The sequence below is a fragment of the Methylobacterium tarhaniae genome (assembly GCF_001043955.1).
GTDB classification, from domain to species: domain Bacteria; phylum Pseudomonadota; class Alphaproteobacteria; order Rhizobiales; family Beijerinckiaceae; genus Methylobacterium; species Methylobacterium tarhaniae.
Map to the genome: position 1 here is coordinate 1 of NZ_LABZ01000018.1, position 98,453 is coordinate 98,453.

Genomic DNA, 98,453 nt, shown 5'->3' on the forward strand with positions numbered 1-98,453 from the left:
GGTCCGCGAGGATGCGAGGCGAGGTGAGGACATGAGCAACCGGATGTGGGGCGGGCGCTTCGCGAGCGGCCCCGCCGAGATCATGGAGGAGATCAACGCCTCCATCGGCTTCGACAAGCGCCTCGCCCCCCAGGACATCCGGGGCTCGCTCGCCCATGTCGCGATGCTGGGCAAGGCGGGGATCCTGCCGGCCGAGGATGTGGCGAAGATCGAGGCCGGGCTCAAGACCGTGCAGGGCGAGATCGAGGCCGGGACCTTCGCGTTCCGCCGCGAGCTGGAAGACATCCACATGAGCGTGGAGAGCCGCCTGCGCGAGATCGTCGGCCCCTCGGCCGGCCGCTTGCACACCGCGCGCTCGCGCAACGACCAGGTCGCCACCGACATGAAGTTGTGGGTGCGCGATACCCTCGACGCCCTCGACGGCCAGGCCGCCGACCTGCAGCAGGCCATGGCCGAGCTGGCCTTGACGCATGCCGGCACGGTGATGCCGGGCTTCACCCACCTGCAATCGGCCCAGCCCGTCACCTTCGGCCATCATCTCCTGGCCTATGTCGAGATGCTGAACCGCGACCGCGGCCGGTTCCGCGACGCCCGCGCCCGCCTCAACGAATGCCCGCTCGGCGCGGCCGCGCTCGCCGGCACCTCGTTCCCGATCGACCGCCACGCCACGGCGGCGAGCCTCGGCTTCGACCGGCCGACGGCGAACTCCCTCGATTCGGTGGCCGACCGCGACTTCGCCCTGGAGGCGCTCTCGGCCGCGGCGATCGCGGCGGTGCACCTGTCGCGGTTCGCGGAAGAGATCGTGGTCTGGACCTCGGCCCAGTTCGGCTTCGTCAAGCTGTCGGACCGGTTCACCACCGGCTCCTCGATCATGCCGCAGAAGCGCAATCCCGATGCCGCCGAGCTGGTGCGGGCGAAGTCCGGCCGGATCATCGGCGCCCTGTCGGGCCTGCTCATCGTCATGAAGGGCCTGCCGCTCGCCTATTCGAAGGACATGCAGGAGGACAAGGAGGGCACGTTCGACGCGCTCCAGACCCTCTCTCTGTGCCTCGCCGCGATGGCCGGCATGGTGCGGGATCTCGAGCCCGTGCCGGACGTCCTGACGGTCGCGGCCGGCTCCGGCTACGCCACCGCCACCGACCTCGCCGACTGGCTGGTGCGCGAGCTCGGCCTGCCGTTCCGCGATGCCCATCACGTCACGGGCCGCCTCGTCGGCGAAGCCTCGTCCCGCGGCATCGGGCTGGAGGCGCTGCCGCTGGCGGTGATGCAGGCGGAGGAGCCGCGCATCACCGATGCGGTCTTCGCGGTTCTCGGCGTCGAGAACTCGGTGAAGAGCCGCACCAGCTACGGCGGCACGGCGCCCGACAACGTGCGGGCGCAGGCCGAGGCCTGGCTGGAGCGCCTGGCCGGCGAGACGGCCTGAGCGGCTTTTTGGCCTCGCTCGTCCCATCCGCAACCTCATCCCGAGGTGTCGGTCGATCCAGGATCGACCGACACCTCGCGGGAGGGCTCCAGAACCCTCAGTGCTCCCTCACCCCCTCCTTCGAGGCTCGGCGATCTTCGATCGCGTGCGATCTATGATCGCCAGCGCTTCAGGATGAGGGTGTGGGTGGGAGGGAACGAGCGCTCGTGTTAGTGCCTGACCGTTCCGAACAAGCTCGACCATCACGGGAGGACCCACCATGGATCTCGGTCTCAAGGGCAAGCGCGCCCTCGTCCTGTCGTCCAGCCGCGGCCTCGGCCGCGGCATCGCCGAGGCCCTGGCGGCCGAGGGCGCGGACGTGCTGCTCACCGCCCGCACCGCCGAGCGCCTGGACGAGGCGGTGGCGGCGATCAACGCCCGCGGCCAGGGCCGCGCCTACGCCTTCGTCGGGAGCCTGAAGGAGAATGTCGAGGCGATCTACGCCGCGGCGCAGGAGCATCTCGGCGGGGTCGACATCCTGGTCGCCAATACCGGCGGTCCGCCGGCCGGCACCGCGCTGACCGTGCAGCCCGAGGCCTGGACGCCCCAGTTCGAGGCGATGGTGACCCCGGTCTTCCGCCTCGCCGGGCTCGTCCTGCCGGGCATGCGCCAGGCCGGGTTCGGCCGCATCCTGGTCGTCGCGTCGAGCGGCGTCGAGCAGCCGATCCCGAACCTCGTGATGTCGAACGCGCTGCGCGCCTCGATCGCCGGCTGGGCCAAGACGCTGGCTTCCGAGGTCGCGGCCGAGGGCGTCACCGTCAACATGATCCTGCCCGGCCGGATCGAGACCGACCGCACCGGCGAGCTCGACACCGCCAACGCCAAGGCACAAGGCAAGTCGCGCGAGGAGATCGCCGAGGCCGCCCGCGCGGCGATCCCCGCCAAGCGCTACGGCCGCGTGCAGGAATTCGCCGACGTGGCGTGCTTCCTGGCCTCCGAGCGCGCCTCCTACGTCACCGGCAGCATGATCCGGGTGGATGGTGGAGCCGTGCGGTCGATCTGAGCCTTCGGGGGCTGGACGGTCTTCGTCCGGCCTTCTCTCCCCGACGGTTCCGTAACGGGGTGGAGCGAGACGAGAAAGGGCGGCCCCGCGGGACCGCCCTTTCTCGTGTTCGACCTTGTCCGAGTCTGATCGCCTATTGCCGCTTGCCCCACCGCACCCCCGGCGCCGGGCCCGCACCCGCGGCGAGCTGCCCCACCGCCGGGCCGCTGGCATCGCCCGGATGGTGCTGCGAGCCCTGGCCCATCGGCTCGGGAGCCATCAGGTCGGGGGTCGCGGCCATGTCGGGGGTGCCGCGGCCGGTGGCGAACTGGCCGGCCTTGCGGAAGCGCCAGAGATAGCCGGGCACCACCGCCTCGATCGCCGTCGGGGCGATGCCGATGCCCTCGATCGTGCGGCCTTCGGCCTTCGCCGCCTCCGACACGACGTTGTCGCTCTGGAGCAGGGTGACCTGGTCGCGGGTGAGCTTCAGGGTGTCGGGCAGGAGGCCGAGCGTCAGGGTGTCGGCGAGTTCCATCACGCGGGCCTGGAGCCGGGCGGCCGGGGCCGGCAGCGGCACCACCACGCGGCTGCGCATCGTCACCTTCAAGGTGTACTCGACGAGCTGCTGAAGGGTCAGGATCTCCGGCCCGCCGAGCTCGTAGATCCGGCCGCCCTGGAGCTGACCCTCGACCGCCCGGGCGATCGCCTCGGCGACGTCGCCGGCGAAGACCGGCTGCATCCGCGCCTCGGCCCCGGCCAGCGGCAGCACCGGCAGCATCCGGGCGAGCGACGCGAAGCGGTTGAAGAAGCTGTCGCCCGGCCCGAAGACGATCGAGGGGCGGAACACGATCGCGTCGGGTCGCGCCTCGAACACGCCGGCCTCGCCGACCGCCTTCGAGCGGGCATAGGCCGAGGCCGAGTTCGCGTCGGCGCCGAGCGCCGAGACGTGCACCAGCGGGGCGCCGACCGCGGCGGCGGCCCGGGCGACCTCGGCGGCGCCGTCCGCCTGGAGGCGCTGGAAGCTCTGGCTGCCGCTCTCCTGCAGGATGCCGACGAGGTTGACCACGATGTCGGCATGCTCCGCCGCCCGGGCGATCGAGGTCGGGTTGCGCAGGTTGGCCTGCACGCCGACGATCTGGCCGACGCGGCCGAGGGGCTGGAGGAACTGGGCGAGGTCGGGCCGGCGCACCGCCACCCGGATCCTGTAGCCGCGCTTGGCCAGGGCCCGCACCACGTGGCGGCCGAGGAAGCCCGACCCCCCGAACACGGTCACGAGCTGCGAGGCGGGTCGGGTCAGGCCGACATGGTCGAAGCCGGTCATGGTGGTGGGGTCCTTCCGCGAGTCTCGGCTGGAACGGCTTGGCTTGGCCGGTCTCGGCTTGGGCGGTCTTGGCTTGGCCGGTCTTGGCTTGGGCTCTCTTGGCCGAAGGTTCTTGCCGGCTCCTTAGTCGAGGGGACGGGCCCTGTGAAGCGCTTTGCGCCGTACCCGCCCGGGTTGCGACCGGGAGACCGCCCCGGCATGCCTCCCCAGGCTCTCCCCCCGGGGTGCCACGATCGCAGGGCACTTTCTCGCGCGGCGTCTTTCCTGGAACTCCCGATCGCCGCGAAGCGTGGCCGGAAGCGCCGGGATGTGCGATTTTTATGAAAATATCCTTGAAAATGACCTATAGTTATCTACCATGAATATGATAAAAAGACGACTGGATGGGGGAATGGGTCATGATATCGGGCGTGAATCTGGCGATTGCCGCGGCTTTCGCCGGCCTGGTTTTGTTCGCAATGATGTACTGGCTCCTGCGGCGTCCCGCCAGGAAGCGATCCGGCCTCTCCGACCGCCCCCGCGACGATCTCGAAGTCCTGGCCGGCGAGCTGGCGGAGCTGGTGGACGTCGCGCGCTTCATCAATAACGGTTTCCAGGACGACAATTTCTACGCGATCCGCAGCAAGTACACAGTCATCGCGCGGTGTCTGCTGCAGCACCCGGTGTATTCCCGCTACATCGACTCCAATCTCGGGGCAACGATCGAGGGCGGGCATGCCCTGCCGCTCAGCATGCTGCGTCAGGAGGACAAGGAATGCCTGCTCGTCACCTTGCGTGAGCTGCAGGGCTGCGTGCAGATCCTGATCAACCTGCGCGATGCGGGCTGCATTCCGGGGACCGTGCCGGGGGCGGATGGGGATCGGCCCGGTGATGTGCCCCTGCTGGCCGTCCCGGCGGCGCGGCCAGTCCGCAATCGCGGCCTGCGCGCCGCCATGGCCGCCGCGGCCCTCGTCGTCCTCGCGGGAGCGACCGTCCTTCTCTCGGGCGACGAGGCTGCTGTCTCCGTCGAGACGCTGCTCGCGCAGGCCGGCCGGACCCTGCGCGGCCCCGGCATCGGAGTCGAGGCTCCCGGCCAGGGGAGCGTCCGCCCCGCCGCCTCGGGAGAGGGCGAGGCGGAAGGGCGCGATCTCGCGGCGCGGTCGCGCCGGCTCGGCGCCGAGATGGAGGCGCTCGACCGGGCCGTCCTCCAGCGCCGGGACGAACTCCACCTCGTCGGTGCCTCCGTCGCGCGCCTGCGCCTCGCGGCGGAAGCCGGTCAGGAGCGCCGTCGGGAAGCCGAGGCGGCCAAGGCCTCGGCCGATGCCGCCGCGGCCGAGGCCCGGGCGGGAATCGAGGCGGCGAGCCGGGAGGCGGCGGCTCTGCGGGCGCAGGTCGCCGGGCAGCGCGAGACGCTGGACGCCGCCCAAACGGAGGTCGATGCCGCACGGAGCGACCTGACGGCCTTGCGCGCCGCGATCACCGAGCAGGCCGGCCGGCTGGACGCCGTCCGGGCCGAGGGCGAGGCGGAGATCCGGCAGGTCGGCGACCGCCTCTCCGAGCTCGGCCGGACGGCGCAGGACAACCACGAGGCGATCGGCCGGATCGGGGTCACGCTCGTCGGGTTCGAGGAGACGTCGCGCGGTATCGAGGCCGCCCGCGACCAGCTGTCCCGGGAGCGGACGCATCTCACCGATCTCGCCAGCGACGCCAGCGAGGCAGGCCGAACCCTGTCCGAGATCAAGACCCGGATCGCCGCGCTCAAGGTGGCGCTCGCCGGGCCGGGCAGCACGGAGCCGGCCGCTCCCGCGGCCACCGTGCCGGCCCCGCCGCTGCGGACCGAGGCGGCGTTGCAGCCGGAGGAGTGGCGGAGGATCCAGCAGGCCCTGGCTCGGTCGGGGCATTACGCCGGCAAGACCGACGGGCGGCCGGGTGAGGAGACCCGGGCGGCGATCGCGAAGTACCAGCGCGGGATCGGCGCGGAGCCCACCGGCCGGCTCTCCCCGGCGCAGATCGAGCGGCTGATCCCGCCTCCTCCGGCCAAGCAGCCGATGGCGGCCCGGTAGGCGCCGCGACGACGAGACGTCGGCCTCGAGGCTCCGGAGCGGCCGCCAGCCGCGGAACGGAGATAGTTCGATCTCGTTCGCCCGATATGACGGCGCTCACGCGAACTGGCCCCAGCCTTCTGCCCGGCCTGCTGATCGGCCTCGGCCTGGGCGGGTTCTTCGACGGGATCGTGCTGCATCAGCTGCTGCAATGGCACCACATGCTGAGCAGCTGGTACCCGATCACCTCGCTCGAAGCCCTCGCGCTCAACACCCGCTGGGACGGCTACTTCCACAGCGCCACCTACGTGCTCGTGGTGCTCGGCGTGTTCCTGCTCTGGCGCCGGGGCGGTCCCTTCGACGGCCGCCGCCTGGCGGGCGCAGCGCTCCTCGGCTGGGCGTCGTTCAACCTGGTCGAGGGCGTGATCGACCACCAGCTCCTCGGCGTCCACCACGTCAACGAGACGGTGCCGCGGCAGGACTGGCCGTGGTGGGATGCCGGCTTCCTGGCCTGGGGCGCCGCCATGGCGGCGGCGGGCGGTCTGCTCCTGCGGGGGCGGCGATGAGGCGCGCGGCGCTGCCGTGGGTTCTCCTCGCGCTGGCGCTCGCGGCCGCGACGGCGCCGGCCTGGGGCCGCTTCGCCACCGGGTTCGACCCGACCCTGGACGAACTCCTGAGTCTGCGCTGCGGCCCGGGTCGGACGGCCTCGTGACGGCTCACGCCACCCTGCGCGGCACCATCCGCTCGCTGCCCAGGGCGTCCCGGGCTCCGGAGATGCCGTCCTCGGCGTATTCGGCATCCTCGTTGACGTTCCACACGTCGTAGCGCCGCTCGCCGAGCAGGATGTTCCGCGCCGTCAGCATCGCGGTCATCATGGCGTGGTCCTGGTTGTTGTACTTGTGCATGCCGTTGCGGCCGACGAGGTGGAGGCTCGGATAGCTGCGCTCCAGGTCCCGGCGGATCGTCGCCACGTGGGTGCGGTAGGCGTCGTCGTAGACCGGGTAGGCCTTGGGCTGGCGCACCACGCAGGCATCGACCACGCTGGCGGGATCGACGAGGCCGATCAGGCCGATCTCACGGCGGGCCAGCGCGATCAGCTCCGAATCCGGCGCGTTCCACAGCCCATCACCCTCGAAGCAGAAATATTCGAGGCCGAGGCAGGTATAGGCCTCGTCCGGCACCATCTCGGGCGACCAGGAGCGGAAGTTCTGCACCCGCCCGACCTTCACCGCAGGATCATGGACGTAGATCCAGTTGTCCGGAAAGCTGTCCTTGGCACGCGCGATCAGCGCCACGGTGAGGAAGTCGCGGTAGCGCAGGCTGCGGGCCTGGAAGGTGCTCAACGGCGCCGGGCGGATGGCGCCGACGAGCTCGCGGATCGGCGCCGAGGAGACGACGTTGCGGGCCGTGAAGGTCTCCCGGCCGCCGCCCTCGCGCCGCGCGCTCACCGTCCACAGCTGGGTGCCGGGATCGTACGACAGGGCGTCGACCCGCCGGTCGAGGAGGATCCGGCCGCCCTTGCGCCGGATCGCGCTCGCGGCGGCGTCCCACATCATGCCGGGGCCGCGGCGGGGATAGCGGAACGACTCGATCAGCGTCTTGATGGCCGTGCCGTCGGACGCCGCCGGCCGGTTGAGCCTGAGCGAGCGCCTGAGCCCGTCGCGGATCGCGGCGCCGAGGTCGAGCCCCTTGATGCGCTGCGCGGCCCAATCGGCCGAGATCTCGTCGCAGGACATGCCCCACACCTTCTCGGTGTAGGTCTTGAAGAAGATCGAGAACAGCCGCTCGCCGAACTGGTTGCGGACCCACTCGTGGAAGCTCTTCGGCTCCGGGATCGGCCGGGCCCGGGCCCAGAGATAGGAGGCGACGCAGGCCGCGCTCTCGAGGAGGCCGAGGTTGCGCAGGGCCTCGAAGGCCCTGAGCGGATAGGCGTAGGTCTTGCCCTTGTAATAGATCCGTGACAGGCGCGGCCGCTCGATGAAGTCGTCCGGCAGGATCTCGTTCCAGAGATCGACCACGTCCTTGGACTTCGAGAAGAAGCGGTGGCCGCCGATGTCGAACAGGAAGCCCTTGTAGGCGACCGTGCGGCTGATGCCGCCGACCTGGACCGGGTCGCGCTCCAGCACCACGACGTCGCGGCCGGCCTTGGCCAGCATGTACCCGGTGGTCAGGCCTGCCGGTCCCGCGCCGATCACCAGCGTCTCGGTGTGAAGGCTCATCGCTCGGGCAACTCCGGGGCCGTCACGGCCGCTTCCGCTGGAGACGGGACTCTCCCCGAAGCCTTACCGCCGGATGGTAAAGAACCGCTCAACCGGCCCCGCTAACCGGAGGGTAAGGGCGCCCATGCGAACCGGGACCACCCGGCTGTCCTCCAGGCCCAGGATCCCGCCATGCTCGCCGCCCCGCTGCCCCAGGCCCGATCCGGACCCGAGGCGACGCAGCGCTCCCTCCTCGCGCGGCCGGCCCTGGTCTGGCTCATCGTCGCGGCGGGCGCGGTGGGGGTCTTGTCCTGGCCCGACCTCCAGGCCGTCCTGCGCGACCTGCGGCTGCCGGACAGCGACGACGCCATGCGGTTGGTGCAGGTGCGCGACCTTCTGGCCGGCCAGCCCTGGTTCGACCTCGCCCAGCACCGCCACGCCGGCGCGCCGCCGATGCACTGGTCGCGCTTCGTCGACGCGCCGATCGCCGGCCTGATCCTCCTGGCGCGGCCCTTCGCCGGGCCCGTCCTGGCGGAGGGGATCGCCGCGATCCTGTGGCCGCTGCTGCTGCTCGGCCTCTACGCCGCGATCCTCTATCGCGGGATACGCCGCGCCTTCGGCTGGCGCGCCGCCGCCTTCGCGCTGTTCGCCACGACCCAGTCGATCGTCGTCACCGGCCTGTTCGCGCCCGGACGGATCGACCACCACAACGTCCAGATCTGCGCGATCTTCGCCCTCGTCCTCAGTCTCGCCCGGCCGGCGCCGACGGGGCGGGACGGCGCGCTGGCCGGAGCGCTGGCCGCATTCTCGCTGGCGATCGGGCTCGAGGCGCTGCCGTTCATCGCCGCCGCCGGCCTCGTCCTCGCCGGGTCCTGGCTGCGCGACGGGCGCTCCGCCCTGCCGCCCTTCCTCGGCTTCGGTCTCGCCCTCGGGCTCGTCGCCCCCGCGCTCTTCCTCGTTCAGACCGCCCCGGCGCTCCGGGGCGCGACCGCCTGCGACGCCCTGTCGCCGCCCTGGTTGTGGCTGGCCGCATCGGCCGCCGTCACCGCCGCGGCGGCGGCGCTCGTCGCCGGGGAGCGGCGCACGCGGTTCGTGCTTCTCGCGGCCGGCGGCGGCCTCGCGGCCGGCGGCTTCCTCGTCCTGTTCCCGGCCTGCGCCGCCGGGCCGTTCACCGGCATGCCCGACCTCGTGCGGCGGGACTGGCTGCTGGAGGTGCGGGAGATGTTCCCGGCCTGGCGGCTCGCCCGGATCGCCCCCGGCGTCGTCCTCGCCAGCGAAGTGCCGGTGCTGATCGGCGCCGTCGCGGCGAGCCTGTGGGCGTGGCGCGGGCGCGAGGCCGGGCAAAGGCGCCTGATGGCCGCCGCCGCCGGGGCGCTCTGGCTCGGCGTCTTCCTGGGCACGGCGCAGTTCCGCGGTCTCTACGTCGCCGGCGCCTTCGTGCCCCTGGTGGCCGGTCCGGTCCTCGATCGGGCGGCCGCGCTCCTGCGCGTGCCCGAGGCGGGATCGGGCCGCCGCGTCGCCGCCCTCGCCCTGAGCCTCGCCTTGTGCGGCAAGGTCTGGCTCTTCGCCGCATCGGTGCCGCAGGCCCTCGCCGGCCGGGACAAGACGTTCGAGGCGGGACACGCCGCCTGGCAGGATTGCAGCGCCCGCCGGGCCGTCGCCGCCCTCGACGTCCTGCCGCAGGGGCTGATCCTCGCGGCGATCGATCTCGGGCCCAGCCTGCTCCTGCACAGTCACCACGCCGTCGTCGCGGCGCCTTATCACCGGGCGCTGCCCGGCCTCGCCGCCTCGATCGAGGCGTTCAAGGACGCGGAGGCCCTGCCGAAGGTGGCTGCCCGGGTCGGGGCGGACTACATCGTGGCTTGCGCATCCCCCGCGGAGCCGGGCGAGGCGACGAGCCTCGCCGAGCGTCTCGCGCGCGGCGCGACCACCCTGCCCGGGCTGGAGCCGGTCCCGGTGCGGGACACCCCCTTGCGGGTCTGGCGCCTCCGGCCGGCGCTGTGAGGGGGTTCGCGTGATCGGGCGGCTCGCGGCATTCTCGCTTCTCGCCCTCCTCCTCGCGGGTCTGGCTGCGGGAGCACTGGCGGTCGCCCGCGGCGAGGAGCCCGGGGGCATCGAGGAGGTCTGGATCGCCCTGTTCGGCCCGCCGGATCTCGGCCCGGTCGATTTCGCCGCCCTGCGGCGCGCGCCGTCCCGGAGCGACGCGCTGGCCTGCGCGGCCGATATCTGCCCCCTGGCCCAGGCCGACGCGGTGCCGCCGGACTTCGCCGCGGCGGGCGCCCGCCTGCGCGAGATCGTCCGGGCGGTGGCCGGGCGTCAGCCGCACACGGATCTGGTCTTCACCGACCGCTGGGGCGAGCAGGACCGCTACGTCGCCCGCACCGCGTGGCTGCGCTGCCCCGACACCGTCACGGTCGAGATCGTCGGCCGCGGCGAGGGCCGCTCCAGCCTCGCGCTCTACATCCGCAGCCAAGTCGGCTGCCCCGTCCCGGCGACGAGCCACGCGCGGCTGACCCGCTGGCTCGACGGGATCGCGGCGGCGGCCGGAATCGAAGCGAACAAGGGGTGATGGGATGCCGCGCGCCGCACACGAGCACTTGAGCCCGACCAGCATCCCGCCTCTCGCGGCCTTGCCCGCCGAGCCCGATGTCGCGGTGATCGGTGCCGGGGCCGCCGGGATCGGCGCGGCGCGCCGGCTCCTCGCCCGCGGCCTGTCGGTGGCGGTGCTGGAGGCCCGCCCGCGGCTCGGCGGCCGCACCGTCACCACCGCCTTGCGCGGCCACCCGGTCGACCTCGGCGCCCACTGGCTGCATGCCGGGCCGATCAACCCTCTGGTGTCGCTGGGGTTCGCCCGCGGCGAGCCCCTGCGGCGGGCGGCGCAGGAGAGCCACCTCTGGATCGGGCGCCGCCCAGGGAGGCCGGCGGAGGAACTGGCCTTCGGCCGCGCCTGGTCCGTCGCCGACCGGGCGATGACCGACGGCGCGCGCCTGAACGGCGAGGACCGGCCCGCCGCCACCGCCCTGCCGCCGGGCCTCGGGCCCTGGGGGCGTCGGGTCGCCCTGGTGCACGGCCTCGTCTCGGGCCGGCCGCTCACCGAGGTCAGCCTGCACGACTTCCCGAGCATGGAATACGGCGACAACTTCTTCATCGCCGGCGGCTACGGCGCCTACCTCGCCCGCCTCGCCGCCGGGCTGCCGGTGGCGCTCGACACCCCCGTGGCCGCCCTCGACTGGGCGGGGGAGGGGGTGCGGCTCGATCTCGGGAGCCGCGGCACCTTGCGGGCACGGGCCGCCCTCGTCACCGCCCCGATGATGGTGATGCAGGAGCCGGCTCCCGCCCTCCGCTTCGCCCCGGACCTGCCGGTCCCGTTCCGCGCGGCGATCGACGGCTTCCGCACCGGCATCTACGAGCACGTGGTGCTGCATTGGCCGTCCTCGCCGTTCCGCGGCCGCGACCGGCTGGCGAGCCTGATCGGCGGCCGGCTCCAGCCGCCGGGCCTGCTGACGCGGGTCGACGGCACGCCGTTCCACTATTTCGAGCTCGACGTGCCCCTGGCCGCCCGTCTCGACGCGGCCCGCGCCGGGGCCGATGGCGCGAGGCGGCTGGTGCGCGAGACCCTGGCCGAGCAGGTCGGGCGCGGTTCCCTGCGTGACCTCGCCGTGCCGGCGGTGACCGAGTGGCGCCACGACCCCTGGTCGCGCGGCTCCTGGGCGGTGGTGCCGCCGGGCCATACCAAGGCCCGCGACCTCCTGAAGGAGGTGATCGCCGAGCGGATCTGGTTTGCCGGCGAGGCCCTGTCGCGCGAGCAATGGGGCACCGCGGGCGGCGCCTTCGCGGAGGGCGAGCGGGCGGCGGAGGCGATCGCGTCCCAGCTCCGCTGAATCCACATTTGGCTTAACGCGAGCGATCCCTACATTCCCCGCATGCTCACACGCGTCCTCACCCTCCTTCTGCTCCTCGGCCTGTCCTGCACGGTCGAATCCCACGCCCAGCCGCTCACCCGCAACGTGCTCAAGGGCACCTGCGAGAAGCTCGTCATCGCCGGCAAGGACGTCAGCCCGACCTGCGGCGAGAGCATCGTCAACACGGTCCAGGGCCGGCGCACGTCGTTCGACTTCACCTCGAGCGACGGCACCACGGTCAGCTTCAGCGGCACCGGCATGCCGCAGGACCGCCAGGAGGAGGTCGGCGTCGACGCGCTCCAGCCGGTCAGCGCCGTGATCCTCTCCGTGAAGGCGGCCGATGGCGGCATCACGCGCGATACCCTGATGACCGTCGGCTCCTGCCGCTTCCCCGCCGCCGCGCCCGGCCGCTCGACCATCGCCTGCGCCGCCGACACCCAGCGCGGCCGCTTCGAGGGCACGTTCACGACGGCGAGCGACGCTTCGGCGGGGAAGTAGCGGGTCGGCCTGCCGCTCCGGCGCGGCGAGGCGGAACGGCGCCTCGCCGCGCGACCGGAGTTTTTCAGGGCGCGATCATCTCGCGGATGCGCGCGGCCAGGGCCTCGACCGCGAAGGGCTTGGTCAGCACGGCCATGCCGGGTTCGAGCTGGCCGTTGCCGAGCAGGGTGGTCTCGGCGAAGCCCGTGATGAAGAGAACCTTCAGGTCCGGCCGGCCGACCCGCGCGGCGTCCGCCATCTGGCGCCCGTTCATGCCGCCGGGCAAGCCGACATCGGTCACCAGCAGGTCGACGCGCGCATCCGACTGGAGCACCCGCAGGCCGCCCGCCCCGTCCGCGGCCTCGACCGCGGTATAGCCGAGGTCGTTCAGCACGTCGGCGACGAGCATGCGCACGGTCGGCTCGTCATCCACGATCAGCACGGTCTCGCCCGCCTCGGCATGGGCCATCGGACGCTTCCCGGGGTCGGGCCCCTCCGCATCCGCCTCGCCCCGATGCCGCGGCAGGTACAGGCAGACCGTCGTGCCGGCGCCGACCTCGGAGACGATCCGCACCTGCCCGCCCGACTGCTTGGCGAATCCGTAGATCATCGACAGGCCGAGGCCTGTGCCCTCGCCCATCGGCTTCGTCGTGAAGAACGGGTCGAACGCCCGGGCGACGACCTCCGGGGGCATGCCGGTGCCGGTATCGGAGACGCACAGCGACAGGTACTGCCCCTCCGGCACGTCCAGCGCCTCGGCCTGCCGGCGGTCGACCCAGCGGTTCTCCGTCTCGATGACGATCCTGCCTCCCTCCGGCATCGCATCCCGTGCGTTGATACAGAGATTCAGGAGCGAGTTCTCGAGCTGCGAGGGATCGACCAGGGCGGGCCAGAGGTCGTCCGCCCCCCGATGCCGCAGATCGATGCCCGGGCCGACGGTGCGCTGGATCAGGTCGAGCATCCCGTCGACCAGCCGGTTCGCGTCGACGGCCTTGGGCGCCAGCGTCTGGCGGCGCGAGAAGGCGAGGAGGCGGTGGGTCAGCGCCGCCGCCCGCTTCGAGGCGCCTTGCGCGGCGGCGATGTACTTCGCGACGTCCTTGGACCGGCCCTGGCCGATGCGGGTCTCGATCAGCTCCAGCGAGCCCGAGATGCCGGCGAGCAGGTTGTTGAAGTCGTGGGCGAGGCCGCCGGTGAGCTGGCCCACCGCCTCCATCTTCTGCGACTGGCGCAGGACCTCCTCCATGCGGGCGCGCTCCTCGCCGGCCTGCCGCAGGCTCTCGGCGGCTTGCCTGAGGTCGCGCGTCCGGTCCTCGACCCTGGCTTCGAGCGAGGCGTTGAGCCGGCGGATCTCGTCCTGGATGCGGCGTTGCCGGAATGCCGCGAAGCCCAGCAGGGCCGTGGCGAAGAGGCCGCCGCCGCAGACGAGCCCGATCTCCGGCAGGGCCGAGGCCCGCCGTGGCGAGAGGCGTTGCTCGAACCGCACGGTCCAGACGCGGCCGCCCAGCTCGATCGTCGCCTCGCGGGTGAGCCGGCCGGCCACCGCATCCGGATTCCGCGCCGACCGGTGCAGCAGCGTCGCCGCGCTCGGCGTGCCGTCGTAGATGGCGAAGGCGGCGTCCTGCTCGGCCTCGGCGGCCACGATGCTGTTGAACAGGTCGTCCGCCCGGAAGGCCCCGAAGACGAAGCCCAGGTAACGCCGCCGCCGCTCGTCGAGTTCGGCGGGCACGACCCCGCCGGCATAGACCGGCATGGCGACGAGGAAGCCGGCCTGCTTGTTCGCGTCGATCTCCTGCACGAGCTGGATCCGCGCCGAGGCGGCCGGCAGGCCGGTGTCGCGCGCGCGCTCGACCATGTCGCGCCGGACGGGATCGGACATCACGTCGTAGCCGATGGCCGCCTGGTTGCGCGCATTCGGCGGCTCGGCGAACAGGACCGGGCTGAGCACCGGGTGGTCGCTCGACGGGCGCACCCGGAAGCCCGGCACGCCCAGGGTCTCCGCCTTCGCGGCGAAACGCTCGCGTTCGGAGGCTTGGATGGCCGGCGTGAAGCCGATGCCGAGAATGCCGGGATACAGGGTCTGGAACTCGATCCGCTGAACGTAGGCCCGGAACTGGGCCAGCGTGACGGTGTCGTCGTTGGCGGCGAACAGGCCGGCGCCGCCGCGCAGGAGGGCGGTGTAGGTGCGGAACTGGTCCTCGACCGAGCGCAGCTCGATGTCGGTGGCGTGGAGGAAGGTCAGGCGGTCGCGCATCTCGGCCGCGCGCCAGATCAGGGCCGTGCCGAGCCCGGTCGCGACCAGGCCCATGGCTAGGATCGCGTAGGGGATCCATCGCCATGCCCGTGGCGCCGGAGACGGCGAAGGGGCCGTCGGCTCGGCCTGGCCCGGATTTGGGGGAGTTGCGCGCGAGGCGGAAGCCGGAAGGATGGAATGGCCCGTCGCGAGGGGCGGGCGGGTGGCAGGCGAGCCCATGATGGCGTCACCGGGACGGTTCAGCGAGCCGCCGGACGCCGGTGGGCCGCCGATCGCCCGCCGAGTTCGGACACGAGCACGCATGCGGCGGGCACCGTTCCCGCGATGGACGCCGCAGGCGCCTCCCGGACGCCTTGTATCCGGATCGAGGGCGGGCGGGCCGCGAGAGGCGGCCCGGGACGACGGCGGGGAAGGGTGGTTTCACGGAGGGTGACCGCATCAGCGATCCTCAACTCCAACCTCGGCCGTTTCGTTCCGGTAGCGGGAGCTCCTTTACGTCAGGGGGGCGCCGGGCGCGGCGCCATCATGCCCGATTCGCCGCGCCGCCGCCCTGGCGTCACCGCCGCGACCCGCGGTCGAGCCCGGCCCTGCGCAGGGCATCCGCCAGCGCTCCACCCCCCGCCGGCTCCTCGCGGCGGGTTTGCGGGCGCGGGGCATCGCGGCGGGGCGCGTCGCGGTGGGAGCCGCCCTGCTCCCGCGGCGCCCGGGCGCCGACCTCGTCGTCGAGGCGCAGGGTGAGCGAGATGCGCTTGCGCGGCACGTCGACCTCCAGCACCTTCGCCCGCACCACGTCGCCGGGCTTCACCACCGCCCGCGGGTCCTTCACGAAGGTCTTGGACAGGGCCGAGATGTGGACGAGCCCGTCCTGGTGGACGCCGATATCGACGAAGGCCCCGAAGGCCGCGACGTTGGTCACCACGCCCTCCAGCACCATGCCGGGCTTGAGGTCACTGACGCTCTCGACGCCCTCCTGGAAGGTCGCGGTCTTGAAGGTCGGGCGCGGGTCGCGGCCGGGCTTTTCCAGCTCGGCGATGATGTCGGTGACGGTCGGCAACCCGAAGGTCTCGTCGGTGAAGGTCTTGGGATTGAGACCTTTGAGCACCGTGCCGTTGCCGATCACCGCCTTGATGTCGCTCTTCGTCGCGGCAAGGATGCGGCGCACCACCGGATAGGCCTCCGGGTGCACGCCGGAGGCGTCGAGCGGGTCGTCGCCGTTCTGGATCCGCAGGAAGCCCGCCGACAATTCGAACGCCTTCGGCCCGAGCCCCGCGACCTTCTTCAGGGCGGAGCGGCTGCGGAACGGCCCGTTGGTGTCGCGGTGGCTGACGATGTTCTGCGCCACCCGCTCGCTCAAGCCGGAGACCCGGGCGAGCAGCGGACCGGAGGCGGTGTTGACGTCGACCCCGACGCCGTTCACGCAATCCTCCACCACCGCGTCGAGGGAGCGCGACAGCTTTCCCTCCGCCAGGTCGTGCTGGTACTGGCCGACGCCGATCGCCTTCGGCTCGATCTTCACCAGTTCCGCCAGCGGGTCCTGGAGGCGCCGGGCGATCGAGACCGCGCCGCGCAACGACACGTCGAGCCCCGGCAGTTCCTGGCTGGCATAGGCCGAGGCCGAATAGACCGAGGCGCCGGCCTCCGACACCATGACCTTGGTGAGCTTCAATTCCGGCTGCTTGGCGATCAGCTCGGCGGCGAGGCGGTCAGTCTCGCGGGAGGCGGTGCCGTTGCCGATGGCCACCAGCTCCACCTTGTGCGCCCGGCAGAGCTTCGCCAGCGTCATCAGCGACCCGTTCCAGTCCCGCCGGGGCTCGTGCGGGTAGATCGTGTCCGTCGCCACCACCTTGCCGGTGGCGTCCACCACCGCGACCTTGACGCCGGTGCGGTAGCCCGGATCGAGGCCCAAGGTCGGCCGTGCGCCGGCCGGCGCGGCCAGCAGCAGGTCGCGCAGGTTGCCGGCGAAGACCCGCACGCCCTCGGTCTCCGCCGCCTCCCAGAGGCGCGCGCGCAGGTCGAGCTCGATCGAGAGCTTCAGCTTCGTGCGCCAGGCCCAGCGCACCGCCTCCATCAGCCAGCGGTCGCCGGGCCGGCCACGATCCTGGATTCCGACCGAGAGGGCGATGCGCCCGTCATAGAGGCTCTGCGCATCCACGCCCTCGGGGGCCTCGTCGAGGCGCAGGTCCAGCACCTCCTCCTTCTCGCCCCGGAACAGGGCCAGCACCCGGTGCGAGGGGAGGCGGGTCAGGGGCTCGGAGAAGTCGAAATAGTCGGAGAACTTGGCGCCGGCCTGCTCCTTGCCCTCGCGCACCCGCGAGACCAGCTTGCCGCGGGTCCAGAACGCCTCGCGCAGCTGGCCGACCAGCTCGGCATTCTCGGCGAAGCGCTCGACCAGGATGGCGCGGGCGCCCTCCAGGGCCGCCTCCGGCGTCGCCACGCCCTTGGTCTCGTCGACGAAGGGCGCCGCGGCATTCAGCGGCACCTGATCCGGCCGGGTGAGCAGCGCCTCGGCGAGCGGCCCGAGGCCGGCCTCGCGGGCGATCTGCGCCTTGGTGCGGCGCTTCGGCTTGAACGGCAGGTAGAGGTCCTCGAGCCGCGCCTTGGTGTCGGCGGCGAGGATCTGGCCCTTCAGGGCGTCGTCGAGCTTGCCTTGGGCCCCCACGCTCTCGAGGATCGCGGCGCGGCGCGCCTCCAGCTCGCGCAGGTAGCGCAGGCGCTCCTCGAGGGTGCGCAGCTGCGCGTCGTCGAGGGTGCCGGTCACCTCCTTGCGGTAGCGGGCGATGAACGGCACCGTCGAGCCACCATCCAGCAGCTCCACGGCCGCCTTGACCTGCCATTCCTGCGCGCCGAGTTCGGTGGCGATGCGCTGGGTGATGCTGGACATGGCGACTCCGCGATTCCGGGGCGACGGGGAGGCGTGTCCTTAGAAGGGTTGGGGGCGTCTTGGAAGGGTGGGATGGCGTGGGACGCGTCAGGCGGATGGGGGGCTCGTTGCCGGCGCGATCGTCCTGCGGGCGCGCTTCGTCCAGGCCTCGCGCTCCGCACGGGTGAACAGGGCGCTGGCGGTGACATGGGTCAGCGCCATCATGGGAATGGCCAGCAGGCCGGCGAGGATGAGCGGGTGGTATCCGCCCGCCAGGCGCCAGAGCGGTGCGCCGTCGAGGAGGGCCAGAGCGAAGCTGACCTGAGCACTCACCAGCCAGTCCAGGCGCGTGCCGGCGGAAAAGTTTCGCTCGACAGGCGGCAGCGTGACCGCCAGGACGATGGACGACCATGCCACCGATCCGGCGGCGAGAGGTACGATTGCAGCATCCAGGGTGCCTTCGAGCACGGACCGGATGATGTTGTAGAGGGTGGCGGCGCTGAGCCCTGCCGCGGGCAGCATGAGAAACCGGGGCGTGGCGTCCGCCCGTCCAGGATGCGATCGATCTTCTCTGAGGCTCTTCGACTTGCTCGACGATCTCGAAACTCTCTTCGTTATTCCGGGCTCCGCTCTCGCGGCCCCGGAATGACGAGGCGGGTGTCGATACTGTCGAGAGAATCAAAAACAGGCGCAGAGCGATATCATCCCGCCGTCCTGCCCCAGGGTCAAGACAGCGCCATGCCATACCTGCCGAGACATGCTCTGGAACGAAAACGGGCGGCCGATCCGCGTCGGCCGCCCGCCATCATGGACAGAGATCGAGCGCGCGATCGGGCAGCCCCTCAGCGCACTCCACCCGCCGGCAGCACGCCGGTCGGGGCCGGGATGCGGCGCAGCCGCTCGCGATGGGCGGTGTAGAGGCCGCTGCCGCAGATGACCAGCACGCCGAGACCCATCACGGCGTCCGGGACGGTGCCGAAGAACAGGAAGCCGAGGAGGCCGGCCCAGATGATCTGGCTGTAGGAGAACGGCACCAGGGTCGAGGCCGGGGCATGGCGGTAGGCGATGGTGACGATCCAGTGCCCGGCGGTGGAGATGAAGCCGATCGCGGCGCCGATCGCGACCTGAGTCAGGTTCGGGGTCTCCCAGACGAAGGGCACGATGGCCGACAGGATCAGGAAGCCGACGATGGCCGACCAGGTCATGGTGGTCTGCGGCGCGTCGTAGCCGTTGATCTTGCGGGTCACCACCAGGGCGGCCGCCCAGAACAGGGCCGAGACGATCGGCAGGATCGCCGCGGCCTGGAAGGCGCTGGTGCCCGGCCGCACGATGATGAGGACGCCGACGAGCCCGACCAGCGACGCGATCCAGCGCCGGGCGCCGACCTTCTCGCCGAGCACCGGGATCGACAGGGCGGTGACGAAGATCGGCGACACGAAGGCGATCGCCGTGATCTCGGCCACCGGCAGGGAGCGCAGACCCGCGAGGAACAGCAGGGCGGAGCCGACGAGGGCGACGCCGCGCACCACCTGCAGGCCCGGCCGGGCGCTGCGGAACGGCGAGGCGCCGCGCTTCAGCTGCGCCCGCACCAGGGCGGCGACCAGCATCACGGCGAGGAAGCCGGAATAGCGCAGCCACGCCACCTCGATCCCGGAGAGCTGCCCGGTGAGGTACTTGGCGGTGGCGTCGGAGCTCGACAGGAAGACGGTGGAGACCACCACCAGCACGATGCCGCGCAGCGGCTGGTCGCCGAGCAGGGCCGGCAGGGCCGGGCGGGCGGACGGGGCGGCGACGGGGAGTGTCAGGGTTGCCACGGGGCTAACGGCGGTGCGGGGAAGGGGCCTCGTTCTTAGCACCGCCTCGCCCGGCCAAGCCGTGTCGATTGCGCGCCACGGCCATGCTGCCGGATCAGCCCTAGTTAAGGCGCGCTTTACCCGATCGTGTCGAGGGGGCGGCGACTTGCGAGATCCCGGCCATCATCCTGCCGCAAGCGTTACGGGTGTACCCTGAAAGACTCGTGAACGGATTTCGTCTTCGCCGGAACCGGATCCGGCATTGCGTGTTGTTTCGCCCGCGCAGGGTTGAGAACCCCTGCGCGGGCGAGAAGGCTCAGCAGCAGCGGAAGCCGCCGCGGCCGCCGACCCCGAAGCGGGCGTTCTGGCGCTCGCGGAAGAACTCCGTCGGGGTCATCGGCTGCTGGTCGGGGTGGGTCTTGCGGATATGGGCGACGTAGGTGTCGTAGTTGCCCTGGCCGACCATCAGGCGCGCCCCGTCGCAGACGCAGCGCGTCAGGGTCGCCCAGCGCTCCCGCAAGGATTCCGCCGAACCCATCGTCTCACTCCGCCGCCGCCGGCACCGCCCGCGGATCCGCCTCGACGGCGGTCCAGCGGTCGGCCCGGTAGGCCTTGAGGCAGGCCTTCACGCCGAAGGCGATGATCGCCACCACCACGCCGACGAAGACCAGCGCCAGCACCGCGTCGATGCGGTCGTTGAAGATGATCTGGCGCATCTGGTCGGCGTTCTTGGCCGGGGCCAGCACCTTGCCCTCGGCGAGCGCGGTGGCGTAGCGATCGGCGTGCGCGAGGAAGCCCACCCGCGGATCGGCGGAGAACACCTTCTGCAGGCCGGCGGTCAGGGTGCAGGCGACGAGCCAGAGCGTCGGCACGATGGTGACGAGGGCGTAGCGCTCCCGCTTCATCTTGAAGATGACGACCGTGCAGAGCGTCAGCGCGATGGCCGCCAGCATCTGGTTCGAGATGCCGAAGAGCGGCCACAGGGTGTTCACGCCGCCGAGGGGATCGGTGACGCCCTGGTAGAGGAAGAAGCCCCAGGCCGCGACGCAGAGGCCCGTCGCCACGATGCTCGGGCCCCAGGACGCCGTGTCCTTGAAGGCCGGCACCGCGACGCCGATCAGGTCCTGGAGCATGAAGCGCCCAGCCCGCGTGCCCGCATCGACCGCCGTGAGGATGAACAAAGCCTCGAACAGGATGGCGAAGTGGTACCAGAACGCCATCATCGCCTTGCCGCCGATGACGCTCGAGATGATGTGGGCCATGCCCACCGCCAGCGTCGGCGCGCCGCCGGCGCGCGAGATCACCGAGTGCTCGCCGACATCCGCCGCGGTCTGCTTGATGGTGTCGGCGGTGATCGGGAAGCCCATGGCGGTGACCGCCGCCGAGGCGCTCTCCGGCGTGGTGCCGACGACGGCCGCCGGCGAGTTCATGGTGAAGTACACGCCCGGATCGATGACGCTGGCGGCGACGAGCGCCATCACGGCGACGAACGATTCCATCAGCATGCCGCCATAGCCGATGAAGCGGGCATTGACCTCGTTGTCGATCAGCTTCGGGGTCGTGCCCGAGGAGATCAGGCTGTGGAAGCCCGAGACGGCGCCGCAGGCGATGGTGATGAACAGGAACGGGAACAGCGAGCCCGACCAGACCGGCCCGGTGCCGTCGACGAACTTCGTCACCGCCGGCATCTGGAGATGCGGCGCCAGCACCAGGATGCCGAGCGCCAGGCCGACGATGGTGCCGATCTTGAGGAAGGTCGAGAGGTAGTCGCGCGGGGCGAGCAGCAGCCAGACCGGCAGGATCGAGGCGACGAAGCCGTAAGCAATCAGCATCCAGCACAGCTGCGTGCCGGTGAAGGTGAACATCGCCGCGAGCGACGGGTCCTCGGCGACGTTCTGGCCGAAGATGATCGCGGCCATCAGGAGCACGAAGCCGAGGATCGAGACCTCGCCGATGCGGCCGGGGCGGATCCAGCGCGAATAGACGCCCATCAGGAGCGCGATCGGGATCGTCGCCATCACCGTGAAGGTGCCCCAGGGGCTCTCGGCCAGCGCCTTGACGACGATCAGCGCCAGCACCGCCAGGATGATGACCATGATCAGGAAGGCGCCGAACAGCGCGACGATGCCCGGGATCGTGCCCAGCTCGGCGCGGATCAGCTCGCCGAGCGAGCGGCCGTCGCGCCGCATCGAGACGAACAGCACCATGAAGTCCTGCACGGCGCCGGCCAGCACGACGCCGGCGAGGATCCAGAGCAGGCCCGGCAGGTACCCCATCTGCGCGGCGAGCACCGGGCCGACCAGCGGGCCGGCGCCCGCGATCGCCGCGAAGTGGTGGCCGAACAGCACGTACTTGTCGGTCGGGACGTAATCGAGCCCGTCATTGTGGCGCACGGCCGGGGTCTGCCGGGCCGGGTCGAGCCGCATGATGCGGTCGGCGATATAGAGCGAGTAGTAGCGGTAGGCGATCAGGTAGACCGAGACCGCGGCGACGACGATCCAGAGGGCGTTGATGCTTTCGCCACGCTGCGTCGCCACGACGGCGAGGGCGGCGGCCCCGAGCGCACCCACGAGGGCCCAGGGTCCGTGCTTCCGGACGGCTGTCATAGGGTCTTCCTCCCGGCTTCGCCGCCGGGTCCGGGACATGCGCCGGCGGCTTCCTTCGACCTTCGGGTAATGGAAACGCCGGGGCCTGCCAATGCGGCCCCGAGCCGAGGGTGCCGGGACGGAATTAGACTTTCGTCGTAGGAATGGATGATCCGAGGTTCAGCTTGCGCTCGTCACAGTTGAGCGTCCGCTCTCGTCCTCGTGGAGCCGCGCCGCGGGGCCCGACATGCATGGCCGTTGGCACCGCTGACGGACACGGATCGCATCCGGCTCCGTCCTGAACCATCGGCAGCCGAGATTGCGCTGTCTGGACCGCGATGAGCTCCGGGACGAAGCGGAGGCATGATGGTTCGACCGACCTGACCTTGCATCGGTCATCGAGCGAACCCTCAACTCGACGGCAGGCCTCCCAGGATATGATCGTAATCGAGGTTCGCGGTCTCGATCACGATCTGGGTCCGGCTGATCACGCCGAGCTTGCGCAGGATCTCCGAGACGTGGGCCTTCACGGTGGAGTCGCCGACGCCGAGCTCGTGGGCGATCTGCTTGTTGAGCTTGCCCTGGCGGATCATCAGCAGCACGCGCACCTGCTGCGGGGTCAGCTCGGCGATGCGCTCGGCGATCGGCGCCTTGCCGGGCTTGCGGCCGGGAATCTCGGCCGGGCCGCTCGCGCCCTCGGGCACGAACACCGCACCGTTGAGCACGTCGGTGATGGCGCGGATCAGCACCGGCTTCCCGGCGGCCTTGGGCACGAAGCCGGCGGCGCCGTGGGCGAGCGCCTCGCGCACGATGCGCGGATCGTCGAGGCCCGAGACGACCAGCACCGGGATGCGCGGGAAGCGCGTACGGATGGCGATCAGCCCGTCGAAGCCGTTCACGCCCTGCATGGTGAGGTCGAGCAGGGTCAGGTCGATCGAGCGCCCGCGGGACAAGGCCGCGCAGGCGCTCTCGATGCCGTCCGCCTCCTCGACCTCGGCGGCCGGGAAGGCGAGGCGCACCGCGCTGCTCAAGGCATCGCGGAACAGCGGGTGATCGTCGACGATGATCAGGTGCATGTCCGACCCCTCCGCGACGGGCGTCGGCGCTCCGTCCGGCCGTGGAAGAGACACCCCAGGGGCCGGACTGGTCAATCCCACCATCGCAGCGGATCACCCTTATTCACCGCGCGCTGCCTCGCGGCCCGCGCACTCGCAGATCGGGCTCAGCAAAGCTGCCGCACCCTTAAGTCGAAAGAAGTGTTATCACGCGAACACACCAGCAGCCACCATGCTTTGGTATAGAGCGGCGGCGAAGATCCCGCGCTCTGCACCTTGGTCCAATAGTGGGCGCCGGCAGCCCGGTCCTATCGTCGCCCGACCTCGGCGGCCGAAGGACCTCCTCACCGCGGAGTGGGTGGGAGCGGAGCGTGGCATCTGGCGGCCGCGTCGCGTGGGGCGACGCGGCCGCTGATCGCGGGGGCGATCGCCCATCCGCTCCCCAGCGCAGGCGTGGCCGCCGCACCGGCCGCGCCTGCGCACCTCTTTTCTACGCAGTGGCAGGATGTTCGGGAGCCGATACCGGTTGCCGTTGCCAGTTGCTCCCCCTCGCCGCATAATGCGGGCAATGCCGCGACGGAAGCGGTATGACGGGAGGGAAACCTTGGCGCGAGGACACTCTGCGCAGGGCACGCGCACGCGCTCGCATCGCTGTGGGATCCAGACGGCCTGGACCGAGGCCGCCGGGGCCGAGGCCGCCGTGGCGGCGCTCGCCGCCTCCCTCGACGTCACCCGCATCGCCCACCTCGTCATCTTCTTCTCGCCGGTCTACGGGGTCGAGGCGCTGAACGCCGCCCTGTCGCGCGCCTTCCCGGGCGTGCGGGTCGCCGGCTGCACCTCCTCGGGCGAGATCAGCCCGATGGCCGGGCTCGACCGCGGCCTCGTGGCGATCGCCTTCCCGCACGAGGGATTCCGCATCGCCTCGACGGTGCTGGAAGCGGTCGACAACCTCGATGCGGAGCGGGCCGCCGCCTCGATCCGCGCCCTGCGCTGCGCCCACGAGCGGATCTCCCGCGGCGGGCAGCGCTTCGCGATCTCGCTCATCGACGGCCTCGCCAATGCCGAGGAGACGGTGATCGCCGCGATCGGCTACGGCCTCGACGGGGTGCCCCTCGTCGGCGGCTCCGCGGGGGACGAGCTGACCTTCTCCGAGACGGCGCTGGTCCATGACGGGCGCGTGCATCGCCGGGCCGCGATCCTGCTGCTGATCGAGTCCGACTTCCCCGTCGAGATCTTCAAGAACGACAATTTCGAGCCGACCGGCGTCAAGTTCGTGGTCACCGAGACCGACCACGAGCAGCGCACCGTCCGCGAGCTGAACGCGGAGCCGGCCGCGGTCGAGTACGCCAACGCGCTGGGTCTCGATCCCGACGCGCTCACCCCGACGAGCTTCGCCGCGCATCCGCTCGTCGTGCGGGTGGGCGGCGACTATTTCTGCCGCTCGATCCGCCACCTCAACCCGGACCAGTCGCTGAGCTTCCACTGCGCCATCGAGAGCGGCGTGGTGCTGACGCTCGCGCGCCAGAAGGACCTGGTCGAGGCGACCCGCGAGGAACTGGCCCGGCTCGACGCGCGCCTCGGCGGCGTCGACCTGGTGATCGGCTTCGAATGCGTGCTGCGCCGCCTCGACGCCGAGATCCACCAGGCCCGCCACAGCATCGCCGAGCTCTACCGGCACTACAACGTCGTCGGCTTCGAGACCTATGGCGAGCAGTACCGCTCGATGCACCTGAACCAGACCTTCACGGGCATCGCCATCGGCCGGCCCGCCGGCCCGTGAGCGGGACCGAAACGGGGGCGTGCGAGGACGTCGCGGCCCTCCACCGCCGCATCGTCAAGCTGGAGCGCATCAACGCCGCCCTGATGTCCCAGGTCGAGCGGACGATGGACCAGCGCGGCAGCGCCTACTCGCTGTTCCAGACCGCCATCACCCTCGAGGGCCAGGTCCGCTCCCGCACCGAGGAGCTGACGGCGCTGATGCGCAGCCTCGAGCGCTCGAACCAGGACCTCACCGCGGCGAAGGAGGAGGCCGAGCGGGCCAACCGCTCGAAGACCCGCTTCCTCGCCGCCGCGAGCCACGACCTGCTCCAGCCCCTCAACGCCGCGCGGCTGTCGATCTCCGCGCTGGCCGAGATGCGGATGGGGCCGGAAGCCCGCGTCGTCGTCGGCCAGGTCGAGCGCGGGCTGCAGACCATCGAGGACCTGATCAAGACCCTGCTCGACATCTCGAAGCTCGATGCCGGGCTGATCCAGCCGGTGGTGCGGCCGGTGCGCGTCGCCGACGTGCTGGAGAGCATCGAGGCGAGCTTCGGGCCGCTCGCCGCCCGCAAGGGCCTGCGCCTCTCGGTGCGCGGGGGGCGGACCTGGGTGGCGAGCGACCTCGTGCTGCTCCAGCGCATCCTGCAAAATCTCGTCTCGAACGCGATCCGCTACACCGCCGCCGGCGGCGTGCTGGTGGCGGCGCGCAAGCGTGGGCCTGAGATCCGGATCGACGTGGTCGATTCCGGCTCCGGCATCCCGGAGGACGAGCAGGATCTGATCTTCGAGGAGTTCCACCGCGGCGGGCGCGAGAGCGTCGACGGCGAGATCGCGCTGGGCCTCGGCCTCTCGATCGTGCGCCGCTCGGCCCAGGCCCTCGGCCACCACCTGAGCCTCGAATCCCGGGTCGGCCACGGCTCGCGCTTCAGCCTACACCTCGATCCATGCGCCCCCGAGCCGCCCCGGCCCACCCCTTCGCTCGTGCCGCCGACGAGCCTGACCGGCGCCCGCATCGCGCTGATCGAGAACGACAAGGCGGCGTTGGAAGCCCTGGCGCGGCTCTTCCACGGCTGGGACGCCAACGCCTTCGCGGCGCGCGACCATCTGAGCCTGGTGCGGCTGCTCGGCACCACCTGGAGCCCCGACGTGGTCGTGGCCGATTTCCACCTCGACGGCGGCGCCTGCGGCCTCGACACCGTGGAATGGCTGCGCTCCGTCCACGGCCACGACATCCCGGCGGTCATCACCACCGCCGACCACTCCTCGGAGGTCGAGGCCCGGGTGCGGGCGGCGCGCTGCGAACTGGTGCACAAGCCCTTGAAGCCGGCCCAGCTGCGGGCGCTGCTCGCCCATCTGCTGAGCCGGGGGTGAGGCTCACGCCCCGGGGCGCGTCACGCCGTCCAGCACCTGAACGGCGCCGTCGATCGCCTCGCGCATCGCGGCCTCGTCCCAATGCACGCGGGCGAGCACGTAGCCGCCCTCGACGACGGCGATCAGGACCGCTGCGAGGGCCGGGGGCTCGATCCCGGGCGCGAGGAGGCCTGCGGCGGCGGCCTCCTCCAGGCTCGCGCGCAAGCAGGCCTGGATGCGCCCGAGATAGGCCGCGACCGGCGCGCGCAGGACCGGTTCCTCCATGGCGGATTCGTTGGCCAGGCGCCCGAGGCGGCAGCCGCGCAGGGCCTGCCGCTCCCGGGTGAGATAGGCCCGGACGCGCTCGAGGGGCGGAGTACCGGGCGTAAACAGCGCGTCGATCACCGCGATCTCCTCCTCGGCCATCTCGGTCAGCGCCGCGGCCGCCACCTCCCTCTTGCCGGGAAAGTGATGGTAGAGGCTGCCCTGGCCGGCGCCGCTCAGCGCCAGCACGTCCCGCGGGCTCGTCGCCTCGTAGCCGCGCTCCCAGAGCAACGTCTTCGTCGCCGCGACGATCGCCTCGCGCTTCGATGATCCTGGCCGTGCCAAAGCTGCGTCTCTCGCCTGTGATGCGCTGTCCGGCAGAGCGATCGAAGCGCGGGACCCGCTCTCCAGGCGATGCCGGGCTTGCCAGAGATCCTTGCCCGGTATCGCAGCAAGGTGTGGGAGAGGGGAGACCTGCGCCGTTCTCGTCCGCGAACAGCCCTGCGTCGGAGGCGGTATGCCGCGGCGCGGCCCGTCCGGCCAGACCTCAGGTGCCCGCCAGATGCGGCGGGGCCACGTCCGCGTAGGTCGCGAGCCCATGGCCGAAGGACCAGTTCTCCCGGGCGATCTCGACCAGGGTCACGAGCACGTCCTCCGGACGGATCCCGATCCCGCCGAGATTCGCCGCGATCGCCGCGAACAGCGCCTTCTTCTGCGCGACGCTGCGCCCGGTCGAGAGATGGACCTGGATCATCACCAGATCGTCGGTGCGGGCGATGCCGAGATAGAGGGGGTCGTAGATCACGTCGTCGAAGAGGTGCGACACGACCTGGAACCGGTCGTCGGGCGGGATGCCGATGCTGTCGACGAGCGCGGCGTGGACGGCGTCGGCGATGACGCGCCGCTCCGGTGCGGGGCGTTCGCGCTTCAGGGTGATGGTGACCAGGGGCATGGACGGATCTCCAGGGCTGCCCGAGCAGCCGCGATCCTTTTACTGTACCTACTGGTATGTATGGAATTGCGGCGTGCGCATTCCGGCCCTGCGCCACACTCAGCGCTCCAGGAACAGCGTTTCGGTCTCGTGCCGCTCCTGCCAGCCATGGCGCACCAGTTCCGGGTCGGCATGCTCCTCCGCCGGGTAGCCGACGCAGAGATAGGCGATGAGCCGCCAGGCCGGCGGCACGTCGAGGGCGGCCGCGACTTCCTCGGGGCACAGGATCGAGACCCAGCCGGCGCCGAGGCCGTGACTGCGCGCCGCGAGCCAGAAGGTGTGGATGGCGGTGACGACGGAGTAGCGCAGCATCTCCGGCATGGTGGCGCGGCCGAGGCCGTGGCCCGCCCCCGTCGCCTCGTCGCAGAATACCGCGAGATGCACCGGCGCCTCGCGCAGGCCCGCGAGCTTGAGGCTGCGATAGGCGCTCGCGCGCGCGTCGTCGTAGGCCGCCGCCGCCGCTGCGTTGCAGCGGCCGAAGCTCGCCGTCACGGCCGCGCGCCGCTCAGGATCCGAGACCCGCACGAAGCGCCAGGGCTGGCTGTTGCCGACCGAGGGGCTGAGGCAGGCGAGCGCCAGGCTCTTCCGCAGCGCTTCCTCCGGCACCGGATCGGGGCGGAAGCGCCGCACGTCGCGGCGCCAGGCGACCAGCTCCGCGAAGCGGGCCCGGAACGCCTCCCCGAATTCCGGCCCGCTCATCTCTGGGCCAGATCCCCGAGCAGGCTCGCCGCCACCGAGACCTTCGACACCGTGAGGCCCGAGGCGGCGATGGCCGCGACCGCGGTGCGGATGCGGGCGAGCGAGGCGCCGCGGGCCTGGCTCCAGGCTTCGACCGCGGCGGCTCCTTCCGCCTCGAAGGCGGCGGCTTCGGCGGTGAGAGCCCGGTGGGCCGAGGCGATGCCCGCGACCGCGCGCTCCAGCGCGATCCGGTCGAAGGTGTCGGAGACCGGCACCGCCCGGGCGGCGGCCGAGAGGGCGTTGAGGCGGAACAGGTCGGCCAACGCGAAATGGGTCGCGGCGATCGCCGCCGGCGGGCGTCCGGTCGCCTCGGCGACCTGGACGATGTCGGGCGCAGCCCCCAACTCGCTCAAGGAGGCGAGGCGGGAGGCCAGGGCGTCCGGCACGCCGTGATCGACGAGAGCCCGGATGCGCCGGGCCAGCGCCTCGGCGGCGGCCGGGGGGAGGGCACCCGGCAGGGCCCTCGAGACCGCCGCGATGCCGTCGCGGTAGCGCTGAACCGCCGCCTCGATGCCGCCGGGGGCCGCCTCGCCGTTGCGGATGAACCAGACCATGCGCTGGCGCAGCAGGTCCTGCAGTTCGGCATAGAGGGCGAGCTGCTGCTCGCCGCCGATCGCGCCGTCGAGCCCGTCCACCGCCTTGTTGAGGTCGATCAGCCCGAAGGCGTCGCGGGTCACCGCATAGGCGGCGGCGATCGAAGGCGCCTCGGCGCCGGTCTCGTCGGAGAGGCGGCTGACGATGGTGGGGCCGCCGCGATTGACGATGGCGTTGGCCAGGCTGGTGGCGATGATCTCCCGGCGCAGGCGGTGGCCCTGCACCGCGTCGGGGTAGCGGGCGACCAGGACCGGCGGGAAGGAGCGCTCGAGCTCCCGGGCGAGGTAGGGATCGTCGGGCACCGCGCTGTCGAGGAGCGCGTCCTTGAGCGAGAGCTTGGCGTAGGCGAGCAGCACCGCCAGTTCCGGCCGGGTCAGGCCCTCGCCGCCCTGCGCCCGCTCGGCGAGGCCCGCATCCGACGGCAGGAACTCGACGCTCCGGTCGAGGCGCCCGTCGGCCTCCAGCGTCTGCATCAGCCGGGCGGCGAAGCCGGTCTCGGTCGCGGCGGAGAGCTGGGCCAGCGAAAGGGCGAGGGTCTGGAGCTGGTTGTTCCTCAGCACCAGGTCGGCCACCGCCTCGGTCATGCCCGAGAGGAGGGCGTTGCGGCTCTCCGGGCTCAGGCGCCCGTCGCGCTCGGGCGTGGCCAGCGCGATCTTGATGTTCACCTCGACATCCGAGGTGTTGACCCCGGCCGAGTTGTCGATCGCGTCGGTATTGAGGCGCACGCCGCGGCGGGCGGCCTCGATCCGGCCGCGCTGGGTGAGTCCCAGATTCGCGCCCTCGCCGACGACCCGGGCGCGCAGCTCAGACCCGGTGATGCGGATCGCGTCGTTCGCGCGGTCGCCGGCCTCGTCGTCGCTCTCGGAGGCGGCGCGCACATAGGTGCCGATGCCGCCGAACCACAGGAGGTCGACGGGGGCTCGCAGGATCGCCTGCATCACCTCCGCGGGCGTCGCCTCCGCCCGGTCGATTCCGAGGCGGGCGCGAACCTGCGGCGACAGCGGCACCGTCTTGGCCTGTCGCGAGAAGACCCCGCCGCCGGCCGAGATCTTCTGCCGGTCGTAATCGGCCCAGGACGAGCGGGGGAGGTCGAACAGGCGTCGACGCTCGGCGAAGGCGGTGGCCGGATCGGGATCGGGATCGAGGAAGATGTCGCGGTGGTCGAAGGCCGCGACGAGCTTCAGGCAGCGCGACAAGAGCATGCCGTTGCCGAACACGTCGCCGGACATGTCGCCGACGCCCGCCACGGTGACCGGCTCGGCCTGGATGTCGATATCGACCTCGCGGAAGTGACGCTTCACCGCCTCCCAGGCGCCGCGGGCGGTGATCCCCATCTGCTTGTGGTCGTAGCCCTGGCTGCCGCCCGACGCGAAGGCGTCGCCGAGCCAGTGATGCGCCTCGAGCGAGAGGGCGTTGGCGACGTCCGAGAAGGTGGCCGTGCCCTTGTCGGCGGCCACCACCAGGTAGGCGTCGTCCTCGTCGTGCCGCACGGTGGCGGGAGGCGGCAGGATCTTGCCGTCGACGATGTTGTCGGTGAGCGAGAGGAGCGTGCGGATGAAGATCCGGTAGCTCTCGGTGCCCTCCTGCATCCAGGCCTGGCGGTCGGACGGCGGCGGCAGGCGCTTGGGGAAGAAGCCGCCCTTGGCGCCGACCGGCACGATCACGGCGTTCTTGACCTGCTGCGCCTTGACGAGGCCGAGCACCTCGGTGCGGAAATCCTCCGGCCGGTCCGACCAGCGCAGGCCGCCCCGGGCGATGTAGCCGAAGCGCAGATGTACGCCCTCGACGCGCGGCGAGTAGACGAAGATCTCGAAGAGCGGCCGGGGCAGCGGCATGCCGTCGACCTTCGCGCAGCGGAACTTGAACGCGATCGTCTCCGGCGGCAGGCCGTTGCGGCCGAGCTGGAAGAAGTTCGTGCGCTGCGCGGCTTCCACCAGGTTGACGAAGCGGCGCAGGATGCGGTCCTCGTCGAGGCTGGTGACCCCGGCCAGATCGGCCTCGATCTCGGCCCGCACCGCCTCCTGGGCCGCGTCCCGGTCGCCGTCGGGGCGCGGATCGAAGCGGGCGTAGAACAGCGCCACCAGCCGCCGGGCGAGGGCGGGATGGCGCGACAGGGTCGCCGCCAGGTAATCCTGGCCGTAGCGGATGCGCAGCTGGCGCAGGTAGCGGCCGAGCGCCCGCACCAGGGCGACGTCGCGCCAGCCGAGCCCGGCCTCCAGCACCAGGCGGTTGTAGGCGTCGGATTCGGCGAGGTCGCGGGCGAGCGCCAGGAGCGCCGCCTCGACCTGGCCTTCGACCGCCGCCACGTCGATCGGGCCGCCGCCGGCGCGCTCCAGCACCATGTCGTGCAGCCAGACCCGGGCGCCGGCGCCTTCGGGCTTGAGGCGGTAGGAGCGCTCCTCGATGACCCGGAAGCCGATATTCTCCAGCACCGGCACCCGCTCGGAGAGCGGCAGGGCGGCGCCGCGGGAGAAGAGCTTCAGGCCGATCCGGGTCTCGGGGTCGCCCGGCCGGCGGAAGAGATCGACCGCCCGGGGCTGCGCTTCCGAGATCCGCTCCAGGATGGCGATGTCCGGCAGCGCCTGGGCCCCGGCATACATCTCGCGGTAGCCCGCCGGGAAGGCCTCGGCATAGACAGCGGCGAGCCCGCGGGCGTCGCCGCCGCGGGCCTGGCCCAGGGCCTCGCGTAAGGAATCGGCCCAGGTGCGGGCGAGCTCGGCGATTCCGGCTTCGAGCGCGCCTGCGTCGATCTCCTCGGGCGGGCTGCCCTGCGTCGCCACGATGACGTGGAGGCGGGCGAGCGGGCCTTCCGGATAGTCGGGCGTGATGGTCGAGAGACGACCGCCCAGCGCCTCGGCGAGGTAGGCGCCGATCCGGGCCTGGAGCCGGGCGTCGGTGCGGTCCTTCGGCAGGTAGGCGATCAGCGAGACGAAGCGGCCGAACTTGTCGGGCCGGGCCAGCACCCGCACCCGCGGCCGGTCGGCGAGGGAGACGATGGCAAGGGCGAAGCGCAGCAGCAGGTCGGGCTCGATCTGGAAGAGATCGTCGCGCGGATAGGTCTCGAGCACGTGGACGAGGGAGCGTCCGGCGTGGCTCGTCGGGTCGAGGCCGGCACGGCTGAGCACCGCCGCGACCTTGCGGCGGAGATACGGCACCTCCTCGGCCCGGCTCGCATAGGCGCTGCCGGTGAACAGGCCGACGAGGCGCAATTCGCCCGACAGGCTTCCGTCGCCGGTGAACAGCTTGATCGCCACCATGTCGAGATGCGCCTGCCGGCGCACCCGCGAGCGCAGGCTCGCCTTGGTGACGAGAAGGGCTTCCGGCCCTTCCAGGAAGGCGCGGATCTCCGGCGTCACCGCCACCATGGCGTCGCCGCGGCGCAAGACCTCGATGGCGGGATCGCGCAGGAGGCCGAGTCCGCTCCCCGACACCCCGGCATGGTCGGCCCCGCCGGCGTCGCGGTACTCGCGCAGGCCCAGCAGCACGAAATGCCCGTCGCGCAGCCAGTCGAGGAAGGCGCGGGCCTCCGCCATCTCCTCGGCCGCGAGGGGACCGTCCGCCGCGCCGTAGGCGGCGGCCGCCTCCGCCAGGCGCTCCACCATGGGCACGTGATCGGCCGCGGTCACGGCGACGTCGGCATAGATCCGGGCCAGGCTGGCGGCGAGCGTCGCGCGGGCCGCCTTGTCGTCGATGCGGTCGAGATGGACGTGGATGAAGCTCTCGCGGGCCAGCTTCCCGGCATCGGCGCTGGTCTCCTGCGCCGTCGTCTCGCCGACGACCCGCACCAGGGCGCCCTCTCCGTCGCGCTCGACACCGAGGATCGGGTGGGCGACGAGGCGGGGCTGGTAGCCGCGCGCGACCAGTTCGGCCAGGGTCGAGTCGAGCAGGAACGGCCGGTTGGCGTTGACCGCCTCCAGCACCGTGAGGTCGCGCCGTCGCCCGCCCTGCTCCACCTCGATGTCCGAGAGGCGCACCGCGCTGATCGTGCGGCCGGGCCGTGCGGCGGCGAGATGCGCCCGGGCGGCCAGGGCCAGATCGGCCAGGGCCTCGGGCGGGTAGGCGGTCAGGTCCTCCGGCGCGACGCGGCCGAAGAGGTCGCGGACGAAGCCGCCGGGTCCGCCCCTGTCCTCGGCCAGCGCCGCCGCGGCGGCGATCAGATCGGTGCGGCTGGCCTTCGCTTCGGGGGTCGCGGTCGCGGTCGAGGGTTCCACGTCTGCTCATCCTCTGCCGAGGTTGGTCAGCGGAGCGGTGGCACAGCGGCCGGACCCCCGCAAGCCCGACCTCGCGCTGCGGATGCAAACTGCCTATAGCTCGCGCATGATGAAGGGGAGGGCAGCGGCATGAGCGGTGCGAAGAAGGCCGGGACCAAGGCGGGGACCAGGCCGGAGGTGGGTGAGCGGCCGGCGCCGCAGGAGACCGGGGGCACGGTGATGGCCCTCGACCTCGCGCCGTCGCCGGACCTGTCGCCGGAGATGCAGGCCTACTTCGACAAGTGCCGGGAGAAGATCGGCTTCGTGCCGAACGTGCTGCTCGCCTACGCCCACGACAGTGCCAAGCTCGAGGCCTTCGCGGCGCTCTACAACGACCTGATGCTGGCGCCCTCCGGCCTGTCGAAGCTGGAGCGCGAGATGATCGCCGTCGCGGTCTCGAGCGTGAATCGCTGCTATTACTGCCTCACCGCGCACGGCGCTGCGGTGCGCAGCCTCTCGGGCGACCCGGTGCTGGGCGAGATGATGGCGATGAACTACCGCGCCGCCGACCTCTCGCCCCGCCACCGCGCCATGCTCGACTTCGCGGTCGCCCTCACCGAGGCGCCCTGGACCATCGAGGAGGAGGATCGGGAGGCCCTGCGCGATGCCGGCTTCTCCGAGCGCGACCTGTGGGACATCTCGGCGGTGGCGAGCTTCTTCAACATGTCGAACCGCATGGCCTCCGCCGTCGACATGCGCCCGAACCGCGCCTATCACGGCGAGGCTCGCGGCCTGCCCGAGCCGGGGGACGCCTGACCGGTCACCCGGTTGCCGCATTGTCGGCCTAGAGCGCCCGGCGAGGCATGGGGCCGGTGGCATGGGGGGCCGACAGCCTCCTGCGGCGCCGGCCGGACGGGAGCACAGGATGGCGTACCAGATGAAGTCGGCGCTCGAGGTCCAGCTGGACGTGCTCGGGGCTCTCATGCTGCGCGACATCCGCACCCGCTTCGGGGGCACGATGTGGGGCTACGGCATCGCCGTCGGATGGCCCTGCGCCCACATCCTGGTCATCACCGCCATCTACGTGGTCCGGCACATGCCCACTCCGATCGGCGACAGCATCGTGCTGTTCGCCGTGTCCGGTTTGTCGCCCTACATCGTTCTGAACTATATGTCGCGAAAGATGATGGAGGGGCCGCTGCAAAACAGGCAGCTCATCTATTTTCCACAAGTAAAATTTTTCGATGTCGTGATATCGCGGGCTCTCGTAGAAATTTGCACAAGCAGCCTAAGTATTTCATTGGTGTTCTTTATCGCAATGTGCTTTGGTGCGGATGTCGTGCCTCGGGATCCGTTCGCGTTCTGTGAAAGCATGGTGCTCGCGCTCTTGTTCGCGATGTCCATGGGATTCATGCACGTTTTCATTTCACAAATTTTCCCGCCCTGGCAGATCGGCGTCATCGTTCCGACGCTCATCATGTATTTTACGAGCGGCGCGATCTTCGTGACCGAGGCGATGCCGGCGGTCATCTACGAATATGTGCAGTGGAACCCGCTCATGCACATCGTGAAGGTGTGCCGGTCCGCCTTCTACCCGGGCTATGGTGCGGACGCGTCGATCCAGTACGTGCTGATCGTCAGCGGAACGCTGGCCTTGACCGGTCTTCTGGGCATCCGCTTCGTGGTGCCGCGCTTCCTCAACTGATCCGGGCCGCCTGCGCCAGGGGCCGAGGCGCGGGGCCGGTCCCTGCGCCGGCACGGCATTTCAGGCCGGTCCGGCCTTGCGCGGATGAGATGTGCCGGGGGCACCCGGCCTTTCTCGGCAGGGCTCTTCTGGGCCAGCGCCCGCTCGCCGTCGCCGGAGATGGGTTCGGTCTTTTCGGGAGAGGGGCCGCCCTCCGGCGTCGCGCAGGCTTAGGGGCTGCTCGCACGGCAGGACGTGCCTGCGCCATAGCCCAGACACCCCGCTTCGCTTGGTGCGTCAGGGCAAGATCTCGCGTCGTTCAGGCGAGTCGGAGTGTCCGATATGTCAGGAAGGAGATCGGGGGTTTTCCCTCTCGCGCCGCGCGCGCCCGGAGAAAACAGGACCCCGGCTGAGAAGGATCCGGAACATCCTGCAAGGCAGGATGGTGCGGCCGAGAGGACTCGAACCTCCACTGGTTGCCCAACTAGCACCTCAAGCTAGCGCGTCTACCAATTCCGCCACGGCCGCGGAGAGTGCCGGACATCAAAATGCGGTCCAGCTCATATGAAACACACGAATGAATCTGGCGCAGAGATCACAGAACGGATCAACGCGTCGGCAACCTCGCTCGACTACCTGACCTGACGAGGATCAGGCCGGCAACGCCGAGTTCAGTCTCCATCCCATCCCGCGGCGGTCCATGACCTTGCAGGATGGATGGTGCGGCCGAGAGGACTCGAACCTCCACTGGTTGCCCAACTAGCACCTCAAGCTAGCGCGTCTACCAATTCCGCCACGGCCGCGGAAGGCTTCGTCTCGCCGAGAGCGGCGGGGCGGGGGTGAGACCCGTCCGAAGCGAGGCTGCGAATACCAGTCCCCTCCCGGGGACGCAAGCACCCCGATGCGGATCTGGCAAACATTCTCGCCTAGAGGGCGTCCGACAGGGCGCCCAGCAGGGCGGCGCCGCCGTCGCCGATGCGGATGCCGGGCTCGCGCACCACCTCGGCCTTGCGGATCAGCTCCGTGACCTCCACGGAGATGCGGTTGCCCGTGACCACGATCTGCCCGCGGGCGATCGGGTGGTTGTTGGCGAGGATCTCGACCATATCCGTGTCGGTGGAATCGAGCTCGATCACCGCGCCGCGGCCCATGCGCAGCAGCATATGGATCGGCATCCGGGTCCGCCCGAGCACGACCGCGAGGTCCACCTTGAGAATGTCGAGTACCGCCAACGGACGCACCCACCCTGACCACGAGACGATGCCCGAACAATCCGATATTATGGTGAAGCCTTGGTAAACGACCGGCTCGGAACCGCCCCGGGCAGCCTCCTGCCCGCGCCCGGGAGCCCCCCTGTCGAATGGGTGGTCCGCGATGCGCTCCTCGACTACCGCGAAGCCGAGGCGGCGATGGAGGCGCGGGCGGCGGCCATCGCGGAGGGGCGTGCGCTGGAGCGCGTCTGGCTCGTCGAGCATCCGCCGCTCTACACCGCCGGCACCTCGGCGAAGGAGGCCGACCTCGTGGCGCCGGAGCGCTTCCCGGTCCACCGCACCGGCCGGGGCGGGCAATACACCTATCACGGCCCGGGGCAGCGGGTGGCCTACGTGATGCTCGACCTCAACCGGCGGCGGCCGGACCTGCGCGCCTACGTCGCCGCCCTGGAAGCCTGGCTCATCGCGACGCTGGACGCCTTCACGGTGCGGGGCGAGCGCCGGGAGGACCGGGTCGGCGTCTGGGTGCGACGGCCCGAGAAGGGGCCGGGCGTCGAGGACAAGATCGCGGCGATCGGCATCCGGGTGCGCCGCTGGGCGACGTTCCACGGCATCAGCCTGAACGTCGAGCCGGACCTGTCGCACTTCTCCGGCATCGTGCCGTGCGGCGTGCGCGAGCACGGCATCACCAGCCTGGTCGATCTCGGTCGGCCCGTGACCCTGCCGGAGGTCGACGCCGTGCTGCGGGCCCGCTTCGAGGCGATCTTCGGACCGACGGTGCTGGTCGACGACGATGAGCGGAGCTAGTCCGGACGGCGCCCGGCGGTACGGTTTCCACGCTGCCCGGACTTGCTCTAGAGTGGCGGGAGAGACCGCGGCGACGACGAGGCCGCCGAGGCGGGCGGCCCCGGCCCGCGCATCACGGAGGTCCGCCCGTGCCGGATGTCCCCGCGCCAGTGCCGGCTGCTGAGGCACCGGGGGAGGCCGGGACCCTGCGCGCCGTTCTCTCGGCCGCCCCCCTGCCGTCCCTGCTGGTCGCGCCCGGTCCCACGGGCGAGGTGCGCTTCGCCAACCCGGCCGCCCTCGCCCTGCTCGGGGCGGCGCCCGCCGGCGTCGCGGCCCTCGGCGCCGAGCCCGAGGCCGAGGCGGCCCTGCGCGCGCTCCTGTCCTCCGGCGGGCCGGCCAGCGCCGAGGCGCTGCTGCGCCGGCGCGACGGGGCGACGCTCTGGGCGATGCTCCACCTCTCGCCGGTGCCGGAGCCGGGGGCGTCCGGCCTGCTCCAGGTCGTCGAGACGTCGCGGTGCCGCGACCTCGAGGCGGCGCTCGGCCTGGCGCAGCGCCGCGAGGCGCTCGGCCAGCTCACCAACGGCGTCGCGCACGAGTTCAACAACCTGCTCCAGATCCTGGTCGGCTACGTCGACGGCCTGCGCCGGCGTCTCGGCGAGCATCCGGATGCCTTCGTGCAGCGCGCGCTCACCCGCTCGACCGACGCCGCCGAGCGCGCCTCGACCTTGACCCGGCACCTCCTGGCCTTCTCGCGCCGGCACCGGCCGGAGCCGCGGGCGGTCGACCTGAACGGGCTCCTGCGCGACTACAGGGAGCGGGCCGCCGGCCTGCTCGGACCGGGACGCGCCCTCGACCTCGACCTCGCCGAGGACCTGTGGATCGCCTGCATCGATCCGGTCCAGACCGAGCTGATCCTGCAGATCCTGCTGCGCAACGCCGCCGAGGCGATGCCGGCCGGCGGATCCGTCACGGTCCAGACCCGCAACCATGGCGGCGAGGACGTGGCCGCCGACGGGGCGGTCGGGCGTCACGTCGCGCTCAGCGTCCTGGATACCGGCGCCGGCATGGCGCCGGAGGTGCTGGCCCGGGCGCTCGAGCCGTTCTTCACCACCCGCGAGCCCGGGCGCGGCACCGGCCTCGCCATCCTCAACGCCCTGGTCAAGCGCCAGAACGGCGCCGTCGCCCTGCGCAGCAGCCCCGGCGAGGGGACCTGCGTGCGCCTCACCTTCCCGGCCGCCGAGATGCCGCGGCTGCGGCCGCAACGAAGTGCTGCCGCACGCTAATCCCGGTCATCCCAAAAATTTATCGCTTGGCAGATCTGGCGCCGATCGGTGACTCTTCATCGGGTGTAGTTAGGATCTGGAAGGCATCCGGCGCGATGCCTCCCTTCTACTGCGCCACCCGCATCCCCATATGTGGCCTGGGGGGCGGGACGCCCCCACTGGTGATGGCACGAGGCGATACGAACCGATGATGACCACCTTCTCCCGCGGCCGCCGGACGGCGGTGGCCTTCGGCCTGGCGGCCCTGATGGCCGTGGCAGCGACGGCCGGCGAGGCGCGTCCCGGCAGCGGCTCCTCGATGGGATCGCGCGGCTCCCGCACCTACTCGGCGCCCGCACCGACGACGACCGCCCCCGGCGCCCCGGCGCCGATGCAGCGCTCGATGACCCAGCCCGGTTCGCAGATGGGGGCCCCGGCCGCGCCGCAGCGGCGCTTCGGCGGCGGCTTCTTCGCCGGCCTGCTCGGCGCGGGCCTGCTCGGCGCCCTGATCGGTGGCGGCTTCTTCGGCGGCCTCGGCGGCATCGCCTCGTTCCTCGGCCTGCTGCTCCAGGTCGGCCTCCTGGTCGGCATCGTCGTGCTGGCCCTGCGCTTCTTCCGCCGCCGCCGGGCCGAGCCGGCCATGGCGGGCGCCTATAACCGCAGCGGCCCGGCTTCCGGTCCCGGCGGCCCTCTCGGAGGCGGACTTGGCGGCGGGCTCGGTGGTGGATTGGGCGGCGGTCTCGGTGGCCTCGGTGCCGGTCTCGGCGGCGGTGCCGCCGCGCAGCAGGCCCGCCCGGCCAAGCGCGACGAGGTTGGCATCGGCCCGCAGGATTTCGACGCCTTCGAGCGCACGCTGACCGAGGTCCAGCTCGCCTACGGCGCCGAGGACGCCGCCACCCTGCGCCGCCTCACCACGCCCGAGATGTTTGGCTACTTCACGGAGGAGCTGCGGGCCAACGCCGCCCGCGGCGTGGTCAACAAGATCGCCGACGTGAAGCTGCAGCAGGGCGACCTCGCCGAGGCCTGGCGCGAAGGTCCGGTCGACTACGCCACCGTGGCGATGCGGTACACCCTGCGCGACGCGCTGATCGAGCGCGCCAGCAGCCGGGTCGTCGAGACCAACCCGCCCGAGGCGACGGAGGTCTGGACCTTCCTGCGCGAGCGCGGCGGCCAGTGGGTGGTCTCGGCCATCCAGCAGACCCGGTAACGGATCATCGCGCGGGGAGATCGCTCCCTGCGCTCCCCTCGCGAAGCCCCCGATCCTGGCCGGATCGGGGGCTTCGTCGTGTTCAGGCAGCCTCAGAGCGCCTGGGCCATCGCCACGAACCCCGCCACCGGCACCTCCTCGGCCCGGGCCGTCTCCGGGATGCCGGCGGCGGCGAGCAGGCGGGCCGGGTCCGGGGTCGCGGCCTTCAAGCTTTGGCGCAGCATCTTGCGGCGCTGGCCGAAGGCGGCGCCGGTCACGGCTTCGAGCGCCCGGACCCGGCAGGGCAGGGGCTCGGGAAGCGGCACCAGCCGCACCACGCTCGACGTCACCTTCGGCGGCGGCACGAAGGCGGATGGGGGCACGTCGAACAGGATCTGGGCTTTCGTGCGCCAGCCGCACAGCACGCCGAGCCGGCCGTAATTCGCCCGGTCGCCCTCGTCGGCGACGATGCGCTCGGCCACCTCGCGCTGGAACATCAAGGTCAGCGAGTCCCACCAGGGCGACCACGCCTCCGGCGTGAGCCAGCCGGTGAGGAGCTGCGTGCCGACGTTGTAGGGGAGGTTCGCGACGATCCGGGCCGGGCCCTCGCCGACGAGCGGCCGCGGGTCGAATTCGAGCGCGTCGGCCTCCACCACCTCCAGGCGGCCGGGATAGTGGGCTGCGATCTCGGCGAGCGCCGGCAGGGCGCGGGGGTCGCGCTCGATCGCGATCACCTTGGCCGCGCCGTGCATCAGCAGCGCCCGGGTCAGGCCGCCGGGGCCGGGGCCGACCTCGACCACCGTCACGCCCTCCAGCGGCCCCGCCGACCGGGCGATCCGGCCGGTCAGGTTGAGGTCGAACAGGAAGTTCTGGCCCAGCGAGCGGCGGGGCATCAGGTCGTGCACCTGCACCACCTCCCGCAGCGGCGGCAGACCGTCCGGCGCGCTCATGCGGCCACTCCTTCCGGCGCCCGGGTCAGCCGGCCGGCCAGCTTCAGGGCCGCGATCAGGCTGTCGGGCTTCGCCAGGCCCTTGCCGGCGATGTCGAAGGCGGTGCCGTGATCCGGCGAGGTGCGCAGGAACGGCAGCCCGAGCGTCACGTTCACGCCCTCGTCGAAGGCGAGCGTCTTGATCGGGATCAGGGCCTGGTCGTGGGTCGGGGCGAGCGCCACGTCGTAGGCGGCTCGCGCCCGGGCGTGGAACAGCGTGTCGGCCGGGTGCGGGCCGGTGATGGCGATGCCCTCGGCCCGCAGGCGCTCGATCGCCGGGGCCAGCACGTCGCGATCCTCGGTGCCCATGGTGCCGGCCTCGCCCGCATGCGGGTTGAGCCCGGCGAGCACGAGGCGCGGCTGGCCGAGGCCGAAGCGGGCCCGCATGTCGCGCTCGACGATGCGGGCGGTCTCGACCACGAGGTCGGCCGTCAGCAGCTCCGGCACCCGGCGCAGCGCCACGTGGATCGTCACCGGGACGACCGCCAGCTCCTCGGACCACAGCAGCATCACGGGCGTCGGCGGCGTCGCCCCGGGCTCCGCCGCCAGGGCCGCCAGGTACTCGGTATGGCCGGGATGGCGGAAGCCCGCCTCGTAGAGCACGTGCTTGGCGATCGGGTTGGTGACGAGGGCCGGCGCGCGGCCGGCCCGCACCAGCCGCACCGCCTCGTCGATCGAGGCGAGGGTGCCGGCAGCGCTCGCCGGATCGGGTGTGCCCGGCTCCGCCGTGACGGTGAGCCCGTCCGGCAGCCTGACCACCGGCAGAGCCCGGGTGAAGGCCTGCGCTGCCGTCTCGGGGGTCACTGCGGCGAGCGGCACCGCGAGCCCGAGCCGTGCCGCGATTCTCGTCAGGAATTCCGGGTCGCCGATGACGAAGAACGGCGCCAGGCCGTGCTCCTCGCGGGCGAGCCAGGCCCGCAAGGTGATCTCCGGGCCGATCCCGGCCGGATCGCCCTGTGTCAGCGCGAGGGCTGTGGTCATCGCGGGTCCCGTTGCGTGATGGCGCATCCCCGCGCCATGACATCCCGGCTCCCGCCGGGCAAGCACCTCCGGGTCCGGAGGAGCCGCCCGGCCCGTCACCGGGCCGTGGCGATGCCGTCCGCCGTCGTGGTGGTGCTGAGGTTCTGGCGGAAATTCGCCTCGCCGAGGGTGCGCAGCTCGATCCGCAGCAGGAAGGTGCGGTTGCGCTCGCGCAGGCCCGCCGCGGTCTCGATCGGCGAGGAGAGATAGTTCAGCGAGATCGTCGTGCACTCGTCGCGGTAGCCGAAGCCGATGCCCGACGACGAGACGTAGAACTTGTCCGCCCGGTCGTAGGTCGGCGCCGTGCCGACCGGGTTGAGGAAGTAGGACTGGGCCGCCGAGGCGTAGAACTCGCGCACCTGGAGGTAGTGCGAGAGGTCGAACAGCACCGAGCCGGTCACGAACCAGTTCGGCGTGATGTTGTAGAGGGCCGAGGCCTGCAGGCCCTCGCGGCGGCGGTCGTAGCCGAGCTCGGGCTGCGCCTCGTAGCGGGCGTAGATCAGCGAGGTCTCGAGGGGCAGGAACGGCGCGAACTTCGCGGTGATGCCGCTCTCGAAGCGCTTGAGCGCGAAGGTGGCGTTGTCGAACCGGGCCCGGGTGATGAAGCTGATGTTCTGGTTCGGCGAGATCTGGAAGCGCGAGACGAAGTCCGACCGGGTGGTCTCGAGGCCGGAATCGCGGCCGACATTGGCGATGTCGCCGCGGCGGAACGAGTTGACGCCGGCGAGCGCGATCGACTCGCCGAACATCGCGTTCATGTAGAAGCCGTTGCGGCCGGTGATCGAGTACTCGGCGCCGAGATTGGCGCGCACGCCGCCCTCGACCCGGTCATAGCCCGAGAACTTGTCCCACTCGAACAGCGAGGTGTCGTCGAAGACGAGGCTCTGGGCGTCCTCGTTCGGCAGGCGGCCGATGCGGGTCTCGCTCGGCCGCGCGATCACCTGGACGACCGGCGAGACCGTGTGGACGCCGAGCGGGCCCATATCGGCCACGAAGGGATAGCGGTACTCGAGCCCGACCGCCGGCATCACCCGGCCGGAGAAGTTCGACTCGGGCGAGAACAGGTTGCTGATCTCGGGGTTCTGGTAGCCGGTCGTGCTCGGGTTCACGAAGAAGGCGTCGCCGCGCAGGTAGGCGAAGGGCTGCCAGCGCTGGCCGAACTCGTCCGTGAAGGTGCGCCGCCACGAGACCTGGGCGGTCGCCCGGGTGGTGTCGCCGGCGAGCCCGCTCACCAGGCACTGGCCGCGCTCGAACACCGAGCAGGTGCTGTAGAGCGGGAAGGTGATGCCGTTGATGCTCGGGCTGAGCAGGTAGGTGCCGGTGCGCGGGATCTGGGTGTACTGGGTCGCGTCCCGGGTCAGGTGCGTGAAGTTGGCCTGGAACCGCACCTCGCCGCCGATCGGGTCGGGCCCGTCCCGGCGCTTGTCGTAATCGATCACCGGGGCGACGATCGGCTGCTGCTTCTGCCAGTCGTAGGTCGACAGGCCCTTGAAGTAGTAGCCCCGCGCCTCGAACCACGAGCGGTCGCCCTGCCCGATCAGGTAGGCGGTGGAGACCGCCTCACGGAAATAGTCCGTGCTGATCGTCTGGTTGCGGATGCGGTAATTGTCGAGGAACCACTTGTCGGTGACGCCGACGACGTCCCAGCCGGCGCGCCAGTTCTGGCCGAGGTAGAAATGGCCGGCGGATTCGATCGAGCCGCGGAAGTCGCGGTCGCCGGAGCCGAGGGGCCCGGGCAGGAAGGCGCTCGGGGTCGACTGGAAGATGCCGCTGACCCGGACGTTGTAGAAGCCGTTGGCGAGGCGCTGGCGCCACTCGGCCTGGCCGAGCACGCCCTGCTTCGACAGGAAGGTCGGCTCGACGGTGAGGTCGTAATCGGGCGCGATGTTCCAGAAGAACGGCGTGCCGATGCCGTAGCCGAGCACGTTCGAGGACACGAAGTGCGGTGCCAGGAAGCCGGTATCGCGCCGCACCGTCGGGTCGGGCGAGTAGAAGTAGGGCAGGTAGGCGACCGGGATTCCGGCCACTTCGAGGGTCGAATCCTCGTAGTAGATCCGGCGCTCCTCGTTGTTGTGGATGATCCGCGCCGCCTTCACCTGCCACAGCGGCGGCCGCTCGGGATTGTCCTTGCACGGCTCGCAGGCGGTGTAGGTGCCGTACTCGAAGGTCGTGGTCTGGCCCTCGATGCGCTCCGCCCGCGGGGCGGAGAAGCGCACCCGGGCCGGGCGGCCGCGCTGCTCGATGGTCTGCTGGATGCGCAGCGAGTCGATGAAGCCGGACTTGAAGTCGTCGGTCAGCTCCATCCGGTCGCCGGTCACCACCGAGCCGGTCTCGTCGGTGAGGCGGACATTGCCCTCGGCGAAGACCCGGCCGGTATTGCGGTCGTAGCGCACGCGGTCGGCCAGCAGGGTGCGCGGGCCGTAATGCAGCTCGGCATTGCCGACCGCCGAGACCGTGTTGCGGTCGTTGTCGTAGACGAGCTCCTTGGCCTCGACGAGCAGGCGCTCGTTGTTGCCCTTGGCAGCGTTCTTGGCCGAGCCGGCCGCCAGGCGGTCGTTGAGCGTGCCCTGCGCGCGCGCAGGCTCGCTCGCGCCCACCGTGACGGCGGCGGCCAGCAGAACCGTCAGGGATCCCGTGACCGCGGCGCCCGCGGCCTTACGCACGACTCGACCCATCCCCGCACCCGCTATGCCCGCGCCGCCTTGCCGGAGGGTGGGCATCAGCCGTCCTCCAGGTGCAGAAGCGCGAGCGTTCCGAGGAGACTCCCTACCACGGCCGGGAACCACGCCGCCACCGGAGCCGCCACTAATCCAGAGGCGCCGAGGCCCTCCATCACCTGCCGCGCCACGTACAGGACGAAGCCCGCCGCGACGCCGCCGAGCACCATCTTGCCGATGCCACCAAAGCGGAAGAACCTTAACGAAACCGATGCCGCCACCAGCACCATCGCCAGGAACAGCACCGGCCGCGCCATCAGCACGTCGTACTGAAGGCGGTAACGCGTGGCGTCGAGTCCCGCCCGCTCGGTCCGGGCGATCGTCTCGTTGAGTTGCCAGAAAGGCACGGATTCCGGCGGGGTGAAGCGCTGGCGCACCTGCGACGGGTCGAGGGTCGAGGCGATCAGGTAGGTGTCGTAGCTCTGCGGCTCCGCATCCAGCCCTTGCACCCGCACGTCCTGCAATTCCCAATAGCCGTCGTGCAGGGTGGCCCGCGCCGCCTGCATCTGCTGGGTGAAGGCGCCCGCATCGTCGAAGGTGAACACCGCGACGCCGGCGAGCGTGGTCGTGCCCTCCACCGCGGTCTCGGCCCGGATGACCGCCTGGCCGTCGATGCTGCGCTGGCGGATCCACAGGTCCTTGCCGGAGCCGGCCTTCGACGAGCGGGAGAAGATCTTGGCCTCGATCTCCGTCGAGCGCTGCTTCAGCTCGGCCGAGACCGGGTTGTAGATTCCGACCGTGAAGGCGCCGATGCCGAGCGCCACCAGGGCGCCGGGCTGCAGGAACTGCCAGGCCGAGATGCCGGCGGCACGGGCCACCACCAGTTCGAGCTTGCGGCTGAGCTGGAGCAACGCCGCCATGGCGCCGAACAGGATCGCGAAGGGCAGGACCTGCTCGGCCACCGCCGGGGTGCGGAACAGCGCGAGCCGGGCCATCACGGCGGCCGAGGCGCCCTCGGCATCGCCGGCCCGGCGCATCAGCTCGACGAAGTCGAGGGTGTAGACGAGGGCGAAGACCGTGAGGAAGACCCCCAGGATCATGCGCAGGAAGCGGGCCGCCAGGTAGCGGCCGAGGGTGACGCCGATCAGCATGCCGGTTCAGCCCGCCCGGACCCGGGTCGCCCGGGCCGGCAGCGCCTCCGAGAGCCGGCGCAGCCGCGCGGCCAGCGCGGCGTTGAAGGCCCGCACCCGGTTGCCCTGGGTGGCGACGAGGAGGGAGAGCGCGATCGCGACGAGCGGCACGGCGTAGACCGCCGCGACGGCCCCCTGGCTGCGCACCGCCGCGCTCGCGGCGGCGAAGCCCGCGATGCGCAGGCCCACCACGGCGGCGATGGCGCCCGCGACGGCCAGGCCGCGGCCCTGGCGGGTGGTGCGGGGATCGCCGAGCGCCGCGAAGGCGATCAGGCCGAGCGCCAGCGGGTAGAGCCAGGACGAGAGCCGGTCGTGCAGCTCGGCCCGGAAGCGGCCCTTGGTCAGCTTGTAGTAGGTCTCGTTCGCGTCCGGGAAGAGCAGCTGCACGGTCGAGCGCTCCCGCGGCTTGTAGATCGTGTCGGCATCCGGCGGCGTGAACGCCGCGAGGTCGACGGCGTAGCGCTGGAAGGTGATGATCGAGGAATCGCGGCTGTTCGGCTGCTGGCGGTGGATGCTGCCCTTCTCCAGGACCAGGTAGGTCTGGCCGTCGAGATCGACCGCCTGGCCGCGCTCGGCGAGGTAGACCACGGTCCGCCCGGCCTCGCGCCGGTCCTGCATGAAGATGCCGAGAAGCGCGCCGTTCGGCGACCGCTCGCGGAAATGGAAGGTGATGCCGCTGTCGAGGGTGGTGAACTGCCCCTCCTTGACCACGTTGGCGATGAAGTCGCCCCGCACGCGGGTCAGCACGTCGCGCAGCTCCTGGAAGCTCGACGGCATCACCTGGATGGTCAGGAAGCCGATCGCGGCGCTGACGATGAGGCCGAGCGTCAGGAACGGCCGCATCAGGTGGCGCGGCGACATGCCCGCCGCGCTCATCACGATCAGCTCGGAATCGCCGTTGAGCTTGTTCAGGGCGTAGACCACCGCGATGAACAGGGCGACCGGCGCGATCACGGTGATCAGCGTCGGCAGCGACAGACCGGTGATCAGGAAGAAGATCAGCAGGGTCTGGCCCTTGGCCGTGATCAGGTCCAGCTCGCGCAGGGCTTGCGTCACCCAGATCACGCCGGTGAGGCCGATCAGGCACGACAGGAAGGCCCCGAGGGCGATGCGGAAGATGTATCGCTCGATCTGCTTCATCGGCCGGTTGCGGTCGGGCCCCCTTCCGCTCGATGCTGGTTAGGCGTCCCCCGCCGGCCGCACAAGCATCGGGTGTCCTCAAGCACGGCAAGTGCGGCCTTTTGCGGGCGGGCGCGCCCGGGCCGCCACACCGGGCCGCGTTGCGTTCCGGCGCCCCGCCCCGCTACACAGGGCCGACGCGGCGCCTCAGACACGCGCTTCCTAAGGACGGGACGAAAGCAACGCCATGGCGGACGGCATCAGCATCGAGATCGAATCCCTCGCCGCGTCCGGCGCGTCGGCCAAGCCAGGCGGCGACCTCGTGCTGTTCGTGGGCGAGGACCTCGCCCTCTCGCCGCGGGCCGCCGAGATCGCGGGGCCGGGTGCGGCCGAGCTGGTGGCCCGCGCGGCGGGCGTCGAGCGCTTCAAGGGCAAGGCGTCGAGCGCCCTCGTCCTCACCGCCCCGGCGGGCCTGTCGGTCGAGCGGCTGGTGGTGATCGGCACCGGCTCCGACGAAGCGGCCTCCCGCGACTGGGCAACGCTCGGCGGCTACACCGCCGGCAAGCTCGGCAGCCGTTCGGCGACGGTGGTGCTCGAATGGCCCGGCACCGCCCCCGGCTCCGACGAGGTCGCGGCCTTCTCGCTGGGTGCGCGGCTTCGCGCCTACAAGTTCGACCGCTACAAGAGCAAGAAGTCGCCCGAGGGCGAGGAGAATGGCGGGGGCGGGCGCCTGACCCTGCTGGTTCCCGAGAATGCCGGTCTGAAGAAGGCCCTTCGCGGGTCGGACGGGCTGGCCGAGGGCGTGATCCTCGCGCGCGAGCTCGTCAACGAGCCGCCGAACGTCCTCGACCCGGAGGAATTCGCCCGCCGCGCCTCCGCGCTCGAGAAGCTCGGCGTCGAGATCGAGGTCCTCGACGAGAAGGACATGAAGAAGCTCGGCATGCGGGCCCTGCTCGCCGTCGCGCAGGGCTCGGCCAAGGAGGCCCGGGTCGTCATCATGCGCTGGAACGGGGCCGAGGATTCCTCCGAGGCGCCGGTGGCCTTCATCGGCAAGGGCGTGTGCTTCGATTCCGGCGGCATCTCCATCAAGGGGAGCGGCGGCATGGAGGACATGAAGGGCGACATGGCGGGCGCCGCCTGCGTGGTCGGCCTGATGCACGCGCTCGCCAGCCGCAAGGCCAAGGTGAACGCGCTCGGCGCCATCGGCCTCGTCGAGAACATGCCCGACGGCAAGGCCCAGCGCCCCGGCGACATCGTCACCTCGATGTCGGGCCAGACGATCGAGATCATCAACACCGATGCCGAGGGGCGGCTCGTCCTCGCCGACGTGCTCTGGCACGTGCAGCAGGCCTACCGCCCGCGCTTCATGATCGACCTCGCGACCCTGACGGGCGCGATCCTGGTGGCGCTCGGCCAGGAATATGCCGGCATGTTCTCGAACAACGACGAACTCGCTCAGCGCCTCTCGGCCGCCGGCGAGGCCACCGGCGAGAAGGTCTGGCGCATGCCGATGACGCCCGGATTCGACAAGCTGATCGAGTCGAAATTCGCCGACATGAAGAACACCGGCGGCCGCCACGGCGGCTCGGCCACGGCGGCGCAGTTCCTGAAGCGCTACGTCAACGACGTGCCGTGGATCCACCTCGACATCGCAGGCGTCGGCATGGGCTCGCCGGCGACCGAGACCAACCGCTCCTGGGGTTCGGGCTGGGGCGTTCGCCTCCTCGACCGGCTCGTGCGCGACCATTACGAGGCGTGAGCGCCGTCGTCGCCGGCACCGCTCCCGTGGCCGCCCGGACGGGGCGCCTCGCCGCCGCGATCCCGCTCGCGGCGGCCCTCGCCGCGGTGGCGCTCGCCGCCGCATCCGGCGCGACGCAGGGCGGCCTGGCCTCGGCCGGCCTCGACCCGTGGGTCTACGGCTTCTTCGCCGACCGCTACCCGCTGTTCTTCGCGGCCATCGCCTACGGGGCGGCCCAGGTGGCGCTCCTGCCCGTCTCCGCCCCCGGCTGGCGCGGCTGGCTCGGCGCGCTCCTCGGCCTCGCCCTGGTCCTCGGCCTGTCGCTGCACCCGACCTATGGCGGTCTCGTGCTGCGGGCCGGCTTCTCGGTCGGCGGCGTCGCCTTCCTGTCCGGGCAGACGATGGGGGTGGCGCAAGGCCTCGGGGCGATCGTGGCGGCTGTCGTCCTCGGGTCTGCCCTGGGCTTTCCGGCCCTCCTCGCCCGCGGCCTGCCGCGGCGGGGTGCTTGGCTGCGGTCCTGCGGCCTGGGGCTCCTGCGTTTCGCCGCCCTCGCCTGGGCGCTGGGCCTGCTGGCGGCTGCGCGGGATCTCGGCCTGGCGGGCTTCCCGCGCCTGCCCTTGTCCGGCGCGCAGGCGGCCCTGGCCGGGACCATCGTGCTCGCGGCGTTCCTGCCCCACACGATCTTCGGCCTGATCGGCCCCCGTGCGTCGGTTGAAACGACCCCGGGGAGAGGCTAACCGGAAGGAAAGCCGGAGCCCGTCGAGGTATCCGGCGCCGGGGAGGGTGGAGTTCATGGGCGAGGGTTCGACAGGCATGGGGTCGAGCGCGATGGAACCGAACGCCCCGCCGCGGCCCTGGCTCGCCGCCTATCCGGCCGGCGTCCCGGCGGAGATCGAGACGGGGAGCCTCGGCACCCTGGTCGAGCTGATCGAAACCGCCGCGCAACGCTTCGCCGACCGCCCGGCCATCACCTGCTTCGGCGCCTCCCTGACCTTCGCCACCCTCCACCGGGAGGGCAGGGCGGTCGCGGCCTGGCTGCAGGCGCAGGGCATCGCCAAGGGCGACCGGGTCGCCATCATGATGCCGAACGTGCCGGCCTTTCCGATCGCGCTGGTCGGGGCGCTGCTCGCCGGCGCCACGGTGGTCAACGTCAACCCGCTCTACACCCCGCGCGAGCTGACCCACCAGATGCGCGATGCCGGCGCCCGGGTGCTCTTCGTGCTGGAGAACTTCTGCCACACGGTGGCCGAGGCGGTGCCGGAACTGCCCAGCCTCGAGCGGGTGGTGGTGGCCGGGGCCGGCGACGGCCTGGGGTTGAAGGGCTCGCTGATCACCCTGGCGGCGCGCCACATCAAGAAGGCGGTGCCGGCCTTCACCCTGCCGTCCGCGCGCCAGACTGCCTTCAAGGCGGTGCTCGCGGCCGGACGCCGCGCCGCCTTCCGGCCGGTCACGGTCGCCCCGGACGACCTCGCCTTCCTGCAATATACCGGCGGCACCACCGGCGTATCGAAAGGGGCGATGCTCACCCATCGCAACGTCGCCGCCAATGTCGAGCAGAGCCGGGTCTGGTTCCGCATGCGCGACGACGAGGGGCCGGGCCGGGTGATGGTCACGGCCCTGCCGCTCTATCACATCTTCGCGCTGACCTGCTGCTTCTTCTTCATGACGCGGCTCGGCGCCTGCTGCCTGCTGGTGCCGAACCCGCGTGACATCGGCGGCTTCGTGACGTTGCTGCGCAAGAGCCGCTTCACCAACCTGTCGGGCGTCAACACCCTGTTCAACGCCCTGCTCAACCACCCCGACATTGGCAGGGTGGATTGGTCGCGGCTCGAATACACCATCGCCGGCGGCATGGCGATGCAGGCGCCCGTGGCCCGGCGCTGGAAGGCCGTGACCGGCAAGCCGGTGATCGAGGGCTACGGCCTGTCGGAGACCTCGCCCGTGGTCTCCATCAACCCGCCCGACCTGCACGATTGGTCGGGCACCATCGGCTATCCGGCCCCCTCGACCGAGGTCTGCATCCGCGACGCCGCCGGCGCCACCCTGCCGATGGGCCAGCCCGGCGAGCTCTGCGTGCGCGGACCCCAGGTGATGGCCGGCTATTGGGGCAGGCCCGACGAGACCGCCCGGGCGATGACCCCGGACGGGTTCTTCCGCACCGGCGACATCGCCGTGATCGAGCCCGACGGGCAGGTCCGCATCGTCGACCGGATGAAGGACATGATCCTGGTCTCAGGCTTCAACGTCTACCCGAACGAGGTCGAGGACGTGCTCGCCGCCCATCCGGGCGTGCTCGAAGTGGCGGTGGTGGGCGAACCCGCGGCGGAGACCGGCGAGAGCGTCGTCGCCCACGTGGTCCGGCGCGACCCCGACCTGACGGCCGAGTCCCTGCGGGCGCATGCCCGGGAGAGCCTCACCGCCTACAAGGTGCCCCGCCGCTTCGTCTTCCGCGACAGCCTGCCGAAGACGAATGTCGGCAAGGTGCTGCGGCGGGCGCTGCGGGAGGGGGAGACGGCGGCGTAGCATTCCGGCCCCGGGCCCTCCCCCTCTGCGGGGGAGGGTGCCGGATGAGGCGGAACCATGCTGACAGGCGCCATACTTGGCGCCGTCGCGCTGCCCCTCTCCCGGCCTGCTCCGCAGGCCACCCTCCCCCGCGGAGGGGGGGAGGGTTCAGGGCGCGCGCCTCACCCCACGGTGATCCCCACCTCCTCGGTCTGCGAGAATCCGTTATCCCCCGTCCAGGTGAAGCGCAGCGTTCCCGTTTTCGTCGCCACGGTGGTGAAGGTGAGGTACGGGTTGGCGGCGCTCGCCGGTGACAGCTCGGCGCGAAAGACCTCCTCGCCGTCATAGGAACAGACGAACTCGGTGATGATGTTGCGCGGGATCAGGCGGCCGTCCTGCCCTGGGCGGTAGCCGGTCTCCATCGGGTGCGAGATCAGGGTCTTGATCTCGATCACCGCACCCGCCTTGGCGGTCTTCGGCAGGTTGATGAGGGCGCGGGCCATCGTCACGATCCTTCCACGCAGGCCGCAAGCGTGACGATCGCGTCGGCGGTCGCGGACCAGAAGGTGCCGTCGCGCATCTCCGCGATGGCGGTGATGGTCTGGGAATCGGCCAGGCGAATCCGGGTGTTGATGGCCGCGCGGCCGGCCCGCGGGCCGAGATGCAGCGTCACGACGTGAGGCTGCGGGTTCTTGTCGTTGAACACCGCGATGCGGCGGACGAAGTCCGTCTCGCTCATCGGGCTCTCGACGGTGATCGCCAGCGGCACGGTGTTGCCGTTCTCGACCAGCGGCGGCATGTCGAGGTGGATCCGGCCCGCCTGGACCGTGGCGCCGCCGGTGAAGCGGCGGATCGCCTCCACGGTGGCCTCCCGGCTCGGCCGGATGATCGCGGCAGCGCCTGGGCGCACCAGCGCGACGGTGAGCAGGCCGGCGCCCCCGGCGAGGATCGTGCGGCGATGGAGCCTCGCGCCGTTCGTTGCGCGTATCGTCATGGCGTCCCGCGCCCTCCTTTCAGGGTGACGAGATAGGCGATCACGTCCTCGATCTCGCCCACCTCCAGCACCGGCCGGCCGCGCCAGGCTGCCGCGACCTGCGCGCCGTCGACCCGGTAATAGGAGGGCATCAGGGTTGCCGGGTTCAAGATGCGCCCGTCGACGAGCCGCAGCCGCAGCTGCCCCTCCGTGAGCCGCGCTCCCACGTCAGAGAGGTCGGGCCCGAGATCGCCGGCCGGGGCGCCGCCGCCGAGGCCGGTATGGCAGAGCGGGCACAGGCCCTTGCGGGTGTCGGTGGCGATCACTCGGCCGCGCTCGGCATCGCCGGTGCGCCCGTCGAGCGGCAGCGGAATCGCGTCGCCGACGACCGTCACCGGAGCGAGGGCGGTCTGGGTGAGGGCGAGAAGCACGGCAGCCCGTCGCCTCACCCGAACACCGCGGCGGTGATGGTGCGGTACCAGTCCTCGGCGTAAGCGGCTTCCTGGCGCCGCACGGAATCGGGGGCGTCGACCGGGCTGGTGCCGCCGGCGCCCTCGATATCGGCGAGCACGCCCTTGTCCGGGTGGTACACCCCGGCGACCGAGATGCCGTAGCCCGGCGCGACCAGGCTGTAGCAGGTGTTGATCAGCTTCGGGGCCGAGGGTGTCCGCTCGGCCAGGAGGTCGATCACGGCCTCGGCGCAGACCTTGGCCTGCGCGTTGGCCGCGAAGGCGGATTTCGGCATCGCCCCGGCAATGGCCGCGTCGCCGACGACGTGGATCCGCGGCATTAGGCGCGATTCGAAGGTGACCGGGTCGACCGGGCACCAGCCCGAGCGGTCGGCGACGCCGGCCTGCGCGGCGATCGGCGCCGCCCGCTGGGGCGGGATGATGCAGGCGACGTCGGCCTTGTAGGTCTCGAAATCGGTCGCGACGCTCATCTCGCCCGGATCGACCGCGGTGACCTGACCGCCCGAGGCGAGCGGCACGTATTCCAGGGTACCGGGATAGAGCGCCTTCCAGGCGGATTCGAACAGCTTCTGCTTCGAGAACGTGTCCTTGGCGTCGAGCACGATCAGCTTGGCGCGGGGCTTCCGGGTCTTGAGGAACCAGGCGATCAGGCTTGCCCGCTCGTAGGGCCCGGGCGGGCAGCGATAGGGATTGCCCGGCACCGACAGGACCACCGTCCCGCCCTCGGGCATCGCGGCGAGCTGGCGGGCCAGCAACTCGGTCTGTGCCCCGGCCTTCCAGGCATGCGGCATCACCCCGGCGGCGGCCGCGTCGTAGCCCGACAGGGCATCGAAGCGCAGGGCGATCCCGGGCGAGAGGATCAGCCGGTCGTAGTCGAGGGTGGTGCCGTCGGCGAGGCGCACCTGCCGGGTGGCGCCGTCGACCGCCTCGGCGCTGGTGCGGGCCAGGGTCACGCCGCTCGCCCGCACGCCCTCGTAGCCGAACGCTTGCGCCGATAGGGGGCGAAGACCTGCGATCACCTCGTTGCTGAACGGGCAGGCGAGGTAAGTCTCCGCCGGTTCGACCAGGGTGACGGCGAGGCCGGCCCGGTGCAGGACCCGCGCGGCGGTGGCGCCGCCGAAGCCCCCGCCGACGACGACGACGCGCCCGCGCGCACCCTGCGCCAGGGCGGGACGGGGGAGAGTGGCGGCGGCGAGCCCCGCGAGCACGGCGCGGCGGCCGATCCCGGTCACTGGCCACCTCCCGCGAGCCACGCGGCGATCGCCCGGCTCTCGTCTTCCGAAAAGCCCTTGGCGATGCGGTTCATCACCGTGGCGGGCCGGGCCCCGGTCCGGAACGCCGCGAGCGAGGACGCGATGTCCTCGGCCGTGTGGCCGGACAGGCTCGGCACCGCGCCACCCGGGGCGCCGTGGCACCCCGAGCAGGACGAGGCGCCCGGCGGCGCGGCCGCCGCCGGGGTCGCGAGCAGCAGGAGCAGGAGACCGGTCCTCACGCGCGCTTCAGGTCCGTGCGGCTCGCCGGGATCTGCCGCACCCGTTTGCCGGTGGCGGCGAAGACCGCGTTGAGCACGGCGGGCGCCGCCACCGCGATGGTCGGCTCGCCGACGCCGCCGATGAAGCCGCCGGACGGCATCAGGATCGCGTCCACCGCCGGCATCTCGTCGAGGCGCAGGACCGGGTAGGAATCGAAGTTGGTCTGCTCGATCCGGCCGTCCTTCACCGTGCACTCGCCGTAGAGCGCCGCCGACAAGCCGTAGACGAAGGAGCCGGCGACCTGCGCCTCGATCTGCTGCGGGTTGATCGCCACGCCCGGATCGGTGGCGGCGACGATGCGGTGGACCTTGATCCTGCCGTCGTCGCCGACCGACACTTCCGCCGCGGCGGCCACGTAGCTGCCGAAGCCCATGATCTGCGCCAGCCCCCGGTGCACGCCCGAGGGCGGCTTCGTGTCCCAGCCGATCCGCTCGGCCACCGCGTTCAGCACGGCGAGGTGCCTGGGGTGCTTCTCCATCAGCTTGCGCCGGAAGGCGAGCGGGTCTTGGCCTGCCGCATGCGCCACCTCGTCGAGGAAGCATTCGAGGTAGATCGCGTTCGGGTTGGTGTTCACCCCGCGCCAGAAGCCCGGGATGATCGGCGGATTGCGCATCGCGTGATCGATGAGCAGGTTCGGGATCGTGTAGCCGATCGCCGCCTCCGCCCCGCCGGGATTGAGGCCCTGGAACACCACCGGGTCCTTGCCGTCGGCACCGAGCCGTCCCGGGATGATGCCGGCCAGGATCGACTGGCCGGAGATCCGCATGTGCAGGCCGGTGAGGTTGCCGGATTCGTCGAGGGCCGCCCGCATCCGGCACTGGGTGACCGGGTGGTAGCGGCCGTGGGTCATGTCCTCCTCGCGGGTCCAGATCAGCTTGACCGGGGTGCCGGGGAGTTCCTTCGCGATCAGCACCGCCTGGCGCACCCAGTCGTGGGTGGCGCCGCGCCGGCCGAAGCCGCCGCCGAGATGGATCTTGTGGACGTCGCACTGGCGGGCCGAGAGCCCGGCGGCCTCGGCCGTCGCGGCGAGCGCCGCCTCGCCGTTCTGGGTCGGGGTCCAGACCTCGCACCGTTCCGGCGTCCAGCGCGCCGTGGCGTTCATCGGCTCCATCGTGGCGTGGTTCTGGAACGGGTAGGCGTAGGTCGCCTCGACCACCTTGGCGGCCCCTTTCAGCGCGGCGCCCGCATCGCCGGCCTTGTTGCCGACGAAGGCCTCGGGCGCGTCGAGGCCCTCCTTCAGCATCGCGGCGATCGTCTCGCTCGACACCTTGGCGTTCGGGCCCTCGTCCCAGACGATCGGCAGCGCCTCGACCGCCGTCTTGGCGCGCCAGAACGTGTCGGCCACCACCGCCACCGCGCTGTCGCCGACCCGCACCACCTTGCGCACGCCGGGCATCTTTTCCACGGCGGAGCTATCGACGCTCTTCACCGTGCCGCCGACCACCGGGCAGTCGCGGATGGCGGCGTTGAGCATCCCCGGGAGCGTCAGGTCTATACCGTAGACCTGGGAGCCGTCGGTCTTCTCCAGCGTGTCGAGGCGCTTCACCGGCTTGCCGGCGATGATCCAGTCCTTCGGATCCTTGAGGACCACGTCCTTCGGCGGATCCATCCGGCCGGCGGCGCCCGCGACCTTGCCGAAGGTGGTGGAGCGGCCGGAAGCCGGATGGCTGATCGTCCCCTTCTCGACCCGGCACTCGCCGGGCGGGACGGTCCATTCCTGGGCGGCGGCCGCGACCAGCATGGTGCGGGCGGCGGCCCCGCCCTGGCGCACCGCGACGTAGGATTCGCGGATGCCGCGGCTGCCGCCGGTGGAGAAATCGCCCCAGGCGCGGTTGCGGGCGAGATTCTGGCCCGGCGTCGGGTACTCGGTGGTGACGCGGGCCCAGTCGCAACCGAGCTCCTCGGCGACGAGCTGGGCGAGGCCGGTCAGCGTGCCCTGACCCATCTCCGAGCGGGCGATGCGGATCACCACGGTCTCGTCCGGGCGCACCACCACCCAGGCGTTGACCTCAGGGGCGCCCGCGGCGGGCGCGGCCGCGGCGCCGGGCAGGTCGAAGCCGAGCGCCAGGCCGCCGGCCGCGGCGGCGGAGCCGGCGAGGAAGAATCGGCGCGACAGGGCGGGGGAGGCAGTCATGGTCATGTGGGCCTCCCGTCAGCCGCGGCCGGTCTCGCCGCCCTCGGCGGCGAGGGTGATGCCGGCAAGCACCCGGTTATAGGTGCCGCAGCGGCAGATATTGGTGATCTCCTGGCGAATCTCGGCCTCGCTGGGCTTGGGCTTCTGCGCCAGCAGGGCGGCGGCGGCCATGATCATGCCCGACTGGCAGAAGCCGCATTGCGGCACGTCGAGCGCGGCCCAGGCCTTCTGCACCGGGTGCGAGCGATCGGGGCTCAGGCCCTCGACGGTGACGATCTGCTGGCCCGGCTCGACGCTGGAGACCGGCATCGAGCAGGAGCGCACCGCCTGCCCGTCGATATGGACCGTGCAGGCGCCGCACTGGGCGATGCCGCAGCCGTACTTGGTGCCGGTGAGGCCGACCTGCTCGCGGATCACCCAGAGCAGCGGCGTGTCGGGCTCCACCTCGACCTCGCGCACGGAGCCGTTCACGTTCAGGCGTATCATGGGCGTTTCCATTGGTTGGCCGGCGGATGGAACGGTCGCGTGGGGCGCCGCCTTCGGGCCGTTGGCTCGCACCTTGTAGGCATAACAACTTCAAGGCGGCCGGCTGCGTCTGTCAATTGACGGATGCGCGAGCGGCAGGGGAGCAACCGTGGATGGCGTGCCTTGGATGCCTGATAGGCTCGGGCTCCTTCGACGCTGCGAGCCGCGATGACCATCCGCGATGATCATCCCTGTCACGCCTGACAGCCCGGGTCCCCGCCGGTTCACGGCGGGCGACCTGCGGCTGATGCTGTCGGCCGGGATCCTGCGCGAGGACGAGCGGGTCGAACTCCCGGACGGTGAGCTGGTCGAGCTGGCGGCGAAAGGCTTCGCGCATGACGTCGTCAAGAACGCGCTCAGGCGCCGTCTCGTCCCGGCGCTCTCTGAGACGATCTATCTCGGCATCGAGAGCACGCTCTGGCTCGGACCGAACCTGCTGCTGGAGCCCGGTCTCCTCCTCAGCCCTATGAACGCCCGCAGCGCTTCGCCGGAGGGATTCTGCACCGTCCCGGGTCTGGAGATCCTGCTGGTGATCGAGGTCGCGGTATCGAGCCTCGCCTATGGATCGGGGGCGGAAGGCGGGGCTCTACGCCCGGAACGGCGTGCGGGAATACTGGGTGATCGACGCGCAGGCGCGCGGAGCCGTGGTGCACCGGGCCCGAAGGATGGCGCCTACCGCGACGTGGCGGAGCTGTCCCGGCCTTCGGTGTTGCGGCCGGAGGCGGAGGAGCTTGCGGCGGTCACGGTGCCGCTCGCGGCACTCGGGTGACGGCTTCCGAAGAAGGCGCGGGATCCCCTCTCCCACACCTTGCAGCGATCACGGGCAAGCCCGGGATCGCCTGGAGAGGGGAGTTTGCGCTGGTCTTTGCGGCGGTGTCCCAGAGACGGTTTGATTGAAACGACAGAATTGAAGCGCTCCGTCGTCGACCCGGGGCCGCGCAGCAGACGAGAAGTGGTGGTATCTATGCCAGATAACTGGCGGGACGAGTCGAACAGGCTCTCGACATAAAGCCCGCTTCCTCACGTCCGCTCCGCGATCGCCTTCCCACCGTGCTTCTGCCGGAGCGCGTCGATCTGCTCTTCGGCCTGGCGGAAGGCGGCGAGGCTCTGGCCCGTCAGTTCGCGGGCGCTCGGCAGGCGGATCTTCATCGGATCGACGAAGCGGCCGTTGATCGCCACCTCGTAGTGGACGTGGGGGCCGGTCGAGAGGCCGGTGGTGCCGACCGCGCCGATCATCTGGCCGAGGCGTACGCGGGCGCCCGGCGCGATGCCGCGCGCGATCCGGGCCATGTGGTTGTAGGCGGTGGTGTAGCCGTTGGCGTGCTGGATCTCGACCCGGTTGCCGTAGCCCGAGCGGGCGCCGGCCGAGAGCACCGTGCCGTCGCCGGTCGCCATGATCGGAGTGCCGCGGGTCGCCGCCCAGTCGACGCCGTTATGGGGCCGGGAATAGCCGAGGATCGGGTGCAGGCGGGGACCGAAGGGCGAGCTGATCCGTCCCTCCGCCACCGGGCGGCGCATCAGGAATTTCTGGCTCGAGCGGCCGTTCGGATCGAGGTAGTCGACCTCGCTCGAGCCGGGCACCCGGTAGCGGTAGAGGCCGAAGGTCTCGTCGTGGACGCGCAGGCCGACATAGAGCAGCTCCGGCCGGGCATCGTCGTCCTCGGTGAAGAACAGCTCGGCCCTGTCGCCTGCGGTGGTGCGCTGCTGCAGGTCGGTGGAGGTCGCCAGCGCCAGGACCATCTCCTCGATGATCGGGCGCGGCACGCCGTTCTTGAGCGCGGTGCCGTACAGGCTCTCGTAGAGGGTGACGCCGGATTCCTCGTCGTCGTCCTGCGCGGCGCCCGTGCGGGGCGGCGCCACCGAGACGAAGCCGCCGCGGTCGTTGGCGGCCACGATCTCCTGGATGCCGTCCTCGCCGTAGAGGGTGACCCGGGCGATGCCGCGATTCTCCGGGTTGTGGCCGCTCCCCTCGGGGGCGATGAGGAGGCGCACGTGCTGGCCCTCGGGCAGGTCGGTCCTCGCCCGGGTGCTGAGGCTTCCCAGCAGGGCGGCGAGCCGCGCCGGCTCGGCGCCGTTGCGCTTCAGGAGATCCGCCAGGCTCTGGTCCTTCGCCAGCACGAGGTCGCGCTCCTCGACCAGCCGCGCGCCCGTGCCGTCGCCGGTGCCGGTCTCGGCGATCTCGGTCAGGTTCTCGGGGAGGATCCGGACCTCGATGTTGCGAAAGCGCGCCTCCGGCCCGGACTCGTCGGGCAAGGCGGCCGGCCGCAAGGCCCGGGAAAGCAGGCGCTCGGCCGGGAAGGCGGGCGGCAACGGCCCGCCCGAGAGGGACTGCGTCTCGGCCACGAGGGCGCTCACCTCGTCGTCGGTGAGGGCCGGCGCGCCCTCCTCCAGGGAGGCCTCGGCGAGCGGGCTGCGCATCAGCGTCACGGCGGTCTCGGCCGGGTCCGAATCGCCGTCCGGAGCGGCCGGCGCTTCGACCCGGGCGCTGCGCAGGGGGTCGAAGGGCGGCACCGGCATGTCGGGCGGGCGCAGGGACAGCTCGGTGGCGATCTGCACGTAGGCGTGGACGCGGATCACCTCGCGCTCGCCGGCGCGCTCGCTCATCGGCGCCTTGAAGGCGGTCTTGGCCGCCACGATCATCTCGTCGCGCACCAGCCGGTCGCCCTTGCGGGCGACGTCGCCGGACCCGGCCTCGCCATGGGGTGCCAGCGCCCGCTCCGGCGGCGTCGCCACCACGCCGTCGGCGGCGGCGAGGTAGAGCGCGACGCCGATCAGCCCCGCACCGGTGATTCCGGTGAGGAGGCTGCCGGCGAGCCAGCGCAGGTTGAGGGCCTGCCGGGGCGGCCGCGACGCGGCAGGCGAAGCGGCGAGGGAGGGCAGGTCGACGAAAGCGGACAAGGAATCGGGCCCTGGAATCAGGCGGATGGCTGAGGACCGCCCTTGGCGCCGAAACCGTGACCGTTTTGAGACGCGGGTCCTCCTACTCCGCCGCGGCCCTGGGCGCGTAGCCGAGCCGGGCGTTCAGCTCGTCGATCAGCGACGAGGCGGCTTCCGCGATGACGGTGCCGGGCGGGAAGATCGCCGAGGCGCCGGCCTGGCGCAGGGCCGCGAAGTCGCCCGGCGGGATCACGCCGCCGACCACGATCATCACGTCGGGCCGGCCGGCCTCGTCGAGCGCCCGCTTCAGCTCCGGCACCAGGGTGAGGTGGCCGGCGGCCAGGGACGAGACGCCGACGATGTGGACGTCGTTCTCCACCGCCTGGCGCGCCGCCTCCTCGGGGGTGGCGAAGAGCGGCCCGATATCGACGTCGAAGCCGAGATCGGCGAAGGCCGACGCGATCACCTTCTGGCCGCGGTCGTGCCCGTCCTGGCCCATCTTGGCGACCAGGATGCGGGGGCGGCGCCCATCCGCCTCCTCGAAGGCCTCGACCTGCCCGCGCACCCGCTCGACCGCCGCCGACATGCCGCCCATCTCCCGCTTGTAGACGCCCGAGATCGCCCGGATCTCGGCCCGGTGCCGGCCCCAGGCCCGCTCCAGCGCCTCCGAGATCTCGCCCACCGTGGCCTTGGCCCGGGCCGCCTCGACGGCGAGGGCCAGGAGGTTGCCGCCACCATTCGCCGCCTCGGTCAGGGCCGCGAGCCGCGCCTCGACCGCCTGCCCGTCGCGCTCGGCGCGCAGGCGCTTGAGCTTGTCGATCTGGAGCGTGCGGACGTTGCCGTTATCGACCCGCAGCAAGTCGATCGCCCGGTCGCCGTCGGGCTTGTAGCGGTTGACGCCGACGATGACCTGCTGGCCCGAATCGATCCGCGCCTGGGTGCGGGCCGCCGCCTCCTCGATGCGCAGCTTCGGGATGCCGGCCTCGATCGCCTTGGCCATGCCGCCCAAGGCCTCGACCTCGCGGATATGGGCGGAGGCGCGGGCGACGAGGTCCTGCGTCAGCCGCTCGACATAGTAGGAGCCGCCCCACGGATCGATGATCCGGGTGGTGCCGCTCTCCTGTTGCAGGAACAACTGGGTGTTGCGGGCGATGCGGGCCGAGAAGTCGGTCGGCAGCGCCAGCGCCTCGTCGAGCGCGTTGGTGTGGAGCGACTGGGTGCCGCCCTGCGTCGCCGCCATTGCCTCGACGCAGGTGCGGGTGACGTTGTTGAACACGTCCTGGGCGGTCAGCGACCAGCCCGAGGTCTGCGAATGGGTGCGCAGCGCCAGGGACTTGTCGGATTTCGGGGAAAAGTCCTTGACCAGGGAGGCCCAGAGCAGGCGCGCCGCCCGCATCTTGGCCACTTCCATGAAGAAGTTCATCCCGATCGCCCAGAAGAACGACAGGCGCGGCGCGAACTTGTCGATGTCGAGCCCCGCCGCCATCCCGGCGCGGATATACTCGACGCCGTCGGCGAGCGTGTAGGCCAGTTCGAGGTCCTGCGTCGCCCCGGCCTCCTGCATGTGATAGCCGGAGATCGAGATCGAGTTGAACTTCGGCATGTGGGCCGAGGTGTAGGCGAAGATGTCCGAGATGATCCGCATCGACCCGGCCGGCGGGTAGATGTAGGTGTTGCGGACCATGAACTCCTTGAGGATGTCGTTCTGGATCGTGCCGGCGAGCTTTTCCGGCGGCACGCCCTGCTCTTCGGCCGCGACGATGTAGAGGGCGAGCACCGGCAGCACCGCGCCGTTCATCGTCATCGACACGGTCATCTGGTCGAGGGGAATCCCCGAGAACAGCGTCCGCATGTCGTAGATCGAATCGATCGCGACGCCCGCCATGCCGACATCACCCGAGACCCGCGGATGGTCGGAATCGTAGCCGCGGTGGGTGGCGAGATCGAAGGCGACCGAGAGGCCCTTCTGCCCGGCCGCGAGGTTGCGGCGGTAGAAGGCGTTCGAATCCTCCGCCGTGGAGAAGCCGGCATATTGCCGGATCGTCCAGGGCTGGGTCGCGTACATGGTGGGGTAGGGGCCGCGCAGGAACGGCGCGATGCCCGGATAGGATCCGGCGAGGTCGAGCCCGTTCCGGTCCTGCGGGCCGTAGGCGGCCTTCACCGGGATGCCCTCGGGGGTCGTCCAGGGCTCGGCGGCGGCCGCCACCGCGGCGGAGTTGGCCGCCGCGGCCGGCGCGAAGGCGATTTCCGAGAAATCCGGGATGCGGGTCATCGGCCTGCGGCTCTCGTTGCTGGCGTTCCTTGGCGATGACTTATAGGACCGGGTGCCGCTGCGGCCAATGGGTGGAAGGTCGGAGGCGAGGCGCGATCAGCGCGCCTCCTCGCCTCCCGCGACCCGGCCGCGAGCCCTCGCCCTCACCCAGTCGCGCCGCCGCTGGTCGGCCTTCGACTCGGCCGTCTCCCGGTCCGCCGGCACGGTAGCGTAGAAATCCGCGACCGCGGCGCCACCATGGATGCGCTGGCCGCGGCCCGCCTCCTGTCGCAGCCGCCAGCAGCCGAGCGCCTGCCGTTCGCCGTCGCCCCGGGCGCGGGTGCAGGCTTCCGCCCGGCTGGCGCGGGGCGAGGCCTCGGCGCTGAAAGACAGGGCGGCGAACGCGAGGGGCGCGAGGACGGCGAGACGAGGCAGCGACGGCTTGCGGAGCATTCCGGACCTTTCGTATGGGGAGGGCGACAAGCCTAGAGATCCGCCCCCATGCCCGCAACCTCACCGGGACCACCGCCGGACAGCGCCGCGCGGCTCTGGGCGCCGCTCGCAGGATTCGCGGTCCTGGAAGCGCGCCTCGGCGACCGGGCGCAGGCCCGGGGGCCGGTCGCGGCGGGCCTCTACGAGTTCCTGCGCTTCGGGGTGAAGCAGGGCTGGGCCTGCCTGTTCGGCGGGGCGATGTGCGGCCTCCTGATCGTCACCCACCTGGCCTATCCGGCCGGCGCGCCGGTCGCCCGCTACGACGTCCTGACCCTCGCGGCGATCGCCATCCAGGTCGCGATGCTGGCCTTCCGCCTCGAGACCTGGGAGGAGGCCAAGGTCATCCTGGTCTTCCACGCCGTCGGCACCGCGATGGAGCTGTACAAGACCCACATGGGCTCCTGGGTCTATCCCGAGCCGAGCCTGCTGCGGCTGGGCGGCGTGCCGCTCTTCACCGGCTTCCTGTATGCCAGCGTCGGCTCCTATCTCGCCCGGGTGTGGCGCCTGTTCGATTTCCGGTTCACCCGCCATCCGCCGCTCTGGGCCCTCGTCGTCCTGTCGCTGGCGGTCTACGTCAACTTCTTCACCCATCACGTGACGACGGACCTGCGCCTCGTGCTGTTCGCAGGGACCGCCGCCCTGTTCGGGCCGGCAACCATCCATTTCCGGGTCTGGCGGGTCTACCGGCGCATGCCGCTCCTCCTCGGCCTGCTCTTCGTCACCCTGTTCATCTGGTTCGCCGAGAATATCGGCACCGCGACGCGCGGGTGGGTCTATCCGCACCAGGCCGCCGGCTGGGCGGCGGTGTCGCCGGCGAAATTCGGCTCGTGGTTCCTCCTGATGATCGTCTCCTACACGCTGGTGGCTCTGGCGAGCCGGCCCAGGGCGCTCGCCGAGGCAGAGCGCACGCCGAGCGTGGCCATTGACGCGGGCCCCGCCCGGCCCACTTCCCCGACGACAGTCGCCGGTTCCCTGCCGGCAGGTTCCCTCTCGGAGTGACGACACGGTGCCCGATCGCTTCCTGCGGATCGCCCTGACCACCGCCCTGGTGCTGCTCGCCCTCTTCGTCGCGCAGCCCTACGTCACGAGCCTCCTGTTCTCCGCCGACGCCCCCCGGGCGGTGACGGCGCGGGGCGACCTCTCGCAGGCCGAAGCCTCGACCGTGGCTTTGTTCGAGCGGGCCGCTCCGTCCGTGGTCTACGTCTTCGCCCGCCCGCGGCAGGGGGCGGTGTCGTTCGACCCGGAGACCGGCGAGCGCCGCGAGGGCGGGGGCGAGCAGACCGGCTCGGGCTTCGTCTGGGACGCGGCCGGCCACATCGTCACCAACAACCACGTCATCCAGGGCGGCGGCGACATCCAGGTCCGGCTCTCCACCGGCGAGGTGGTGCCCGCGACCGTGGCCGGCACCGACCCGAACTACGACCTGGCGGTCCTGAAGCTCGGGCGGGTCAGCGCGAGCCCGCCGCCGATCGCCATCGGCACCTCCGGCGATCTCAAGGTCGGGCAGTTCACCTACGCCATCGGCAACCCGTTCGGCCTCGACCACACCCTGACGACCGGGGTGGTGAGCGCGCTCCAGCGCCGGCTGCCGACCGCCGAGGGGCGGGAACTCTCCGGCGTGATCCAGACCGATGCGGCGATCAACCCGGGCAATTCCGGCGGGCCGCTCCTCGATTCCGCCGGGCGGTTGATCGGGGTCAACACCGCGATCTTCTCGCCCTCGGGCGCCAGCGCCGGCATCGGCTTCGCGATTCCCGTCGACGTGGTCAACCGGGTGGTGCCGAACCTGATCCGCACCGGCCGCACGCCCACGCCGGGCATCGGCATCGTGGCGGCGAGCGAGGACGCGGCGGCGCGGCTCGGCATCGACGGGATCGTGGTGGTGCGGGTGCTGCCGGGTTCCCCCGCCGCCCAGGCCGGCCTCCAGGGCGTCGATTCGGGGACGGGCGAGCTCGGCGACATCATCATGGGGGTGAACGGCCGCCCGGTGCGCCGACTCGCCGAGCTGACCGCGGCGCTCGAATCCTCCGGCGTCGGCAGCCCCGTCGCGCTCCAGATCGAGCGCGACGGGCGGGCGATCACCGTGATGGTCACGCCGGCCGATATGGGGCAGCGCCGGCGCTGAACCCTTGAGCAGAGCGACATGGCGCAACCCTGCTCAGCTCCTTGCCTTTGCATCATTCACCGAACCGTCGACCGCTCCGGCGCATGATGCTTCGTCGCTCCAGAGCGCCGGACCCGCTATCCTGGCCCCCGATTCCGCTGCGGAGCCCGCCCCGTGACCTCACGCCTCCTCGCCGCCCTCCTCGTCACGGCCGCCGCCCTGCCGGCGGCCGCGGCCGAGCGCGGCACCCGCAGGCCGCGCCTGTGCCCGCAGGACGCGCCGCCCGGCGTCCGGCTGCCCGACCGGCCCGAATGCCGCGAGGCTCCCGCCGCGGCCGTCCGGTCCACCGCCCCGGGCTTCATCGATCTCGGCCACGGCACCTCGCTGCGCGTCAGCGGCCGGGCGGCCTACGAGGTGGGCTACACCCGCCGGTAGGAGTCGCCGTCCGGCCCGGAGCCGCTCCGTCCTTGGTCGAAACCGGGGGGCGAATCGCGCGCTCGACGCCTGCCCCCCCGGGAACCCTCGGGGCCGCCGCGGCATTCGCTCGTGAAGCCGAGACGGAGGGCGCGATGATCCTGGCAGCTTGCGAGGGCCGTCACTGGCAATACGAGATCGCCGAGCATGCCGACGGCTACGTCGTGCGGATGCGCGACCTCGACACCGGCGACATCGACGAGGACGGCGCCACGGTCTTTCGCACCATGCCGGTGGCCTTCGCCTTCGCGGCGATGTCCGCCGCCTTCGACCGCTTCACCGCCTCGACCGAGGAGGAGGCGGACGACGCCCAGATGGCGACCGATTTCGCGGTGAGCGAGCAGGTCTTCTGCGACCTCAGCAGCCGCCTGTGCGACGGCGGCGTCGCCGGCAGCCTGGTCCAGGCCTGGGAGCGCCGGCCGGCGGACGGGCCGCGACTGACGCTGCACTGAGCCTCAGGTCGCCAGCCGCTCGAGCACGGCCGCCGCCGCCCGCTCGCCGTCGAGCGTGGCGCCGCCCACCGTCATCGCCGCCCCGCCCGCCGCGGCCTCGCCGGCGAGGAAGATGCGCTCGGCGACCGGCAGGCGCAGGGCCTCGCGGGCGGCGAGATGGCCCGGCCGCGCGAGCGAGTAGCTGCCTCGCGAGAACGGGTCCGTCCACCAGGCGGCGAGGCGGCCTCCCGTCACGGCGGCGCGGATCGTCGCCCCGAAGACGCTCGCGAGATGGTCGGTCGCCGCGGCCAATGCCGCCGTCTCGCCGGCCTCGCAGAGGGCGCGGGCACCGTCACCGCCGCAATGGAACACCGCGAGCGGTTTCCCGAACGGCTGCATCTCCAGGTAGGCGGTGAGGCCGGGCGTGCCGCTTCGCAGGAACACGGCGTCGCGCAGATCCTGGCTTCGCAGCCGGGCGGGATCGAGGGCGAGGCCGATCTTGGTGTAGGCGCCCATCGCCAGCCCCGCCACCGCCTCGGCACTCGCCGCCGGGAGGGCAGGGGTGAAGCGCGGCGAGCCCGAGGCCAGCACCCCGACCGGCACGGTGACGATCGCGCAGGCGACCCGCAAGGTGCCGCGCGGCGTCTCGACCGCGACGCCCGGACCGCTCCAGTCGATCCCCGTGACGGGCATGTCCAGCCGCACCGGCAGGTCGGCGTAGTGCGCGGCCACGAGGGCGCCGTAGCCGTCGACCCAGATGTCGTCGCCGGACCAGAGTTGGTCGTAATCGGCGCAGGAGACCCGGTCCGGCTCCTCGCCGAGGGTGAGGCGGGTGAGCCCCGTGGCGGCGGCCCGGGCCGCCTCGTCCTCGCCCGCCACGGCCTGCGCCACCGAGCGGTCCGGGCCGGCCGGATGGTCGAGAAGGGCGCTGACCCGCCCGAATCCCGCCCGGCGCTGGCGCCGCTCGGCCTCGCTCGCCCTCACGCCGTCCTTCACCAGGACCGGCCACGGGCTGGTGGCATCGTCGCTGGTGCGCGTCCCCGCCGCCCGCGCGATCTCCCGCCACGGGTTGCGCTCGGCCCAGTGCACGTATTGCCCGCCGGCATCGAAGCTGCGCCCCGGTCCCAGTGCCGTGTCGGTGAAGGCCCGCCCGCCGATGCGCCCGCGCGCCTCCAGCACCACGACGCTGTGGCCGCTCCGCCGGATCGCCGCCGCCGCGGCAAGGCCGGCGGCGCCCGCGCCGATCACCGCGACGTCGGCATCCGCCGCGGCGCGGGCTCTCGCCGAGGCGGCCAGGATGGCGGCCCCGGCCAGCAGGGAGCGGCGCGAGAGCGTCATCCCGGTTCTCCTGGTGGTTCGATCCGACCCACCTCGGCGGGGACGGGGCCCCGGCAAGGCGCGCGCGGCGAAATATCGCCCGGCCCTGCCGGCCCGGGACTTCACAGGATCGCGACCCGTTGAACGGTGCCTCCGGCCGTCCCGGCGGTTCCTTGACCGCGTTCCGGCGGCGCGGTAGCCCTGTGGCATGCGTCCCGTCATCGGCCTCACCCTGCGAATGACCCCGCCCGACCGCACGAGGTTCGGCCGGAGAGGGTGACGCGCGCCGAGCGCGCGACAGGCGAGAGCGCCGAACCCAGCCCTTCCGTGCCGTGCGGGAGGGCTTTTTCGTGTCCGCGGGTTCGGCGCCCCCTCTTCGTACGGGACGCACCCCATGTCACGCCGCATCCTCATCACCAGCGCGCTGCCCTATGTCAGCGGGGCGAAGCACCTCGGCAACCTCGTCGGCTCCCTGCTGCCCGCCGACGTGCATGCCCGCTTCCACCGCCAGATCGGCAGCGACGTGCTGTTCGTCTGCGCCACCGACGAGCACGGCACGCCGACCGAGATCGCCGCGGCGCGGGCCGGGCTCGACCCGCGCCGCTTCTGCGACGAGGCCCACGCCCGCCAGGCGGAGACCTGGCGCCGCTTCGGCCTCAGCTTCGACCATTTCGGCCGCTCCTCCGCGCCCTCCAACCACGCGTTGACCCAGCAACTCTACCGCCGTCTCGATGCCGAGGGGCTGATCGCCGAACGGGGCGTGCGGCAGGTCTGGTCGCCGGCCGATGGCCGCTACCTGCCGGACCGCTACGTGCTCGGGACCTGTCCGCATTGCGGCGACGCCGAGGCCCGGGGCGACCAATGCGATGCCTGCAGCGTCCTGCTCGATCCCGAGGAGTTGATCGCGCCGCGCTCGGCGCTCTCGGGGGAGACCCGGCTGGAACTGCGCGAGAGCCGCCACCTGTTTCTCAGGCAATCCGCCCTCGTCGAGCGGCTGAACGGATGGCTCGACACGCGGTCGGGCTGGCCGCCCTTCGTCGTGTCCCTGGCGCGAAGCTGGCTGACCGCGGACCTCAAGGACCGCTGCATCACCCGCGACCTCGCCTGGGGCGTGACGGTGCCGCGCCCCGGCTTCGAGGGAAAGGTGTTCTACGTCTGGTTCGACGCGCCGATCGCCTACATCGCCGCGACGCAGGACTGGGCGGCGGCCTGGGGCCGCGACTGGCGCGACTGGTGGTGGGGAGAGGCGGCCCGCGACAGCCGCTACGTCCAGTTCCTCGGCAAGGACAACGTGCCGTTCCACACCGTGAGCTTCCCCGCGACCCTCCTCGGCTCGGGCGAGCCCTGGCGCACCGTCGACGTCATCAAGGGCTTCCACTGGCTGACCCACGAGGGCGACAAGTTCTCGACCAGCCGAAACCGCGGCCTCTCCTGCGACGCGGCCCTCGCTGCGCTGCCGGCCGATATCTGGCGCTGGTGGCTGATCGCGAACGCGCCGGAGACGGCCGACGTGACCTTTCAGGCGGCGCGGTTCGCCACGGAGGTGAACAAGGATCTCGCCGACGTGTTCGGCAACCTCGTGCAGCGGGTGACGCGGTTCGCGGCGTCGGCCTTCGCCGGGCCGATCCCGGCCGAGGGGCGGCCGGACGGGCTCGAACGCGCGCTCGCCGCCGACGTGACGCGCCGGGTGGCGGCGATCCGCGCGCATCACGAGGCGCGGGAGTTCCGGCGCGCCGCCGCGGAGACGCGGGCGCTCTGGGCGCGGGCGAACGCCTATGTCCAGGAGGCGGCGCCGTGGTCGGCCATCCGGCACGACCGCCTGCGAGCGGCCGTGGTCACCCGTGTCGCCCTCGGGCTCGTCGAACTGTGTGCCACGGTGGCCTGGAGCATCGTGCCCAGCCTCGCGGCATCGGCCATCGTGGCGGTCGGCGGGACGGAGGCGGAGGTGCCGGGCTGGCCCGGCGACGTCGAGGATGTCCTGATCGGCGACCGGAGCCGCGCGAGAGTGCCGCGCCCGTTCGCGCCGGTCGCGAAGGTCGATGCGGAGAGCGTGGGCGCCGCCTGTCGCTGATGCTGGGGGAGCTATCGGACTCTGCGAGGGGCCGGCATGTCGTGCGGGACGGCCGCCCTCACACCCGCCCCACGAACGCCATCCGTCCCTGGTTGTGCCCGAGGTTCCGCGGCATCCGCTCCGCCGTGAAGCCGGCGGCCGTGAGGCGGGCCAGCATCTCGGCCTCGCCGTGGCGGGTGAGCCCGAGGCGCCGGCGCAACGCGCGGTAATCGGAGAGGAAGGTGCGGGCGAGGCCGAGGAGGGCTGCGGCGAGGAACCCGTCGCGCCGGGCGAAGGCCAGGAGGGCGGCGGCGTCCGCGGCGGCGCCGAGATGCGGCGGGATCACGTCGGCGAGGATCAGGCGGCCGCCGGGTTTCAGCGCGCGGTGCCACTCGCGAAGGCAGGCGTCGAGTTCCGGGCCGGTGAGGTACTGCGCCAGGGAATTCGCCACGACGAGGTCGAGACCCGCCGCCGGCAGGGCGGCGACGTCGTCGGGCGCCAGAACCGTGATCGTCGGGCAGGCGGCGTAGCGTTGCGCGAGCGCGTCGCGCTGGCGGGGCGAGGCCTCGCAGAGGTAGAGCCGGCCGCAGGCCCCGGCGACCCGCTCGGCGGACAGCGCCTCGCCGCAGCCGTGATCGAGGACGTGGGCGCCCGGATGCGGCACCAGGGCGGCGATCTCCTGGGCCAGCCCGGCATAGTGCCGGGCCTTGTGGCGCGCATTGACGTAGATCGGGTTGTCCCGATCCCAGAATTCGCGCCAGGAAGTGACCACGGGCGGGAAACCTCGGATCGGGGAGACCGTGCCGGGAGCGCTCAGCCGCCGATGAGCAGGACCGAGACGGCCCGGTCGATCGAGAGGTAGAAGACCGCGAAGGCGACCAGGGCGGCAAGCGCGAATTCGGCGGCGTCGTTCGGCAGGGCGCGCAGGTCGCGCAGGGTCTCGCGGCCGTAGACGGCGCCGAGCCAGGCCAGGGTCAGCACCACCGGCATCGCGAACAGGAACGACCAGGTGCTCTCCACGCGGCCCGCCGCGGGGTCGATCAGCGCGCGGATGTTGCGCACCCACGGCGCCTGGGTCGCGGCCGCGAGGGTCGTCACCCAGGCCAGACCCACGGCGATGCCGAGATGGGTGGTGAAGGTGCGGTGCAGGCGCGAGAAGCTGTCGGTCGCGGCGTGGTCGGTCACTGGATAAGCCCCGAATCGCGGCCCCGCGACGATCGTTGCATCGTCGTCGCTCCAGGGCGGTGAACGGCCGGGAGAATCGGCCGCGAGTTCGGGTTTTTTGTGGCTGCGGCCGGATCTGGCCGCAACCTTTTTCGGAGTTACGCGTTGCTGCCCTTCGTCTCGCGCATGAGGCTGACGAAGCGGTCGAACAGGTAGTGGCTGTCCTGCGGGCCCGGCGAGGCCTCCGGGTGGTGCTGCACCGAGAAGGCCGGGCGGTCGGTGAGCGACAGGCCGCAATTCGAGCCGTCGAACAGCGAGACATGGGTCTCGACCGCGTTCGCCGGCAGGCTGTTCGGGTCCACCGCGAAGCCGTGGTTCATCGAGACGATCTCGACCTTGCCGGTGGTGCGGTCCTTCACCGGGTGGTTGGCGCCGTGATGGCCCTGGCTCATCTTCACCGTGCGGCCGCCGAGCGCCAGGCCCATCAGCTGGTGCCCGAGGCAGATGCCGAAGGTCGGGACCTTCTCGTCGAGAAGGGCGCGGATCACCGGCACGGCATATTCGCCGGTCGCCGCCGGATCGCCGGGGCCGTTCGACAGGAACACGCCGTCGGGCTTGAGCGCCAGCACCTCCTCGGCGGTGGCGGTCGCCGGCACCACGGTGACGTCGCAGCCCGCCTTCGCCAGGAGGCGCAGGATGTTGCGCTTCACGCCGTAATCGATCGCCACGACCTTGAGGCCTTCGCCCGGGGCCCGGCTGCCGTAGCCGGCGGGGTGCTGCCACACGGTCTCGCCCCAGGACTTGGACTCGCGGCTCGTCACCGGCGGCACCAGATCGAGGCCTTCCATCGGCGGGAGCGACGCGGCCTTCGCCTTCAGGGCCTCGCGGTCGAAGCGCCCTTGCGGGTCGTTGGCCAGGATCGCGTTCGGCATGCCGCGGTCGCGGATCAGGGCGGTCAGCGCCCGGGTGTCGACGCCGGTGATGCCGACGATGCCGCGGGCCTTCAGCCAGCCGTCGAGATGGCGCGAGGAGCGCCAGTTCGAGGGGTTCGTCACCGCCGAGGCGATCACCGCGCCGCGCACGCCGGAGGCCGGGGCCGCGTCGAGGCTCTCCAGGTCCTCGTCGTTGGTGCCGACATTGCCGATATGCGGGAAGGTGAAGGTGACGATCTGCCCGGCATAGGACGGATCGGTCAGGATCTCCTGGTAGCCGGTCATCGCGGTGTTGAAGCAAACCTCACCGGCGGCCTCGCCGGTGGCACCGATGCCGAAACCCTCCAGAACCGTGCCGTCGGCGAGCACCAGGAGGGCGGTCGCGACGGGCTCGGCCCAGCCTTCGGGTTGCGCGGGGGCGGCCGCGTCGTCTTGCAGCATGATCGTGATCTCGCTTATGTCGCGGCCGGGCACGGCCGACGGGCGCGGCCGGCTGTTTACGAGGCCGGCGGCGGCCCGGTCAATCTGGGGATGCCCCGGTATCCCCTCAAGTGCCTCGACTTTCAAGAGCCTTGCAGGAGCCTTGCAAGTGCCTCGCCCCCCACGAGAAGACCAGGAGACCGGCATGCTGCGCCAGCGCCTCACCGCCGAGATGAAGGAGGCCATGAAGGCCGGCGACAAGGCGAAGCTCGCCACCGTCCGGCTGATCCAGGCCGCCCTCAAGGACAAGGACATCGAGGCCCGCGGCCTCGGCAAGGAGCCTTTGGGCGAGGAGGAGATCTTCTCCCTGCTCCAGAAGATGATCAAGCAGCGCAACGAATCGGCCGCCGTCTACGAGCAGGGCGGCCGACCGGAACTCGCCGAGGGCGAGCGCGCCGAGGCCGCGATCATCGCGCAGTTCCTGCCCCAGCAGATGAACGAGGACGAGACCCGCGCGGCGATCCAGGCCGCCATCGCGGAGACCGGCGCCACCTCGCCGAAGGACATGGGCAAGGTCATCGCGGCGCTCAAGGGCGCCTATGCGGGCCGGATGGATTTCGCCAAGGCGAGCGGCCTGGTGAAGACGATGCTGGCCTGAGGCGAAGACGGGCTCCCGGCGGGAGCTTCGCCGCGAGGGCGCGTCCCGGAGAGGATCGCCCTTGCGGCACGAGAGTCGCTTGGCCCGGCCTGCTGCAGATCCGTGGCCGTTGAGCGATTGATCAATATTTTTCTACTTCAGATTCTTGTCATATTCGCTTGTCGATCGCCCGCCGGAATCACCGATAGTCAAGATCGTTAGATATTCCTTAAGGGGAAATCTCGCAGGTTTGCTCCATCTTCCAACGGAACCTCGGCCGGTTCCTGCCTGCGGAGGTCTGTCGTGAGTTCGTTGTTGTCCATCCGGGCCCTGGTGCTCGGGATCGCGCTCGCGCTCGGGGCGATCGTCGGCGCCATGACGCTCGACGGGGTGGTCAAGGCCTGGACCGGCCATCGCAATGCCCAGACCGTCGCCGCCGCGGCGAAGCTCGATCAGCGCGTTCTCGCGGCGATGCAGGCCTTCCGCTCCGAGCGCGGCGACACCGCGGCCACCTTGAGCCTGTCGGGCGAACAGGTCGCCACCATGCGCAAGGTCATCGACGGCCATCGCAACCGGGTCGACGGCGCGGTCCGGGCGCTGCTCGCCGCACCCGCCGACCTTGCGGTGCCGGGGCTCGCCGAGGCGCTGAAGGATCTCGCTTCCGGCTACCACGACCAGTTGGCCCTGCGGCGCGCGGCCGACGAGGCCTACGGCCGTGATGCGGGCGCCCGCGACAAGGCCCTGGCCCCGCGGGTTCTCCAGACCGGCGACGCCGTCCTCGCCCGGCTGGAGCGCGTCGCGGCGGTGCTCGAGCGGCAGATGGCCCACCTCGATCCCGAGACCCGGGTGCTGACCGGCGCCAAGAACAACGCCTGGGCGACCCGGGCCACCGCCGGCTCCCTGGCCGTGGTGGTCAACACCGTCCTGTCGAGCCGGACGCCGCTGACGGTGGAGCAGGCCGAGGCGGTGCAGGTGCTGCGCGGTCGCTACGAGGCGACGTGGAAACTCGTCGAGGCCGCGACCGGCGACCTGCCGCCGGGCATCGCCGCCGCGGTCGCGGCGGCGCAGGCCGCCTACTTCACCCCAGAGATGACGGCGACGATCCAGCGCAACCTGCGCGCCTTCGCGCCCGGCGCCGAACCCGCGATGACCCTGCCCGAGTGGCAGCAATTCATCACCCCGAAGCTCAACACCATCGTGGCGGTGGCGAACGAGGCCCTGGATGCCGGCGTGCAGGCGGCCGATGCGGCGGCCGATGCGGCGGAGAGCCGGCTGGCCGTCAACGCGGCCCTGTTCGCGGCGGCCCTCCTTCTCGTGGGCCTGAGCTGCGCGGTGGCGCATGTCCGCATCGCCCTGCCGGTCCGGCGCATGACCGCTGCGATGCAGGCCCTCGCGACCGGGGATGCCACCGTCACGGTGCCGGCGCAGGGTCGTCGCGACGAGATCGGCGCCATGGCGGCCGCCGTGCAGGTGTTTCGTGACAACCTGATCCGCACCCGCGCCCTGGAGGAGGAGACGGCGCTCGCCCGCGCCTCGGCCGAGGAGCAGCGCCGCGCCGGCATGCGCCAGATGGCCGAGGCCTTCGAGCGGGCGGTCGGCGGCATCGTCGGGCAGGTCGCGGCCTCCGCCACCGAGCTGCAGGCCACCGCCCAGACCATGACCGATGGGGCCACCCGGACCGCCGGGCGCTCCACGGCCGCCGCGACGGCCGCCGGCCAGACCGCCGAGAATGTCGGCACCGTCGCGGCCGCCGCGGAGGAGCTCGGCGCCTCGGTGAGCGAGATCAGCCGACAGGTCTCGGGCTCGGCCGACCTCGCCCGCAACGCGGTCGACGAGGCCTCCGGGACGGCCGGCCACATGCGCGAGCTGAGCGAGGCCGTGTCGCGCATCGGCGACGTGGTCGGGCTGATCTCGTCGATCGCCGCGCAGACGAACCTTCTGGCGCTCAACGCCACCATCGAGGCGGCCCGGGCCGGGGCGGCGGGCCGCGGCTTCGCGGTGGTCGCCGCCGAGGTCAAGGAGCTGGCCGGCCAGACCGCGAAGGCCACGGAAGAGATCACCGGCCAGATCGCGCGCATCCAGGGCAAGACCGGCGACGCGGTCTCAGGCATCGAGGCGATCACCGGGCGGATCGCCGAGATCAACCGCGTCGCGGTGGGGATCGCCGCCGCGGTCGAGGAGCAGGGCGCGGCGACCCAGGAGATCGTCCGCAACGTCGCGGAGGCGGCCTCCGGCACGACGGAGGTGACGCACAACATCACCACGGTCGCCGACGCCGCGGAGGCGACGGGAGCAGCGGCGACGCAGGTCCTGGCGGCCTCCTCCGAGCTGTCGCGGCAATCCGAACGGCTCTCGGCGGAGGTGGCGCGCTTCCTCGCCGGCGTCCGGGCGGCGTGAGACGACGCCCGTCCATCGCCGATCCGTTAGGACTCCGCTGACCAAGACGCGCTACAAGGCAGATCCCTCAACCGGACCCCATCGTGCGCTATCCGCCTCACCTGCTCGAAGAGATCCGTTCCCGCCTGCCGGCCTCCGAGGTCGTCGGCCGGCGCGTGCGCCTCAAGAAGGCGGGGCGGGAATGGCGCGGCCTGTCGCCGTTCAACGCCGAGAAGTCGCCGTCGTTCTACGTCAACGACCAGAAGCAGTTCTACCACTGCTTCTCGTCCGGCAAGCACGGCGACATCTTCACCTTCGTGATGGAGACGGAAGGCGTCTCGTTCCCCGAAGCCGTCGAGCGGCTGGCCTCCGAGGCCGGCGTGGCGCTGCCGGCGCCGAGCGAGGCCACGCGCGAGAGCGAGACGCGGCGGCGCGGCGCGCTCGAGGTGATGGAGCTGGCCTGCACCTTCTTCGAGGAACAGCTGGCCGGCCGCGCCGGAGCGCGGGCCCGCGATTACCTCGCCGGCCGCGGGCTCGACGGCGAGATCCGCCGCACCTTCCGCCTCGGCTACGCCCCGCCGGAGCGCTACGCGCTGCGCGACCACCTCGCCGCCCGGGACGTGCCGGCCGAGATGATGGTGGAGCTGAACCTGCTCACCACCGGCGACGACATCAAGGTGCCGTTCGACCGGTTTCGCGACCGGGTGATCTTCCCGATCCGCGACGTGCGCGGGAAGGTCGTGGCCTTCGGCGGCCGCGGCATGAGCCCGGACGCCAAGCCGAAATACCTCAACTCCTCCGAGACGCCGCTCTTCCACAAGGGGCGGATGCTCTACAACCACCACGCCGCGCGAAAGCCCGCCCACGAGACCGGCCGGGTGATCGCGGTCGAGGGCTACGTCGACGCCATCGCGATGACGCTGGCCGGCCATCCGGAGGTGGTAGCCTCCCTCGGCACGGCGCTCACCGAGGATCAGCTCGCCCTGCTCTGGCGCATGGCCGACGAGCCGATCCTGTGCTTCGACGGCGACGGCGCCGGCCGGCGCGCCGCCTACCGTGCCCTCGACGTGGCCCTGCCGGCGCTGCAACCGGGAAAATCCCTGCGCTTCGCCCTGATGCCCGAGGGCCAGGACCCGGACGACCTCCTGCGCACCGGCGGCCCCGGTGCGATCGACCGGGTGCTCGACGGCGCCCGGCCCCTCGTCGACGTGCTGTGGTCGCGCGAGACCGAGATGAGCCCGGTCGACACGCCGGAGCGCCGGGCCGGCCTCGCCCAGCGCCTGCGCGAGATCGTCGGCGGCATCCGCGACGAAACCCTGAAGCGCTATTACCGCGACGAGATCGAGGCCCGCCTGCGGTCCTTGAGCCCCAATGGCGGCAACCGCCAGCAGGGTGGGGGCGAGCGTGCGTATGGACGGGAGCGCGCGCCCTTCGTGCCGCGGGGCCGGGGTGCGCCGGCCGCTCCCGTCTCGCCCCGGCTCACCGCCCGGGCGAGCCCGCTGCTGGCCCGCTCGTCCCTGTTCGCCGGCGGCTCGTCGTCGCGCGAGGCCCTGATCGTCGCCGCCCTCCTCGTCCATCCCGAGCTTCTGGCCCGCGAGGCCGAGGAACTGGCCGAGGTCGAGTTCGAGGGGGCGGATGCGCGCGCCTTGCGCGGTGCGCTCCTCGACTTCGCCGCCGAGGGCGGGGCCGGCGAGACCGCGCTCCTCGACGCGCGGCTGGAGCGGGCCGGCCTCGCCGCGGCGGCGGGCCGCATCGCCGGCCTGGTGCGGCCCGGCGACCGCTGGGTGCTCGATCCCCACGCCGATCCGGTGCGGCTGGAGGACGCGCTCCGGCAGGCCGTGATCTTGCACCGCAAGGCGGGAACGCTACATAGCGAACTCCGGGCCGCCGAACGCGCCCTGGCGGAAGAGGAGACGGAGGCCAATTTCGCCTGGCTGCGCGATGTGAAGAATCGTCTTTCCGTCGTGGCGGGTGCCGAAGCCGAGGCCGAGGCGGCCGAGGAGACGGACCCGTTCTGACGTCACGCGCGGCTTGCGGCTTGCGTCCGGACTAGTTAACGGCAAGTCGATCGAATGGCTTGCACATTTGCGTGAGATCCTGGGGCGGCGCGCGGCCGTCCGACGAGACGTCACGGTGCCGGCACGGCGGGAGCCTCCCCCGCCCGGGCACTGCCGACACCGGGAAGCATAGGCTGAGCATGGCGACGAAGGCAACGGAACGAGACGAGACCGAGGCGGCCCCCGAGCAGCAGACCGACGGCCCGCTCCTCGACCTGACGGATGCCTCCGTCAAGCGGATGATCAAGCTCGCCAAGAAGCGCGGCTACGTCACCTATGACGAGCTGAACGAGGTGCTGCCTCAGGAGGAGTTCACCTCCGAGCAGATCGAGGACGTGCTCGGCCAGCTGTCCGAGCTCGGCGTCAACGTGGTCGAGGCCGAGGAGGCCGACGACCAGCAGGGCGAGGCCGCCCCGCAGGAAGGCGCCGAGGAGGAGGAGGCCAGCGAAGGCGGCGAGGTGGCCGAGGTGGCCGCCGCCCGCCCGGTGGCGCTCCGGGCCGAGACCGCCAAGGAGCCGACCGACCGCACCGACGATCCCGTCCGGATGTACCTGCGCGAGATGGGCTCGGTCGAGCTCCTCTCCCGCGAGGGCGAGATCGCGATCGCCAAGCGGATCGAGGCCGGGCGCGAGGCGATGATCGCCGGCCTGTGCGAGAGCCCGCTGACCTTCCAGGCCATCATCATCTGGCGCGACGAGCTCGTCGACGGCCGGGTGCTCCTGCGCGACATCATCGACCTCGAGGCGACCTATGCCGGCCCCGACGGCCGCGCCGGGCCCGCCGAGGGCGAGGTCGAGGGCGAAGGCGACGAGGAGGCCGAGGGCGAGACTCCGCCGGAAGGCGAGGGTGACGAGGACGACCTCGAGAACAACGTGTCCCTCTCGGCAATGGAAGCCGAGCTGAAGCCGCGCGTGCTCGAGACCTTCGATGCGATCGCCGAGAACTACCGCAAGCTGCGCAAGGTCCAGGCCGAGCAGGCCGAGACCCGGCTGAAGGGCGCGGCGGCCTCCGAGTCGCAAGGCCAGCGCTATTCCGAGCTGAAGAACACCGTCGTCGCCGACGTGAAGTCGCTGTCGCTGAATGCCAACCGCATCGAGGCGCTGGTCGAGCAGCTCTACGACATCAACAAGCGGCTGATCTCGCACGAGGGCCGCCTGATGCGGCTGGCCGAGAACCACGGCGTCGCCCGCGACGAGTTCCTGCGCCACTACCAGGGCTACGAGCTCGATCCGCACTGGGTCGAGCGGGTGGCCAAGCTCGGCGGCAAGGGCTGGAAGAACTTCACCGAGCGCGGCGCGGTCAACATCCTGACGCTGCGCGAGCAGATCATCTCGCTCGCCTCCGAGACCGGCCTGGAGATCCAGGAATACCGGAAGATCGTCCACATGGTCCAGAAGGGCGAGCGCGAAGCCCGCCAGGCCAAGAAGGAGATGATCGAGGCGAACCTGCGGCTGGTGATCTCGATCGCCAAGAAATACACCAACCGCGGCCTGCAATTCCTGGACCTGATCCAGGAGGGCAATATCGGCCTGATGAAGGCCGTCGACAAATTCGAGTACCGCCGCGGCTACAAGTTCTCGACCTACGCGACCTGGTGGATCCGGCAGGCGATCACCCGCTCGATCGCCGACCAGGCCCGCACGATCCGCATCCCGGTGCACATGATCGAGACGATCAACAAGATCGTCCGCACCTCGCGCCAGATGCTGCACGAGATCGGCCGCGAGCCGACCCCGGAGGAGCTGGCCGAGAAGCTGGCGATGCCGCTCGAGAAGGTGCGCAAGGTCCTCAAGATCGCCAAGGAGCCGATCTCCCTCGAGACCCCGATCGGCGACGAGGAGGATTCCCACCTCGGCGACTTCATCGAGGACAAGAACGTCGTCCTGCCGATCGACGCGGCGATCCAGTCGAACCTGCGCGAGACCACCACCCGGGTGCTCGCCTCGCTCACCCCCCGCGAGGAGCGCGTGCTGCGCATGCGCTTCGGCATCGGCATGAACACCGACCACACCCTCGAGGAGGTCGGGCAACAATTCTCGGTGACCCGCGAGCGCATCCGCCAGATCGAGGCCAAGGCCCTGCGCAAGCTCAAGCATCCGAGCCGGTCGCGGAAGCTGCGGAGCTTCCTCGACAACTGAGTTTCGAGACTCGATCGGATGAGAAGGCCCGGGAGGCGACCGCCCCCGGGCCTTCTTCGTTACGGCATCGGCGCCACAATCCGCGCCACGGCGCGGCGCACCAGCGGCAGGACGAGCAGCAGGGTCGGGAAGGCGACGAGCCAGGAGACGCCCCAGGCCCGCGGCCAGTGCCACAGCGCATCGGGGGTAGGCCCGAGGCTGAGCAGGGTCGCGATGGCGGAGACGATGCAGGTCATCATCACCGACAGCAGGAAGGCAGTGACGAGCGGCGCCGAGGAGGCCGGCAGGCGTCGCGGAGTGGGGAAGGACAGCATGGCACGTCTTTCGGAACGGGCGATCGGCCCGGACGAGGCATGGCGCACCCGCCCGGCGAAAACCACCCGGGGAGTGCGTTGCCTGACGTGAGACGCTTACGGCCTGCCGGGACGTGACCCGGCGAAGGGATCAAACGTAGCAGGCACGAGGTCAAGTGCCAAGCCGGCTCACCCGTTGCCCGCCGCCAAGCCTTGCCCTGGCCGGGCACAAAGCCCATGTCACCAGCCATGTCCGACCAGCCTCGCCCCGCCCCCGCTCCGATGCCCACGGCCGCGGCGGACGGATCGGAGGCGAGCGACATCCCGATCGGCCTGTTTCGCGACTGCGTGGCCCTGCGCGACTGGCTGCTCAGCGAGGGGGCGCGGCTGCCGGAATCCGGCGATCTCCTCGCCGGCATGGCCGAGCGGCTGAACGCGCTCGGCGTGCCGGTCGACCGGGCCACCACCGCCATCGACGCGCTGCATTCCGACTATTCCGGCGTCGGCCGGTTCTGGACCCGGGAGGACGGGGTCAGCTTCCGCCTCTTCCCGCATGGCGAGGTGACCGAGCAGGCGCTCGCCCGCAGCCCCTTCGCGCATGTCTACGCCACCGGCGAATGGTTGATCCTCGACCTGCGCGAGACGCCGGACGATCGCTACAGCATCGTCCCGGAGCTGAAGGCGGCGGGCTACACCCACTACATCACCGTGCCTTTGTTCTTCACCAACGGCACCAAGAACGGCGTCACCTTCGCCACCCGGGATCCGCGCGGCTTCGCCGACGACGATCTCGCCATCATGCGCTTCATCATCCCGACCCTGTCGGCGGTGATGGAGATGCGCGGCCTCAACGCCCGGCTCGACCACGTGCTGCGGGTCTATGTCGGCGACGGCCCGCACCAGGCGATCCTGGCCGGCTTCATCCGCCGCGGCCAGGTCGAGCGGATCCGCTCGGCGATCCTCTTCGCCGACATGCGCGGCTACACCCACCTCACCGATGCGCTCACCCCCGAGGCCTCGGTCGAACTCCTCAACACCTATTTCGACTGCCTGGTGCCGCCGATCGAGAGCGAGGGCGGCGAGGTGCTGAAATACATGGGCGACGGCCTGCTCGCGATCTTCCGCGAGAGCGGCGACGATCTCGGCGGCGCGGCGCAGGGCGCGCTCTCGGCCGCGCAGGCCGCGCTCCGCCGGGTGGAGGAGGCCAACCGCGCCGGGCGTTTCCCCACCCGCATCGAGATCGGCATCGCGCTTCACCACGGCGAGGCGGCCTACGGCAATGTCGGCTCCGGGGCGCGGCTCGACTTCACGGTGATCGGCCGCGACGTGAACCTGGCGAGCCGGCTCGCCAAGCTCAACAAGGTCCTGTCCGAGCCGCTGCTGATGTCGAAGCCCTTCGTCGACTTCCTGTGGGGCGACCCCGAGCTGCTCGGCACCCATCCCCTCGACGGCATCGCCGAGGAGATGGCGATCTATCGGCCCGGCAAGGGCGGGTGATTCCGGGTGGTTGACGAAAACGAGCCGGCTCGCCACATTCCGGCCGTTCCAGGGAGATCCCCGGCAAGGGGCTGAGACACCGCTGGATCGTGAGCCCCCCTGGCTCCGGTCGGCGCGGAAATCCTTCGAACCTGATCCGGCTCATACCGGCGTAGGGATTGGACAGGTCCGTCAGGACCGAGCGCGCATCATCCGGCAATCGGGCGCAGTCCACTCTCTTCGGGCCACCGTGGAGACGAGGGTGCACGCGCAGACGATCGGACGGCGAGGCGGACCGGGCCCGGGCCCCGGGAGCGACCGGCTGCCGGAGCGCGCCGACGTGGCGGTGATCGGCGCCGGGCTGATCGGCCTGTCGATCGCGTGGCGCCTGGCCAAGGCGGGTCTCGCCGTCGCGGTGATCGAGCGGGCCAAGGCCGGCGACGGCGCGAGCCTCGCCGCGACCGGCATGCTGGCGGCGGCGGCCGAGCACGAGCCCGGGGGCGAGGCCCTGTCGCCGCTCTGCCTCGAGAGCCAGCGCCTCTGGCACCCGTTTCGTGACGAGCTGGAGGCCGAGTCGGGTCTCACCATCGATTATCGCCGCGAGGGCACCCTCGTCATCGCCCTCGGCCGCGACGAGGTCGAGCGCCTGCGCTTCCGCTACGACCTGCAACGTCGCGACCACCTTGCCGTCGAGTGGCTGTCCGGCCCCGCCATCCGGGCCCGCGAGCCGGGCCTGCGCCCCACCGTCACCGCCGGCCTGTTCTGCCCCGACGACCATCAGGTCGACCCCGCTCGGGTGATGGTCGCCCTGCGCCAGGCCTTCCGCGCCGCCGGCGGACGCCTGATCGAGGAGACCGCCGTCACCGCCCTCATCCGCGAGGGCGGCCGGGTCACCGGCGTCGAGACCGTCGCGGGCGCGTTGCGCGCCGGCACGGTGGTGCTCGCCTCCGGCGCCTGGGCCGGGGAGGGGAGCCTGGTGCCGGACCTCGCCTTGCCGGTGCGTCCGCTCAAGGGCCAGTCGATGGCGCTCCAGATGACGCCGCGCAGCGGCTCCCTCTCCCACGTGGTCTGGACCGAGCAGGTCCACATGGCGCCGAAGGGCGACGGCTCGCTCATCGTCGGCGCCACCGTGGAGGAGACCGGCTTCGACCCGCACCTCACCGCCGGCGGCCTCTTCGCCCTGCTGGAGGGCGCCCGCCGGGCGCTGCCGGGGGTGGAGGAGATGCAGGTCGCGGGCGTCTGGAGCGGCTTCCGCCCGACCTCCGACGACGACGCCCCGATCCTCGGCGAGGCTTTGCCCGGCCTCGTCCTCGCCGCCGGCCACCACCGCAACGGCTACCTCCTCGCCCCGGTCACCGCCGAGGCCGTGTCCACCCTGATCCTGCGCGGCGAGACGCTGCCGGTGGCCGCCCCCTTCGGCCTCGCCCGGTTCGCGGCGCGGAACCCCGGAGAATCCGCATGAAGCTCCTCGTCAACGGCGAGCCCCGCGACAGCGAGGCCGCCACCCTCGACGCCCTGTGGCGCCAGGAAACCGCCGAGCTCGACCTGCCCGGCCCGCAGGGCTTCGCCATCGCCCTCAACGGTGCGGTGGTACGCCAGCGCGATTGGGCCGGCACGGCGCTCAGCGAGGGCGACCGCGTCGAGATCGTGCGCGCCATGCAGGGCGGCTAGAGGCAAGAGAAACCGGAGGAATCCCCATGACCGAGACCCACGACGACCCGTTCGTCATCGCCGGCACGACCCTGTCCTCGCGCCTCCTCATCGGCACCGCCGGCTACCCGACGCAGGCGATCATGAGCGAGGCGGTGCGGGCGAGTGGCGCCGAGGTGGTGACGGTCTCGATCCGCCGCATCTCGCTCCACGGCCACGGCTCGGACACCGTGGCGCGGCTCAAAGGCGCGCGCTTCCTGCCCAACACCGCCGGCTGCGAGACCGCCCGCGACGCCGTGATGACGGCGGAGCTGGCCCGCGAGGCGCTCGGCACCAACTGGATCAAGGTCGAGGTGATCGGCGACCGCGAGACGCTCTACCCCGACGTCGCCGAGACGATCGAGGCCACCCGCCAGCTGGTCGATTCCGGCTTCGTGGTGCTGCCCTATTGTAACGACGACCCGGTCGTGTGCAGCCGGCTCGCCGATCTCGGCGCCGCCGCCGTGATGCCGATGGGCTCGCTGATCGGCTCCGGCATGGGGGTGGCCAACCCGGCCAACCTGGAGCTGATCTGCCGGCGCTCGCCCGTGCCGGTGATCGTCGATGCCGGCATCGGCACCGCCTCCGACGCGGTGATCGCCCTGGAGCTGGGGGCTGGCGCGGTGCTCCTCAACACCGCGGTCGCCAAGGCCGACGATCCGGTGCGGATGGCCCTCGCCATGCGCCACGCCGTCGAGGCCGGCCGCCTCGCGTATCGGGCCGGCCGGATTCCCCGCCGCGCCCGGGCCGAGCCGTCGAGCCCGCAGCTCGGCCTCGTCGGCTCGTGAGCCTGCCCGCCCGACTGCTGATCGTCACCGATCGGCACGGCTGCCCGGAGCCTCTGGCCGACCGCGTCGCCGCCTGCCTTGCCGCCGGCGCGCGCTGGATCTGGCTGCGCGACCGCGACCTGCCCGCTCCGGAGCGTGCCGCCCTCGCCGAGACCCTGGCCGGCTCGGTGGCGCGGATGGGCGGGGCGCTCACCATCGGGCGCGACGTGGAGCTGGCGGCGCAGGTGGGGGCGGCCGGCGTCCAGCTCGGCGAGGCATCCGTCGTGGCCCCGGCCCGGGCGCGCCTCGGGCGCGGCGCCCTGCTCGGCGTCTCGGCGCATTCCCTGGGCGAGGTGCGGGCCGCCCGGGAGGCGGGGGCGGATTACGTCACCTTGAGCCCGGTTTTTTTGACCACCAGCAAGCCGGGCTACGGGCCGGCGCTCGGGTTGGGCGTGGTGCGCGAGGCGGCAGCCGTGATGCCGGTCGTGGCCCTCGGCGGCATCGATCCCGGCACGGCCCAGTCCTGCCGCGAGGCGGGCGCCGCGTCCGTGGCGGTGATGGGGGCGGTGATGCGGGCGCCGGAGGTCGGTGCTTTGGTCCCGGCCCTCGCCTGACGCGCCGACGCCCTCCCTGTTCACATTTCCCGTTTTTCGCCCCAACAAGGAAGAGACGCGGGGCTTCATCCACCTGCGAGAGCCAACCCTTTGTCAAATCTTGCGCTTTCCCCTCCCCCTTGTGGGGAGGGGAGGCGCGCGACCTGTGCAGGGCGGAGTATTTGTCTCTCGAGGAAGACCGGGATCTCTCAGAGCGAGTGGCGACCCCGCGCTTCACACTCCCGCAGCCTCGCCCTGATCCGCCGCCGCACCCGCCGCCACCGGCCCTGCTCGACCGCTTGGCTGCGGACCCAGGCGGCATGCTCCTCCCCGAACGCCCATCTCTCCGGATCCTCGGGATGTTCCCGCATCACTGCGTCGGCGAGCGCGTCGATGGCCGCGCGCGGGATCAGCCGGGGGAGGATGAGCCCTTCGACGAGCGACGAGCCGATGCCGAGCGCGACGGGGGAGAGAGCTATGGCGACCAGCGCCCATCGGAGGCTGCTCCAGACCTGATCGGCCAAGACCCGTAACCCTTTTGCGCCCATCAAGATATTCGCAATTATATTACGATTGGCGGCCTCATCGCACCATCATTCCCTTCAGCCGTTGCCCTTCCCCGCCGAAGCTCGGCGAGCGGAGGTAAAGCGTGTCGCTCGCAGTCGTGTTTGGAACAAATTTGCGCAATTTTCGGAAAGCCAGAAGCTTGACGCAGGCAGAGCTCGCGGAACAGGTATCGCTTTCCACAGAGATGATCAGTAAGATCGAACGTGGAGTTGCGGCGCCATCTTTTTCCACTATCGAAAAAATATCTGAAATATTAGATGTTCCGGAAGTTTATTTTTTTGGCATCGGGTTGGTTATTGCGGCTGATGGCGATAGATCGCGCATTATTTCTAAAATAAATACTCGAATGTCGCGCTTAAGCGAAGAGCAGCTTGTTCGGATTGATAAAATGATAAAAGCTGTCGTCGACTAACGTATATAAAATTCCCTACGCAATTCTAAGCCACTAAATAAGCCATACTCCTTCTTATTTTTGTAGATTTATTTCCCTTGCAGGAGTATACCGTCCTGAGCTGATGCACATGACAAGCAAATCAGATTTAATTATAATTCATTTTGCTGACGAAATTGCATCGCTGCGCTCGATTCGCCCGCATGCCATCATCACTACAAATTTCGATGGTTTTCTCAAGGGCATATTCGATGACTATGAACCAATAGTTGGACAGAGCGTAATTGTATACAATATGAATAGCTTTGTTAATATTTATAAAATACATGGTAGTAATGAGGACTTAGCCTCAATTGTACTGAGATAAAACGATTATGGCGAGTTTCGTAAGCAGAAAAAATGTATTTCTGCTAAATTAAAAACATATCTGACAGAGCGCCCTGTATTCATATTTGGATATTGTTTTTCCGGTCCTAATGTTCAAGCGATAATGGACGATATTGGGGAAATAATAATGAATTCTGGCGGCGTTATACCCAATATTCACTACGTAAAGTGGGATGAGAACGCTGACACAAAAAGCAGCCTGCCAGAAGAGTATGTCATTCATACGTCATCAGCACAATACCGTGTGAAAGCCATCGTCACAAAAGATTTTAAGTAGATCTACGATGTCTTATCCCATAATAGGGGCTGACCTCAATAAATACCAATCTGGCAAGAGCTCTCGCTGCAAGGGCTTTTAAGCTGATTAGAATTGATATTCCGCGGGGGACTGTCGAAATTAATTATGAGATGCTCGAGCGTATTTCGGGCAATTCAGATGAATTACCTCAGTTGCTAGGTATAACACAGGCAGATAATCCTAATTTGACTCATCCTTTTGTGCTAAGTCAGGTCGCAGAAAAGCTCGGATACACATCTTGGCAGAAATTGAATAAATATCTTGAGAAGATAAATAATGAAACAGGAGTGGATTTGCGAGCCACCGATAATAAATACCATTGTAAAATAAAAACTGGCAAAAAAGATAGCAGTAAAACAGGAAAATGGTCTGTTGCAGCAATAGATCTTTTAAAGAAAGTTATTGATGGGAGAGATTATAATGTCGACATTCGATATCAAACATCGCTACATAATAATACTCGTGTATATGCGATATTATAATAAACGATATAATGCAACCATTACGATTATTGTGTTGATTAGTATTTTTGAATAGAAGGCTTGTATTCTTGGTGCGGACGGCGGGACTCGAACCCGCACGACCAGAGGTCGCAAGATTTTAAGTCTCGTGCGTCTACCGATTCCGCCACGTCCGCGAGGGCGCGTTGCCCTGCCGCTCCGGGTTAGCCGGGGGAGGGGCGCAGATCAAGGCCCCTCTCAGGTCAGGCCGAGGGGGCGCCAGCCGTAGAGCCAGGCGTAGCGCTCGGTCATCTGCACCGGGCCGAGGCGGCCCATCACCGCGTCGCGGGCGGCCGAGACCAGGGTGCCGGCGTGGTAGATCCGGCCGTTGCGGCGGGCATGGGCCTGGATGGTGGCCACCCGCTCGGCCCGGGCCTTGGCGTAGCGGGACAAAGCCGCCGGCACGGGCTGGCCGGGGACGAGGCAGGCGGCGAGCACCGCGGCGTCCTCGATCGCGAGCGCCGCGCCCTGCGCCAGGAACGGCAGCACCGGATGGGCGGCGTCGCCGAGGAGCGCGATCCGGCCGCGGGCCATCGGGCGGGCCGCCGGGCGGTCGACCAGGGACCAGACCAGCCAGGATTCGGGCCGGGCGAGCAGGCCGGCCAACGGCGGGGCGGCGTCGGCGAAGGCGGCGCGCAGGCGGGCGGGCTCGCCGCGGGCGCCCCAATCGTCGCTGGCGCCCGTGTCCGGCACCACCGCCACGAGGTTGAGCCGGCGCCCGCCATTGATCGGGTAATGCACCACGTGCCGGCCGGGGCCGAGCCACAATCCGGTCTCGTCGGCCAGGAAGTCGGGCGGCACCGCCTCGCGGGGCAGGGTGGCGCGCCAGGCGGCCTCGCCGCGGGGGCGCAAGGGGCGCCGGTCGAGCCGGGCCCTCAACGACGAGCGCACCCCGTCGGCCGCCACCACGAGGTCGGCGTCGAGGGTCTCGCTGCGGCCACCGTCGCTGGCGAGCGCCAGGGCGGCGCCCTTGGCATCCTCCTGCACCCCGGTGACGGTGCGGCCGACGAGGAGCCGGATGCCCGGCCGGCCGCGGGCGGCGTCGAGCAGGATGGTCTGGAGGTCGGCCCGGTGCACCACCCAGTAGGGCGCGCCGAAGCGCTCGCGCATCGCCTCGCCGAGGGCGATCTCACCGATCGCGCGGGCGGTGACGAGGCTGCGGATCCGCACCCGCGCCGGCTCGCCGGCGACGCGGCGCAACGGGAGCCCGAGGCCGAGATCGGTCAGGATCCGGCTGGCATTGGGCGAGAGCTGCAGGCCCGCCCCGACCTCGCTGAAGGCGGTGCGGCGCTCGACCAGCGTGACGTCGTGCCCGCGGGCGCTCAAGCTCAAGGCGGCCGTGAGCCCGCCGATGCCGGCCCCGACGATCGCGACGCGCAGGCCCGGCCGGTCCGGGACCGGACGGCTCCCCGATAGCCGATCCTGGACCACGTCTTTCCCCGGCAAGGGTTACTCGGCGGCGAGGCGGGCGCGGTCGTCCCAGACGCTCGAAGCCGGCTCCGCCGTGCCGGCCTTCAGGGACGGCTTGTAGCGGTACAGGGTCGAGCAGTACTGGCAGATGATCTCGTGGTCGGCGCCCATGTCGAGGAAGACGTGGGGGTGGTCGAACGGCGGCAGGGCGCCGATGCACATGAACTCCTTGGAGCCGACCTGGATGACCGGAACGCCGTCCTGGTTGTGGAAGTGCGGGACCGCCTTGTCTGCCATCGCCTCAGAGTTCCTGGCTTGCGGGGCCTGATGCCCCCGAACGTCGGGTTCTCCTAGACCCTCGGGGCCGCCGCGCCTAGGGGGCCGGGCCAGGGCGGCGCATCCGCCGCCGTTTCGTCACGGTCTTGCGACATCGGGGCGCCGCAACGGTTTCATGACCACGAGAGGATCGCCCGTGACCCGCTTCCTGCCGAGGCTCGCCCTCCTCGCCGCGCTCGGTGGCGCGACCATTCTCGGTGCCCCGGCGGCCCAGGCCCAGAGCCGCACCGTGGTCGGCGCCGGGGCAGGCGCGGTGGCGGGAGCGCTGGTGGCCGGTCCGATCGGCGCGGTGGTGGGCGGGGTCGTCGGCGCCGCCTGGGGCGAATCGGGGCGGCGCCCGCGCCGGGCCGGCCGCCGGGCGCGGCGCCACCACGCGGTGCGCCACGTGGCCCCGCGGCCGGTGACGCGGGTGGCGCAGCGTGCCCCCGCCGCCGCGCCGGCCCGGCCGCGGGCCTGGGTCGACCCACGCTGAAGCGCCCCCGTCCTTGCCCTTCCTCCTTGGCTTCGGGGCCGGAAGCGCCTACATCGGAGGCTTCCAGAGCGCCGCCAGCAGCATTTCCCGGGCCCCCGATGAGTCGTGACGAGCAGAGTGCGGTCAAGGACAGCCGCCGGCAGGAGCCGCCGATCCACGGCCCCGAGGCCTTCGAGGCGATGCGCAAGGCCGGGCGGCTGACCGCCGAGGCCCTCGACCTGCTGATGGAGGCGGTGGCGCCCGGCGTCACCACCGAAGCGCTGGATCGCCTCGCCTACACCTTCGCGATGGATCACGGCGCGTTCCCAGCCTCGCTGCACTACCGCGGCTACCCGAAATCGATCTGCACCTCGATCAACCACGTCGTCTGCCACGGCATCCCGAACGACAAGCCCCTGCGCGAGGGCGACATCGTCAACCTCGACATCTGCCTGATCGTCGACGGATGGCACGGCGATTCGAGCCGCATGGCCTATGTCGGCGAAGTGTCCCGCAAGGCGGCGCGCCTGTGCGAGATCACCCACGAGGCGATGATGCGCGGCATCGCGGCGATCAAGCCCGGCGGCACCACCAACGATATCGGCGCGGCGATCCAGGCCTTCGCCGAAGGTGAGCGCTGCTCGGTGGTGCGCGACTTCTGCGGCCACGGCCTCGGCCGCACCTATCACGACGCGCCGACCATCCTGCACTACGTCGAGCCGAGCTACAGCGTGACCTTGCGCCCCGGCCAGTTCTTCACCGTCGAGCCGATGATCAATCTCGGCCGCCCGGCCGTGAAGGTCCTGGCCGACGGCTGGACCGCCGTGACCCGCGACCGCTCGCTCTCGGCCCAGTTCGAGCACACGGTGGCGGTGACCGAGACCGGCGTCGAGATCTTCACCCTCTCGCCCAAGGGGCTGGACAAGCCGCGCGACACCGCCGCCTGACGGTCCCGCCATGGCCCGCCCGCCCCGCAACACCCCCGGTTTCGCGGAGGCCGGCGGCGCCGCGCCCGGGATCAAGGTCCAGGATAGCAAGATCCAGGACAGCAGGGCGGAGGAACCGCATTACCACGGGCACCGCGACCGGCTACGCGCCCGCTTCGCGCAGGGCGACACGCTGCCGGACTACGAGTTCCTCGAACTGGTGCTGTTCCGCGCCATCCCGCGCCGTGACGTCAAGCCGATCGCCAAGGCGCTGATCGCCCGGTTCGGCAGCTTCGCCGAGGTCATCAGCGCCCCGGCCGAGCGGCTGCTCGAGGTCGACGGCATCGGGCCCTCGGTCGTCACCGACCTCAAGATCATGGAGGCGGCGGGCCGCCGCCTCGCCCGCGGCGCGGTCGCCGAGCGCACGCTGCTCTCCTCCTGGGCCGCGGTGATCGATTACTGCCGGGCCGCCATGGCCTTCGCGCAGCGGGAGGAATTCCGGCTGCTCTTCCTCGACAAGCGCAATCGGCTCATCGCCGACGAGGTGCAGGGGCGGGGCACCGTCGACCACACCCCGGTCTATCCCCGCGAGGTCGTGCGCCGGGCCCTCGAACTCTCGGCCACCGCCCTGATCCTGGTCCACAACCACCCGTCCGGCGATCCCACCCCGTCCCAGGCCGACATCAAGATGACCCGCGACATCATCGCAGTGGCCGGCCCCCTCGGCATCGTGGTGCACGACCACATCATCGTCGGCCGCGACGGGCATGCGAGCTTCCGCGGGCTGAAGCTGATCTGAGGGCGGCTCCCTGGCGCAGGCCAGCGATCCCGGCGATGCGCGCCGGCCAGCGGACGCCTAAAATCTGAGCAGATTCACCCTGCGCGACGCGCCTTCGCTGCCGCGCTCCCTGACCTTGCGCAAAGTCGTGGGCAGCGCTCGGGCAAAGGACGCATTTCCTTTGCCTTGGCCCCTGTCTTGCGTCTAGCTTCGACGCAAACAGAGGGACGCCCATGCCGCTCAGCGCGTTCGACGAGATGACCGGAGTGCAGGAGAGCGGACCGTCCCCAAGCGGACCGTCCCCAAGCGGACCGAGCCCGGCCGAGGTGCGCGAGGCGTACGCGGCGCTCAAGACCTGGCTCGACACGACCCCGCCGGAGCATTTCGACACGCGGCGCAGCCAGGCCGAATTGTTCTTCCGGCGGATCGGGATCACCTTCGCGGTCTACGGCGACAACGAATCAACCGAGCGGCTGATTCCGTTCGACATCATCCCGCGGGTGCTGACCAAGCCCGAATGGGGCTTCCTCGAGCGCGGCCTCAAGCAGCGCGTCACCGCGCTCAACATGTTCCTGGCCGACATCTACGGCCCGCAGGAATGCATCAAGGCCGGGATCATCCCGGGCGACCTCGTCTACCGCAACCCGCATTACCGGCTGGAGATGCGGGACTTCGAGGTGCCGCACGGCAAGTACGTCCACATCGCCGGCATCGACATCGTGCGCACCGGCGAGGACCAGTTCTTCGTGCTGGAGGACAACGCCCGCACGCCGTCGGGGGTCTCCTACATGCTGGAGAACCGCGAGGTGATGCTGCGGCTCTTCCCCGAGTTGTTCTCCAAGCACCGGGTCTCGCCGGTGGAAGCCTATCCGGACGCGCTGCTCGCCACCCTGCGCAGCCTCGCGCCGATGAGCGCCGCCCGCGACCCGACGGTGGTGCTGCTGACCCCCGGCCGCTTCAACTCGGCCTTCTACGAGCACTCGTTCCTGGCCGACAAGCTCGGCGTCGACCTCGTCGAGGCCTCCGACCTCTTCACCAAGGACGACGTGGTCTACATGCGGACCACGGAGGGGCCGCGGCGCGTCGACGTGATCTACCGGCGCATCGACGACGACTTCCTCGACCCGCTGGTGTTCCGGCCGGATTCCGTCCTCGGCGTGCCCGGGCTGATGAGCGCCTACCAGAGCGGCAGCGTGACGCTCGCCAACGCCGTCGGCACCGGCATCGCCGACGACAAGGCGGTCTACAGCTACATGCCGGAGATCGTGCGCTTCTTCACCGGCGAGGAGCCGATCCTGCACAACGTGCCGACTTGGCGCTGCCGCGAGAAGGACGCTCTGTCCTACGTCCTCGCCAATCTCGGCGACCTGGTGGTCAAGGAGGTCAACGGCTCGGGCGGATACGGCATGCTGGTGGGGCCCCATGCCACGAAACGCGAGATCGAGGAATTCGGCCGCAAGCTGCGCCACGCGCCGGACGGCTTCATCGCCCAGCCGACGCTCGCCCTCTCGACCTGCCCGACCTTCGTCGCCTCCGGCGTCGCGCCCCGCCACGTCGACCTGCGGCCCTTCGTGCTCTCGGGCGCCGACGACATCCGGATCGTGCCCGGCGGGCTGACCCGGGTGGCCCTCAAGGAGGGCTCGCTCGTGGTCAATTCGAGCCAGGGCGGCGGCACCAAGGACACCTGGGTGCTCGACGGCTGACGCCGCCGCGACGCCTCGCCCGAGATCAGGGGCCGAGCCTCCCGGCCCGGTCCGCCCGCACTGCCACCGCGTGAGCCGTAAAGCCCCGCCATGCTCTCCCGCACCGCCGACAACCTGTACTGGCTCTCGCGCTATGCCGAGCGAGCCGACTTCGTCGCCCGCATCCTCGACGCAGCCCTGCGCCTCTCCGCCCTTCCGGCCAATTACGGCGGCACCGACGCGAACGAGTGGGAATCGGCTCTGGCCTCGGCCGGCAACATCGAGCTGTTCCGCCCGCTCTACGACAGCGTCAACGAGCACACCGTCCGGGACTTCCTGGCCTTCAGCCCCAACAACCCGTCCTCGATCCGCTCCTGCCTGCAGACCGCCCGGGAGAATGCCCGCAGCGTGCGCACGGCGCTCACCAGCGAGATGTGGGAGGCGATCAACGAGGCGTTCCTGCACCTGCGCAGCTTCGAGGGCCGGGACATGACCCGGGAGGAATTCGCCCGCTTCCTCGACTGGGTGAAGGGCGTGTCGCTCGCCTTCGACGGCTCGGCCTACCGCACGATGCTGCGCAACGACGCCTATTGGTTCACCCGGCTCGGCATCGCCATCGAGCGTGCCGACAACACCGCCCGCATCCTCGACGTGAAGTACCACGTGCTTCTGCCCGAGACCGAGCGGGTCGGCGGCAGCCTCGACTACTTCCAGTGGACCACCATCCTGCGCGAGGTCTCGGCGCTCACCGCCTATCACTGGGTCTATCGCGAGAGCATCAAGCCCTGGCTGGTGGCCGACCTCCTGATCCTCAACCGCGAGATGCCGCGCTCGCTCGCCAATTGCTACGAGATGCTGGTGCTCAACCTCGACCGTATCGCCGATGCCTATGGCCGCCGTGGTCCGAGCCAGCGCCTCGCCCGCGGCATGCTGGCCAAGCTCGACGACCTCACGGTCGACGAGATCTTCGCCTCCGGCCTGCACGAGTTCATCGAGGCGTTCATCGCCGAGAACAACCGCCTCGGGGCGGCGATCGTCGAGCAGTATCTGGGCTGAGCGCCCGCGCGCGGGCCCGCCACGTCCCGCAAGGTTTCGCCCTCCCGCGGGACGGTGTATGACCGCCCCGCACGGCCCAGCTTTTGCGTGACAGCGAGCATCGCGACATCATGCGCATCCGCGTCGTCCACGAGACGGTTTACCAATACGACAGCCCGGCCCGGGGCCTGATCCAGATGCTGCGGCTGACGCCGCGGGACCATGACGGCCAGCACGTGCGCGCCTGGCGCATCGAGCCGACCGTCGACGGCCGGTTGAGCCGGCGCGAGGACGGCTTCGGCAACATCGTCCACGTCTTCAGCGCCGACGGCGCCGAGGAGGCGATGACGATCCGGGTCACCGGCGAGGTCGAGACCGCCGAGACCCACGGGGTGATGCGCGGCATCTCCGAGTGGCTGCCCGATCCGTTCTACCTGCGCGAATCGCGCTTCGCCGTCGCCGACGAGGCGATCCGGGCCTTCGCCGACGAGGCGGTGGGCGCGAGCATCGACCCGCTCGACCGGCTGCACCGCCTGCTCGCCGGCGTCCACCAAGCGGTCGACTACGCGCCCGGCCCGACCGGGGCCACCACCACCGCGGCGGAGGCCTTCGCCTTGCGCAAGGGGGTGGGACAGGACCTCGCCCACGTCTTCATCGCGGCGGCGCGCCACCTGGAGGTCCCGGTCCGCTACGTCTCGGGCTATTACTGGCGGCCCGACACGGCGGAGCAGGAGGCCGGCCATGCCTGGGTCGAGGCCCGGGTGCCGGATCTCGGCTGGGTCGGGTTCGACCCCGCCCACGGCATCGCGGTGACCGAGGCGCATCTGCGGGTGGCGATCGGCCTCGACTACCTCGACGCCGCGCCGGTCCGCGGCAGCCGCACCGGCGGCGGCACCGAGACCATGACGGTCCGGGTCCGTGTCGACGACGCGCGGGCGCAGGCGCCAGCACAGCAGGCCCAGGGCGCGGCACAGTCCCAAATGCAGGGTCAAGCGCAGGGTCTAGCGCAGGCTCAAGGGTAGCGCGGCCCTGTTGCCCCGCCGCGATAGGCGCGGACCACCTCACCTCGGGGCAGCGGATTCGGCTGGATTCGGGAAACGGGCTGCGCCAGGGTGTCGCCGCGCGCGGTAATCGGACCGCCCGCCTGACGGTCGCCGGGGGGCGGTGAGCGATGACCTATTGCGTCGGGATCCTGGTGGAAGAGGGTCTCGTCATGATCGCCGATACCCGCACGAATGCGGGACTCGACGACATCTCGACGTACCGCAAGCTCCACATGTTCACCAAGCCCGGCGAGCGGGTTCTGGCCCTCGCCTCGGCCGGCAACCTCTCGGTCACCCAGTCGGTGCTCTCGCTCCTGACCGAGGGCGTCGAGGATCCCGATACCGGCAAGCCCGAGACGATCTACGACGCGCCGACGATGTTCCGCGCCGCGCAGCTCATCGGCCGGGCGATCCGCAAGGTGCGGGCGATCGAGCGCGCCGGCTTCGAGGCGGCGCAGCTGCGCTTCGAGGTGTCGTTCCTGTTCGGGGGCCAGATCGGCGACGGGCCGATGAGCCTCTACATGATCTACTCCGCCGGCAACTTCATCGCCTGCAGCCAGGACGCGCCGTTCCTGCAGATCGGCGAGCACAAATACGGCAAGCCGATCCTCGACCGGGCTGTGACCTACCGGACCGACATCTACGACGCCCTGAAGGTCGGTCTCGTCTCGATGGACTCGACCATGCGGTCGAATCTCGGCGTCGGCCTGCCGATCGACCTCACGGTAATCCGCCGCAACACCTGCGACACCGAGGTGCTGCACCGGATCGAGGCCGGCGAACCGTATTTCCACGACCTGCGCGAGCGCTGGTCGGCGGCCCTCCGGGCGGCCCACCGGGCGATCCCGCGGCCTCCTTATGGGCCAGGGGTGAAGTAGAGGCGGGGCTGGTTCACCTTTTCCCACCCGCGACCTCAGGATGAGGTCGTGGGTGGGAAAGTGAAGCTTTCGAGTGGTGATAACCCGGTACTAATATCAACGGTCGAAAGAAAACGACCTTTGGTTCCGTTCTCGAATTTTCGTCAAGCCCAAGGTCTCGGGCTTCTGGGCTCGGCTTCGAAAATTCGAGATCGGTCATCGGCCCCGTCGATCTCGGGCTTGCCCGAGATCGAAGTTGATGCTCGGGCTTGCCCGAGATCGAAGTTGATGCTCAGGCCTGCCCGAGATCGAATCGATGCGTCAGCATCCTGGGCCGATGGTATAAGTCACATCGCCCGTGTCATTCCGGGACCACGGAGCGGAGCCCGGAATCCTGAAACTCAGGTGCAAAAGAATATAGCGGCGGGCTGTCCGCTCTGTCCTGAGCCATCAGCGGTTCTGGAACCCGGTCTCCGCTGCGCGGCCCCGGGAAGATCCTGCGAGGTGGGACGGCAGGTGGTGCATCCCTGCCGCCGAGCAAGAAGCCCGAATCCGCCCGATCTCACTCCGCCAGCGGCCGCGCCTCCTCCGGCAGCATGATCGGGATGCCGTCGCGGATCGGGTAGGCGAGCTTGGCCGAGCGGCTGATCAGCTCCTGACGCGCGGAATCGTAGTCCAGCCGCTCCTTGGTCAGCGGGCAGACCAGAAGCTCGAGCAGCTTCGGGTCGATGCGGGTGGCCTCGGCGGGGAGGGGGGAATCGGTCACGGGTCGTCCTTCCGGTATGACGGATCGCGACGGAATAGCCCAAAGCGCGGGCTATTGCAGCGTCGGCTCGCTGCCCGATCCCCGCACCAGCTCCATCTCGGTCACGGCGATCAGCACCTCGGCCCGGGTCTTGAGGTCCGAGGCCTCCAGCATCGCCTGCTTCTCGCGCGGGCCGAACGGGCTCATCATGCACAGGGCATTCACCAGGGCCTCGTTCGGCGCCTCCTCGATGCCGGCCCAGTCGACCTTGAGGTCGTTGGCGTCGACGAAGTCGCGCAGGGCCTTCAGCACCCCGGCGCGATCCACCGCCTCCTCGCCGGCGCGGGCGTGGAAGTCGCTCTCGAACGGCGCGAAGGTGACCTTGCAGCGGCGATAGCCCGTGGTCGTGGACATCTCCTCCTCGATCCGGAACCGGGCGATGCCGGTGAGCGAGATCAGGTAGCGGCCGTCCCCGGTCTCGGCGAACTGGGTGACCCGGCCGGCGCAGCCGACACGAAACAGCTTGGGCGACAAGGCGGTCTCGGCGGATTCGACGTCCGGCTGGATCATGCCGATCACCCGGTCGGTGCGCAGGGCGTCGTCCACCATCGCGAGGTAGCGCGGCTCGAAGATGTTGAGCGGCATCTGGCCTCGCGGCAGCAGCAACGCGCCGGGAAGCGGGAAGACCGGGATCACGGCCGGGCAATCGGCCGGGCCCTTATAGGCGACGTTCATGCTCATCAGCGTCGCTCCCGCGCGGATCGAAGGGGGCCCGGGCCTGTTCGTCTCGGCCCGGGCTCGCACCAGACGTTCTAGGGCGCGGCCCTCCGGCGTGAATACCTGCCCGGTGGATTGCCGCGCCGGTGATGCACTTCCGCACGCCTCAGGAGAACATCAGGGTCGACAGCTTGCGCCGGCCGCGGATGGTCATCGGGTCCATCGGCCCCCAGGCCTCGAACAGCTGGAGCAACTGCTTGCGGGCGCCGTCGTCGTTCCAGGAGCGGTCGCGGCGCACGATCTCGATCAGCTGGTCGACCGCCTCCTGCTGCTGGCCCTTGGCGTTGAGGCCGAGCGCGAGGTCGAACCGGGCCTGGTAATCGGCGGGATCGGCCTCGATCCGGCGCTGCAGGCCGGCGAGGTCGCCGAGCGACGCCGCCTGCTCGGCGAGCTCGATCGCCGCCTTCACCGCGGCGATGGCCGGATCCTTGGCGGCCTCGGGCGGGGCCGCCTCGAGGAAGCGGCGGGCGCCCTCGACGTCGTCGCGGTCGAGAAGGAGGCGGGCGAGCGCCGCGATGGCGCCGGCATGGCCCGGCTCCTGGCCCAGGACCGCGGCGTAGATCTCGGCGGCGGCATCCGGGTCGCCGGCCTCGGCGGCGCCTTGCGCCTCCGCCATCAGGTCCTCGACCGCGGTCGGCCCGAGGGGGCCGACCAGGCGCTCGATGAAGGCCTTCACCTGGCCCTCGGGCAGGGCGCCCATGAAGCCGTCGACCGGCTGGCCGCGCTGGAACGCGATCACCGCCGGGATCGACTGGATGCCGAGCTGGCCGGCGATCTGGGGATGCTCGTCGATGTTCATCTTGACGAGCTTCACCTTGCCGCCGGCATCCTTGACGGCCTTCTCGATGATCGGGGTGAGCTGCTTGCACGGACCGCACCACGGCGCCCAGAAGTCGACCAGCACCGGCTGCTGCAGGGATTCCTGCATCACGTCCTGGCGGAAGGTCGCGGTGGTGGTGTCCTTGATCAGGGCGCCCGCAGGGGCGTTGCCGGCAGAGGCTTGGCCGGCCGCGGGAGTGTCGGTGAGCATCGATGACCTCGGGAGAACGGCCTTCACGTCGCGAGCCCGGAGGGCCCGCCGAACAGATGGGGTAGACCGGCCGCCCCGACCAGGGCAAGGCGCGGGAAGCCCGAAAACGCACGGGAAAACAGCGGCCGGGCGCGCCCGCGCGGCGCGCCCGGCGCTTCGTCACGCCACCGCGGGCGATGCCTGGCGCATCCGGCCGATCATCAGCGACATCAGCGCCGCCATCACGGCGGTGAGGCCGGCGACGAGGAAGGCCTCGAGGTAGCGGCCCTCCGACGCCCGCACCAGGCCGGCGCCGAAGGCGGCGGTGGCGGCCCCGAGCTGGTGGCCGGCGGCGATCCAGCCGAACACGATCGGCGCGTCGCGCTCGCCGAAGGCCTCGTTGGCGAGGCGCACCGTCGGCGGCACCGTGGCGATCCAGTCGAGGCCGTAGAACACCGCGAAGATCGACAGGCTGTAGAACGAGAAGTCGGTGAAGGGCAGCGCCATCAGCGAGAGGCCGCGCAGCCCGTAATAGACGAAGAGCAGCTTGCGCGGGTCGTAGCGGTCGGTGAGCCAGCCCGAGCCGGTGGTGCCGATGAGGTCGAACACGCCCATCAGCGCGAGCAGCCCCGCGGCCCGCACCTCCGGGATGCCCTGGTCGGCGCAGAACGAGATCAGGTGGGTGCCGACCAGCCCGTTGGTGGTGAGCCCACAGATGAAGAAGGTGCCGAACAGGAGCCAGAAATCGCCCTTGCGGCTCGCCCGCACCAGCCCGTCGATCGCGGCCCGGAACGGGTTGGCACGCCGCGGCGGCTCGGAGGCGGTGCCGGGGGCCGCACCGTAGGGGGTGAGGCCGATGTCGGAGGGGCGCTCCGGCAGCAGCCAGGCGACGAGCGGGATCAAGGCCGCGATGGCGCAGGCGACGGTGAGCACCACCGGCTGCCAGCCTCCGGCTTGCGCGATCGCCGCGAGGCCCGGCAGGAAGACCAGGGTGCCGGTGGCGGTGCTGGCGGTCAGCAGCCCCATGAACAGGCCGCGGCGCACCGCGAACCAACGGTTGACGACGGTGGCACCGAGCACGATGGCGACGCAGCCGCTGCCGAGGCCCGACAGCACGCCCCAGGTGGCGATGAGGTGCCAGGGCTCGCTCATAAAGGCGCTCAAGGCGGTCGAGCCCGCCATGAGGGCGAGCGCGCAGAGCAGCGTGCGGCGGATGCCGAAGCTCTGCATCAGCGCCGCGGCGAAGGGGCCGACGAGGCCGTAGAGGAAGATGCCGAGCCCGGCCGCGAAGGAGGTGGTGGAGCGGCTCCAGCCGAAGGCCTGCTCCAGCGGCAGGATCAGCACGCCGGGCGAGGCGCGCAGCCCCGCCGCCGCGAGCAGGCACAGGAAGATCACGCCCACCACCACGAAGGCGTAGTTCTGGCCGAAGGGCCGGGGCCTCGGCGAGGCGGGATCGGGTGCAATCGGGGTCGGGGAGGCGAGGCCCCGCGGCGACACGGTCGAACTCATGCTGGGACATCCTCCCCGAATCGTGCTAGGACGTTACGTACCGGTCAGTAACATCGTCAAGGGTGAAACATGGCGGAGGGGCATGACGGGAGCGCACCCGTCCGGGCCGGCGACCGGATCAGGGCGGCCGCCCGCGAGCTGTTCTACCTGCGCGGCTTCCGGGGTGTCGGCGTCGACGAGATCGTGGCCCGGGCCGGGGTGACGAAGCCGAGCCTCTACCGGGGCTTCGCCTCCAAGGACGCCCTCGTGATCGCCTGCCTGGAGGATTACGACGCAGGATTGCACGCCCGCCTCGACGAGGCGCTGGCGGCCCATCCGGACGACCCGCAGGCGGGCCTCGTCGCCTTCCTCGACGGGTTCGCCCGGCGCAGCGCCCGGCCGGGCTTCCGCGGCTGCGGCCTCACCAACGCCGTGGTCGAGTATCCTGAAGCGGATCACCCGGTGCGCGCGGCGGCGTGCGAGGGCAAGCGTGCGCTCCATGCCCGCCTCGCCGCGGTGGCCGCCACCCTCGGCGCCCGGGCACCGGAAAACCTCGCCGACGCGCTGCTCCTCCTCGTCGAAGGCGCCTTCGCCTGCGGGCAGATCTTCGGCGCCGACGGGCCGAACCGCTCCCTCGCCTCCGCGGCCGAGGCGCTGATCGCGGCGAGCCGGGCGTGATGCCAGCATCCCGCGCCGCACGATAGAATTCCGGCAATAAATCGGGGGGCGGTGGGAGCACGGCCTTGATTCTGTCGCCTTGATCGGTCGATACGCGAGAGTTGACGCCGATCGCGGTCCAAAGCCTCTTAAGGCAGCCTCTGGGCCGCGACCCCCGTGGAGTTGAGCGTATGACCCTCGTACGACGTTTCCAGGTTGCGCCGGCGCTGGTCCGCCTGATCCGCAAGGAGCGCGGCTCCTCCCGCATCACCGAAGGTTACTTTCCGCCCCAGTCCGGCCGGACCTCGTTCGTGCGCGTCGATGGCGGCCAGTGCCACCTCGTGCTCGTCACCTCCGACAACGGCTCGTCGAGCGAGGAGCGCACCGAGGTGCCGCGCGCCCACGGCGACGCGCTCCTCGACGTCTGTGCCGGCCGCGCCGCCTACGACCGGACCCAGGTCGCCCTCGGCAACGGCCGCGACGCCTTGATCGACCGCTACGTCGCCCCCGGCGCCGTCGACGTCGTCTCGGTGGTGTTCGACAATCCCGACGAGGCCAACGGTTTCCCCGTCCCGCCCTGGTTCGGCCCCGAGGTCAGCACCGACCCGGCCTATGAAGGCCGCAGCATCGCCCTCCAGGGCGTGCCGCAGCCCGGCGAGATCGGCCTGTCCAACGCCGCCCTCGACGCCGTGCTCGACCTGATCGAGCCGCGCTACGGCTTCGGCCGCTACGCCGCGCCGAGCCGCAACGGCGAGGAGGCCGGGGTGGTCAACGCCCTGCGCCGCCTCACCACCGCCCCGGCCCCCGAG

87 protein-coding genes, 3 tRNA genes, 1 pseudogene and 1 riboswitch are annotated in these 98,453 nt (G+C 71.0%); of the genes and pseudogenes, 47 read left to right on the forward strand and 44 right to left on the reverse strand.

Annotated elements, in window-relative coordinates; translation table 11 throughout:
• The first annotated feature begins 31 nt into the window (after window positions 1-31).
• Together argH and VQ03_RS02705 are read left to right on the forward strand one after the other, a co-directional pair.
• Window positions 32-1,423: an argininosuccinate lyase gene (argH, locus tag VQ03_RS02700; protein WP_048449322.1), complete on the forward strand. Its 1,392-nt coding sequence runs from the start codon at window positions 32-34 to the stop codon at window positions 1,421-1,423.
• 259 nt (window positions 1,424-1,682) lie between these two features.
• Window positions 1,683-2,465: an SDR family oxidoreductase gene (locus tag VQ03_RS02705; protein WP_048449323.1), complete on the forward strand. Its 783-nt coding sequence runs from the start codon at window positions 1,683-1,685 to the stop codon at window positions 2,463-2,465.
• A 133-nt stretch (window positions 2,466-2,598) separates the two neighbouring features.
• Here VQ03_RS02705 and VQ03_RS02710 read toward each other — a convergent pair whose 3' ends face one another.
• Complete coding sequence (locus VQ03_RS02710) at window positions 2,599-3,765, reverse strand: complex I NDUFA9 subunit family protein (RefSeq protein WP_048449324.1); 1,167 nt, start codon at window positions 3,763-3,765, stop codon at window positions 2,599-2,601.
• Window positions 3,766-4,175: 410 nt separating this feature from the next.
• On the opposite strand from VQ03_RS02710, the gene VQ03_RS02715 reads away from it, so the two are divergent.
• The 3 genes from VQ03_RS02715 (at window position 4,176) to VQ03_RS33620 (ending at window position 6,498) form a co-directional block, all read left to right on the forward strand.
• Window positions 4,176-5,807, forward strand: a complete 1,632-nt coding sequence (locus tag VQ03_RS02715) for a peptidoglycan-binding domain-containing protein (RefSeq protein ID WP_048449325.1) — start codon at window positions 4,176-4,178, stop codon at window positions 5,805-5,807.
• 86 nt (window positions 5,808-5,893) lie between these two features.
• Entirely contained in the window at window positions 5,894-6,352 is a 459-nt protein-coding gene (locus tag VQ03_RS02720; RefSeq protein ID WP_048449326.1) for a DUF2243 domain-containing protein, read from the forward strand.
• Window positions 6,349-6,498 carry a hypothetical protein gene (locus tag VQ03_RS33620; RefSeq protein WP_167376053.1) on the forward strand — a complete coding sequence of 50 codons (150 nt, stop codon included), beginning with the start codon at window positions 6,349-6,351 and terminating at the stop codon, window positions 6,496-6,498. The genes VQ03_RS02720 and VQ03_RS33620 overlap by 4 nt, the downstream gene beginning before the upstream one ends.
• A 4-nt stretch (window positions 6,499-6,502) precedes the next feature.
• Here VQ03_RS33620 and VQ03_RS02725 read toward each other — a convergent pair whose 3' ends face one another.
• On the reverse strand, window positions 6,503-8,005 hold the full coding sequence (locus tag VQ03_RS02725; protein WP_048449327.1) for an NAD(P)/FAD-dependent oxidoreductase: 1,503 nt from the start codon (window positions 8,003-8,005) through the stop codon (window positions 6,503-6,505).
• Window positions 8,006-8,176: 171 nt separating this feature from the next.
• On the opposite strand from VQ03_RS02725, the gene VQ03_RS02730 reads away from it, so the two are divergent.
• Genes VQ03_RS02730 through VQ03_RS02745 form a run of 4 tightly spaced genes read left to right on the forward strand, consistent with a single transcriptional unit; the run spans window position 8,177 to window position 12,384 of the window.
• Window positions 8,177-9,988, forward strand: a complete 1,812-nt coding sequence (locus tag VQ03_RS02730) for a hypothetical protein (protein WP_048449328.1) — start codon at window positions 8,177-8,179, stop codon at window positions 9,986-9,988.
• Window positions 9,989-9,998: 10 nt separating this feature from the next.
• Window positions 9,999-10,553 carry a hypothetical protein gene (locus VQ03_RS02735; protein ID WP_245291938.1) on the forward strand — a complete coding sequence of 185 codons (555 nt, stop codon included), beginning with the start codon at window positions 9,999-10,001 and terminating at the stop codon, window positions 10,551-10,553.
• Window positions 10,554-10,557: 4 nt separating this feature from the next.
• Entirely contained in the window at window positions 10,558-11,865 is a 1,308-nt protein-coding gene (locus VQ03_RS02740) for a flavin monoamine oxidase family protein (protein WP_048449329.1), read from the forward strand.
• A 42-nt stretch (window positions 11,866-11,907) separates the two neighbouring features.
• Window positions 11,908-12,384, forward strand: a complete 477-nt coding sequence (locus tag VQ03_RS02745; protein WP_048449330.1) for a hypothetical protein — start codon at window positions 11,908-11,910, stop codon at window positions 12,382-12,384.
• Window positions 12,385-12,448: 64 nt separating this feature from the next.
• Here the strand turns inward: VQ03_RS02745 and VQ03_RS02750 are convergent, their stop codons facing one another.
• The 7 genes from VQ03_RS02750 to VQ03_RS02780 form a co-directional block, all read right to left on the reverse strand.
• Window positions 12,449-14,668: a CHASE domain-containing protein gene (locus VQ03_RS02750; protein WP_048449331.1), complete on the reverse strand. Its 2,220-nt coding sequence runs from the start codon at window positions 14,666-14,668 to the stop codon at window positions 12,449-12,451.
• A 502-nt stretch (window positions 14,669-15,170) separates the two neighbouring features.
• Complete coding sequence (locus tag VQ03_RS02755) at window positions 15,171-17,495, reverse strand: Tex family protein (RefSeq protein ID WP_048449332.1); 2,325 nt, start codon at window positions 17,493-17,495, stop codon at window positions 15,171-15,173.
• An 87-nt stretch (window positions 17,496-17,582) separates the two neighbouring features.
• Entirely contained in the window at window positions 17,583-17,996 is a 414-nt protein-coding gene (locus VQ03_RS02760) for a hypothetical protein (protein ID WP_048449333.1), read from the reverse strand.
• Between the two features lie 320 nt (window positions 17,997-18,316).
• Entirely contained in the window at window positions 18,317-19,288 is a 972-nt protein-coding gene (locus VQ03_RS02765; RefSeq protein ID WP_048449334.1) for a DMT family transporter, read from the reverse strand.
• A gap of 295 nt (window positions 19,289-19,583) precedes the next feature.
• Window positions 19,584-19,805 carry a YbdD/YjiX family protein gene (locus VQ03_RS02770; protein ID WP_048449335.1) on the reverse strand — a complete coding sequence of 74 codons (222 nt, stop codon included), beginning with the start codon at window positions 19,803-19,805 and terminating at the stop codon, window positions 19,584-19,586.
• Between the two features lie 4 nt (window positions 19,806-19,809).
• Window positions 19,810-21,873, reverse strand: coding sequence for a carbon starvation CstA family protein (locus VQ03_RS02775; RefSeq protein ID WP_048449336.1), 2,064 nt, complete (start codon window positions 21,871-21,873; stop codon window positions 19,810-19,812).
• 389 nt (window positions 21,874-22,262) lie between these two features.
• Complete coding sequence (locus tag VQ03_RS02780) at window positions 22,263-22,928, reverse strand: response regulator (RefSeq protein ID WP_157063925.1); 666 nt, start codon at window positions 22,926-22,928, stop codon at window positions 22,263-22,265.
• Between the two features lie 583 nt (window positions 22,929-23,511).
• On the opposite strand from VQ03_RS02780, the gene VQ03_RS02785 reads away from it, so the two are divergent.
• Entirely contained in the window at window positions 23,512-24,687 is a 1,176-nt protein-coding gene (locus VQ03_RS02785; protein ID WP_245291939.1) for an FIST N-terminal domain-containing protein, read from the forward strand.
• 83 nt (window positions 24,688-24,770) lie between these two features.
• The gene (locus VQ03_RS02790; protein WP_083467743.1) at window positions 24,771-26,036 is read left to right on the forward strand and encodes an ATP-binding response regulator; all 1,266 of its coding nucleotides are present in this window, start codon (window positions 24,771-24,773) and stop codon (window positions 26,034-26,036) included.
• Between the two features lie 3 nt (window positions 26,037-26,039).
• Here VQ03_RS02790 and VQ03_RS31460 read toward each other — a convergent pair whose 3' ends face one another.
• From VQ03_RS31460 to VQ03_RS02810, 4 genes are all read right to left on the reverse strand, one after another.
• The gene (locus tag VQ03_RS31460) at window positions 26,040-26,624 is read right to left on the reverse strand and encodes a TetR/AcrR family transcriptional regulator (protein ID WP_048449340.1); all 585 of its coding nucleotides are present in this window, start codon (window positions 26,622-26,624) and stop codon (window positions 26,040-26,042) included.
• Between the two features lie 202 nt (window positions 26,625-26,826).
• A complete protein-coding gene (locus tag VQ03_RS02800; protein WP_048449341.1) occupies window positions 26,827-27,231 on the reverse strand; it encodes a tautomerase family protein in 405 nt (134 codons plus the stop codon).
• A 99-nt stretch (window positions 27,232-27,330) separates the two neighbouring features.
• The gene (gene bluB / locus VQ03_RS02805; RefSeq protein WP_048449342.1) at window positions 27,331-27,969 is read right to left on the reverse strand and encodes a 5,6-dimethylbenzimidazole synthase; all 639 of its coding nucleotides are present in this window, start codon (window positions 27,967-27,969) and stop codon (window positions 27,331-27,333) included.
• The gene (locus tag VQ03_RS02810) at window positions 27,966-32,813 is read right to left on the reverse strand and encodes an NAD-glutamate dehydrogenase (RefSeq protein WP_048449343.1); all 4,848 of its coding nucleotides are present in this window, start codon (window positions 32,811-32,813) and stop codon (window positions 27,966-27,968) included. Before VQ03_RS02810 ends, bluB begins: the two co-directional genes overlap by 4 nt.
• A gap of 129 nt (window positions 32,814-32,942) precedes the next feature.
• Here VQ03_RS02810 and VQ03_RS02815 point away from each other — a divergent pair, with 129 nt between their 5' ends.
• Together VQ03_RS02815 and VQ03_RS02820 are read left to right on the forward strand one after the other, a co-directional pair.
• Entirely contained in the window at window positions 32,943-33,608 is a 666-nt protein-coding gene (locus tag VQ03_RS02815; RefSeq protein ID WP_048449344.1) for a peroxidase-related enzyme, read from the forward strand.
• Between the two features lie 109 nt (window positions 33,609-33,717).
• A complete protein-coding gene (locus VQ03_RS02820; RefSeq protein ID WP_048449345.1) occupies window positions 33,718-34,497 on the forward strand; it encodes an ABC transporter permease in 780 nt (259 codons plus the stop codon).
• A gap of 422 nt (window positions 34,498-34,919) precedes the next feature.
• Here the strand turns inward: VQ03_RS02820 and VQ03_RS02825 are convergent.
• From VQ03_RS02825 to VQ03_RS02835, 3 genes are all read right to left on the reverse strand, one after another.
• Window positions 34,920-35,004: transfer RNA gene (locus tag VQ03_RS02825), tRNA-Leu, on the reverse strand.
• Window positions 35,005-35,194: 190 nt separating this feature from the next.
• Window positions 35,195-35,279: transfer RNA gene (locus VQ03_RS02830), tRNA-Leu, on the reverse strand.
• A gap of 123 nt (window positions 35,280-35,402) precedes the next feature.
• The gene (locus VQ03_RS02835) at window positions 35,403-35,708 is read right to left on the reverse strand and encodes a FliM/FliN family flagellar motor switch protein (RefSeq protein ID WP_048449395.1); all 306 of its coding nucleotides are present in this window, start codon (window positions 35,706-35,708) and stop codon (window positions 35,403-35,405) included.
• 60 nt (window positions 35,709-35,768) lie between these two features.
• Here VQ03_RS02835 and lipB point away from each other — a divergent pair, with 60 nt between their 5' ends.
• The 3 genes from lipB (at window position 35,769) to VQ03_RS02850 (ending at window position 38,942) form a co-directional block, all read left to right on the forward strand.
• Window positions 35,769-36,494, forward strand: a complete 726-nt coding sequence (gene lipB / locus VQ03_RS02840) for a lipoyl(octanoyl) transferase LipB (RefSeq protein ID WP_048449346.1) — start codon at window positions 35,769-35,771, stop codon at window positions 36,492-36,494.
• 128 nt (window positions 36,495-36,622) lie between these two features.
• Window positions 36,623-37,756, forward strand: a complete 1,134-nt coding sequence (locus VQ03_RS02845) for an ATP-binding protein (protein ID WP_053078369.1) — start codon at window positions 36,623-36,625, stop codon at window positions 37,754-37,756.
• Between the two features lie 187 nt (window positions 37,757-37,943).
• Complete coding sequence (locus tag VQ03_RS02850; RefSeq protein ID WP_048449348.1) at window positions 37,944-38,942, forward strand: TIM44-like domain-containing protein; 999 nt, start codon at window positions 37,944-37,946, stop codon at window positions 38,940-38,942.
• A 92-nt stretch (window positions 38,943-39,034) separates the two neighbouring features.
• Here VQ03_RS02850 and rsmA read toward each other — a convergent pair whose 3' ends face one another.
• The 5 genes from rsmA to lptF all read right to left on the reverse strand — a co-directional run bounded on the left by rsmA (window position 39,035) and on the right by lptF (window position 45,916).
• Window positions 39,035-39,871: a 16S rRNA (adenine(1518)-N(6)/adenine(1519)-N(6))-dimethyltransferase RsmA gene (gene rsmA / locus VQ03_RS02855; protein ID WP_048449349.1), complete on the reverse strand. Its 837-nt coding sequence runs from the start codon at window positions 39,869-39,871 to the stop codon at window positions 39,035-39,037.
• Entirely contained in the window at window positions 39,868-40,890 is a 1,023-nt protein-coding gene (gene pdxA / locus VQ03_RS02860) for a 4-hydroxythreonine-4-phosphate dehydrogenase PdxA (RefSeq protein WP_048449350.1), read from the reverse strand. The genes rsmA and pdxA overlap by 4 nt, the downstream gene beginning before the upstream one ends.
• A 95-nt stretch (window positions 40,891-40,985) precedes the next feature.
• Window positions 40,986-43,592: an LPS-assembly protein LptD gene (locus VQ03_RS02865; RefSeq protein WP_425350023.1), complete on the reverse strand. Its 2,607-nt coding sequence runs from the start codon at window positions 43,590-43,592 to the stop codon at window positions 40,986-40,988.
• 56 nt (window positions 43,593-43,648) lie between these two features.
• Window positions 43,649-44,737, reverse strand: coding sequence for an LPS export ABC transporter permease LptG (gene lptG, locus VQ03_RS02870; RefSeq protein WP_048449352.1), 1,089 nt, complete (start codon window positions 44,735-44,737; stop codon window positions 43,649-43,651).
• A 6-nt stretch (window positions 44,738-44,743) separates the two neighbouring features.
• On the reverse strand, window positions 44,744-45,916 hold the full coding sequence (gene lptF, locus VQ03_RS02875) for an LPS export ABC transporter permease LptF (protein WP_048449353.1): 1,173 nt from the start codon (window positions 45,914-45,916) through the stop codon (window positions 44,744-44,746).
• Window positions 45,917-46,142: 226 nt separating this feature from the next.
• On the opposite strand from lptF, the gene VQ03_RS02880 reads away from it, so the two are divergent.
• From VQ03_RS02880 to VQ03_RS02890, 3 genes are read left to right on the forward strand one after another with little or no spacing between them, the layout of a single operon-like run.
• The gene (locus VQ03_RS02880) at window positions 46,143-47,654 is read left to right on the forward strand and encodes a leucyl aminopeptidase (protein WP_048449354.1); all 1,512 of its coding nucleotides are present in this window, start codon (window positions 46,143-46,145) and stop codon (window positions 47,652-47,654) included.
• On the forward strand, window positions 47,651-48,370 hold the full coding sequence (locus VQ03_RS02885; RefSeq protein WP_053078370.1) for a hypothetical protein: 720 nt from the start codon (window positions 47,651-47,653) through the stop codon (window positions 48,368-48,370). The genes VQ03_RS02880 and VQ03_RS02885 overlap by 4 nt, the downstream gene beginning before the upstream one ends.
• Window positions 48,371-48,425: 55 nt before the next feature.
• A complete protein-coding gene (locus VQ03_RS02890) occupies window positions 48,426-50,156 on the forward strand; it encodes an AMP-binding protein (RefSeq protein ID WP_280948427.1) in 1,731 nt (576 codons plus the stop codon).
• 161 nt (window positions 50,157-50,317) lie between these two features.
• On the opposite strand, the gene soxZ is transcribed toward VQ03_RS02890, so the two are convergent.
• The 7 genes from soxZ to VQ03_RS02925 are packed head-to-tail and all read right to left on the reverse strand — an operon-like array spanning window position 50,318 to window position 55,730.
• Entirely contained in the window at window positions 50,318-50,638 is a 321-nt protein-coding gene (soxZ, locus tag VQ03_RS02895; RefSeq protein WP_048449356.1) for a thiosulfate oxidation carrier complex protein SoxZ, read from the reverse strand.
• A gap of 2 nt (window positions 50,639-50,640) precedes the next feature.
• A complete protein-coding gene (locus VQ03_RS02900; protein ID WP_048449357.1) occupies window positions 50,641-51,129 on the reverse strand; it encodes a SoxY-related AACIE arm protein in 489 nt (162 codons plus the stop codon).
• The gene (gene soxX, locus VQ03_RS02905) at window positions 51,126-51,539 is read right to left on the reverse strand and encodes a sulfur oxidation c-type cytochrome SoxX (RefSeq protein ID WP_208605471.1); all 414 of its coding nucleotides are present in this window, start codon (window positions 51,537-51,539) and stop codon (window positions 51,126-51,128) included. Before soxX ends, VQ03_RS02900 begins: the two co-directional genes overlap by 4 nt.
• Window positions 51,540-51,553: 14 nt before the next feature.
• On the reverse strand, window positions 51,554-52,810 hold the full coding sequence (locus VQ03_RS02910; RefSeq protein ID WP_083467736.1) for an NAD(P)/FAD-dependent oxidoreductase: 1,257 nt from the start codon (window positions 52,808-52,810) through the stop codon (window positions 51,554-51,556).
• Window positions 52,807-53,070 carry a c-type cytochrome gene (locus tag VQ03_RS02915; RefSeq protein ID WP_048449359.1) on the reverse strand — a complete coding sequence of 88 codons (264 nt, stop codon included), beginning with the start codon at window positions 53,068-53,070 and terminating at the stop codon, window positions 52,807-52,809. Before VQ03_RS02915 ends, VQ03_RS02910 begins: the two co-directional genes overlap by 4 nt.
• Window positions 53,067-55,244: a xanthine dehydrogenase family protein molybdopterin-binding subunit gene (locus VQ03_RS02920; protein ID WP_425350026.1), complete on the reverse strand. Its 2,178-nt coding sequence runs from the start codon at window positions 55,242-55,244 to the stop codon at window positions 53,067-53,069. The genes VQ03_RS02915 and VQ03_RS02920 overlap by 4 nt, the downstream gene beginning before the upstream one ends.
• 18 nt (window positions 55,245-55,262) lie before the next feature.
• Window positions 55,263-55,730, reverse strand: coding sequence for a (2Fe-2S)-binding protein (locus VQ03_RS02925; protein WP_048449361.1), 468 nt, complete (start codon window positions 55,728-55,730; stop codon window positions 55,263-55,265).
• Window positions 55,731-56,016: 286 nt separating this feature from the next.
• On the opposite strand from VQ03_RS02925, the pseudogene VQ03_RS34935 reads away from it, so the two are divergent.
• Window positions 56,017-56,319 (forward strand): annotated as a pseudogene (locus tag VQ03_RS34935) (Uma2 family endonuclease); the annotation flags it as partial.
• A 10-nt stretch (window positions 56,320-56,329) separates the two neighbouring features.
• Window positions 56,330-56,662 (forward strand): Uma2 family endonuclease, encoded by a 333-nt coding sequence (locus VQ03_RS34940; RefSeq protein ID WP_280948428.1) that lies wholly within the window; start codon window positions 56,330-56,332, stop codon window positions 56,660-56,662.
• A 127-nt stretch (window positions 56,663-56,789) separates the two neighbouring features.
• Here VQ03_RS34940 and VQ03_RS02935 read toward each other — a convergent pair whose 3' ends face one another.
• From VQ03_RS02935 to VQ03_RS02945, 3 genes are all read right to left on the reverse strand, one after another.
• Entirely contained in the window at window positions 56,790-58,667 is a 1,878-nt protein-coding gene (locus VQ03_RS02935; RefSeq protein ID WP_048449362.1) for a M23 family metallopeptidase, read from the reverse strand.
• Between the two features lie 82 nt (window positions 58,668-58,749).
• Window positions 58,750-60,918 carry a methylmalonyl-CoA mutase gene (scpA, locus tag VQ03_RS02940; protein ID WP_048449363.1) on the reverse strand — a complete coding sequence of 723 codons (2,169 nt, stop codon included), beginning with the start codon at window positions 60,916-60,918 and terminating at the stop codon, window positions 58,750-58,752.
• Between the two features lie 96 nt (window positions 60,919-61,014).
• Complete coding sequence (locus VQ03_RS02945; RefSeq protein ID WP_048449364.1) at window positions 61,015-61,350, reverse strand: hypothetical protein; 336 nt, start codon at window positions 61,348-61,350, stop codon at window positions 61,015-61,017.
• A gap of 48 nt (window positions 61,351-61,398) precedes the next feature.
• On the opposite strand from VQ03_RS02945, the gene VQ03_RS02950 reads away from it, so the two are divergent.
• The 4 genes from VQ03_RS02950 to VQ03_RS02965 all read left to right on the forward strand — a co-directional run bounded on the left by VQ03_RS02950 (window position 61,399) and on the right by VQ03_RS02965 (window position 64,419).
• Window positions 61,399-62,388, forward strand: a complete 990-nt coding sequence (locus VQ03_RS02950; RefSeq protein WP_083467737.1) for a DUF817 domain-containing protein — start codon at window positions 61,399-61,401, stop codon at window positions 62,386-62,388.
• Between the two features lie 7 nt (window positions 62,389-62,395).
• On the forward strand, window positions 62,396-63,514 hold the full coding sequence (locus VQ03_RS02955) for a S1C family serine protease (protein WP_048449365.1): 1,119 nt from the start codon (window positions 62,396-62,398) through the stop codon (window positions 63,512-63,514).
• A gap of 153 nt (window positions 63,515-63,667) precedes the next feature.
• Window positions 63,668-63,928 (forward strand): hypothetical protein, encoded by a 261-nt coding sequence (locus VQ03_RS02960; RefSeq protein ID WP_048449366.1) that lies wholly within the window; start codon window positions 63,668-63,670, stop codon window positions 63,926-63,928.
• A 134-nt stretch (window positions 63,929-64,062) separates the two neighbouring features.
• Window positions 64,063-64,419 (forward strand): hypothetical protein, encoded by a 357-nt coding sequence (locus VQ03_RS02965; RefSeq protein ID WP_048449367.1) that lies wholly within the window; start codon window positions 64,063-64,065, stop codon window positions 64,417-64,419.
• 3 nt (window positions 64,420-64,422) lie between these two features.
• Here the strand turns inward: VQ03_RS02965 and VQ03_RS02970 are convergent, their stop codons facing one another.
• Window positions 64,423-65,736 carry a flavin monoamine oxidase family protein gene (locus VQ03_RS02970; protein ID WP_048449368.1) on the reverse strand — a complete coding sequence of 438 codons (1,314 nt, stop codon included), beginning with the start codon at window positions 65,734-65,736 and terminating at the stop codon, window positions 64,423-64,425.
• Window positions 65,737-66,109: 373 nt separating this feature from the next.
• Here VQ03_RS02970 and metG point away from each other — a divergent pair, with 373 nt between their 5' ends.
• Window positions 66,110-67,786: a methionine--tRNA ligase gene (metG, locus tag VQ03_RS02975; protein ID WP_083467738.1), complete on the forward strand. Its 1,677-nt coding sequence runs from the start codon at window positions 66,110-66,112 to the stop codon at window positions 67,784-67,786.
• Between the two features lie 58 nt (window positions 67,787-67,844).
• On the opposite strand, the gene VQ03_RS02980 is transcribed toward metG, so the two are convergent.
• The 3 genes from VQ03_RS02980 to carA all read right to left on the reverse strand — a co-directional run bounded on the left by VQ03_RS02980 (window position 67,845) and on the right by carA (window position 70,302).
• The gene (locus VQ03_RS02980) at window positions 67,845-68,537 is read right to left on the reverse strand and encodes a class I SAM-dependent methyltransferase (RefSeq protein WP_048449369.1); all 693 of its coding nucleotides are present in this window, start codon (window positions 68,535-68,537) and stop codon (window positions 67,845-67,847) included.
• A 41-nt stretch (window positions 68,538-68,578) separates the two neighbouring features.
• Window positions 68,579-68,950: a hypothetical protein gene (locus tag VQ03_RS02985; protein WP_048449370.1), complete on the reverse strand. Its 372-nt coding sequence runs from the start codon at window positions 68,948-68,950 to the stop codon at window positions 68,579-68,581.
• 137 nt (window positions 68,951-69,087) lie between these two features.
• Entirely contained in the window at window positions 69,088-70,302 is a 1,215-nt protein-coding gene (gene carA / locus VQ03_RS02990; protein WP_048449371.1) for a glutamine-hydrolyzing carbamoyl-phosphate synthase small subunit, read from the reverse strand.
• Window positions 70,303-70,486: 184 nt separating this feature from the next.
• Between carA and VQ03_RS02995 the strand changes: the two genes are divergently transcribed.
• The 4 genes from VQ03_RS02995 (at window position 70,487) to rpoD (ending at window position 77,489) form a co-directional block, all read left to right on the forward strand.
• Window positions 70,487-70,939 carry a GatB/YqeY domain-containing protein gene (locus VQ03_RS02995; RefSeq protein ID WP_048449372.1) on the forward strand — a complete coding sequence of 151 codons (453 nt, stop codon included), beginning with the start codon at window positions 70,487-70,489 and terminating at the stop codon, window positions 70,937-70,939.
• A gap of 282 nt (window positions 70,940-71,221) precedes the next feature.
• Entirely contained in the window at window positions 71,222-73,315 is a 2,094-nt protein-coding gene (locus tag VQ03_RS03000; RefSeq protein ID WP_157063927.1) for a methyl-accepting chemotaxis protein, read from the forward strand.
• Between the two features lie 83 nt (window positions 73,316-73,398).
• The gene (dnaG, locus tag VQ03_RS03005) at window positions 73,399-75,312 is read left to right on the forward strand and encodes a DNA primase (RefSeq protein WP_048449373.1); all 1,914 of its coding nucleotides are present in this window, start codon (window positions 73,399-73,401) and stop codon (window positions 75,310-75,312) included.
• Between the two features lie 179 nt (window positions 75,313-75,491).
• Window positions 75,492-77,489 carry an RNA polymerase sigma factor RpoD gene (gene rpoD, locus VQ03_RS03010; RefSeq protein ID WP_048449374.1) on the forward strand — a complete coding sequence of 666 codons (1,998 nt, stop codon included), beginning with the start codon at window positions 75,492-75,494 and terminating at the stop codon, window positions 77,487-77,489.
• A 59-nt stretch (window positions 77,490-77,548) separates the two neighbouring features.
• Here the strand turns inward: rpoD and VQ03_RS03015 are convergent, their stop codons facing one another.
• On the reverse strand, window positions 77,549-77,803 hold the full coding sequence (locus VQ03_RS03015) for a DUF2798 domain-containing protein (protein ID WP_048449375.1): 255 nt from the start codon (window positions 77,801-77,803) through the stop codon (window positions 77,549-77,551).
• A gap of 228 nt (window positions 77,804-78,031) precedes the next feature.
• Here VQ03_RS03015 and VQ03_RS03020 point away from each other — a divergent pair, with 228 nt between their 5' ends.
• From VQ03_RS03020 to VQ03_RS03040, 5 genes are all read left to right on the forward strand, one after another.
• On the forward strand, window positions 78,032-79,279 hold the full coding sequence (locus tag VQ03_RS03020) for an adenylate/guanylate cyclase domain-containing protein (RefSeq protein ID WP_048449376.1): 1,248 nt from the start codon (window positions 78,032-78,034) through the stop codon (window positions 79,277-79,279).
• Between the two features lie 41 nt (window positions 79,280-79,320).
• Window positions 79,321-79,455, forward strand: a riboswitch (TPP riboswitch).
• A 65-nt stretch (window positions 79,456-79,520) separates the two neighbouring features.
• Complete coding sequence (gene thiO / locus VQ03_RS03025; protein ID WP_048449377.1) at window positions 79,521-80,720, forward strand: glycine oxidase ThiO; 1,200 nt, start codon at window positions 79,521-79,523, stop codon at window positions 80,718-80,720.
• Window positions 80,717-80,929 carry a sulfur carrier protein ThiS gene (gene thiS / locus VQ03_RS03030; protein ID WP_048449378.1) on the forward strand — a complete coding sequence of 71 codons (213 nt, stop codon included), beginning with the start codon at window positions 80,717-80,719 and terminating at the stop codon, window positions 80,927-80,929. The genes thiO and thiS overlap by 4 nt, the downstream gene beginning before the upstream one ends.
• Window positions 80,930-80,955: 26 nt before the next feature.
• Window positions 80,956-81,735: a thiazole synthase gene (gene thiG / locus VQ03_RS03035; RefSeq protein ID WP_048449379.1), complete on the forward strand. Its 780-nt coding sequence runs from the start codon at window positions 80,956-80,958 to the stop codon at window positions 81,733-81,735.
• Window positions 81,732-82,328 (forward strand): thiamine phosphate synthase, encoded by a 597-nt coding sequence (locus VQ03_RS03040; RefSeq protein WP_048449380.1) that lies wholly within the window; start codon window positions 81,732-81,734, stop codon window positions 82,326-82,328. Before thiG ends, VQ03_RS03040 begins: the two co-directional genes overlap by 4 nt.
• 188 nt (window positions 82,329-82,516) lie before the next feature.
• Here VQ03_RS03040 and VQ03_RS03045 read toward each other — a convergent pair whose 3' ends face one another.
• Window positions 82,517-82,831 (reverse strand): hypothetical protein, encoded by a 315-nt coding sequence (locus VQ03_RS03045; protein WP_157063928.1) that lies wholly within the window; start codon window positions 82,829-82,831, stop codon window positions 82,517-82,519.
• Between the two features lie 125 nt (window positions 82,832-82,956).
• Between VQ03_RS03045 and VQ03_RS31465 the strand changes: the two genes are divergently transcribed.
• The 3 genes from VQ03_RS31465 to VQ03_RS32635 all read left to right on the forward strand — a co-directional run bounded on the left by VQ03_RS31465 (window position 82,957) and on the right by VQ03_RS32635 (window position 84,432).
• Window positions 82,957-83,286 (forward strand): helix-turn-helix domain-containing protein, encoded by a 330-nt coding sequence (locus tag VQ03_RS31465; protein WP_083467740.1) that lies wholly within the window; start codon window positions 82,957-82,959, stop codon window positions 83,284-83,286.
• 109 nt (window positions 83,287-83,395) lie between these two features.
• Window positions 83,396-83,632 (forward strand): SIR2 family protein, encoded by a 237-nt coding sequence (locus VQ03_RS35210; RefSeq protein ID WP_425350024.1) that lies wholly within the window; start codon window positions 83,396-83,398, stop codon window positions 83,630-83,632.
• Between the two features lie 428 nt (window positions 83,633-84,060).
• On the forward strand, window positions 84,061-84,432 hold the full coding sequence (locus VQ03_RS32635; RefSeq protein WP_157063929.1) for a hypothetical protein: 372 nt from the start codon (window positions 84,061-84,063) through the stop codon (window positions 84,430-84,432).
• 69 nt (window positions 84,433-84,501) lie between these two features.
• Here VQ03_RS32635 and VQ03_RS03050 read toward each other — a convergent pair.
• The 3 genes from VQ03_RS03050 to VQ03_RS03060 all read right to left on the reverse strand — a co-directional run bounded on the left by VQ03_RS03050 (window position 84,502) and on the right by VQ03_RS03060 (window position 86,157).
• Window positions 84,502-84,587, reverse strand: a tRNA-Leu gene (locus VQ03_RS03050).
• Window positions 84,588-84,648: 61 nt separating this feature from the next.
• Complete coding sequence (locus VQ03_RS03055) at window positions 84,649-85,830, reverse strand: FAD-dependent oxidoreductase (protein ID WP_083467744.1); 1,182 nt, start codon at window positions 85,828-85,830, stop codon at window positions 84,649-84,651.
• A 69-nt stretch (window positions 85,831-85,899) separates the two neighbouring features.
• Window positions 85,900-86,157, reverse strand: coding sequence for a zinc-finger domain-containing protein (locus VQ03_RS03060; RefSeq protein ID WP_048449383.1), 258 nt, complete (start codon window positions 86,155-86,157; stop codon window positions 85,900-85,902).
• 175 nt (window positions 86,158-86,332) lie between these two features.
• Here VQ03_RS03060 and VQ03_RS03065 point away from each other — a divergent pair, with 175 nt between their 5' ends.
• From VQ03_RS03065 to VQ03_RS03095, 7 genes are all read left to right on the forward strand, one after another.
• Window positions 86,333-86,668: a DUF456 family protein gene (locus VQ03_RS03065; protein ID WP_245291940.1), complete on the forward strand. Its 336-nt coding sequence runs from the start codon at window positions 86,333-86,335 to the stop codon at window positions 86,666-86,668.
• 98 nt (window positions 86,669-86,766) lie between these two features.
• On the forward strand, window positions 86,767-87,594 hold the full coding sequence (map, locus tag VQ03_RS03070) for a type I methionyl aminopeptidase (RefSeq protein WP_048449384.1): 828 nt from the start codon (window positions 86,767-86,769) through the stop codon (window positions 87,592-87,594).
• 10 nt (window positions 87,595-87,604) lie between these two features.
• Complete coding sequence (radC, locus tag VQ03_RS03075) at window positions 87,605-88,372, forward strand: RadC family protein (protein WP_083467741.1); 768 nt, start codon at window positions 87,605-87,607, stop codon at window positions 88,370-88,372.
• Between the two features lie 212 nt (window positions 88,373-88,584).
• A complete protein-coding gene (locus VQ03_RS03080; protein ID WP_048449385.1) occupies window positions 88,585-90,054 on the forward strand; it encodes a circularly permuted type 2 ATP-grasp protein in 1,470 nt (489 codons plus the stop codon).
• 90 nt (window positions 90,055-90,144) lie between these two features.
• On the forward strand, window positions 90,145-91,089 hold the full coding sequence (locus VQ03_RS03085) for an alpha-E domain-containing protein (RefSeq protein ID WP_048449386.1): 945 nt from the start codon (window positions 90,145-90,147) through the stop codon (window positions 91,087-91,089).
• 110 nt (window positions 91,090-91,199) lie between these two features.
• Window positions 91,200-92,090 (forward strand): transglutaminase family protein, encoded by an 891-nt coding sequence (locus VQ03_RS03090; protein ID WP_048449387.1) that lies wholly within the window; start codon window positions 91,200-91,202, stop codon window positions 92,088-92,090.
• Window positions 92,091-92,239: 149 nt separating this feature from the next.
• Window positions 92,240-92,989, forward strand: coding sequence for a proteasome-type protease (locus VQ03_RS03095; RefSeq protein ID WP_048449388.1), 750 nt, complete (start codon window positions 92,240-92,242; stop codon window positions 92,987-92,989).
• A 541-nt stretch (window positions 92,990-93,530) separates the two neighbouring features.
• Here VQ03_RS03095 and VQ03_RS03100 read toward each other — a convergent pair.
• The 4 genes from VQ03_RS03100 to VQ03_RS03115 form a co-directional block, all read right to left on the reverse strand.
• Window positions 93,531-93,734 (reverse strand): Trm112 family protein, encoded by a 204-nt coding sequence (locus VQ03_RS03100; protein ID WP_048449389.1) that lies wholly within the window; start codon window positions 93,732-93,734, stop codon window positions 93,531-93,533.
• A 51-nt stretch (window positions 93,735-93,785) separates the two neighbouring features.
• Entirely contained in the window at window positions 93,786-94,454 is a 669-nt protein-coding gene (locus VQ03_RS03105) for an LON peptidase substrate-binding domain-containing protein (RefSeq protein WP_048449390.1), read from the reverse strand.
• Between the two features lie 142 nt (window positions 94,455-94,596).
• Window positions 94,597-95,520, reverse strand: a complete 924-nt coding sequence (trxA, locus tag VQ03_RS03110; protein ID WP_048449391.1) for a thioredoxin — start codon at window positions 95,518-95,520, stop codon at window positions 94,597-94,599.
• Window positions 95,521-95,679: 159 nt separating this feature from the next.
• Window positions 95,680-97,008 (reverse strand): MFS transporter, encoded by a 1,329-nt coding sequence (locus tag VQ03_RS03115; protein ID WP_083467742.1) that lies wholly within the window; start codon window positions 97,006-97,008, stop codon window positions 95,680-95,682.
• 69 nt (window positions 97,009-97,077) lie between these two features.
• Here VQ03_RS03115 and VQ03_RS03120 point away from each other — a divergent pair, with 69 nt between their 5' ends.
• Window positions 97,078-97,665 (forward strand): TetR/AcrR family transcriptional regulator, encoded by a 588-nt coding sequence (locus VQ03_RS03120; RefSeq protein WP_048449392.1) that lies wholly within the window; start codon window positions 97,078-97,080, stop codon window positions 97,663-97,665.
• Window positions 97,666-97,835: 170 nt separating this feature from the next.
• Window positions 97,836-98,453, forward strand: a 618-nt coding sequence (locus VQ03_RS03125) for a CYTH domain-containing protein (RefSeq protein WP_048449393.1), incomplete at its 3' end; no start/stop codon positions are given.

Coding starts and splice junctions, on each gene's coding strand:
- argH (WP_048449322.1), top strand. CDS start 32: ATGAGCAACCGGATGTGGGGCGGGCGCTTCGCGAGCGGCCCCGCCGAG.
- VQ03_RS02705 (WP_048449323.1), top strand. CDS start 1,683: ATGGATCTCGGTCTCAAGGGCAAGCGCGCCCTCGTCCTGTCGTCCAGC.
- VQ03_RS02710 (WP_048449324.1), bottom strand. CDS start 3,765: ATGACCGGCTTCGACCATGTCGGCCTGACCCGACCCGCCTCGCAGCTC.
- VQ03_RS02720 (WP_048449326.1), top strand. CDS start 5,894: ATGACGGCGCTCACGCGAACTGGCCCCAGCCTTCTGCCCGGCCTGCTG.
- VQ03_RS33620 (WP_167376053.1), top strand. CDS start 6,349: ATGAGGCGCGCGGCGCTGCCGTGGGTTCTCCTCGCGCTGGCGCTCGCG.
- VQ03_RS02725 (WP_048449327.1), bottom strand. CDS start 8,005: ATGAGCCTTCACACCGAGACGCTGGTGATCGGCGCGGGACCGGCAGGC.
- VQ03_RS02730 (WP_048449328.1), top strand. CDS start 8,177: ATGCTCGCCGCCCCGCTGCCCCAGGCCCGATCCGGACCCGAGGCGACG.
- VQ03_RS02740 (WP_048449329.1), top strand. CDS start 10,558: ATGCCGCGCGCCGCACACGAGCACTTGAGCCCGACCAGCATCCCGCCT.
- VQ03_RS02745 (WP_048449330.1), top strand. CDS start 11,908: ATGCTCACACGCGTCCTCACCCTCCTTCTGCTCCTCGGCCTGTCCTGC.
- VQ03_RS02750 (WP_048449331.1), bottom strand. CDS start 14,668: ATGGGCCTGGTCGCGACCGGGCTCGGCACGGCCCTGATCTGGCGCGCG.
- VQ03_RS02755 (WP_048449332.1), bottom strand. CDS start 17,495: ATGTCCAGCATCACCCAGCGCATCGCCACCGAACTCGGCGCGCAGGAA.
- VQ03_RS02760 (WP_048449333.1), bottom strand. CDS start 17,996: ATGCTGCCCGCGGCAGGGCTCAGCGCCGCCACCCTCTACAACATCATC.
- VQ03_RS02770 (WP_048449335.1), bottom strand. CDS start 19,805: ATGGGTTCGGCGGAATCCTTGCGGGAGCGCTGGGCGACCCTGACGCGC.
- VQ03_RS02775 (WP_048449336.1), bottom strand. CDS start 21,873: ATGACAGCCGTCCGGAAGCACGGACCCTGGGCCCTCGTGGGTGCGCTC.
- VQ03_RS02780 (WP_157063925.1), bottom strand. CDS start 22,928: ATGCACCTGATCATCGTCGACGATCACCCGCTGTTCCGCGATGCCTTG.
- VQ03_RS02790 (WP_083467743.1), top strand. CDS start 24,771: ATGTCCCAGGTCGAGCGGACGATGGACCAGCGCGGCAGCGCCTACTCG.
- VQ03_RS02800 (WP_048449341.1), bottom strand. CDS start 27,231: ATGCCCCTGGTCACCATCACCCTGAAGCGCGAACGCCCCGCACCGGAG.
- bluB (WP_048449342.1), bottom strand. CDS start 27,969: ATGAGCGGGCCGGAATTCGGGGAGGCGTTCCGGGCCCGCTTCGCGGAG.
- VQ03_RS02815 (WP_048449344.1), top strand. CDS start 32,943: ATGAGCGGTGCGAAGAAGGCCGGGACCAAGGCGGGGACCAGGCCGGAG.
- VQ03_RS02820 (WP_048449345.1), top strand. CDS start 33,718: ATGGCGTACCAGATGAAGTCGGCGCTCGAGGTCCAGCTGGACGTGCTC.
- VQ03_RS02850 (WP_048449348.1), top strand. CDS start 37,944: ATGATGACCACCTTCTCCCGCGGCCGCCGGACGGCGGTGGCCTTCGGC.
- rsmA (WP_048449349.1), bottom strand. CDS start 39,871: ATGAGCGCGCCGGACGGTCTGCCGCCGCTGCGGGAGGTGGTGCAGGTG.
- pdxA (WP_048449350.1), bottom strand. CDS start 40,890: ATGACCACAGCCCTCGCGCTGACACAGGGCGATCCGGCCGGGATCGGC.
- lptG (WP_048449352.1), bottom strand. CDS start 44,737: ATGCTGATCGGCGTCACCCTCGGCCGCTACCTGGCGGCCCGCTTCCTG.
- lptF (WP_048449353.1), bottom strand. CDS start 45,916: ATGAAGCAGATCGAGCGATACATCTTCCGCATCGCCCTCGGGGCCTTC.
- VQ03_RS02880 (WP_048449354.1), top strand. CDS start 46,143: ATGGCGGACGGCATCAGCATCGAGATCGAATCCCTCGCCGCGTCCGGC.
- VQ03_RS02890 (WP_280948427.1), top strand. CDS start 48,426: ATGGGCGAGGGTTCGACAGGCATGGGGTCGAGCGCGATGGAACCGAAC.
- soxZ (WP_048449356.1), bottom strand. CDS start 50,638: ATGGCCCGCGCCCTCATCAACCTGCCGAAGACCGCCAAGGCGGGTGCG.
- VQ03_RS02900 (WP_048449357.1), bottom strand. CDS start 51,129: ATGACGATACGCGCAACGAACGGCGCGAGGCTCCATCGCCGCACGATC.
- VQ03_RS02920 (WP_425350026.1), bottom strand. CDS start 55,244: ATGACTGCCTCCCCCGCCCTGTCGCGCCGATTCTTCCTCGCCGGCTCC.
- VQ03_RS02925 (WP_048449361.1), bottom strand. CDS start 55,730: ATGATACGCCTGAACGTGAACGGCTCCGTGCGCGAGGTCGAGGTGGAG.
- VQ03_RS34940 (WP_280948428.1), top strand. CDS start 56,330: ATGGATCGGGGGCGGAAGGCGGGGCTCTACGCCCGGAACGGCGTGCGG.
- scpA (WP_048449363.1), bottom strand. CDS start 60,918: ATGACCCGCATCCCGGATTTCTCGGAAATCGCCTTCGCGCCGGCCGCG.
- VQ03_RS02945 (WP_048449364.1), bottom strand. CDS start 61,350: ATGCTCCGCAAGCCGTCGCTGCCTCGTCTCGCCGTCCTCGCGCCCCTC.
- VQ03_RS02950 (WP_083467737.1), top strand. CDS start 61,399: ATGCCCGCAACCTCACCGGGACCACCGCCGGACAGCGCCGCGCGGCTC.
- VQ03_RS02965 (WP_048449367.1), top strand. CDS start 64,063: ATGATCCTGGCAGCTTGCGAGGGCCGTCACTGGCAATACGAGATCGCC.
- VQ03_RS02970 (WP_048449368.1), bottom strand. CDS start 65,736: ATGACGCTCTCGCGCCGCTCCCTGCTGGCCGGGGCCGCCATCCTGGCC.
- metG (WP_083467738.1), top strand. CDS start 66,110: ATGTCACGCCGCATCCTCATCACCAGCGCGCTGCCCTATGTCAGCGGG.
- carA (WP_048449371.1), bottom strand. CDS start 70,302: ATGCTGCAAGACGACGCGGCCGCCCCCGCGCAACCCGAAGGCTGGGCC.
- VQ03_RS02995 (WP_048449372.1), top strand. CDS start 70,487: ATGCTGCGCCAGCGCCTCACCGCCGAGATGAAGGAGGCCATGAAGGCC.
- rpoD (WP_048449374.1), top strand. CDS start 75,492: ATGGCGACGAAGGCAACGGAACGAGACGAGACCGAGGCGGCCCCCGAG.
- VQ03_RS03015 (WP_048449375.1), bottom strand. CDS start 77,803: ATGCTGTCCTTCCCCACTCCGCGACGCCTGCCGGCCTCCTCGGCGCCG.
- VQ03_RS03020 (WP_048449376.1), top strand. CDS start 78,032: ATGTCCGACCAGCCTCGCCCCGCCCCCGCTCCGATGCCCACGGCCGCG.
- thiS (WP_048449378.1), top strand. CDS start 80,717: ATGAAGCTCCTCGTCAACGGCGAGCCCCGCGACAGCGAGGCCGCCACC.
- thiG (WP_048449379.1), top strand. CDS start 80,956: ATGACCGAGACCCACGACGACCCGTTCGTCATCGCCGGCACGACCCTG.
- VQ03_RS35210 (WP_425350024.1), top strand. CDS start 83,396: ATGACAAGCAAATCAGATTTAATTATAATTCATTTTGCTGACGAAATT.
- VQ03_RS32635 (WP_157063929.1), top strand. CDS start 84,061: ATGCTCGAGCGTATTTCGGGCAATTCAGATGAATTACCTCAGTTGCTA.
- VQ03_RS03060 (WP_048449383.1), bottom strand. CDS start 86,157: ATGGCAGACAAGGCGGTCCCGCACTTCCACAACCAGGACGGCGTTCCG.
- map (WP_048449384.1), top strand. CDS start 86,767: ATGAGTCGTGACGAGCAGAGTGCGGTCAAGGACAGCCGCCGGCAGGAG.
- radC (WP_083467741.1), top strand. CDS start 87,605: ATGGCCCGCCCGCCCCGCAACACCCCCGGTTTCGCGGAGGCCGGCGGC.
- VQ03_RS03080 (WP_048449385.1), top strand. CDS start 88,585: ATGCCGCTCAGCGCGTTCGACGAGATGACCGGAGTGCAGGAGAGCGGA.
- VQ03_RS03085 (WP_048449386.1), top strand. CDS start 90,145: ATGCTCTCCCGCACCGCCGACAACCTGTACTGGCTCTCGCGCTATGCC.
- VQ03_RS03090 (WP_048449387.1), top strand. CDS start 91,200: ATGCGCATCCGCGTCGTCCACGAGACGGTTTACCAATACGACAGCCCG.
- VQ03_RS03095 (WP_048449388.1), top strand. CDS start 92,240: ATGACCTATTGCGTCGGGATCCTGGTGGAAGAGGGTCTCGTCATGATC.
- VQ03_RS03105 (WP_048449390.1), bottom strand. CDS start 94,454: ATGAGCATGAACGTCGCCTATAAGGGCCCGGCCGATTGCCCGGCCGTG.
- trxA (WP_048449391.1), bottom strand. CDS start 95,520: ATGCTCACCGACACTCCCGCGGCCGGCCAAGCCTCTGCCGGCAACGCC.
- VQ03_RS03115 (WP_083467742.1), bottom strand. CDS start 97,008: ATGAGTTCGACCGTGTCGCCGCGGGGCCTCGCCTCCCCGACCCCGATT.
- VQ03_RS03120 (WP_048449392.1), top strand. CDS start 97,078: ATGGCGGAGGGGCATGACGGGAGCGCACCCGTCCGGGCCGGCGACCGG.